The sequence below is a fragment of the Planococcus antarcticus DSM 14505 genome (assembly GCF_001687565.2).
Classification (GTDB): Bacteria; Bacillota; Bacilli; order Bacillales_A; family Planococcaceae; genus Planococcus; species Planococcus antarcticus.
This window is the reverse complement of sequence record NZ_CP016534.2, coordinates 1,312,229-1,427,571: the sequence shown is the minus strand read 5'-3', so window position 1 is coordinate 1,427,571 and position 115,343 is coordinate 1,312,229. Positions and strand designations below refer to the sequence as shown.

Sequence of the window (115,343 nt, the reverse complement as noted above, 5' to 3'; positions counted from 1 at the left end):
TTGGTGACTTCTGGATTAGCTTCGTATTCCACATACAACTTATCGAATAACGCGACGTCTCCTGTTGCTTGCTGGACTCGTGACACTTTCTGACCCTCTGCACGCGAATTGATCGCCGCTTTTTCTCCTAAAGCTTCGTTGCGCTTTTGGTTTTCGTATTTTTTGGCTTCATTGATTTTTGTGTTCATTGTTTCCCGGGCATCTGTTACATTCGTAAATGCCGCGCGCACTTCTTCGTTCGGCAGCTCCACATCCTGCAGCTTGACAGCTAGAACCGTGATGCCGATATCGTATTTTTCAATCAACGAGGCAAGCAAATCACGCGTCTCGGCTTCAATTTCCGCTTTCCCGGAAGTCAATGCATCGTCAATTAACGAGTTACCGATAATTGAGCGGATGGAAGCTGATGTTGCGTCGTGCAGAATGTCTTGAGGGGCTTCTGCATTGAATAAGTATTTTTTGGGGTCAGTGATTTTCCACTGGACCACCAGATCTGTCAAAACGATATTTTCATCTCCAGTAATCATCTTGGTTTCCTTATCAAATGCCACAATCTCGCCTTCTTCGTTCTGGTTATAGCCAAATTGCAGACTATAGGTTTCTTTCGACAGGATTTCTGCTTTTTGGATTGGCCAAGGCATCTTAAAGTGCAATCCGGCTTCGGTAATGGTTTCATTGGCTACACCAAATGTGATGATGACTGCTTGTTCAGATTCATCTACTGTATACCAAGAAGTAAAAACTGCGATGAGCAGAAAGATTCCAGCAATAGATAATCCAATCACCGCCAACATTTTTTTCGTTGTCATGGTACGTCCCCCTTTTCCTTGTTACCCAGTATACGGAATAATAGTGAAATAGTTTCATAAAAAAAGAAAAAGAGCCCGGGGAAGGGACTCTTTTTCAAATCATGCGGTTGAAGGGGGTTCTATTAAACCTTACCACCCAATTATGAAGCTGGTGTTGAGCTCCTGTAAATTTACCATTGATTTTTTTTATACTTCTTGTAATAATTCACTTGGCGCGCCAACAGATAAAACTTTCGTTTCAGGTGCTTATCTTGTTTGTAGAATAACGGGTTGCCGTATTGCCCCTTCTTAATCAAGCGCTTAATGTCTTTAAGCACAGCTTTATTAGCGACAAAGTTACGCAAGACAGCTTTTGGTACAACAGTGAACAGGAAATCTTCATTTAAATACGTAACAGGCTTATCAATCTGATAAATTAAATCATCGACAAAATACTCAGCCATATTATGACCAAGGGCAGTGACATAGTAGCTTGAGCGGCCTTGTCGAATATTCACTTCAAACACTTTGAACTTATTGTCGCGTGCATCGTATTTCAAATCAAAGTTTGCAAACCCATTGTAGCCAACTGCTTCTAGAAAGTTCTGTAGTTTGACCATCATATCTTTGTCAAAACGAGTGATCAGTGCCGTATAGTTTCCAATTGCCGTCACTGTGTGTTCTTGCAAGACAACCTGTGCAAACGTCACTAATTGTGTTTTTCCTTTTGAATTGGCATAGATGACCGAATCCCACATAAAGGTATCGTCTCCCGGAATATAATCCTGGATGATTAATTCGTCGCGGTAGCCGCCTGCCTTGATTTGCTGGATTACTTTGAACATCTCTTTCGGACTTTCGACCTTATAAACTTTCTGCTGTCCTTCAAACTTGTTTCTGCTGTATTCGATGCCGTTGCTTGGCTTGATGATGACCGGGAACATCATCTCTTCCTCGAATGGCGCTGCCGAATTGCAGTCATAGAAGAAAGTTGTCGGCGTTTCGATACCGTGTACTTTACAAAGCTGATAGAAATTCGCTTTAACCTGCAACTGGTTCATCAAATTTTCATTGATATAATTGAAGACGTAATGCTCACGAAGAATTTTAGCGTTTTCAATAATCAGGCGTACATAAAGATCGTTTGTACCAATCAGCAAAAGGGTCTTGCCTGGAGCCCTGTACTTGTGGGCGATATCGATCAGTATATCTGCAAATTGGGAATCGTCAGCCAGACCGGAGCGCAACTCAATAGTTTCAGTAATCGTGCTCAATGAAGTAAATGATAAATGTTCTTTACCGACTAAAATCGGTTTGATGCCATATGCTTCGTGAAAAGAAATGGCCATGTTGTAAGCGTTCATGTCTGTGCCGATTATAATTGGCAAAAATGGGTGTTTGGTTTCCATACTTTCCTCCTAAATTAACTAGCCAAAGGCAAATAGATGGTGAATGTGGTGCCGACACCAACTGCACTATCGACTTCCACTTTTCCATGATGCGCTTCGATTAAGTGTTTAACAATGGAAAGTCCAAGGCCGGTGCCGCCTGAATTCCGGCTTCGGGCCCGGTCGACACGGTAAAAACGTTCAAATAACCGGCCGATTTCCGAGCTTTCAATCCCGATTCCCTGGTCCTCCACTTGAACGATGGCTTGATCGTCTTTGACAGAGAGCCGGATCGTAATTTCTGTATGGTTCCCTGAATATGTAACAGCATTAATCAGGAGATTCATCATCACCTGGATTAGACGGTTGGAATCACCATAAACTGTCACGGGTTTAACTTCCAGCTTCAACCCAATGGATTTCTCATTGATCTTTGGTTGTATCATTTCTACTGCCCTTTTAATGACAGCTTTCATATCTGTTGGCTGCGCATTCACTTCAAAGCCACTTTGTTCCACATTTGATAAATCGAGAAGATCGTTTATGAGCATTTCCAACCGATTACTTTCCGCATGAACAATTTCCAAAAACGATAATAAGGTCTCAGTATCCTTGTATGCGCCATCAAGCAGGGTTTCCGAAAACCCTTTAATGGACGTTACCGGGGTCCGAAGCTCATGGGAAACATTGGCAACGAAATCTTTGCGGATCTGCTCCAGCCTTTTCAGTTCTGTAATGTCGTGAAACACAATGACAATTCCCAACCAGCGCTGATGTTCTCCAATAACAGGTGCACCGTAGACGTTAAGGTTCTTCAATTTCACTCCTGATATAAATTCAATCTGAGCCCTGGAATGCGTTTCCGTCATGAAGACATTTTCAATGAAATCCTCCAGTTCATAAGGAACTCGGATTTCTTTATAAAATTTCCCCAATGTATTTTCAGTGGATAATTCAAATTCATCTAAAAAGGGTTTATTGACAAGAGAAACGGCTCCTTGCCTGTCGATCATGATCAACGCACTGCCCATGTTCTCGATCAACGTCTTTAGCCGCTCTTGTTCCAGGACACGCACCGCTGTGATTTCCTGCAGATTCCGGGCCAGAACATTAATGGTCCGGCTCAATCCAACGCTACCAAGAGCATTGGATTCCGATGCACGCGCCCGGTAATTTCCTTTGACCAATTCCATAGCCGTTTCTGTGGCATTTTCAATCGGTTTGATGTTCACTTCAATAATTCGTCTGCCCACAATCGCTGAAAATAACATAGCAACTGCAAAGGCTAGAAATAAAATCAGCCAAATTCCTGGTTTATTTTCGGCATTCTCATAGATCGGCAAAAGCTGAAGCACAACGATGAACAACCCTGAAAGCATCATTCCGATCCACACCAGCAGGGTGACCAGCAGACGATGCCGAAAAGATTTCATGAGCTTTTTGGCTCTTCAAATTTATAGCCCAGTCCCCGAATTGTTTTAATGAAAGTCGGTTTTCGGCTATTTTCTTCGATCTTATCGCGCAAATGGCTAATGTGGACATCGACAATCCGCGTATCCCCTGCAAAATCATATTTCCAAACCGCGCTCAGCAGCTGATCTCGCGTTAATACCCGATTTTTATTTTCCATTAAATATACTAAAAGCTCAAATTCCTTCGGTGTAAACTCCAACTGCTCTTTATTGAGAAAAACTTCAAATCGATCGGGATAGACATCCAATTTACCGAGGGAAATTGGCGCCGAAGAATCCTGCTGCGCAGCCGGGACATTACTAGACCTTCTCAACACTGCTTTAATGCGCGCTACCACTTCTCTTGGGCTGAAGGGTTTGGTCATGTAATCGTCCGCTCCCAGTTCCAGCCCCAGCACCTTATCAAACTCATCGCCTTTGGCTGTCAACATGATTATGGGTGTATTAATTTTTTGCTGGCGCAGTGATTTACAGACTTCTACTCCGTCCATTGACGGCAGCATAAGATCCAGTACAATCAGCGATGGGTTTTCACTCAAAGCCAAATCATAACCAAGTTTGCCATCATTTGCAACAACGGTCTCAAAACCCGCCTGGACAAGATTATAGGACAATAAAGTCGCAATTGAGTGTTCATCTTCGATTATTAATATTTTTTTCAGCATTTTACATCCTCCATACTCAGTTTGAAACCCCCATCTCAAACCGCGTCAGAAATTATCTATTGCACGAATCGTTCATTATTCCACAATTCTCGGTGGATTAGCTGTGATTTGTCCTTGTACTGCGATTTCACCATTTTCATCGACTCCTTCAACTTGGACGATTACTTCATTATGATCGATATTCACTTCAACGACCTCCAATAAAAAGTCGATGGTTGCGTAATGGTGGATAGGCTTTAAGAACTTCAGCTGCTGGCCTGTAATATAAGAACCGGGACCCGGTACGTATTTGGACACCGCAGAAGTAAGAATGCCCGTCAACATGATATTCGGCACCACTGGTTTTCCAAAAGTAGTTTGCGCCGCAAAATCGTGTTGAATATACAGCGGATTGCTGTCATTGGTCAAACCCAGATAGAGAAGCAGATCTTTGTCTTCAATCTTTTCTGTCAGCTTTAGTTTCTCGCCGATTTTGATTTCTTCTACTTTCCGGCCTAATTCCCGCTTTTTCCCAAGCAACAAACAACATCCCTCCATTTTCTTGATACTCCTATAGTATCAATTTAGTCAATGAAAGTGCAAGCGCCTTAGGTAGCAGGAAAACAGATCTTACCCACGATACTAAAAAACGGACAGGGATAATCCCCTGTCCGTCGCCCCTATAGATTAAGCCAATACTTTCATAACAGCTTTCACCGAATCTGCTGATTGGTTCAATAACCCTTTTTCTTCTTCGTTCAAGTCAATTTCAATAATCTTTTCGATACCACCAGCACCCAATATGGTCGGTACACCCAGGTAGATGCCATCTAAACCATACTCGCCTTCTAAATAGGCGATCGACGGTAAAATACGGCGCTGATCTTTGATGATTGCTTCAGCCATTTCGACTATTGAAGCTGCTGGCGCGTAATAAGCCGAACCGTTCCCCAAAAGGTTGACGATTTCCGCTCCTCCTTTGCGCGTTCGTGCCACAATTTCAGCCAAACGCTCTTTGGAAATCAAAGTCTCTAACGGAATGCCGCCCGCATATGAATAGCGCACGAGCGGTACCATATCATCACCATGCCCCCCCAATACGAATCCGGTGACATCTTTGACCGAGACATCCAATTCTTCTGCTACAAATGTGCGGAAACGAGCAGAGTCCAATACACCGGATTGTCCGATCACGCGTTCTTTCGGGAACCCGGATGCCTGAAAGACGGTATAAGTCATCGCATCAACCGGATTGGTTAAAACGATGATTGTCGTTTCCGGAGAGTATTTCACAATATCAGCTGTAACAGCTTTCATGACCTTCTGATTGGTTTGAACCAAATCGTCACGGCTCATGCCCGGCTTTCGTGCAATTCCTGCAGTAATAATGACTAAATCTGAGTCTTTGGTGTCTTCGTAATTTGATGTTCCTAAAACACGAGCATCAAACCCGAGAACAGGCGCTGCTTCTGCCATATCCAAAGCTTTGCCTTTTGCCGGATTTTCCATCGGCGGAATATCCACTAATACGACATCTCCCAATTCTTTTTGAGCCAATAAGAAAGCCGTCGTAGCACCTGTAAACCCAGAACCGATTACTGAAATCTTTTTACGTTTGAATGTCATGAAATATCTCTCCTTTTAGTAGATGATTTTCATCAATTTAGTAGCATACTGATATTGCGCAAAACAACTCCGCTTTCCCGCGGGCGTGAACCGAACTAACTCGTCCTCAACGCCCGAGTGAATTTCGGCACTACGCTATCCCGCGGGAGTCTCCTTTGTTGTGCTCCATATCTGTTCAGTGACATTAATTAATAAACACTTTTATAGATACTTAAGACTTACCCAGAAACGAAATCTTCGTTTCTTAATTACCTCCACACATCTAAGAAGAAAGAACAGAAGGCGCCGACTCCCGCGGAATAGCGAGAGCCAAGACCCTGCAAGAGCGTAGCGACGAAGCGGCTTGGCGCTTGCCCGCAGGAAAGCGTCCTCCTGGCGCGATTTCTTCACCCTACTCTACTAAACAACATAAAAATCGGTATTCTACTAATAAATAATACAAAAAAGGAGGGAAAATCCCTCCCTCTTTTTTACGCTTATAGGTTTTTGATCAATTCATCAGCAAACTCAGAGCATTTCACTTCTGTCGCACCGTCCATTAGACGTGCAAAGTCGTAAGTTACAACTTTAGAAGCAATTGTTTTCTCCATAGAATTTATGATCATTGTAGCAGCTTCTCCCCACCCAAGGTGCTCAAGCATCAATACGCCTGAAAGGATGAGAGACGAAGGGTTTACTTTATCCAGGCCAGCATATTTAGGTGCTGTTCCGTGAGTTGCCTCGAAAATCGCATGTCCAGTATCGTAATTGATGTTCGCTCCGGGAGCGATACCAATTCCGCCTACTTGAGCAGCCAACGCATCAGAGATGTAATCTCCGTTTAAGTTCATTGTTGCAACAACATCGAACTCGCTTGGACGTGTAAGAATTTGTTGTAGAAAGATGTCAGCAATTGAGTCTTTAACAAGAATTTTGCCTGCAGCAAGTGCTTCTTCTTGTGCTTTGTTCGCAGCATCTGTCCCTTTTTCATCTTTAATTGCATCGTATTCGTTCCAGGTAAATACTTTCTCGCCGAATTCTTGCTCAGCCACTTCATAGCCCCAGTTTTTGAAAGCTCCTTCAGTGAATTTCATAATGTTTCCTTTATGAACAAGCGTTAATGATTCACGGCCTTCAGTGATTGCATAGTTGATTGCAGCGCGAACTAAACGTTTTGTTCCCTCTTCTGAAATCGGTTTGATGCCGATACCTGAAGACTCAGGGAAACGAATGTTTTTAACGCCCATTTCGTCTTGTAGGAATGAAATTAATTTTTTCACTTCATCTGAACCTTTAGCGTACTCGATACCTGCGTAGATATCTTCTGTGTTTTCACGGAAAATAACCATGTCTGTGTCTTCAGGACGTTTGACCGGTGAAGGTACGCCTTCAAAGTAGCGAACTGGACGTAAGCAAGTGTAAAGATCCAATTCTTGACGAAGTGCAACGTTCAATGAACGGATACCGCCGCCGATCGGTGTAGTCAAAGGACCTTTAATAGCGATCAAGTAGTCACGGATTACATCAAGAGTTTCTTCAGGAAGCCATTCGCCCGTTTGGTCAAATGCTTTTTGTCCTGCAAGAACTTCTTTCCAGACAATTGATTTTTCGCCGTTATAAGCTTTTGTTACGGCTTCTTCTAAAACGCGCGAAGCTGCATGCCAAATATCCGGTCCTGTTCCGTCACCGATAATGTAAGGAATTACTGCGTTGTTTGGTACGTTCAAGACACCGTTTTCTACTGAAATTTTTTCGCCGTTAGTCATGTATAATTTCCTCCTGTGGTCAAAGTCATAGGGCTGCACAGAGTGCAAGCCCTATGAGTTATATTTTTAATAGTAATAATTACGAAAGGCTATTTTATCTTTCTTCAACCGGTACATACGTTTGCATGCCAGGTCCGATGTATTCCGCGCGTGGGCGGATCAAGCGGTTGTCCGAGTACTGCTCCAAAATATGAGCCAGCCAGCCGGATGTGCGGGATACCGCAAAAATCGGCGTGAACAGATCATGTTCGATGTTCAGGCTATGGTAGACCGACGCCGAGTAAAAATCTACATTCGGCGGCAGGTTTTTCTGGCCGGAAACGATGTCATCGATTTTTACGGACATCTCGTACCATTTCTCTTCGCCGCGGATCTTCGTCAATTTCTGAGACATGTCACGCAAATGCTTCGCGCGTGGGTCGCCTTTACGATAGACACGGTGTCCGAAGCCCATGATTTTTTCTTTGTTTTCCAGTTTGTCATTGATGACTTTTTCGACGTTATCGACCGAGCCGATTTCTGTCAACATTTTCATCACTTGTTCGTTTGCGCCGCCGTGAAGTGGACCTTTTAAGGCGCCGATTGCAGCGGTTACACCTGAATAAACGTCAGACAGTGTCGCAACTGCCACACGTGCCGTGAACGTTGATGCGTTCAACTCGTGGTCGGCGTGAAGAACCAACGCTTTGTTAAACGCTTCTTCTTCAATGGCTTCTGGCAATTCACCAGACAACATGTACAGGAAGTTTGCGGCAAAGCTTAAGTCCATTTTGGGGGCAACGGGTTCTTGTCCGTTGCGGATGCGGCCGAAAGCGGTCACCAATGTCGAGATTTTCGCTTGGATTTTGATCGCTTTGCGGTAATTCGCTTCTGGTTCCATGACTTCGGCTTCTTCGTCAAACAAGCCGAGCATCGAAACTGCTGTACGAAGCGCGGCCATCGGGTGGACATGCTTGATGTCGTACGTTTTGAAATGGTCCAGCACGGCTTGAGGAACCGCCATGTTGTCTGCCAATTGCTGCTTGAGTTCCGCCAATTCGTCTGCCTTCGGCAAGCGCTGATGCCACAGCAGGTAAATCACTTCTTCAAAGCTGGCGTTGACAGCCAGGTCATCAATATCGTAGCCGACGTATGTAAGTGTGTCATCAATGATCGAGCTGATGGCGGATTGGGTTGCTACTACACCTTCTAAACCTTTTGACGATGTCATATAAATCGCTCCTTCTTTAGTCTAATTCATCATTCCAAAAAAAAATGCAGAATGATGTCTCATCTGCGTTTATGAACTTCTGTTTTTATTTCCTTACTTAGCCATTATAATCAACTTTGTAGAATTTGTGAATGGAAACGCTTATAGAAATTAAATTTCCTTGGAAAATCGATGGAAATACCCGGCATTATCCAACGATAACCCGGGTGTTTTTCATCTTTTTATGGATCATTCGATAAATGAATGGCTTATACATTTTCTGAGTCGGGCTGAAAAGCATAGTAAAACCGATTGCATCGGAGATAAATCCAGGTGTTAGCAGCAAAATGCCCCCTACCAGAATGAATGCCGCATTCAACAATTGATCTCCAGGAGCTTGAAAACTGTTCATTCCCGCTTGAATGTCTTTTAATGCTTTCATGCCTTGTTTTTTGGCGAGAAAAGCGCCTAGCAAGCCCGTCGCCACAATAATTGCCATCGTAGCGAAAAACCCAAGCTTGCCCCCTGCCCAAATTAGCAGAGCCAATTCAAGAGACGGTACAATAATTAAGGCCAAGAAAATCCATTTCATCATTTTGACCAGCCTCCTTGTTGAATTTTACAGAACACTTGCATGGCCGTGGTAAACGATGCCTGATTCTGCGTCCATTGTAATATCGTAATTTGTTTTAATAAGAGAGGTTGCTTCTTCGACACCAACGATAACCGGAATCCCAAGACTCAAACCGACCACTGCTGCATGACTCGTCAATCCGCCTTCTTCAGTGATGATTCCTGCGCATTTATTGATGGCTGGCATCATGTCACGATCTGTTCCAATCGTTACAATGATTTTGCCCTGAGTATCGATTGCTAATGCTTCTTCTGCATTTCTAACAACTACAGCTTCGGCAAAAGCAACTGTCTTGCCGATTCCTTGACCTTTTGCCAAAATATCGCCAATAACATGAACTTTCATTAAGTTAGTCGTACCCGCTTGTCCTACTGGAACACCTGCTGTTATGACGACAAGGTCGCCATGTTTAACATAGCCGTGCTTCAAGCTTTCATCAACTGCATTTTCTAACAATTCATCTGTCGAGTGGACTGAAGTACCAATAATTGGCTGAACTCCCCATACTAAAGATAATTTACGCGCTGGACGTTCCGAAGATGTCACAGCGATAATTGGTGCTCCCGGGCGATACTTAGAAATCATTTTAGCCGTTGTGCCACTTTCAGTTGGTGCGATAATGGCACGAACTTTTAAGTTCAAAGCTGTATAAGCCACTGCTTGGCCAATTGCCTCTGTCATATTCGATTCTTTTTCTTTTCTTCTATTTGAAACAATTTGCTTATAGTTTAACGCAGATTCCGTCGTTTCGGCGATGCGGTGCATCGTTTCGACTGATTCGACAGGATAAATGCCCGCAGCTGTTTCACCTGACAGCATAATAGCATCTGTGCCGTCAAAAATTGCGTTAGCGACGTCACTTGCTTCTGCGCGTGTCGGGCGCGGATTGCGTTGCATAGAATCTAGCATTTGTGTAGCTGTGATAACCGGTTTACCTGCACTATTACATTTCTCGATTAACGATTTTTGAACCAATGGGACTTCTTCAGCTGGAATTTCTACACCTAAATCTCCACGTGCCACCATCAAACCATCAGAAACCATAATGATTTCATCGATGTTGTCGACACCTTCTTGGTTTTCAATTTTCGGGATGATTTGAATATGCGAGCCGTTGTTTTTTTCAAGCAAGCCACGAATTTCCATTACATCTGAACTTCTTCTAACAAATGAAGCCGCAACAAAATCGACGTTTTGTTCGATGCCGAATAAAATATCTTGTGCATCTTTTTCCGTGATACCAGGCAATTGAACCGAAACGCCTGGAACGTTAACACCTTTTTTACTTTTTAATGTCCCAGCATTTTCAACCGAAGTACGAATAATGCCATTTTCCGTATCAAGACTTTCGACGCGTAATTCGATTAAACCATCATCCAAAAGAATGATTGATCCTACCTCAACATCTTCAATTAATTGTTCGTAAGTAATTGAAAATCGCTCAGCAGTACCCAATACTTCAATCATGGAAACCTCGATTTTCTGACCTGTTACTAATTCAATTGAATCGTTCTCCATTTGGTGGGTACGAATTTCAGGACCTTTTGTATCCAACAAAATACCAACAATTTTGCCAGCTTTATCAGCCGCTTCGCGGATCCGTTTAATGCGCAAAGCATGTTCTTCATGGTTTCCGTGTGAAAAATTCAAGCGGGCGACGTTCATTCCCGCTTTGATTAAGCGATCTAGCAGTTCAGGTGATTCACTTGCAGGTCCGATTGTGCAGACAATTTTCGTTTTTCTCAATAAACTCACTCCATTTACCGTTTTAAATTGCTAACTCTTTAGATAAGGTATACAAACTCATATCCGCATTGTGCGTAGCAGTGAATGCTTCTGTCATATCATAGTCTACCACCTGATGATTTTTCATGCCAATAGCTCGCCCTCCGCCACCATTCAGTAAAACTTCTACTGCGCGTGCGCCAAACAAACTGCCCAGGACGCGGTCACGTGCTGTTGGAGATCCGCCACGCTGAATATGGCCAAGTACAGAAACACGCGTTTCGATATCCGCTTTTTCTTTGATCAAGTCGGCCAATTCATTGCCGCCCATAACCCCTTCCGCTACGATAATGATGCTGTGGCGCTTGCCACGGTCGCGGCCTTTTTGCAGACGGACGATCATCTCATCAATATCATAAGTCTCTTCAGGGATCAGAATGGTTTCTGCTCCACCGGCAAGACCTGCCCATAGCGCTAAATCACCAGCATCGCGACCCATCACTTCCACGATGAAAGTCCGTTCATGACTTGTCGCCGTGTCGCGGATCTTATCAATCGCTTCAATGACCGTGTTCAGCGCCGTATCGAATCCGATGGTGTAATCAGTTCCTGGAATATCATTGTCAATGGTCCCTGGCACGCCAATACATGGAAAGCCTTTTTCAGTCAAAGCCATCGCTCCGCGGTATGAACCATCTCCACCGATAACGACTAGTCCTTCGAGACCTTGTTTTTTCATTTGTTCAATCGCTTTTAACTGTCCTTCGTTAGTGCGGAACTCTTCGCAACGCGCAGAATATAGCTTGGTGCCTCCACGCTGGATAATGTCGCCAACATCCCCTGCTTCTAGTGTTTTGATGGTTCCTTCGATCAGTCCTTGGTATCCGGAATAAACACCCGCCACTTCGATGCCATGAAAAATCCCTTTACGGACAACCGCTCGGATAGCGGCGTTCATGCCCGGCGAATCTCCTCCACTTGTCAATACTCCAATTTTCTTCATAATAACCCTCCTGCAGTCCATTTACTCTGTTCACCTTACCACGCCACGGCGCTACTGTCAGTCTTGAAAAGCCCCAAAGCATGTTAAGATTTCATTGATTTTTCTTGATTGTTACATTAGGAAAGCCCGGTTCTTTTTCTTTTATCGAAAATAAAAAACCGCTTAGGCGGTTTTTCTTCATTCACTGAATACACCGATTGATTTGAACTTCCGGTAACGCTGATCAACCAACTCTTCACCAGACATGTCATTCAATTCCTCCAACGAGCGTCGGATTGCTTCTGAAATGATTGAAGCCTGCTTCTGCGGATCGTGATGCGCACCACCGCGCACTTCTGGAATCATGTGTTCAATTATTTTCATTTCTAATAGATCCGGTGCAGTGATTTTCATCGCTTCGGCAGCTGTTTGTGCTAGAGCCGAGTCTTTCCATAGTATAGAAGCCGCTCCTTCGGGAGAGATAACCGAAAATGTCGAGTTCTCCAGCATCAAAATATGATTGCCGACACCCAGTGCAAGTGCTCCTCCGCTTCCACCTTCACCAATGACAATGGATAGTACCGGCACTTCAAGTCCAGCCATTTCTACTAGATTACGTGCGATCGCTTCGCTTTGTCCGCGTTCCTCCGCTGCTTTGCCTGGATAGGCGCCTTTCGTATCAATCAGGCAAATGATCGGACGTTTGAACTTTTCCGCCTGTTTCATCAATCGCAATGCTTTCCGGTAGCCTTCCGGATGTGGCATTCCAAAATTTCGTCTGACGTTTTCTTTCGTGTCCTTGCCGCGTTGATGCCCAATAATTGTAACCGGCTGGCCATGAAAAGACGCAATTCCACTGACGATTGCTGCATCGTCGCCGTACAATCGATCTCCGTGCAATTCAATAAAATCGTTGAAAATCAACGGGATATAGTCGAGAGTGGTCGGACGTTCAGGATGGCGTGCCACTTGGACGCGGTCCCAAGGCTTCATGTTTTCATATATTTCTTCTTCAAGTTTAGAGAACCGGTCTTCCAGAGATTTGATCTCTGAACTCAAATCGACTTCAGTGTTTGTAGTATAATCCTTCAGCTCGGAAATTTTTGTTCGCAGCTGGATAAGAGGCTCCTCAAAAGGCATTGATTTTTTTCCGTTTTTCTTAGCCATTTGCGACAACCCCTTTCGTATGGAGACGCACGATGGTCGCCAAAGTATTTTGCATTTTGGCACGGTGAACGACTGCATCCAATTGCCCATGGTCCAGCAAAAATTCAGCCGTCTGGAAATCTTCCGGCAGCTTTTCTCGAACTGTCTGTTCAATGACCCGCCGTCCCGCAAAACCGATTAAGGCTTTTGGCTCAGCGATATTGATGTCTCCTACTGAAGCGAAACTTGCCGATACCCCGCCCGTTGTTGGATGTGTCAGAACAGATACAAACAATAAACCTTCATTGCTGTGACGCTTTAACGCGACGCTGGTTTTAGCCATTTGCATCAAAGACAAAACCCCTTCTTGCATGCGCGCCCCGCCGCTTGCTGTAAAGATAATGAATGGCAATTTGCGGTCTGTAGCCGCTTCAATAGCTCGCGTAATCTTCTCGCCTACAACTGAACCCATCGAACCCATTCGGAAATGCGAATCCATCACGGCCAAAACGATGTTCTGACCCAATAATTTACCCGAACCTGTCAACACTGCTTCGTTCAAACCGGTTTTTTCGCTGTCCGCTTGAACTTTTTCTGAATAACCTGGGAAACCGAGTGGATTTTCTGATTTTAAATGATCATCCATCGACTCGAAGCTGCCTTCATCTAGTAAACCTTTTATGCGTTCATGAGCGGTCATTTTGAAGTGATGGTCACATTTCGGGCAAACTTTATTGTTTTTCTCCAAATCCTTCGTCAACGTGATTTCTTTACAGTTAGGACATTTGGTCATCAACCCCTCTGGTACATCTTTTGCAGATTTAGAAGGGATGGTTGCTTCTTTGCCGTCTTTGTTGCGCTTAAAAATATCACGAATAATTGCCATTGCGTATTCTCTCCTTTTGTAGCCACTCACTCCAAGCTTTGAACTCGCGAATGGCTGTATCTGCGTCTTGCCGCTCGATTGCGGTCAATATATCGTTCATGCGGTCTATTTCTTCTGAAGAGACGGTTCCATCGTATGGATTTCCGCTGTATTGTTTTAATAAAAACCAAATTTTCAATGACAGTCGGTTGCCCGACAACACCATCAGTTCACGCACAAAATCTTCTCGCTGAAAACTCTCACCTGTTAAGCGTAAACGGAAACTGTCCCAGATCTTCATTTGACTGGCTGCTTCATTTTGGCAAATCGCCTGAATCGCTGCCATTTCATGAAGCTGGCGCGTTTGCCAGACATCCTCATGCGATTGATTGTCTTGCAAGACAAAAGTTGACAGAACTTCAACTAATTTATGGTTTCTGTAATCAGACAAAAATGTACCTTCTCCTCTGCGTGTCTCGATCAATCCCAACAATTCCAAACTACGCAGCGCTTCCCGTAAAGTTGAGCGACCAACTTGCATAGTTTCGGCCAGTTCCCTTTCAGATGGAATGCGGTCGCCTGGCTTAATTTTTTCTTGGCGAATCATATCACGAATGTCCCGTACTATATCTAAATATCGTTTCGATTGATTCATGACGGTTCCTCAGTTCCCATTTTTTTGAAAGTGGTCTGGCCACTTATATCCTCTACCTTACAAAAAAAACAGTGCTACGTAAAGAAAAAACTGCTTTTCTTTGAGAAAAGCAGTCAAGTTTCTATAGTTTTACAGATAATAGCCGTTTTTTGATTACGATTTTCGACCAGACCCTGAATTTCGAGGATTGCCTGGGGTTCCAGAAGAAGGTTGTATTTGGCATACTCAACCGGAAATAACGTCACAGAAGTCGGACCCGTCTCATCCACCAAAGTCACAAATGCCATGGCATCTCCTTTTTTCGTTCGGATCCGTTTGACATCCTCCACCATTCCTAATACCTTCACCAATTCCCGGTCACGCTTCGTTTTTAATGATTTCAGTTCAGCGTAAGATTTCTGGCGGTCTTCTTTCTCACGTTCAATCGGATGCTTAGACAAATAAAACCCAAGAACTTCTTTTTCATAATCGAGTTTCAGGGTTTCGGGCATGTCCGTGGCCTTGGTGTATTTCGGCTTCATGAAACTTGATCCCATGTCATCAAACAATCCAGGGTCCTCAGTCGGCTTAACCAATTCCGCGTGCTTGATGGCACTCTCCAGTGAAGCCAATAAAACACCGCGATCATAGCCGAACTCATCAAGAGCACCCGCTTTGATCAGCGGCTCAAAAGATTTCCGGGTAAAATGCAAAGCCGAAATGCGTTCAGCGATATTGAATAAGCTGCTGAACGGTCCTTCTTCTCTGGCAGCAAGCATTGCCTTAATCGCTGTTCCTGGAATCCCTTTGACCACATTCAAACCGACCCGTATTTGGCCGCCTTCTACAGAAAACGAATGGCGGCTTTTTTGAACAGACGGCGGCAGCAACGGAATTTTCTTTTCTTTGATTTCCTGCATCAATTGTTTGGTCTTATCAGCATTGCCGGCACTATTGGTCAACAAGCCGGTATAGAAATAGACCGCATAATGTGTTTTCATATAGCTCAATTGGTAGGAAATCATACTGTAAGCAACAGCATGGCTTTTCGGAAAGCCATAATCGGCGAAACGGACGATCAAATCATAAACTTCCGACGCTTCCGCTTCGGTAAATCCTTTCACTTTTGCTCCTTGGGTAAAATGTGCGCGTTCTTCGTCCAGAATCTCACGCTTTTTCTTACTAACTGCACGACGCAACAAGTCGGCCTCACCAAGAGAAAAACCTGCCATTTTTGCTGCAATGTGCATAATCTGCTCTTGATAGACGATAACGCCATATGTTTCGCTCAAAATTGGTTCAAGGATCGGATGGACGTATTGTACAGCTTCCTGCCCATGCTTCCGTCTGGCATACAGCGGAATAAATTCCATCGGGCCTGGACGGAACAATGCATTAACAGCGACAATATCGCCAAAAGCTGTCGGTTTGATTTGCTGGAGCGCACGGCGCATGCCATCAGACTCTAACTGGAAGACACCGGTCGTGTCACCCAATGCCAATAATTTATAAGTTTCAGCATCTCCCAGCGGAATGCTCCGATAATCGATCCGTTTTTTAGTATCCCAATAAATCAGGCTGCGGATCTGTTCTAGAATTGTTAAATTGCGCAATCCGAGAAAATCCATTTTCAACAAGCCGATTGCTTCTAGTTCCTGCATGGGCCACTGCGTTAAATAAATTTCTTCATGGCCTTTTTCAATCGGCACATGGTCAACAAGTGGAGTCGGGCTTAAAATCACACCTGCCGCATGGGTAGAGGCATGACGCGGCAGTCCTTCCAATTTCAAAGCCGTCTTGAACCAAGATTTGCGTTCTTCACGTTCTACGATCCATTCATTCAATGCTGGCGACTCTTTCAGTGCTGACCGCAATGTTGTGCCTGGACGGTTCGGAATCATTTTCGAAATAGCTTCAAGTTCTTCCGCTTCAAAGCCGAATACACGGGCGGTATCGCGTGCGACAGCTTTGGCCGATAAAGTGCCGAACGTGATAATTTGCGCCGTGCGGACCGCACCGTATTTTTTCGCCACGTAGTCTACTACTTCATGACGTCTGTGGTCAGCAAAATCGATATCGATATCCGGCAGTGTGATCCGCTCCGGATTCAAAAAGCGCTCAAACAGCAAGCCGTGCTCAATAGGGTCCACGTCGGTGATCTTCAACGAGTAGGCCACGAGCGAACTGGCTGAAGAACCGCGGCCAGGACCTGTCATAATGCCTTGATCTCTAGCATATTTCATGAAATCCGCGACAATCAGGAAATAATCGATAAAGCCCATTGACCCGATAACGGACAGCTCATAATCCAGCCTTTCCTGGTAGTTTTCTGAAAAACCAGGTGCTCGCTCTGTCAACCCGGCTTTGCACAGCTCCGCAATAAAAGAAACTTTATCAGTTTCTTCAGCTAATGGAAACACTGGAAGCAGCTGTCGATTCATAGCAATTGTTACTTGGCAGCTTTCTAGCAGGTCGGCCGTGCGCTGGAGCCACTCAGGGTAATCGGCAAACCAGGACTCGAATTCTGTTCGGCTCGGAACGTAAGCAAAAAGATGCTCTGGCTTTTGTCTTTCCGGATCATTTATCTTCAGTCCTTGTCCGATAGCTGATGCCACTTCGTAGGCGAATGCATCTTGCTGGTGCAAATATCTACTTTCGTGTGATGCGATGATCGATAGCTTCATGTTTTCGCAGAGCTCGACAAATGATGGCTCTTTCTCGGATTTAATTCCGCCTGGTCGTTCAATACTACCGAATGCCGCAGTGCCAAAAAGTTCCTTTACGTATTGCAACACAGAACTTCGGTCTGTCAACATCCATTCAATTTTGTTCGGTATAACGCAGACCAAGCCTTCCCGGTATGCTTTCAGCCATTGCTCAGGTATGGATTTTTTATCTCTTGTCGACAAGGCGCTGGAAATCTTCAGGAGGTTGCTATAGCCTTTATTCGACTGTGCATATAAAACGACCGGATAATGCTGTTCTTCATGCTCGATAAATGCCGAAAGGCCGACCACCCCATGGATGCCGGCACGGCGGCACGCTTCCCAAAACGGAAGAATGCCATATAGTTTGGTGTTGACGATTGCAGCTGAAACGGCTCCTTGTTCCTTCAAATATGGGAAAAGTTGTTCAAGGCGCACCGTACTTTTCAGCAAATCAGCCGATGTGCTTATATGCGGATAAACCATTGACAACAGACTCCTCCCTAGTTTGCAGCAGCACAGATTTCAGCAAGGCGTTGGATCACCCGATCAGCTTCCTGCCATGAATAGGCTGTTGCACCAGAAGCCATCGGGTGGCCTCCACCTCCAAATTCTTTCGCTAACGTATTGATGACCGGTCCTTTAGAACGCAGGCGTACCCGAATTTCAGTATCTTCTTCAATTAGAATAACCCAGGCTTTCATGTCTTTAACATTGCCGAGCGAACCGACCAGCAAAGAAGTGTCTGTCGCCGTAACATCAAATTCCTTCAGAATAGCCTTGGTGATTTTGACATGGGCCGCACCATTTTCATCCATTTTAAAATTCTGGTACATATATCCTTGTAAATGCAGTAATTTGCGGTCCATTTCATACATACCATTATGCAAGGCATTGCGGTCAAAATCATATTTGATGAGTTCGCCTGCAATCGCGAAGGTCTTTTGAGTTGTACTTGGGAATAAGAAGCGTCCGGTATCTCCAATAATCCCCGCATACAGTAACCGGGCAGCTTTTGCGGACAAAGTCCAGCCTTCGTGCTGATGTCCATGTGTAAATAACTCGTAAACCAATTCCGAGGCCGAGCTTGCCGTCGTATCAACGGCTACAATATCACCATAGGCATCGTCATTCGGATGATGATCGATTTTGATAAGCTTTGCGCCCATTTTATAGCGCTGATCATCCACACGCTCCGTATTAGCGGTATCCGTCACGATTACCAATGCACCTTCAAAATCCTGGTCTTTTACAACATCGGGAAAATCCAAAAAATCCATCGTGTAATCATGTGTGCCTGTAGCCAAAATACGCTTGTCCGGATAATTTTGCTCCAACAAGTATTTCAAGCCGAGCTGAGAGCCGTATGCATCTGGATCCGGCCGTACATGCCGATGAATAATAATCGTGCTGTATTGCTTAATTGTGTCGATGATTTGACTGTTCATTTCTGAGTTCCTCCGTTTATAAGGAAATCCATTCGCAATTTTGCTCAGTTCTCAGTACAATGATAATGAGTTTTGGAATTCAGGAGGTCCCTATGTTAATATTCGTTATTTTAATCATTGTATCATTTGTTTTTTATTTTTATAATAAAACAAAGCAATTCCGTACACGCACAGTTCTGCCAATCAGAAAGAAATGGTATGCTGCACGTGCATCCGTAGCTTTGGGAAGTTTTGTTACGTTTTTTGGCATCAACCAGCTGTTCGTATTCCAGAGCACAATCACGTATATCGTTTCAGCCGTTTTCATCGTACTTGGACTAGCTCTTGTTTATTACAATTACAAAGCGTCCCGGCATTACCACGCATTCCTTGAGGAAGAAGCAGACTTAAACCCTTAAGTGAGGGCTTCATCCGATAGAATGTTCAGGCGACAGGCACACTCGATTAGGAGTGTGCCTGTCGCCTTTTTTCGGCCCGATATGAGGACGAATTTATCGATCCAATAATTGGAATGTCAACATCGCCTTTCCGACGATTTCCTGGTCGAGCGTTACTTCAACTTCCACTTTGGCGGATTTTCGGCTGATGTCCAGAATATTGGGTCTGACAAATACCAACGCGTCCAGCTGAACCGGCTTCAGAAAGTATATTGAAATATTTTCCAGCACACTGTCTTTCCGATTTCTCGTTTTAAGAGCCGCTCCCGCCGCTTCGGTGAGGATCATCGTATACGCACCATGGGAAATCGATCCATACGCATTGGTCATTTGCGGTGTAACACGAAATTCCAAAATCAATTTATCGTTCGACTGCTGATGAAGCTGATTTTTGATGATGTCATCTATTGTTTCCCCTTGTTGTGGCTGACGTTGGGCAGTTTGTATCGCTTTTAATACATCCTGCCTGCTGATAACGCCTTTCAGTTTGCCATGGTCATCAGCTACCGGCAATAGATCGATGCCTTCCCAGATCATGCGATGTCCTGCAGCCGCAACGCTTGTCTGCATGGAAACCGTAATTGGATCTTTGGTCATCACTTTCTCCACTAATTCTGTCGACGAATGACCGATGACATCCCGCGATGTGATAATGCCCACCAATTTATTGGAATAGTCAACCACCGGAAAGCCGCCATGTGTCGTTTCTTCATTTAGCTCATGATAGCGACTGATCGGCTCTTTAAGCGTTAAATATGCCGTCACTTCCAATGGAATCAAAATATCTTCTATCAATAGAATTTCTTTTTTAATCAATTGATCGTAAATCGCACGGTTGATCATCGTAGCTACCGTGAAGGTATCGTAGCTGGTCGATATGACCGGAAGCTCGAATTCATCGGCCAATTTCTTCACTTCTTCGGATGCTTCAAATCCACCCGTAACCAGCACCGCTGCTCCTGCAAGGAGAGCATATTCATGCGCTTTATAACGATTACCAACAATCAATAAATTACCCGCTTCGGTATAACGCATCATGTCTTCTAGCTGCATCGCCCCGATAACGAATTTGTTCAGAGATTTATGCAATCCAGCTCTGCCGCCCAGTACTTGTCCATCAACAATATTGACGATTTCAGCATAGGTCAACCGCTCGATATTTTCTTTCTTTTTGCGCTCAATGCGGATGGTTCCGACACGTTCAATTGTCGATACCAAGCGGTTCGTCTCCGCTTCTTTAATGGCCCGGTATGCGGTCCCTTCACTTACCTGCAAATCCTTTGCAATACGCCGCACTGAAATTTTTTCTCCCACGGCCAAGGTCTCAATATAATCTAATATCTGTTCATGTTTAGTCGCCATGATTTCACCCATTCTTTCTACATTCCTTTACCTCATAGTGTAGCATAAGTGCATGAAAAGTGGAGACGGGCGTTCTGGTCCGACAGGCATAAGACGCCCCGGCGAAGTGGCGCTTTTTGCCACACAGCTGGGGTGGCTTATGTCCCGAGGAGCAGCCCATCGGAACTAGACAAATGAAAAGTGGAGACGGGCGTTCTGGTCCGACAGGCATAAGACGCCCCGGCTAATGAACATACAAAAACCCCGAAGAGCCTCTACTCTCCGGGTTTTTATGTATTCTATAATTCGAGGCTTTCGCCTGGCTTCAAAATGTTCACTTCTGCGCCTTTTATTAGTGACTTGAAATACTCAGGATCTTGTTTAATTGGTGGGAACGTATTGTAATGGATGGGTACAACCACGCTCGGTTTCAATAACTCAACCGCGTAAGCTGCATCTTCAGGTCCCATTGTGAAAAAGTCGCCAATGGGTACAAATGCCACATCGATATCGTTGCGCTTACCTAGAATCTGCATGTCTCCAAAAACTTCTGTATCGCCGGCATGATAAATTGTTTTGCCTTCTGCTTTGAAAATAATTCCAGCTGGCATTCCACCGTATACTACTTCGCCTTCTTCTGTCGTAAAGGAAGAACTATGGAAAGCTTTTGTAAACTTCACCACGCCAAAATCGAACTCGTGTGTGCCGCCCAAACCCATGCCTACCGCATTCACACCTAGACTGTCTAAATAATTAGCTAGTTCAAATACTGCTATAACTTGTGCATTATTTTTTTTCGCCAGCTCAACAGTATCGCCAACATGATCGTTATGGGCATGCGTTAATAAAATCACAGTTGGTTTTTCATTTTCAACTATTAAATCCGTCAATTCATTTCCGTTAATAAATGGATCGATTAAAATAGTATGTTCACCCGTTTTGATTTTTACGATAGAATGGCCGTGATATGAGATGTGCATAAAATCCCTCCAATTGAGTTTTGAAAATAGTGAATTCAATTCATATAGCTGTTTTATACCCTGATTTTTGATATGCTACACATGTGAAGGAGGAATACATATGACAAAAATTAAGCAATTACAGAATTATCTTAAGGAACACTCAATCGACGCGGCGTTTATTACTGATCCCTATAACGTCTTTTACGTCAGCGGCTTCCAAAGCAATCCGCATGAGCGCTTATTAGGCGTTATGGTATTCGCTGAGGCTGAACCGTTTCTGATCTGTCCAAAAATGGAAATGCCGGATGCGAAAAATGCTGGGTGGACAGGTGAAGTTGTCGGCCACGAAGACACGCAAAATTCCATGGAGATCTTACACAATACAGCGCAGTCGCGTGGTATCAACTTGAAAACCGTAGCAATCGAAAAAGCGCATATGACCGTGGATCGCTATGACGCAATCCTCTCTTTGTTCAGCTCGCCTACAATTGTCCAATTGGACGACCAGCTGAATGCCATGCGTGTTATCAAAGACGCTGCGGAACTAGAGATTTTACGTGAAGCAGCGGCATTGGCTGATTACGCCATTGAAGTTGCGGCCAAGACCATCAAAGAAGGCATCACAGAAATTGAAGTAATGACAGAAATCGAATTAGCATTAAAAAAACGAGGCGTCACACATATGTCGTTCGACACTACTGTATTAGCAGGAGACAAAGCTGCTTCGCCTCACGGTAAAACCGGTGACCGGAAATTACAAAATGGCGATTTGGTGTTATTTGATCTTGGCGTTATTCATAAAGGTTATTGTTCGGACATCACCCGCACATTGGCGCTCGGTGAACCTAGCGATGAACAAAAAGCAGTATACGATATTGTCCTGCGCGCTGAAACGGCAGCGCTAGAAGCCGTCAAGCCTGGAGTCACGGCCGCTGAACTTGATCAGATTTCACGCAAAGTTATTGCAGATGCGGGATATGGTGAGTATTTCACACACCGACTCGGCCATGGACTCGGCATTGACGTCCATGAATTCCCCTCTATTCATGGAGAAAATCCGATGAAGATGGAAAAAGGAATGGTCTTTACACTGGAGCCTGGTATTTATGTTCCTGGCAAAGTCGGTGTTCGCATCGAGGATGATGTGGCGGTAACGGCAGACGGCTATGAAGTATTGACAAAGTACCCGAAAGAACTTCAAATCATTATTAATTAAGCGCAAAAACGGCATCGGAATTTCTCCGATGCCGTTTTTATATAAGTTGACCCAACATTCTACGAAGGAGGCCGTTCTGCAATGGTGATTCCGCAAATCAGCCTTACATCTCGATAATCAATAGCCGAAAGGTCTTTGAAGAAACAGTTTCCTGGCTCAATTCATCCGTTTTAAGATCTCATCAACTGATTTGTATTCCAGTCCCTGTTCCACAGCGACAGCTTGATAGGTGACATAACCATCCAGCGTATTGACACCTTTCTTCAACACTTCATTGTCACGAACTGCCTGGGCAAATCCTTTACTAGCAATTTGTACCGCATAAGGCACTGTAACGTTGGTCAATCCGATAGTCGATGTCCGCGGAACAGCACCGGGCATATTCGCTACTGCGTAATGGACAACACCATGCTTCACATATGTGGGCTCGTCGTGCGTTGTGATGCGATCGCTGGTCTCAAAAATCCCACCTTGATCGATAGCGATATCTACTACCACAGAGCCGGGTTTCATCGATTTGATCATGTCTTCTGTCACCAGTTTAGGTGCTTTAGCTCCAGGAATTAACACTGCCCCAATGACCAAATCTGCTTTTTTCACGCACTCGGCAATATTCAGTGGATTGGACATAAGCGTTTGGACATCCTGTCCGAACTGGTCATCTAATTGGCGTAGACGATCCGGATTCAAATCTAAAATTGTGACATTGGCTCCCATCCCGACCGCAACTTTTGCAGCATTAGTTCCCGCAACTCCTGCTCCGATAATGCAGACTTTTCCACGTTCGACCCCCGGAATACCGCCAAGCAGAACACCCGCGCCCCCGTGAATCTTTTCAAGAAACTGTGCCCCAATCTGCGTTGACATCCGGCCTGCCACTTCGCTCATGGGCGTCAGTAGCGGCAAAGAATTGTTTGGCAATTGCACCGTCTCGTAGGCAATACCCGTCACCTTCGCCCCTAACAGTGCCTGCGTCAATTCTTTTTCGGGAGCCAAATGTAAATAAGTAAACAAGATCAGTCCATCACGGAAATAATGATATTCCTCCTGCTCAGGTTCTTTGACCTTCATAACCATTTCCTGTGCCCATGCCTCTTCTGCAGCAGCAACGATTCCTGCTCCAGCAGCCCGGTAATCCTCGTCCGTAAATCCGGAACCAAGCCCAGCCCCCGATTGAATAACTACCTCATGACCATAAAGCGTTAAATTGACCACCCCCGCTGGAGTCATCGCTACCCGGTTTTCATTATTTTTTACTTCTGTCGGTACGCCAATTCGCATCTAGAAACCCTCCATTCCATATTGGTTAAAATCTCTAAAATAAAATGAATATTCTGTAATCAACTTAATTTTAACAGAACTTAGTTATATTCACTCTTATTGTATACTTTTCGTCTTTTTTTACTTGATTTAGCAGGACGATAGTCGTCATTAATTAGACAAGAAATTCTCGGAATTAACTGCAATTTTGCAGGAACTCCAGCACTTATAGCGAATAGTTACTTAGTGAGAGATAAAGGAGGAATGTAGGATGACATTAAAATACAGTCAAATTCTTGTAGCAGTAGACGGTTCCAAAGAAGCAGAGTGGGCATTTAAAAAGTCAGTTGGTATTGCCAAAAGAAACAACGCCACATTAAATTTGGTGAATGTGATCGATACCCGTTCATTCGCAGCAATTGAGGCTTACGACCGTTCGATTGCTGATCGTGCTCAAAAGTTCGCTGAGGACTTGCTGGATGAATACAAAAAAGAAGCCTTAGCTAGCGGTGTTGAAAAAGTCAATATTGTAGTCGATTATGGGTCTCCCAAAACAATGATTTCAAGGGATTTAGCTCAAAAAGTGGAAGCTGACCTAATCATCTGTGGAGCTACAGGATTAAATGCTGTTGAACGTTTCTTAATAGGTAGTGTTTCTGAACACATTGTCCGTTCTGCTAAATGCGATGTGTTGGTCGTACGTACAGAAGAATCTCAAGACGATGCGCCGACAGAATATTATTCAGAAGATAAATCAGGTAAGCCTGAAAACTTTTAAATCGAAATAAAAAAGCCTTTCACAATAGTGAAAGGTTTTTTTATGTTTTATTAAGATTTTATTTTGATGATGATTTTTCCACGGGCATGATGGGTTTCACTCAACTCATGTGCGTCCTTCAATCCCTGCTCGGTAAATTCAAAAACATGGCCGATTGTAGGTTTTACTTCCCCGGATACGAATAGATTGGCCAGCTTCTGCAATTGCTCGCCGTTCGGATCCAACCAAAAACTGCTAGCTTTCACTTCGTGCTTCTCGGCTTTCTCAGCAGAAGGCTCGCCGGCAATTGAAATCAGTTTCCCGCCTTTTTTCAGGACTTTGAAGCTCTTGTCCAAAATTTCTCCACCCATAGTGTCTAGTACGGCATCGAAATTCTCCAGCAATTCGCTGAAATCCTCTTCTTGGTAGTTTATCACCCGGTTCGCTCCCAAGGATTTAACCATTTCATCATTTTTATCACTAGCCGTCGTCGCTACATAGGCTCCGATACTGTTGGCGATTTGAATAGCCATGCTACCGACTCCCCCTGCTCCCGCGTGAATCAACACCTTATCCCCTTTTTTTACTTCCGCAAAGCCGACAAGGCATTGATAGGCAGTCAGTCCAGCCAACGGAATTGCCGCACCTTCTTCAAAAGTCATGCTTTCCGGCATATGGGCAAGCAGGTTCTCTTCCACTGGAACAAATTCCGCATATGTTCCCTGGCGTGTGGTAGCGGGTCTTGCGAATACCCGGTCTCCCACTTTGAAATGCTTGATGTTTGTGCCGACTTCAGCAATTACACCTGCTGCATCCCATCCTAAAATAATCGGAAATTCCCACGGCAGCATGTCCTTCAGATATCCTTCACGCAATTTCCAGTCAATTGGATTTATCGAAGTGGCATGGATTTCAACCAACACTTGGTTTTCACTAATCTCTGGTTTTTCCACTTGTCTTTCTTTTAATTGTTCTTTGCCGCCGTAGTTATCGATGACTATCGCTTTCATATTGCATCTCCCCTTTCGTTATTATCAATAATACCCTATTTCAGAAATAGTATACATTAATCAAGCCTATGCTCACGTCCTTCTTTTGCTCTGCAATATGTTATTATTAATCCTGTTCGCTTAAAGAGGTTCGCAAACTCCCTCTCTAAAAAACTAAGGAGTGTTTCAGATGAAGAATGAAAAAGCAGTCGTCGTTTTCAGTGGCGGACAGGACAGCACCACTTGCCTGTTTTGGGCAATCATGAACTTTAAGGAAGTTGCAACTGTGACTTTTGATTATGGTCAGCGCCATTCGGCTGAAATCGAATGTGCCCGAAAAATTGCCGAAGAACTTGGCGTTTCGTTCAAGGTATTGGATATGAGCTTAATCAACCAATTGTCTGCAAATGCCTTGACGCGGGATGACATTGCAATAACAGCAGAAGAAGACGGATTGCCTTCCACTTTCGTGCCGGGCAGAAACCACCTGTTTCTATCTTTTGCAGCTGTTTACGCAGATGCGATCGGTTCGCGGCATTTAATCACCGGCGTCAGCCAAACGGATTTTAGCGGCTATCCCGATTGTCGCGATACCTTTATCCGCTCATTGAATGTCACATTGAATTTGGCGATGGACAAACAGTTTATCATCCATACCCCATTGATGTGGCTCGATAAAGCCGATGTATGGGAGTTATCCGATACTCTGGGCGCACTTGATTTCGTCCAGGAAAAAACATTAACCTGCTATAACGGCATTCCGAGCACCGGCTGTGGTGAATGCCCTGCCTGCAAATTGCGCAATGAAGGACTTGCCCGCTACAAGTCGAAAAAAATGGCGGGTGCTGTTGAATGATGCAGCAATTTTATCCGACAGCCGCTCACGACTTTCAATTCGAGCTCAATAAAGACCTTCATTTTTCCGCAGCGCATTTTATTCCAAGCGAGGATGCAGGGAAATGCCAGGTCATGCACGGCCATACGTACCACCTCAACATCACCATCGGCGGCAATGAACTTGATGCGACCGGTTTTCTAATTGATTTTAAATTATTGAAAGAATTGATTCATAAAAAATATGACCACAGCGTCTTGAACGACCATCCTGAATTTAAAAATAAATTTCCGACTACTGAACTTCTTGCCCAGCAGGTTTGGCAGTCGATTCAGCAAGTCCTCGAAATGAGAAGCAACCGGCCGCATTGCCTACAGGTCATCGTCCGTGAAACGCCGACAAGCTATGTGGTATTCCGTCCGCGCAAGGGGGAGCTGTCATGAGAATTCCTGTAATGGAAATATTCGGTCCGACCATACAAGGTGAGGGCATGGTCATGGGACAAAAAACCATGTTCGTGCGCACAGCGGGATGCGATTATTCCTGTTCCTGGTGCGATTCAAAATTCACCTGGGACGGAACAGGTACCAGCATTTCCAGGCAGCCGAAAGAGATTGTTGAAGAGCTGATTCAAACTGGCGGTGCCGCGTTTTCACACGTTACCATATCAGGCGGCAATCCTGCTCTCCATAAAGGCATCGGCGAATTGGTCGAGCTATGTCATCAGCAAGGCTGGAAAGTTGCCGTTGAAACACAAGCCTCTATCTGGCAGGAATGGCTGACGGAAATCGATGATATTACCTTGTCACCCAAACCACCCAGTTCTGGAATGAAAACGGATTATATCAAACTGGATTTATTTATCGAGAAACTGCAAAGCGCTAACGTTAGTTTAAAGGTTGTAGTTTTTGATCAGGATGACTTTACTTATGCAGAAAGGCTTCACTTGCGCTACCCAACTGTTCCGTTCTTCCTCCAGACGGGAAATGAGGACACAGCAACAACAGACGACACGCAACTGGTTGCTGATTTGTTGCAACGCTATGAACAATTAATCGATTACCATGTACAATCCCCGATCATGAACGACGCCAAGGTATTGCCGCAATTGCATACCTTGGTATGGGGCAATAAACGCGGCGTTTAAACTTGAATAAACTCACATTTCTCACCGCTTCGGCCGCTTTCGGCATAGCTCCCGCAAGAAGCTAGGCGAAGAATACCTCACTTTTTGCTCAGCTTAGTCCTTAGACGTGCCGGTGCAAAGCTAACAGTACATTGCAAGCGATTTAAATAGTTGGTCCTATGCTCAAATTTTCCAGTTAACAAACCTCAAAGACCCCACTCAAACTTTTCACTAAGTTTGAGTGGGGTCTTTTCTCATCAGGCTTTTTTAACAAATTCCGATTTCAGTTTCATTGCGCCAAAGCCATCGATTTTGCAGTCGATGTCATGGTCCCCTTCGACCAACCGGATGCTTTTCACTTTTGTTCCGATTTTCAAATTCGATGAACTGCCTTTAACTTTCAAGTCTTTGATGACAGTGACTGCGTCTCCGTCTTGAAGAGCTGTGCCATTTGCATCCTTGACGACTTTTTCCGTCTCGACATTTTCTATTTCTGCGATCAGGCTCCATTCATGCGCACATTCGGGACATACTAGCAGGTTGCCGTCTTCATATGTATATTCAGAATTGCACTCGGGACAATTCGGTAATTTATTCATTTTCTCCTCCAGCAGGTCTTCCGATAATCAAACAGCAATAAGACCAATCTTTTTATTCAGTATACCAGAACCGCATGCAGACAAGTCAGCTTTATTTCACGACCAGTACAGGACAATCCGCATGATTGACTACTTTATGGCTGACGCTGCCAAGTACCATTTCAGATATCGGATTTAATCCTCTGTTACCAATAACTACTAGATCAAATTTTCCATCATTGGCCATTTCAATAATTACCGGCGCTGGACGACCGTGCATGATTTCAACTTTATAAAAGACCTCTCCAAGTTCCAAGGCTTCCCTGATAGGTTGAATTTTTTTCTTTCGTGCCAGTTCAAACTCAATCGGACCTCCGTCATGTACTTCTTCCCCACTGTCTTCATCGAAATCGGAAACATAAACCACTGTCACTTGTGCACCTTTGATCAATGCTGCCAATTGTGCCGCTTGTCTCCCGGCCCGTTTGGAATTTTCGGAACCGTCTACCGCTAATAAAATGGAACGATACATTTTTTTACACTCCTTCGACTGTTTTTTTGAGGCTTGATGGCAGAGCTGCTCTTATCTAACAATGTTGCTCTTCTTTGTACTATTCGACTCCCAAGTAAAATTCCCTTTATAAAAAAAACAGGCGACTATTGCATCACCTGTTTCACCTTTACACGTCTTTGTTATTACTACTTGTAAGTTAAGGTTTTACCTGTAAATCCGAATAGGACTGTCAGTACTGGAGACAACAAACAAAAGAATGCAAAAGGCAAGTAGTCGAGCGTTGGCACACCTATGACACTTGTGATGAAAATTCCACAAACACTCCAAGGTACGAGCGGATTGACCACTGTCCCGGCGTCTTCCATCACACGGCTGAGGTTTTTACCCGCGAGTCCGACCTTATCGTAAGGTTCTTTAAATGCCTGTCCTGTCAGCAGGATGGACAAGTACTGTTCACCGATTAGAACGTTAATACCAATCGCTGTCAATGCAGAAGCAGCAATGACTGAAGAAACTTTATTCAATAAACTTTCCACTTTAGCTAATAAGCATTGAACAATTCCTAAAGTAAAGAGCAGTCCGCCCATGCTGAGCGCCAGCAACACCAGTGCAATGGTGAACATCATGCTTTCCATTCCTCCGCGGGACAACAGACTGTCGATTTCTTCAATGCCTGTTGAGGATACATAACCACTGAACAACACCTTAAAAATCTCTGGAACTGTAGAGATTTGATGAACAAAAGAAATGGCAATGGCTGACATCGAACTCAGCGCCAATGTCAGCAAAGCTGGCATTTTCATAAAGGTCAGGATAATGAGAACTGCAAGTGGAATGAATGTATACCAATGGATCATGCCAGTAGCTAATAGCCCTTCCTTAAAAGCTGTAATATCTTCTACACTTGCACCTGCCGCTTCTGGAGAAAGCAATGCGAGCAACATTAAGGTGATCACAAAGGCAGGAATAGTTGTCCATCCCATATTACGGATGTGTTCGAACAAATCCACACCGACAATGGTGGAAGATAAGTTCGTCGTGTCCGACAGCGGTGACATTTTATCGCCAAAAAACGCACCCGAAACAATGGCGCCCGCTGTTACTGCCAACGACAGATCCATCGCAGTCGCCATGCCAATAAAAGCAACGCCGATTGTTGCAACGGTCGTCAGCGAACTGCCGATTGATAAACCAATCAATGATGTCACAGTGAAGACGATGGCGTAGAAAAACGTCATGGAAATGAGCGTAAATCCTGTATAGATTAATGTTGGAATGGTGCCGCTGATCATCCAGCTGCTGATGAGCATACCGATGAAGAAAAATAAGAAGACAGCACTCATCCCCGCACCTGCTCCTTCAACGAGCCCTTTTTCCAGCTCCTGGTAAGATACTTTCTTAAGGAATCCATAACCGAACAGCAAAAGAACCGAAAACAGGATTGGAATATGTGGAACCGAGTCGAACTTGATGATGCTGACACTGATCACTAGAAAAATAGTGGAAGTTACAATAAAGGCCTCTAAAAACCTTGGGGTGATGACTGACTTAATGTTGTGCATAGCAAATCCTCCTTTTCTGTAAAAAAAGAGAAAACCTTCCGCCCCAATAAAGGGACGAAGGTTTTCTCCGCGTTACCACCCAATTTAATGCTTTGCCTTAGCAAAACATCCACTTCTTTACGAAACGATCGAAACTGATGACGTATTTCATCCAATTTGCTGCCTGAATTCACACCTGCCATCCAGTCTCTTGCTGCTGCACACAAATTACCTACTAAATCATCGATCGAATTATTATAAAATACATTGATAAACCATATAGGTTGAACTACTGATTTCAACTTATCGATATTCCGCAAACCAGCTGCATGACCCACATCCTGTGTGCCCAAACTGTCTATCTGGAAAGATTTTTTCGTTCGTTCATTCTCATCCAATTGAAAAATCTATTTCTATAGTTCAACTTATAGAGCTTTTATTAAAAGTATATTGAGATAGATTCTACCAGTTCTCCCTTGCAAGTCAATAGTTTTCAGGAAAAATTGATTTCACGACACAGGTTTTCGTTAAACGGTTATAAAATGACTGCTTGTTCTTTGTGAAGATGGTGATAAGAACATACAGCAAGATCAATGCGTATACCAATCCGCCAATTAAATAGTCCAAGGGCAGCCTCTCTCCGTCTTCTAAATAAATCATTCGGTAGGCCATGAAATGGGATAGTTCCCACGGCAAAAATTTCAATGCTATCCGAAAGGTTGATCGGTAAAAAGAAACTGGCCGATTGTTTTCATCCGCTACACGAATGCGCGTTTTTCGTTTACCTACGTAGATATCGCAGTGAAAATCTGCTTTTAGATTTCTACAGGAAATACTGCTTGCCTTGTCAACAGGAAAATCTTCAGAAGCTGTATAACCCAGCGCCACACGGTAAAGTCCAAAAAAATTCTCGCAATCTGCTTGAAAGGTGGTGGATCTTTAAGCATGCTTTTGATTTGTCTGCATATCGTTCATTTCCCTTCCCAATTAATCGAATATTCTAATAAAAAAACAAATTATGTTGGAGAAATTCACTCTTTTTTGCACAAAGAAAAAAGGCAAGGGATAAGTTCCCCTGCCTTTTCATCAACTACCTGAATACGAGCAATTACTCGTTACGTACCCATTTTGCGGCGGTTGTTGCTAACTTTCTTCGTTTGCTGGCTCTTCATCTTTTTAGTCGATAGTGAACCGTTGCCGCCAGATTGTTTGTCTGAAGCTTGGTTTTTCTTAGCTTCTAATTGACGTTTTACAGCTTCTTGAAGACTGACCTTTTTCGGCGCTTCATTTGACTCAGTCATTGCGCATCCCTCTTTTCATCAAAAAATAGTGCACATGGATGTTTTTATAACTTTAGTATAGCATAAATAAGCTGATTTATTGCTTGTTTTCTTTAAACCATCCTGTAACCTGTGAAAAGAATTGAGACATCGATTCCGGCTTCGACATATTCGGAACCCGCGCCAGCAAGACTTCTTTTGGTGCTTTGACGCCTTGCTGTTTTTTTTGTAGCACTAGAATTCCTTTGGCGTGAGCCGCGTTCTTGAATAGGCTTTCTGGCAATTCCATGACAGATTGAATATGAGCATATTTTTTCAGAAAGCTGTGCAATTGACTGGCTTGTGCTGATTCGAATAGGGCTTTTGGAACGATGAAAAACAAATAACCGCCTTCAGCCGTGTGCTTTAATGATTGCTCGATAAACAAATGGTGCGCATAGGACATGCCTTCATCCGCTTTCAATTCGTAGGTTGCGGCTGTTTCTTCGTCGGGGTAATAGCCCACTGGCAAATCCGAAACGACGACATCCACGGGATCGATCAATAAAGGCTGCAGGGCATCTTGCAAATAGAAGGTGATGGGCTGTTCTACCAAATTGCCAGCGTTTGAAGCCAGACGGATCAACAAGTCGTCCAGTTCTACGCCCGCTCCTGTCAAACGCCCATCCAAGTAATTCATAACCGTCAGCAGCAAGTTGCCGGTTCCGACAGCCGGATCCAAAATGACAGCCTGTTCTTTTTTCACAAACAATTCCACCAAATAGCCGACCAATAGGCCAAGCGCGTCAGGGGTCATTTGATGATGCGGCTGAATATGTTCTTTCATTCCTTTTAGAACAGCTAGTTGGAGCGCTTTTCGAATATCTTCTTTACTGGCTCCTGCTTCTGGCTTAATCAAACCATCCAGCCAATTTTCAGTAGTTGTCAGCAAGCTCTCCAAATATGCATTTTCCTGCTCTTTTTGAATTTTTGTAGTGTGGTTGTCAATAAAATAAAAAGTCTTTTCCATCGTTGAATTCATGCTTTCGCCGTCCTCAATAAGGAAACCCACTCAAAAGAGTGGGTTTCTAGTATTATTTTGTTAATTCTTTTACTGCATCCAATGCCTTTTCGTAATCAGGATGGTCAGTTCCTTCAGGAACATATTCCACGTATGCGATTTTGTCATTTTCATCTATGACGAAGATTGAACGGGCCAGAAGCCGAAGTTCCTGCATCGTCACACCATAGGCTTCTCCGAATGATAAGTCCCGATGATCCGACAAAGTAGTAAGTGCATCAACTTTGTTGATCTCTGTCCAGCGTTTTTGTGCAAATGGCAAATCGGCTGAAATGGTCAATACTGCTACGTTATCGCCTAAAGAAGCAGCTTCATCGCTAAAGCGTCTCGTCTGGTCCGAGCAAACGCCAGTATCCAGCGATGGGACCACGCTGATCAATCGAATCTTTCCAGCAGTATCTTGCAATGTTACTGGTTTTAAGTCAGTCCATAAGACCGAAAATTCCGGAGCCTGATCTCCAACTTTTACTTCTTTATTTGGTAAGGTAACAGGGTTTTTCTTGAATGTGATTTGTACCAATCAAAACGCCTCCCTTTCATCGTACCTTCATCATACTAAAAGGCTCGGGTTTCATGCAACCCAGACCTATCTGGGCGTTTCTTCTGTACCAGCTTGTTTTTTCTGAAAGATTCTTCGTGTACTACTGTCGTATCTGCAATATAATCGTGGATTCCCTGTTTTAACGGTGTAAAGCCGACAATCCAGTAGAGCGGCAAAATGGTCACTGAAATGAAGCGGCCGATCCATTCACGGAACAGCAGCGTCATCCATGACATATTATCTGACTTCAAGGACACTACTCGGATGCCCATAATCATCTTCCCAACAGTTTGAGTGAAAAATTTTGTCATTAAGATAAAATAACCATAGAAGACGACGGCTGACAAAATGGCATATGGCGCATACCAAGGCATGTCGCTCGTTTCTAGTCCGATCAGTGCAAATACCGGCTTGATCAAAATTGATATAAGCCCCGCAATAACCAGAAGATCAATTAAATAAGCCCAGAACCGCACCCAAAATCCAGCCGGTTTCCGTTCGTAAAAAAGAACTTCCTCGTAGCTCGGTGTGTCGGGACGATGTGGTGCGACTTGCACTTCTTCTGCTGTTTCATTCGTTTTGTGGTCTGTCATCATGGTCCCTCCTTATTTATCACCGTATAAATACATCATACGCGGAGAACTGTATTCAGTAAGTAATTTTGAAATCATTTGTGTTTCAATGTCATTTCCGAAGAACGAATTCACTTTCATCGATAAAAGTGAGCCCCATCCTTCTGAAGCCCCATATTGGAATACTTCTGCATTGCCTAGATCAAAATCGGTTTTTACCTGCTCAATAACATCTTCTTCAAACCCAAAATCATCCGCTAAATTCACTTCTACTGCTTGACGGCCATTCATAACACGCCCATCTGCAACAGCTTTGACTTCTGCTTCTGTCATGTCACGGCCTTCTTCAATAACATCAACAAATGACTCATATGAATCATCCAGCATCTCTTGAAGAAGTGCGCGTTCATCCTCTGTCATATCACGCGTCGGACTCATGATGTCTTTGTAAGGGCCAGACTTGATAGTGACAAAATCTACACCCAGATTTTCTGCCAGTTCGCCATAATTGACGCTCTGCATGATCACTCCGATCGAGCCGGTCAAAGTTTCTTCATTCACAAAAATCTTATCGGCTGGTGCGGCAATATAATAGCCGCCCGATGCAGCTGTCGCTCCCATCGAAACGTAAAAAGGTTTATCGGTTTCTTCCTGGATTTCAGTGATCTTGTCGTAAATTTCTGCTGACTCTACAACTCCGCCACCCGGTGAGTTCACCGTAAGTACAACGGCTTTTACGCTAGGGTCTTCTTTAACGTTTTCCAATTGTTCCATAAAGAAAGAATGGTTATAGCCCGCTGTTCCAAAAAGCGATGATGCCTCTCCAGTGTCCTGGATGACGCCGTCTACATTCAAAACTGCCACACGGTTATCAAAATCCCCATCTTCTATAACAACTTCCGAGATACTTGACTCAGTAGTTGCCATCAACTCATCAACACTTTCACCAAATCCACTTTGAAGAAAAGCGAAGGCTGAGTTGATAACCAACGAAATTCCTAATACGGCTGCAGCTACTACTAAAGCGATCCATCGTTTTGTATTCATCTGTGCAATTCCCTCCTTGGTTTCTACTCTTTACTATACGGGAAACACCGTCAAATGTTTCGTTGGAAAAGAAAATCTAAACAGAAACTTTCCGGTTAGCCTTTCGAATTCCTCGAGCCTCTATGAATTTCGAGGAAGTGAAAAGGATTAAAGCACTCCAAATCAATGAGAAAGAAATGATATCTACAGCATCAAAAGCTTCCCCATAAATGAAGACGCCAATTAACAACATCAGTGAAGGAGCGATGTATTGCAGGAATCCAATCATATACATCGGAATCAACGGTGCTCCAATGGCAAACAGCAATAACGGCAAAGCGGTAACCAATCCACTGGCAATCAACAGACCATCTGTCGTCAACCCGATATGTAAAAATGCCACTCGATCAATCGACATCAAATAGACATAATAAGCGATGGCAATCGGGAAAACGAACAAGGTTTCAATCGCTAGTCCGCGCAGAGCATCCAATCGAATGGTTTTCTTGATTAGTCCATAAAAAGCAAAACTGAAGGCCATTCCCAGTGCGAGCCACGGCAAAGAGCCAAAAGAGAAAGTTAAAATCAAAACGCCGGTTGCCGCTAAAAGAAAAGCGATTTTAATCGCAGGCGATAATTTTTCCTTCAGAAAGATCGCACCCAACAACATGGAAATTAGCGGATTGATGTAATAGCCCAGACTCGTTTCGACAATTCGGTCATGAGAAACCGCATAGACATAAAAAAACCAGTTTGCAGAAATCAGGAACGATGCCAACATCAATAAAAAGAACTTCTTCTTGGAAGACCATAGCATTTTCAAATCAAGCCATAGCTGGCGGCCTCCATTTATCAAAAGAATAAAACCGAGGGTAAACAAGAAAGACCAGATAATTCTCCCCGCCAGAATCTCATCTGCTGGAACATGATCGAGCTGCTTCCAGAAAATCGGCATGAATCCCCATAATGTATACGTTAAAATAATGACTAAAACACCTTTTTTAGACTCTGTCATCCTGCATCTCGCACCAATCTTTATTATATTTTGTATTTCGAAATAACAGTCTCATTATAGGCTGAAATTACATGTAAAGTAAATAAAGAGAAACTCCAATGAATGACGGGACAGCGCTAAAAGAAAACACAAAATAGGGCAAAAGAAAAAACAGCCGGTCATGGTTGCATCAGAGCTGTTAAATACAGCTCATAATTCCGATTCAAGCCATTTTCCGACTGTGGTCATTTCTTTAGATTTTCCTGTTGACGCAGCTCTACACGCCTGATTTTTAAAGATGCCGTTTTTGGCAATTCCGTCCGGAAATCGATGGCATGTGAATATTTATATGGAGCAGTCAAGCTCTTAACGTGACTCTGCAGTTCTTTCATCCATTCATTTGAAGTGGTATGGCCTTCTACCATAACCACAAAAGCTTTGACAATTGTGCCGCGTATTTCATCAGGCGCACCGATGAGTGCACATTCTTGGACAGCCGGATGCTTAATTGGTGCGACTTACACTTCGAACGGGCAAATCGTGTAGCGGGAAGAAATGATGATATCGTCTCCACGATCTTCAAACCAGAAATAGACAGCATCACCTTTCGAACCTTTATCACCGGTTACATAATAGTCACAGCAGAATTACATCTTAGTACGTTCTGGATCTTTAAAGTATTCCGTGAATAAAGCCGGTGTGTCTATATGGACTTCGATATCTCCTACTTCGCCAACACACACAACTCGCTAAAGTCGTTAATGATCTCCTCACGGTTGCCGGGTGTCGGTTTGCCATAGAACCGATGCGGGCTTCCATGCCTTTCATAACACCCACCAGCAAGTTGTTTTCCATCTGGCCATAGCCGTCCCGAACCTCCAGACCGTAATTATTCTGGAAGACATTGATTACTTCCACGTTTAGGGGTTCCCCGGCAGATACTGCGCTGTGCAATGCGGACAAATCATAGTTCGCTAAATCTTTTTGTTTCGCCATTTTCATATTATTCCTCACAGGTGGACTTCGATCTGTGTCAGCGAATAAATGCATCAATCTGTTTAGTTTTTTATGTGAGTCGAACTGGAAAAATCGCTTCTAAGCAGACTTTTCGCTCTTTCTTCTAGTTTTCTCCCCAGAATGGGAGTTGAGGGCGCAGTTTTTGTGCTTGGGATTTCCATAGCAATATTTATGTCGATTTGAATCTTCAGATAGAAACGTATACTCTTCAGGTGAAAACGTTAAACCTGTATTTTCAAATCTTATACGAAGCATGGGCGCATACTCAATCGCTGACGAGCATTTCCTGTACCGCTTACCTACTTCTCATCATACGCACCGTAATTGCGTTACTTTGATCCAGCACCGGAGCGTCTATGGAGGAGTGGTGAATCAGGTGGACTTCCCCAGTTCATCGCGTGAGCCATGCCCAAAGCAACCGGGTCGACGTGCAACAGCGTCGCTCTTCTCAACAATAAAAAAACTGCCTTTAAAAGGCAGCTCAGCATTTTATAGAAGATCTTCAAATTGATTTACTTTGACGCGCGGGAACTTAATAATTTCTCGTTCTGCTACCGCTTCCTCGATTAACTCATCGAATGACACAAATTTTTCGTAGTACTCCACTTTCTCAAGCTTCGGTTTGGTTTTCGGATTTGCCGGCGTAAAAATCGTACAGCAATCCTCAAACGGTCGAATGGAAATATCATAGGTCCCAATCTGCTGTGCCGTATCGATGATTGCCAGTTTGTCCGTCGCGATCAATGGGCGCAGAATTGGCGTATTTGTCACAGCATTGATGGCGTGCAGACTTTCCAAAGTTTGGCTGGCAACCTGGCCAAGGCTTTCTCCGGTAATGATGGCTCGGCAATTGGTCTCAGCCATCAGCAGATCAGCAACGCGCATCATCATTCGGCGAGTTGAAGTCATGGTGATATTGTCCGGCACCTGTTTATGCACTTCCTGTTGCAGCTTGGTGAACGGGATAATGTGCAGATTGACGGATGAACCGAACTGTGACAACTTGTCAGCCAAGTCAAACACTTTTTCCTTGGCCCGGTCGTTGGTGAACGGTGGACTGAAGAAATGGATCATTTCTAGCCGGACGCCGCGTTTCAGCATATGATAGCCCGCAACTGGACTGTCCAGACCGCCAGACAGCATCAATAAGGCTTTGCCTCCAGCTCCCACAGGCAAACCTCCAGCCCCTTGAATGACTTCTGCCATCATATAGACTGCTTCTTCGCGCACTTCTACTTTCAAGTCAATTTCAGGGTCCTTCATCTGAACCTTCAAACCCGGAAAAATTCTCAGCACATGAGAGCTGAGCTCTTTCATGATTTCGGGTTTTTCATGCGGAAATTTTTTGAATGGCCGCTTGACAGATATTTTGAAACTTTTATCAGTATCTTGGATTTTCGCGATTACCGCTTCCGCTGTTTTTTTCATCGCTTCGAGATCTAGCTCACAAGCAGTCACCGGGCTGAATGATTGGATACCAAAGACCTGCGGCAGGCGCTCAATTACTTGTGCCAAATCCTGTTCACTATCTGACGTGATAAACATCCGGTCGCGTTCCGCTTTGATCTGGATGTGTTGTAAATCGGAAAAAGTTTGCCTAACATTGTCGCGCAGCCGCCCGATGAACGAACTACGATTTTTGCCTTTTGTTGATAACTCGCCATAACGAACGAGGATTTGATTGGTTTTCATAAATGGTTAGCTCCTTTAATCATGCGGTAAACCCGCTGAAATGCGCTTTGTAGCGCGATAATGTCCCGTTCTTCGGTAAAATTCCCAAAACTGATTCGCATAACGCCGTCCTTGAATTCGCGAGGCAAGCCAATTGCCTGGACAACATGGCTTGTATTAGCGCCCTTTGATGAACAGGCGCTGGAAGTAGAGACAATGATTGACTCTTTTTGTAGACCTGATACCAGGATTTCGCCTTTTACCCCTTTTACCGCTACCGCCAGAATATGAGCAGCGGCTTGTTTGGGGCTAACAATTTTTACCCCGTTAAATTCCGAAAAAAATTGGCGCAGGTCTTGATTCCATTTTCTGTACAGCGGATTTGGCTCTGCTAATCTTAATGCTTTTGCTAAGGCCACCGCATTTGGGACAGAAACGGTACCGCTGCGTATTCCCGATTCTTGACCGCCACCATACTGGATAGTTTCCAATTCAACTCCGGAATACGCTAATAGTCCACTACCTTTCAATCCATGAATTTTATGTGCTGATATCGTTATTAAATCAGGCAATGCGGTTGGATCAAATTCCAATTTACCCATACTTTGTGCAGCATCCACATGAAAAAAGATACGCTTTTTTTTAAGTAGACGTGCAATATCTGCAACTGGATGGATAGTTCCAATTTCATTATTGACGTGCATTAAGGAGACCAGGATCGTATCACTTTGCAACGAATTTTCCAACTCATCGACATTGATTTCACCCGAATGATTGACTGATAGACGTGTTATTTTAAAGCCCTCCCGCTCCAATGCAGCGAGGCTATTTGAGACGGAAGAATGTTCCGTCTGAGCTGTTACGATATGCTTGCCGCGGTGTTGGTAGCTTCGTGCTGTGCCGAACAAAGCCAGGTTATTTGCTTCCGTTCCGCCGGAAGTAAAGACGACACTCTCCATTTGCAGCTGCTCTTTCAGTTGGTTGCGCGCAGTTTCCAGCAGATCCTCTGCTTGGTTGCCGAGCATGTGGAGCGACGCTGGGTTAGCATAAAACTGCTCATTCACTTTCACAAAAGCATCGAGCACTTCTTTTCTCGGCTGCGTTGTCGCACTATTGTCCAGATAAATCATTTTACCACCTCCGAAAAGAAAACCACCAGCTCTTTCGCTGGTGGTTTTCTTTTTGTTTTTTTAAATGCGCCAAGCGTCTTCTTTGACCAGCACTTCGATACGCTTCATCGAACCAGGTTCAAATTTTTCAACTGCAGTTGCCGCTTCTTCTAATGCTTTTGTATACCGAAGCTGACGGAAAGATTCTTCTGCTTCTTCTAGCTTGGCATCCAATTGCAGATCGGATTTGCGGTAGCGGTTGCCGTATTGAATGATGCGTTCAATCAATAGCACGTTTTCAACCATTTCAACCGCTTTTGTATGGACATCATCAATGCTTTTCTCAGCTTGCTCTAAGTAATTATGCACCAGTTTGATATTCAATGGCACTTCACGCAAAGTCTGCATGGTAACAAAAAGATGTTCTTCCGCTTCTTCAAGCCGCACATCCATATCTTCCGGAATTCCTGGAATATTGGCTTTATGCAAAACACGATCGGTTTCCTGCAATTTACGTTTCAATTGTTCGACTTTGGCACGCGCATTGTTTTCTTCAATGCGCAGGCTCTTCAATGCAGTCATGAAATCAATTTGTGTCGAATCAACAATCGATAAATCTTCACGAATGTGAAGCAACTCTTCTTGAAGGCCTGAATACGCTGATTGATCTTCTTCCAAGCGCGAGCGCAACAAGTCGTAGCGTTTCGCTAATTGCTCCATTTTTTCCATACAAGACTTTGGAATGGCCGCTTCGCTTTCGCTGATTTTGTAGCTGTGCTGGACATATCTGCACTCTTCTTCCATTTCTGTCGTGTCGCGTGCCACGACTTCCAAATGGCGTTCTGTATCCACACTAAATTCATCCACATAATGCTTGGCTTCTACTTCTTTTTCCAGAAGCTCATAAAGTGAATCAATCTGGTCTTTCATGCTTTCCACTGCAATTTTCGTTTGCTCAACAACGAGTTGTGCGATGTTCATCTTGAGCACTTTCAGCTCTTCTTCCATCTCATCCAGTTGAAGTGTCAATTCCAAATGCCCCAGATAATAAGACTGCTCTTCCATTTCGTTCTTGCCTTGGCGCAGTTCAGCGATGTATGAAGGAATTTTTGTCTGGACATCAGCTAATAATGGCGGAATGTCATCGACTAACAGAAAAGCAGCTTCGCCTTCAGTTGATAAACTAATAACAATTTCTCGAGCTTTTAAATAATTGCCTTCATTGGTCAATTTCTCGTATTCATCAAACATTGGAATAAAGGATTCAAGTTTTTTCTCGAGTGGTCCAGCGGCAGCTCCATAAGAATGCTGATGCGCCAGCAGGTTTTTCCGTGCACGACGGTATTTTTCCTGAATAAGATCAATTTCGCTGCGGTTTTTTTCTTCGCTGCCAATCAATTCTTCCAATTCAACCAAGATGCTATTCATCTGTTGATCAACGGTATCGATTTTCACTTCAGTTTCCTGTTCAATCTTTGTCGCTTTGCCGAATCTAAAGCGGTTGATCGCTTCTTCAGCGTCATATAGGGAAGCATCAATTTTTGGAATATGCACATCCATGATTTCAGTCCACACATTGCGCCAGCGTTCAAACATCTCTTCCGTTTGGCCATTCATGTTTAATTGTTTCACTTTTGTTAGTTCTTCAAGTATCGGTTTATTTTGTATTTGCAGTTTTAACTGTTCCAAGCGCTCAATTTCAGCTAAATGTTTTTTGCGAAACATAAAGCCGATGATCGTTATCGCTAATAGAATGATGACCGCAATGATGATATACTCCATCATAAGTCACATAGCCCCCTGTTCCAAAATCACATTACCAGTTATACGTAAATGTATTCATGATTCTTCTATTTTAACATGTATTCTACTCTTTTGTTTGCCAAATTAGAAGAAAAGCGATTATATTTTTAATATAGACAGAAAAGAGGTTGCCTTTATGAAACGAGATGGTCACATTCACACACCATTTTGTCCACACGGGACAAAAGACTCAACCGAATTGTATATTGAAAAAGCAATAAAGTCCGGGTTCACAGATATTTCTTTTACTGAGCACGCTCCACTTCCAGTCAATTTTTCAGATCCTACACCGAATAAAGATAGCGGCATGAACATGTCCCAACTCTCACTTTATATAGAGGAAATTTCTCATTTAAAAAACGTTTACCAAAAAGATATCCACATCCGCTTAGGCTTAGAAGTCGATTTTATCGCAGGATTTGAAAAGGAAACACGTTCCTTTTTAGATGAGTTCGGTCCTGATCTCGACGACGCTATTTTATCGGTTCATTTCCTTCAAGTAAACAATCGTTATTTTTGCTGTGATTTCAGTCAGGATGTATTTGCAGTACTGTCAGCTGCAAGCGGCTCTATAGAAGCAACTTACGAGCTTTATTACAACACTGTAGACGCGTCTATCCAGTCAGATCTCGGACAATTCAAACCAAAACGAATTGGTCATCCGACGCTGATTCACAAATTCCAATTGGCGCATAATGAAACAATCAATGATGACTCACAAATCCGACACATCCTGCAGCTAATGAAGAAAACCGGGTGTGAACTTGATGTTAACGGTGCCGGGTTCTCAAAAACGGATTGTCAGGAATCCTATCCACCGCTCAATTATATTGAATACGCCAAATCACTCGGCATTCCCTTAGTCTTCGGCTCTGACGCTCATAATGTCAATGGCTTGCATAAGCATTACGAGAAATTTTATACTTATCTAAGTTAATACGTTCCGTTCTGTTTCTGCTCTTCCCAAAACCCGTTTCAAAAATTCTATATAGAGTATAGCGAAACAAAATACGAGTTCTGAAATCTCTAATTAAACCAAAAACAAAACGAAATGAGGAAAATATTGATGTTTACACAAACCGATTACAGTGGCAGTAACTTAGAACAATACACTATGCTTTCGAAACAATTAGATGCTTTACTAGAAGGGGAAAATAACAGCATCGCTAATTTAAGTAATGCCTCAGCTTTGCTTAACCAATTTCTTGAACGCACCAATTGGGTTGGATTTTACTTGATGGAGGAAGGAGAACTTGTACTTGGTCCTTTCCAAGGTCTTCCTGCCTGCGTCCGGATTCCATTAGGCAAAGGCGTGTGCGGCACAGCCGTTTCTGAAAAAAAAACAATGTTGGTTAAAGACGTTCAAGCGTTCCCTGGTCACATCGCTTGCGATGCAGCATCTCGTTCTGAAATCGTCATTCCGTTGATGAAAGAAGATCAGGTAATCGGTGTACTTGATATCGACAGCCCAGAGCTGAGTCGTTTTACAGAAGAAGATCAGCAAGGCCTGGAGCTTTTTGCAACGGTTTTAATGAAGCATCTGTAATAGAGAAAGACCCGGAACTTAACAGCTGAGTTCCGGGTCTTTCTTAGGGAATAAAGGTTCGCTTTTTCATTTACGTTTTGCTTATATTTCCTGAAGCTTTGGTTTCACTTGTTCAAATGCTTTACTTAAATCATTGATTACGTCGTCCATATGTTCTAATCCAACCGACAGCCGGAGTAAAGAATCACTGATACCCATTGCCTGCCTGCTTTCTGCTGGCACGACTGCATGAGTCATTGTTGCTGGATGCTGGATTAACGTTTCTGCATCACCAAGGCTGACAGCAATCTTAATAAGCGATAAAGCGTTTAAGAAAGCTTGAGCTTCTTTTTTACCGCCTCTGATTTCAAAGGAAATCAACCCGCCGCCTTGGCGCATTTGCCGCTTGGCGATTTCAACTTGTGGATGCTGTTCGTCAAATGGATAGTAGATGTCCTTCACTAATTCCTGTTGCTTTAGAAAATTCAGCACTGTTTGAGCATTGGCAACATGCCGATCCATCCGTACATGAAGAGTTTTCATTCCTCTTAGCAATAACCACGCATCAAAAGGTGACATAATGCCGCCCACATCTTTTTGCACAGTCATTCGGATATGCTGCATTTCGTCCGCATCGCGCCCAACCAAAATTCCGCCGACCACATCCCCGTGGCCGTTCAGGTATTTTGTAGCGCTATGCAAGACAAAATCCGCTCCCATACGTAACGGGTTCTGCAAATAAGGAGAACAGAACGTGTTATCTACAATGACGCGGAGATTATGCTTTTTCGCAACGGCCATAACTGCCTCTAAATTAACAAGCTCCATCGTCGGATTGATCGGTGTCTCCACGTAAATGCAGACTGTTTCCGGTTGGATCGCTCGCTCGACTTCTTCTTCGTTGGTCATAGAAACCAAGTCATGCGTAATGCCGTATTTTTCTTCCATGATCTCAAGCAAACCGAAAGTGCAGCCATAAATTCCTCTCGAGCAAAGTACATGATCACCCGCTTTGGTCAAGTAAATTAAAATCGCACTGACAGAGGCCATCCCTGATCCAAAAGCCAATGCGCCTTGACCTCCTTCGATTTCCGTCATCCGGTTCTCTAGTACACGAACAGTCGGATTGCCGAGCCGTGAATAAATATTGCCTTCGCAATTTCCCGCAAAACGATCTTCTCCCTGCTCTGCATTTGCAAAAGAATAAGTCGAAGTCTGATAAAGCGGTGTCACGAGACTGTCATGATGTTTGGAACTGTCGTAGCCTTTATGGATAACCGCCGTTTCAATATTCATTTCTTTTTCTCTCATTAATATTCACCCCTTAGCTAATATAGAAAGCGCTTACATACATACTCACATTCATTCTACCTTGTACAATAAGAAAAAGGAAGGCAGTACTCCAAACTAATCTGAGACTCGCTGTTGACTTTAGCTTCTAAAATCAGTTATACTATGCTTTGTGTAAAATAATCGCAGCAGTTGTATGTGCGTGTTCGTTCATTTTATTCCTCATAGCAGGTGTATCGTGTAACTCTTTGGCTGCTGAGCGAAGGTACAAGAATATAAAATGGCTTGCAGCATGAATGCATCTGGTTTTTATTTTACTCTAAAAACCAAAAACAGAGGAGGAGACTTATATGTCTCGTTATACAGGCCCATCATGGAAACTGTCACGCCGCTTAGGAATTTCCCTTACAGGCACAGGTAAAGAATTAGAAAAACGCCCTTACGCACCAGGTCAACACGGTGCTAACCAACGCAGAAAAGTTTCTGAATATGGTTTGCAACTTCAAGAAAAGCAAAAGTTGCGCTTTATGTACGGAGTAACTGAGCGTCAGTTCAAAACTTTGTTCAACAAAGCCGGCAAAATGGACGGCAAACACGGTGAAAACTTCATGATTCTTCTTGAAGCTCGCCTTGATAACGTTGTTTATCGTTTAGGTCTTGCGCGCACTCGTCGCCAAGCTCGCCAAATCGTAAACCACGGTCACATCCTTGTTGATGGCAAACGCGTCGACATTCCGTCATTCAGCGTGAAACCAGGACAAACAATTGCTTTCCGTGAAAAATCAAACAACCTTGATGTAGTAAACGAAGCAATCGAAGTAAGCAACTTCGTTCCTGAATATGTAACTATCGATACTGATAGCAAAACAGGAACATTCGTCCGCCTTCCAGAGCGTAGCGAATTGTCTGCTGAAATCAACGAACAATTGATCGTTGAGTACTACTCACGTTAATTGAAAAATTACGTAAACGGTAGTATCGAACCCCCCCTAAACCTTGTTAATTCAATGGTATTGGGGGGTTTTTTTGACTTACTTTTCTTCTAGGGCTGCTTACTGAATGAACGGTTGCGTGCGGAGTTTTTTTATTCTGCAAATAAACTATAGTTTTCCGCAAACAAGCCGTCCTATTCTGCAAATAAAATCCATATTCCATAAACAAACATTATAATATTGCTTGGTCTTTGCGAAATCTTTGCGTTTATAGCTTTAGGATGGCTATCATTCAACAATAATAGTTGAGTATATTAAAAAGATCTCCAGAACCATCGTTGGTCCCGGAGATCTTTTTGATGTATTCTTTTGTTTAAACCAAGTGAATTCTATTTTGTTTTAACGCTTGAGCAATTGTGTTATAGACTTCAATGTCGATAAACTTAATGCCTAATTGTACTGCAGTTTGGGCAATAACAGGACTGATGCCGGATAGAGCTACTCGAACTCCAATAATCTCCAACCCCTTTATCAGCTGAAAGACCTGCTGGGCAACCATTGTATCTATCAGCGGAACGCCGGACAGATCGATGAACAGTTTCTCCAGATTGTTTTTGGAGCTCTGTGCTAACGCTTTTTCGAACATGATTTCTGCGCGATACGGTGTAATTTCACCAATCAATGGCAGCATGCCCATTTTTTCAGCCAGTAAAATAATCGGTGCACTCATTTCCACAATCATCTGCTGCTGGGAATTCATCCGTTTTTCCGCGGCTTTCGAATTTTTATCCGTGAATTCAACGATGACTTTGCTGAATGTCAGAACCACCACTTTTGTCCATTCCATTAGTTTTTCATGACTAATCTGCTCTTTATTGCTCAAGACATAAGCTCCGATTTCATCTAAATATTGCTGTTGCGCTCGAAAAAACTCATCGATGACTTCGACTATTGGTGTATCGAGGTGAGCTTCATCCTTTGCAATTGTCTCTATCCAATCCTGAAAGCCATCTACAAATTCATTGTTATCCTTTTGGAACATTACACAAAACCGAAGATGGAATTCATGGGTCTGTTTTTTTAACAAAGCCACTTTATCTGGATCGGTTGAACCGTAGACACCAGCTTTACTTTTATCCAATGAACGATACCAATCTTCGGTCATTTTCCAGGTCTGTGCGCTTAAGTGCTCAAACAAGTCTTGATCTTTCAACATTTCATAGCCATTGCATCAAATCGGCGAAGAGTCCTTGCATGAGTTGAATTCTGCAAGTTCTTACAGCCTATTCGGCAACAGCCTCACCCCGCTCTCGCTTATAATTTCATATTAATCGCTGTTTAAATTGAAGTAACTTCCATTTCCTCTTCTCAATATGCTTACCCAAATATATGTACATTAAACTCTTATTGATTTCCGCCGTCTCTATTTTTAGAGATTTTACAGAACATAAACTTTACTCATGCAAATTTTCACTGCCTCTATCATACTTTGTTTGCACTATTTCATCAATCGACAAAAAAGTTTTTCTTCGAACATGTTAAACTGAAGAAAATGGAGGTGGAGTCGCATGCGAATAATTTCAATTTGCCCAAGCAACACTGAATTGCTAGCATTTTTAGATGCAGAACACTTACTGGTTGGCATTGATGATTATTCTGATTGGCCTAAAGAAATTACTACATTGCCACAACTGGGTCCTGACTTGTCGATCCGAATGGATGAACTGGAAGCGTTAAAACCCGATTTGGTTCTTGCGTCATTGAGTGTACCGGGAATGGAAAAAAACGTGGACGAACTGGTACGAAGAAAAATCCCTCATCTTGTGCTAAATCCTCAAACTTTGGAGGAAATCGGAGAGGACTTGTTGAAAGTGGCTGACGCTTGTGGAATAGATGCCAATGTTGTTCATATGGACTACCTAAATGTTATCGAGGACATCAAAAAACGCGGACAACAAGCGGAGACCCGACCGTCCCTTTACTGGGAATGGTGGCCAAAACCGGTCTTCACTCCTGGAAAAATCAACTGGCTAACTGAAATTAGCACTATGACTGGGGCTCGCAACGTATTCGACGATACCGATTCTGCTAATATCCAAACAGATTGGGCCGATGTGCTGGAACGGCAGCCTGACTATATCCTCCTCGCATGGGTCGGCATTTTAACTGCTAAAGTCAAACCCGAACTTGTTAAAAAGCGCCCTGGTTGGAACGATATGAAAGCCATCAAACACATCCATGTCATGGAGGAAGAACTTTATTGCCGCCCTTCTCCCCGTTTGATTGAAGGCGCCATCCGATTAGGGAAATTAATTCATCCAAAGGAGTTTGCAGACATGGAACTTCCGCAATTTATTAGAGAAAAGCAAATTTGAGAGATTACATGGCGTGATAAAGCTAGTGATATTACGCTTCTCTAAACTCCAAGCAAAAAAGCCATCCAATCGAGGATGGCTTTTTGTTTTCGTCTTTATTTACAGTCCTGCTTGTCCTCGCCGGCTTCCGTTTAAAGGATCTTTACCACTATGGCTTTGATCACCTCTTATTGTTGTATCTCTTTCATTGCCAATGAGAGGATCTCGTTCTGTTGTGAATGTATCCTGATCGCTGCGGTCTGGTATGGTATTTTTGTCTTCTTCAACCAATACCAATATTTTCCCTTCATTATGTGTTTCGTACATTTCTGCCTCATCGTCCGGTACTCCGAGACCAATGAGTCCGCCTACACCTGCACCCGTAGCTGCTCCTTCTCCTGCATGCGTTTCTGTCTCCTCTGTAATCGTTTCGGTTTCCTGCTTATCTTTGCTCAAGACTGAGATGTCTTTATTGTTATGTCCTTGCTGCTGCAAATCTTCAATTGCCCGAATGGCTTCATTTTCTGTTTCATACGATCCAACTACTTTTGACATTTCTAACGCCTCCTTGAAGTTTTAGTAAAGTCAATCGCCGTTCATCTTTGTTGCTACCCGCTGCATGTCCGTTTAAACGTGTATTTCTTTCCAGTGCATAAAAAAAGACAACTGAAGAAAATCCAGCTGTCTTTTGAAGGTATTTTATTGAAACTGTACCATATGATATTTCTTTTTGCCGCGGCGGATGATGGCAAAGGCATCTTCCAACCGATCTTTTTCATCAACGATATATGTCAAATCCGTCACTTTTTCACCATTGACAGAAATCGCGCCATTCGTAACATCTTCTCGCGCTTGTCTTTTCGATGAAGAAATTCCTGCTTCCACAATCAAATCAACAATGGCTTTGTTTTCTTTTGCCATTTCCACTGATGGTACATCCTTGAAGGCTGCCTTCATCTCTCCAGAAGATAAAGCTTTCAAGTCTCCGCTGAATAAAGCTGTTGTAATGCGCTGTGCATCTGAAAGTGCCTCTTCCCCGTGAATCAATTTGGTCATTTCTTCTGCCAAGGTTTTTTGAGCTTTCCGTAAATGAGCTTCTGTTTCTACTACCGCTTTTAACGCTTCAATTTCTGGGCGGCTAATAAATGTGAAAATTTTCAAGTATTTGATAACATCGGCATCTGCTGCGTTGATCCAGAATTGATAAAATTCATAAGGTGTCGTCTTTTTTGGATCTAACCAGACAGCGCCTCCAGTTGATTTGCCAAATTTTGTACCATCTGCTTTTGTTACAAGTGGAATCGTGATACCAAATGCTTTTGACTCTTCATCATGCGTTTTACGAATCATTTCAAGGCCTGAAGTAATATTACCCCATTGATCAGAACCGCCGATCTGGATACGGCAATTATACTTGTTGTACAAATGATTAAAATCAATTGCTTGAATAAGCGTGTAAGAAAACTCCGTAAACGAAATGCCCGTCTCCAACCTCGTCGCAACTGAATCTTTCGCGAGCATATAGTTGACCGAGATCAATTTGCCGTAATCGCGCAAAAATTCGATAACGCTCATCGCACCGATCCAATCACGATTATTGACCATTTTCGCTCCATTTTCGGATTTGAAATCAAAAATTTGCTCCATCTGTACTTTGATTGCTTCGACATTGCGATCGATTTGTTCAGTCGTCTGCAATTGACGTTCTTCGTTCCGTCCAGAAGGATCGCCAATCATGCCAGTAGCACCGCCGACCAATAAAATTGGTTGGTGTCCATAAATTTGGAAACGACGCAGTGTGAGTAATGGAACAATATGCCCGATATGCATACTGTCTGCAGTAGGATCCACTCCGCAATATAAAGAGATTTTCTGTTCATCCAGTAATTTCTCCATACCTTCTTCATCTGTCTGTTGGTATAACAGCCCACGCCATTGTAGATCTTGAAGTAATTCGTTAGTCATTCTAATTCCTCCTTAAAATTTTGAAACGATGAGAGTCATAAAAAAACACATAAAAAGTCCCTGCATGAAAAATTCATGCAGGGACGCAATTGCGCGGTACCACCCAGCTTGGAGAAATAGATCTCCCTCTCATCATGTGCCGAACGGGGCACTTCCGTAAACTCCAGACCTGTAATTCGATCTATGCATTTTGACCGGTTTTCACCACCCACCAGCTCTCTAAACAAAATTGCACGCTCTACTTCGGGACCTTCACAGTTTCCAATATGAAATATACTAGTAGTTTACTTTATTATTCGATATTGTCAATATGCTTAGATGCAATTATAAGAATATGGTATACTATAAAAGATTTTAGGAGGTCGATAACGTGCGCAATAAATTTAAAAATTGGATAAGCAAAACTGAAGAAACAACCCATAAATGGACCTCAACAAAATGGTTTAAACGATTGAGTATTACCTCAGGCGTCATTTGGAATCTGGCATTGATCCTGGCTATTTTTTTGGTTACAGGGGGCGTCTTTGCTGCATCTGTTGGTGCTGGCTATTTTGCTTCGCTGGTGGATGAGGAAAAACTCCGCCCCGAAGATGAAATGCTTCGTGAAATCTACAGCTTTGAAGAAACATCTGAACTGTATTTTGACAACGAAGTCTATCTTGGAAAGCTGCAAACAGATTTAGAACGTGAAGTCACGACATTGGATAAGGTAGCAAGCTATGCAACAGATGCTGTTCTTGCCACTGAAGATGAATATTTCCTTGAACACGAAGGAATTGTACCAAAAGCAATACTGCGTGGCCTTTTCCAAGACGTTTCGAATTCGGACAACCAAACAGGCGGTTCGACGTTGACACAGCAATTGGTTAAGAATCAGATTTTAACAAACGAAGTGTCTTACGAGCGAAAAGCGAAAGAAATTCTTCTTGCTATGCGCTTGGAAAAATTCATGACGAAAGATGAAATTATACAAGCTTACTTGAATATTGTACCCTATGGCAGAATTTCTTCCGGAGCCCACATAGCCGGTATTGAAACGGCATCAAAAGGGATATTCAATGTATCAGCTAGCGACTTAAACTTGGCACAATCGGCATTTTTAGCAGGTATTCCTAAAGCTCCATATAGTTACACACCCTATGCAGAAGGTGGAAAACTAAAAGACGAAGCTGGATTGAAGCCAGGTCTCGACCGGATGAAAACCGTTCTTTTCCGAATGAAAGAAACAGAATATATTACACAGCAGGAATACGATGAAGCCATTGCTTACGATCTTGTGGCTACTTTCCGCCAAAACGAATCGCGTTCCTATTCTGAATTCCCATTTGTCACAGTAGAAATAGAAAAGCGGGCATCTCGGATTATTATGGATATTTTAGCTGAAAAGGATGGCATCGATCCCGCTACATTGGATGAAAACGATAAACTTTACGAAGAATACGCAATTCTTGCTGACCGGGCAGTGCGCTCAAACGGCTATCGCATCCATTCGACAATTGACAAGGACGTTTACTTGGCACAGGAAGCTGCTCAAAAATCCTATGAATCTTACGGCACCACTGTAGGCGGAAAAGGATTGAATGATGCTGGTGAAGTTGTCGATAAGCAATATCCCGTTCAAGTCGGCAGCATTATGATTGAAAATTCCACTGGTCGAATTATCAGTTTCGTGGGTGGACGCGATCATGAAGTCGAGAAGTTGAACCATGCCACTTCCGCCTATCGGTCCATGGGCTCTACCGTAAAACCTTTATTGGTTTATGGTCCTGCAATCGAATTTGGACAAATTGGTGCAGGATCTCCGCTGGTCGATGTGAAATTTGAACATATGGATGGTACTACAATGTGGAGGCCGGCAAACTTTACTGCATCGAGCGAACAAGGCATCATGCCTGCTCGTGATGCTTTGGCACAGTCTCAAAACTTGCCTGCTCTTCGCCTGTTTGCTCAAATCCAGCAACAATTGCCAATCCAGTTTATGATGAACGCTGGGTTTACACGCGTCGTAGAAGCAGAGAACAACAACTATGCTTCTGCGCTTGGTGGAGGAATTGAAGCTTCCGTAGAGGAGATTACCAATGGCTATGCAATGGTCGGAAACAACGGTCAACACATTGAAACTACAATGATTGATAAAATTGAAGATGCAGACGGTAATGTCATTTACGAACATAAAGCAGAGGCTAAGGAAATATTTTCTCCACCTACTGCGTATGTGCTGACAGACATGCTGCGTGATGTCTTTAAAACCGACCGCGGAACAGCGAGTCGCGCAAATGGATTATTAAAGTTCAACTCTGATTTTGCTGGAAAAACGGGTACGACGCAAAGTACAAAAGATGTCTGGTTGGTCGGCTACAATCCAAATATAACAATGGGTGTATGGCTTGGCTATGATGCCGAGAAGTTTACGCTGTCACGATTTGAGAATCGCGATTTGCCGGCTTCACTGCGTGTCAATCAATTATGGGCTCGTTTAATGAATGCCAGTTACGATGCCAGCCCCGATTTAGTTGGAACTTCAGAGAAATTTAAACAGCCAGAAGGCGTCGTTACAAAATCATTTTGTGGGATCTCTGGCTTAGCGCCAGGCGGTGCTTGCAAAAGCGCTGGACTTGTCCGCTCAGATCTGTTTAATGCTGAAGCAATGCTTCCAACAGAAACTGATGATAGCTTAACAAGCGGTTCATTTACAACAATTAATGGAAAACGTTACGCCGCTTTATCCAACACACCAAGTGAATTCGTTTCAGGTGGAGGCATCGGTGTTTCACAAAAATACATCGATCGCATGATGGCTCCATTTGGTGGAGACGCTGGCAAGCTGTTCCCTGGCAATTCAAGATTCTCTTCTGTAGTAGCAGGAGCAACGTTCAATGCCGATGGTGCTGCTCCTGGAGGTGTTCAGACTGCCATTAGCAGCAATACAATCAGTTGGACCAACTCTGGTTCGAATGATGTAGTTGGATACCGGGTTTATAAAGATGGTTCACGTGTTACTTCCATTTCTGAAGCAAGAAGCAATTCGTATTCCGCTTCTGGTGCTGGAAGTTATACGGTAGTGGCTGTGGACATCACTGGTAAACAATCAGCGGCTTCAAATAGTGTCAGCATCGCTGCACCGAAGCCAAAACCTGAACCAAAGCCAGAGCCAAAACCTGAACCAAAACCAACTGCGCCGCCGGTAGAAAAAGAACCGGAAGAGGAAGAAGCTCCACAGGCTGAAGAGGAAGCCGAAACTCCTCCTGCAACAGAAGAAGAAGCTCCACCTGAAGAAGAACCAGAACCGGAAGCTGAAGAGCCGGTTGAAGAAGAACCAGCTCCAGAAGAACCGGAAGAGCCTGCTGAAGAAGATGCGGCTTAATACAGGAAAAGCCCGATCCCCCAGTTAGGCGGATCGGGCTTTTTCTATTGAAAAAAAGACAACAAGCGAAATTCGCCTGTTGTCTTTCAGTATTAATCTTCCATTGTAGATAAATCGCCTGTTGGTAAATCCAGCTCCCATGCTTTCAGCACTCGGCGCATAATCTTACCGCTGCGCGTTTTCGGAAGTTTGTCTTTAAACTCGATTTCCCGTGGAGCTGCGTGGGCAGCCAAGCCTTTTTTGACGAATTGCTGGATATCTTGAACCAATTCTTCTGAAGGCTCATATCCATCATTCAACGCCACAAATGCTTTTATGATTTCACCACGGACCGGATCTGGCTTACCGATAACTCCCGCTTCAGCAACCGCTGGATGTTCCAGCAACTTACTTTCCACTTCGAAAGGTCCAACACGCTCACCAGAAGTCATGATAACATCATCTACACGACCCTGGAACCAGAAATAACCTTCTTCATCCATATAAGCTGAATCTCCTGAAACATACCATTTATCCTTCAGGAAGTAAGAATCGTATTTCGCTGGATTGTTCCAAATCTGACGCATCATCGCCGGCCATCCTTTTTCAATTGCCAGGTTGCCCATTTGATTAGGTGGCAGTTCATTTCCCTGATCATCGACAATTGCGACTTTGATGCCTGGCACCGGTTTGCCCATCGATCCAGGCTTAATATCCATGGCTGGATAGTTGCAGATGGTCTGTGCACCCGTTTCTGTCATCCACCACGTATCATGAATGCGTTTATCGAAGACTTGTGCTCCCCATCTCACCACTTCAGGGTTTAACGGCTCTCCTACCGATAATACGTGACGGAGAGTTGATAGATCGTATTCTTTTACTAGGGCATCACCCGCTCCCATCAGCATCCGGAATGCAGTTGGTGCACTGTACCAGACAGTTACGCCAAAATCTTCGATGGCCTTGTACCAGCCATCCGGAGAGAATCTCCCCCCCAGAATAACTGTTGTGACACCATTTAGCCAAGGTGAGAATACGCCATATGCAGTTCCTGTTACCCATCCCGGATCTGCTGTGCACCAATAGATATCGGTTTCATTGAAGTCTAAGACCCATTTTCCAGTCTGGTATTGCTGTACCATTGCATACTGAGCATGCAGGACGCCTTTCGGTTTGCCTGTAGAACCCGATGTATAATGCAGCACCAATCCATCTTCTTTATCCAGCCATTCAAGCTCGAAGTTGTCCGAACTGTCTGGTAAATGTTTTAGTACATCGATATGCCCGTCCTGCTCCTTGACTTCGTCTCCCACAAGATAAATCGTTTCCAAATTTGGCAACCGGTCATAAGGGATACGCTCCAACAGTTCTGGCGTTGTAATAATAGATTTAGCCTCACTGTCATCGAGCCGGTCATAAATGGCACCTTCCATAAATGCTTCAAACAAAGGTCCAACAATCAGCCCCATTTTTAACGCCCCGAACATCATAAAATAAAGTTCTGGAGAACGCGGCATGAAAATAAAGATTCGATCCCCTTTTTCCAAATTCGAAGTTGATTGAAGCAAGTTGGCAGCACGGTTCGTCATCCGCTTCATCTCATAAAACGTATATGCCTCATGTCTGTTCTGGTCTTTGTAGTACAGAGCCACTTTATTTTTTCGATAGGAATCTGCGTGGCGGTCAATCGCTTCGTGAGCCATATTCACTTTTCCGCTCTCATACCAGCTAAATTCCTTCTCAACTTCTGTCCAGTCGAAGTTAGCAGCTATCTCTTCATAATTATGTAATTGATGAGTTCCTTGTCGTGCTGGTAAAGCTTCCACATTCATCCTGATCACCCTTTCGCATTGATTAACTTATATTCTACAACATTGTCACAATTGAATGCGAATTATTTTAACTTTTTAGAAAATATAGCTTATTTCACCATCTTTTTTCCAAATCCACTTTTAGTTCATGTATAATGTAGCTAATTGCATCCTACAGGTGGTGAAATGATGGAACACAAAAAAACGTACAACTCCGTAGAATTGGAAACCCAACATGGCACTTTGATCATTGAAGGCCCTCTTCCCGGAAAAGAAATAAGTGAGCTCGAATTTCATGAAGATTTGGTCGCTTTTAGACCTCCTTCACAGCAGCATAAAGCCATTGTAGAAATTGCTGACTTGCCGGAAGGGCGAATTCTTGTTGCCCGAGAAGAAAACATGATTGTCGGCTATGTCACATTTCTCTATCCTGATCCTCTAGAGCGCTGGTCAGAAGGAAAGATGGATAACCTGATTGAGCTCGGAGCCATTGAAGTCATCCCAAAATACAGAGGTAGTGGTGTTGGAAAATCTTTATTAAAGATTTCGATGATGGATGACGCTTTCGAAGATTTCATTGTCATCACGACTGAGTATTATTGGCATTGGGATTTAAAAGGAACAGGATTGAATGTCTGGGAATACCGTAAAATCATGGAGAAAATGATGCAAGCCGGCGGACTTGAATATTACGCCACTGACGATCCTGAAATCAGCTCGCATCCGGCAAACTGCCTGATGGCCAAAATTGGCAGTCGTGTAGATAATGAATCGATTCAAAAATTCGATCAGCTGCGGTTCATGAATCGCTATATGTATTGATTTGACACAAAAGGGGTGCTCATATGTTGGTGGAAGAAATTATGAAAACTGATGTCTACACGCTTAGTTCCGACCAAACTGTTCAGGATGTTATGGACTTGTTTAAAGACAAGCGGATTCGCCATGCACCTATTGTTGATGATGAAAAAGTCGTCGGCATTGTGACCGATCGCGACTTGAAAGATGCTGTGCCTTCTAGATTCACTGTCTCACCAAAAGGTGAACCTTATAAAAAGAAAGTCACAGAAATCATGACGCCAAATCCGATTACGGCCCATCCTCTAGACTTTGTGGAGGAAGTGGCAATGATTTTCTATGAACAGAAAATTGGCTGTATTCCGGTTGTCAGCAACCAAAAACTCGTCGGTTTCTTGACCGAGACAGATCTTTTGTATACATTTATCGAACTGACCGGTGCACACCAGCCAGGCTCGCAAATCGAAGTTCGAGTTAAGAACCGTTCAGGTATCCTGTACGAAGTCTCGAAAGTATTTCATCAGCAGAACGTCAATGTGCTAAGTGTCCTCGTTTACCCCGACAGAGAAAACAGCAATAACAAGATTCTTGTTTTCCGTGTTCAGACGATGAATCCACTCGCCATTATTAACGAAATGCGTAAAGAAGGATTCGATGTCCTATGGCCAAACATGCCACAAGTGAACGAATGAAACATGCCGTATTCATCTTTTCAGAAGATCAATTGGGGTATAAATTTTCTGAAACACATCCGTTTAACCAGAAAAGACTCGTTTTAACGATTGATTTATTAAAAAAAATGAATGCGCTTCCAAGCGACTTGGTTGTGCCTGCCCGAATTGCGACTGATGAGGAATTGTTATTAGCCCACGATGAACGCTATATCGATATCGTCAAAAAAGCAAGCCGCGGCGAAGTGACGCCAGAAGCCGGTGAAAGCTACGGAATCGGCACAGAAGATACACCCATTTTCGAGAACATGCACGAAGCCAGTGCCAAGCTGGTCGGTGGAACATTGACGGCTGTAGATTATGTCATGGAAGGAAAAGCACAGCATGCGTTAAACTTAGGTGGCGGTCTACATCATGGTTTCCGCGGCAAAGCATCCGGATTTTGTATCTACAACGACAGCTCGGTTGCCATCAATTACCTGAAAAGCAAATATAACGCACGGGTGCTGTAAATTGATACCGACGCCCACCATGGCGACGGTGTACAATGGAGTTTTTACGATGATCCTGATGTCTGCACGGTTTCTATCCATGAAACGGGACGCTATCTCTTTCCCGGAACCGGCAATATCAATGAACGAGGCAGCGGCCAAGGGTATGGTACCTCCTTCAACTTTCCGATTGATGCGTTTACCGAAGATGAGTCTTTTCTAGAAATTTATCGGACGTCCATGAAAGAAATCATTGAATTTTTTAAACCGGATGTCATTTTAACGCAGAATGGAGCAGATGCCCATTATTTGGACCCTCTCACTCACTTATACGGGACTATGAATATTTACAAGGAAATACCAAGGATCGCGCACGAACTCGCTCATGAGCATTGTGAGGGCCGCTGGATAGCAGTTGGTGGCGGCGGGTACGATATTTGGCGCGTAGTCCCGCGTGCCTGGTCGTTAATCTGGATGGAAATGAATAATTTCCCTATACCTTCCGGCAAGTTACCGGAGTCATGGATGGAAAAATGGCAGCCAGAATCACCGGTCAAATTGATCGAGACATGGGAAGACCCGCCAAATATGTATCAAGCTATTCCGCGGAAAGCAGAAATTACCGATAAAAATCTTCAGATGCTGAACAAGGCGTTGTACATGATCCGCAATAAGTAGTGAGATAGAAACTGCTGTTCACTAACTATATATGTTGAACTAAATATTTTTAACACGAGTGGATTTTGTTCCATATCGCTGCGCTGATCTCTTGTGAGTGTCCGCTGATTTGCTGCATATCCCGATAATCCATTATTCAAAAACGATTAGAAGAAAAAGCGGAAGACCGACGAAGTGCAATGGCTTTGCATCGCTTCGCTAGCTTCGTCGCAAAGCCATTGCCCAAACTCTCTTCGTTCCATGTCTTTCCTGCGAAAAACGGAGTGATGAGACCTCGCAGGAGCTTGCGACGAGGAGGCTCAAGTGACGCTCTTGGCAACTGACATCTGTCACGCCAGTTGTATGACCCACAGTTCTGTAGACCTAAAGCGTCCGTCTGGAGCGATTTTTTAGTTTACTTATCCTCATTGAGTTAAAAAAGTTATTTTAGTTCAACTTATATTAATCTCAACTATGTGAATTTATCACTGAAAACATAAGAAACCCTGCCTAGATGAATTTATCCAGGCAGGGTTTCTTATGTTTTATAATTTTGAGCACGACCGTTACTAAATGTTTTTAGTTGATTGCCTTTCTTCGATTCGATAGGGAAGAATGACTTGCTTTTCTTCGATTTCTTCATTGTTCATGTACTTTGTCAACAAGCGCATAGAAACAGCACCGATATCGTAAAGCGGGAAAGCGACAGACGTCAGCATCGGACGGGCCATCCGCGCCAATTTGGAATTTTCGTAGCTGATGACTTCTGCATCCGACGGTATTTTTTTTCCTAGTTCTTCCAATCCATGAATAACACCGATCGACATTTCATCATTACTGACAAAATAAGCAGTCGGCTCAAATGGTGCCAATGTTTGAACAGACTCCATTCCTTCATCGTAGGAATTATTGCATTCCACAATCAAGTTTTCATCGTAGTCAATACCCGCATCAGCCAAAGCATCTTTGTAGGCTTTCAGCTTATACTCTTTGTTAATCATCGAAGTTAACGGACCTGAAACAAAAGCGATTTTCTTGTGACCGTTATCAATAAATTTCTTTACGGCTTCGTAGGCTGCCCCATAATAATCGATATTGACCGAAGCAATCGCCGCTGATTCATCAATTGAACCGGCTAAAACAATTGGTGTCGGAGAACGTTCCATTTCATAAAGAAGTTCAGTTGAAATCACATCACTCATAAAAACAATTCCATCTACTTGTTTTCCGAGCATTGTCTCCAATAACTGAAGTTCTTTATTTTCATTCTGATCCGAGTTGGATAGAATAATATTGTAACGATACATTGTAGCGATATCTTCAATTCCACGGGCCAGTTCAGCGTACATGCTATTGGAAATATCGGGTATGATGACGCCGACCGTCGTTGTCTTCTTGCTTGCAAGCCCACGAGCAACAGCATTTGGACGATAGCCCAATTCTTCTATCACTTTTAGTACTTTCTTTCTTGTGGCAGGTTTTACGTTTTGATTGGCATTTACTACCCGTGACACAGTAGCCATGGAAACGTTCGCCTCTCTTGCCACATCGTATATCGTAACGGTCATTGTGCGCCCTCCTTTTCCAGTCTTTCTCTAATCATACGACAAAATCTTCAATAATATCAACTAAAAAAAGAAAAGCCGGAGTTAATCCGGCTTTTCAGGCTCACACTTTCAATTCATACTGTTTCATAAATTTCATTAATGCATCGTAGTACTCATCGAATTGGCCCAAATCCATCTGCTGTTGAGCATCAGATAATGCTACTGCAGGATCCGGATGAACCTCAGCCATTACGCCATCTGCTCCGATTGCAATGGCAGCTTTAGCCGCTGGCAACAATAGATCACGACGACCTGTTGAGTGAGTTACGTCCACAAATACTGGAAGATGCGTTTCTTGTTTTAAGATTGGTACTGCCGAGATATCCAATGTGTTACGTGTTGCTTTTTCGTAAGTACGGATTCCACGCTCACATAAAATGATGTTTTCGTTTCCTGAAGCGATAATGTATTCAGCTGCATGGATGAATTCATCCACAGTTGCTGACATGCCACGTTTCAAAAGAACGGGTTTATTGATCTGTCCCACTGCTTTTAGCAATTCGAAGTTCTGCATGTTGCGTGCTCCGACTTGTACAACATCTACGTAATCAAGAGCCGCTTCAAGATGTCCAGGTGTAACGATTTCTGAAACAACAGCCAGATCATACTGGTCAGCCGCTTTTTTCAGCATCTTCAATCCGTCTAAACCAAGGCCTTGGAAATCATAAGGCGATGTACGTGGCTTGTAAGCTCCGCCGCGGATCATTTTCAAGCCTTTCGCTCCAATTGCTTCAGCAACTTTCATTACCTGTTCCTGGGATTCTACTGCACATGGACCGAAAATAAAGGAAGGGTCTCCAGAGCCGACTTGTTCACCATTAATAGTAATCACTGTGTCTTCAGCTTTCTTTTTACGTGAAACAAGCAACGCTTTACGGATATCCTCTTCTTGCATATCCAGTGCTGACTTGAAGATCTCTTTAAAAATATGATCAACGGTCTTCTGATCCAATGGACCATCATTATTATCCTTCAATAGGTTTAGCATATGGCGTTCCCGCAACGGATCGTAGCGGTTAACTCCTTGCTTTTCTTTCAACTTACCGATGTCCTGAATTACGGAAGCTCTCTCGTTGATCAGAGACAGAATCTGCAGGTTGACTGCGTCCACTTTTTCTCTTAGCTGTTCTAACTCTAAATTACTCATTCTATAACTTCCCCTTTCGCTAATTACCTTTATCAGATGACTCATATTATCACGATAGGACTATTATAAGCAAACTATTCGGGAAAGTCACGAAATTTATTTTAGTGATTCAACGCGCTAAAGTGTTTTTTGCACGAAAAAGCCGAAGCACAAAGGCTTCGGCTTTTCTTAAGCAATAAATTCCTGCATAGATTCTCGCTTAATTTTATGATGAGAAGCATGCCAATCCACTTTTTGACTCGTGAAATGGAACAATTGGGGCGATTCATGTTTCATGCCCGTAATCTCTTCAATTGCTTGGGAGAATTCCCGATCTTCTTGTACTACTAGATACAAAAAGATTTGGTTTGAATGTAATGAGCAATATTCGTTGTACTCATTCCACGCTTCAGCGGATACCGGACACGTACTGCTATGTTTGAAAAGCCAGTAATGCTGATTGTGCCCCACTGCCTGTTTTAAACTGTCCAGACTATTCACTTGCACTAAATTTTTCATCTAACCCGCTCCCAGATTAATTCTTTTTATTGTGGTTGTCGCTTGAAGAATTATTGTTTGATGAAATTGTTGACGATTTATTGCTGTTGTTGTTGCTGCTGGTCGTATTTGGACCTTTGCTTGAATTTGCTGTGTTGCTGTTCGTGCTGCTGCCGGTGTTGCCGACTGTTGACGAACTTGAATCCGATTTTTTTTCTTCTTTCACTTCTTCGACCGCTTCTTTTAATGCGTTGGCAGTAGAAGTGAATGCATCAGAACCTTTGTTGTCTGATTTGTTTGGAGTATTTTGAACAGTTGAGTGGATATCAATCGACTCTTCTCCTTCTGAAGAAGCTGTGCCATCATCCATAGGCGAGTTTCCAGCTTTCATATGTTTCACTTTGTCCACTACTTTAGTCGATTGTTCTTTCAACTGCTGAGCAAAGCCTGCTGAATCATCACTAGTTGAATCTGACTGCTGCGCTGCCTTTTCTTTCAAAGTTGTCGCCTGCGTTTTCAAGTCAGCCTGAAATTCTTTGCCAGATTTAGGAGCTAAGAATAATGCAGCCGCAGCTCCGATAATCCCGCCGACCAAAATACCAACTAGGAAGCTTGATCCTCCGCCAGATTCTTCATAATTATAAAGATCGTCGTAACGGTTAGAGGCGCCGTATGACTGGGGCACATAGTCGCTTTGCTGATAGTTTTGGCCGCTGTTCTGGTTATGCTGTCCACCTTGTGTGTAGTAATCCTTGCTGTACTGAGAATCGTTAAAATTAGACTGACTGTAATTGTCTTTGTTTTTACTCATTAATATTCCCTCCAATTAAATTAATTATTAAAGCCATTTTAGTACTGTTCGTTATGTGGCAATTTCTTTTGTTTTGGTTCAGGTGCATAAGCTGCATTTGCACGAGCTTCATAAATTTTGCGCTCATTCCATTTATCACGGATACCCATCGCTACATTGCCCCATTGGACAACTTGCGCAATTTTATCTTCGTTTTGTTCTACATGCACGCCAACTTTTGAAGTGATGTTACGAACAGTAGAGTTTAAATCAGCTACAGAGTTACCGACGCCTTTCACTGCATCTACGACACCATTCAACTTTTCTGACTTCACTTGAATATCTTCAGCAAGTTCATTTGTTTTATGCAGTAAATTTGTCGTTTCTAACGTTACCCCCTGCAATTGATTTTCAAGACCAGAAACGGTTCCTGAAACTTCTTTTAACGTGTTTTTTAATGAATTTAATGTCATTGCCAACGCTACGCATAGAATTAAGAATCCAATAGCTGCTACGATCGCTGCAATGTAAAGCAAGATTTGCCAATCCATCCTGTTTCCTCCTTTTAACGAATTATGTTATATCCTTTTCTACCCTCGATGAGTTTGGATTAAACACTTTCTCTTTTATTATTCAACAAAAACAACTAGAATCCTGCAAAAAAAAACAGGTTAACTCGAAAGTTAAACTGTTTCTCCTGTATTTAGTCCATTTGCGAAGGCTTCTTGGAATTTGGTAACATCGCCTGCTCCCATAAACAGATAAACGGCATTGCCATGCTTTTTCAAAGAGTCTACTTCGTTCAACTGCAGTAAACGGCTACCATCGATTTTCTCTGCCAGGTCCTGTATTTTCAAAGTTCCGGCTTTTTCGCGTGCAGAACCGAAAATATCACAAAGATAAACGTGGTCCGATTCAGTCAGACAGTCCGCGAATTCTTGCAAAAAAGTCTGTGTCCGTGTAAATGTATGTGGCTGGAAAATCGCAATGAGTTCTCGTTCTGGATATTTTTGACGAGCAGATTGCAAAGTCGCTCGGATTTCTGTCGGATGGTGCGCATAGTCATCAATTAAAATACGGTCACCGATCGATGTTTGCGTAAAGCGGCGCTTAACGCCTTCAAAATCCTCGAATTGCTGCTGAATGATGTCAGCAGGAATACTTTCGTAATGGCACAAAGAAATAACAGCCAGAGCATTCAGAATGGCGTGGTCGCCAAACATCGGAATCGTGAACGTATGGAAAAATTCATTGCGGATGACCACATCGAAAGTTGTTCCTGTTGTAGTCTTCACTACATTTCTAGCCTGAAAATCGTTTTCTTCTCCAAATCCGTAGTAGACAACTGGAACTGGCGCGTGGATCTGCTGAAGGTATTCGTCATCCCCGCAGGCAATAATGCATTTTTTCACTTGTTTGGCCATTTCTTCGAATGCCTTGAAAACATCGTCGATTCCCGTGAAATAATCCGGATGATCAAAATCGATATTCGTCATAATCGCGTAATCCGGATGATAGGCAAGAAAATGGCGGCGATACTCACAAGCTTCTGCCACAAAGAAATGGGAATCTGCTTGTCCTACGCCAGTTCCGTCACCGATCAAATACGACACGGGTTTGAATCCGGCCAGTACGTGCGCCATCAAGCCTGTTGTCGAGGTTTTACCGTGCGCTCCAGTGATGGCAACAGAAACATATTGCTTCATTAAGTCGCCTAAAAACTGATGATAGCGAATAATGGTCGCACCTAATTCACGCGCTTTGGCCAATTCGGGATGATCATCGCCAAAGGCATTACCAGCAACGATGGTCATATCTTTTTCTATATTGTTTGCGTCGAACGGCAAGATAGTTATGCCTCTATCACGAAGTCGGTCTTCGGTGAAAAAATGCTGTTCAATATCAGAACCTTGAACTTGTTCGCCCATATCATGCATGATTTGTGCAAGCGGACTCATACCAGAACCTTTGATCCCGGTAAAATGTAAAACTGTCATAAATGAACCTCCTGTGGGAGCTGAAAATTAGTCTACATAAATCGCAGAGCGAGTTCTATAGCTGATGAAGATAAAGAGAGACTTCAATCAGTAAGGTTTCTTCATCCCCCCACTGACTGCTAGTCGATCCACTGATCATTAAATCAGGGTAAATACAATGTATCAGTATATCATATATTTAACATTTGCAGAAATAAACCAATTTTCATGGTTCAAACACCTTTTAAAGATCAATGAAATACTTCTTCGATGTCGGTTTCCGTAATCAAAACTGACCGGGCTTTGCTGCCATTCTGCTCAGAAATAAAGCCATGCTGTTCGATCAGATCCATTAATCTGGCTGCACGGTTATAGCCGATATGGAACTTCCGCTGCAAAAGCGATGTCGACGCGCTACCTTGTACCATGATAAAACGGCAAGCCTCTTCAAATAGATCATCCTGTTCTGTCGGAGACTCACTTCGCTTGATTAATTCTTCTTCTTTAAAGAAGTATTCGGGTTTTCCTTGCTTCCTGACATGTTCAATAACTTTTTCAATTTCATCATCGGTCACGAATGTTCCTTGCAGACGGCTTGGTGCCGACATTCCATTTCCAAGGTACAGCATGTCCCCTCTTCCGAGAAGGCGCTCTGCTCCTTGAGAATCGAGGATGGTTCGACTATCCACCTGTGATGACACAGAAAACGCAATGCGCGTCGGGATATTGGATTTGATCAATCCCGTGATGACATCGACAGACGGACGTTGGGTCGCAATTACTAAATGGATCCCACAAGCGCGGGCTTTCTGTGCAATGCGGCATATTGAATCCTCAACATCAGAAGGAGACATCATCATTAAGTCCGCCAATTCGTCGATGACGATTAGGATATACGGAAGATGCTGTGCATAATCTCCTTTTTCTTTCACCAGCTTATTGTAGCGGCTGATGTCACGCACACCACTATGAGCGAATAACTGATAACGGCGTTCCATTTCTTCAACTGCCCATTTCAGCGATGCAGTTGCCGCTTTGACATCCGTGATGACTGGACTAACTAGATGCGGTATATGATTATACGGTGCTAGTTCGACCATTTTCGGATCGATCAACAACAATTTCAGATCTCTCGGCGATGATTTGTAAAGTAAGCTGACCAATAATGAATTTATGCAGACTGATTTCCCAGAGCCTGTAGCTCCAGCTATCAATCCATGAGGCATTTTGCGTAGATCCAATGTAACCGGCTTGCCTGTTAAGTCAAGTCCAAGAGCAGCTTCGAGTGGAGAATCTGACTCTTCGAACACAGCACTGCCGATAATTTCAGAAATGCGCACTGCACGACTCGTTCGATTTGGAATTTCGATGCCGATAGAACTCTTACCAGGAATCGGAGCTTGAATCCGGATATCTCTGGCAGCTAGCGCCAACTTCAAATCATCTGCCAAATTGCGAATCTTGCTGACTTTTATTCCCTGAGCAACTTTCAACTCAAACTGTGTGACAGCAGGTCCCTGAACAATACTTAAAATTTCTGCCCTGATCTGGAAATGAGACAGCGCTTCAATCAGACGCACGCCTTGCTCATCCATCCACTCCTCGTCTTTCCGGTCATTTTCAGGAGCCATCAAATATTCTAGTAGAGGCAGCTGGTAAGCGTGTGACTCAGCTTCCGTTACTGCATTCAGTGCATGTGCCGGTTGCTCAGCTGAATTTGCCGTTTTTTTTTCCGCTTGTGCAACTGGTGCCTCCACTGATTCACGAATCGATGGAGCAGCAGGCTGCAATTTAACTTTGTTCTTCAGTAGTTCCTTGTCAGACTTGAGCATTAGAACATTGAACGGCACAGTTTTCTCTCGCTTTGGTGCAGGCGTTGGCGACGCATCAATTTCCGATACCGATTTTTGTTCTGGTACTAGATCTGGTTCTACTACTGATTCTGCTTGCATCTCTATTTCTGCTTGCATCTCTGCTTTAATATTCTGCTCTGTTTCTTGCAGTAAATTGATTTCAGGTTGTGATTCGGGTTCTGCCGCATCTATCGGCTCCGATTCGCTACCGACTTGTGTTTCGTTTGTTGGTGGCATTGTATGTACTGGAGAAAAAGCAATTTTTTCCGTTTCAGCTTCCTTCTCTTGTGTCGCTGGAATATCGATTGCCTTTTCTTCAGAAATATCATTCACCAATGGTTCGACAGCTCTTTCTGTATTATTTTCAACTTTCGGTGCGTCCGTTGTCGATTCGTCTTCTTTTTTGAAAATCGGCTGGATTTCATGTTCTGTTGGCACTTTTGGTTTATGCCAGCCACTTCTCGCCTTTTCTTCTATGGCTTCATCATATAACTGGCGGTTAAGTTTCTCTTCCCTGTCCGCTAACCGTTTTTGAGTAGGTGCAGGACGAGCTGTATTAAAGCCGTGGATTGGCGATGCGATCCGGGTTGGCTCAAAACGGTGTGTCTTATTGACAGGCGGTTCTACAGCTTTTCGTTTTACGGTTGCTGAAGGGCGGACTGGTGCCTCTTTTGGCCCCATTATTTTCTTCTCTGCCGGAAGCACAGGCTCTTTTCGGAGAACTTCCCTTTCGCGTTCGTCGAAAATCGGCATTTTCGGCCGGGTTTCTGCCTGTTTCACATCATGGATAAACTCGTCTTTTTCTTCATCCGGAATTAACGGAAATCGAAAAGGCGCTTTTTCTTTTTTTACAGCCGGGGGTGGCGTTTTATGGGTAACTTCTTCATCGATTTCATCGGAGTCATCTGTGAACATGCGGTTCCATACATTTTTAATCCAGCTCATAACGCGTCACGCCTTTACTTGGAAAGCTGAACCGATTTCTGCATCTTCAGGCAGCACAAAAATGCCTTTTTCCTGAGGAGCATCCGGCAAAGCCAATTCTTTTGCTGAACAAATCATTCCGGATGATGCCACTCCCCGAAGTTCCGCATCACGAATGACCATTCCTGAAGGCATGACAGCCCCAACTTTAGCCACTACTACTCTTTGGCCCTGTTCGACATTCGGAGCGCCGCAGACGATTTGCAATTTTTCGCCGCCAACAGCTACCCGACAGACGTTTAATTTATCCGCATTTGGATGTTTTTCTTTTGCTTCTACAAACCCCACGATAAATTTCGGTGAAAAATCTACTTCTAGTATCAAATCGATATCATTTTTCACTAAGGCATTCTGCAAAGAAGTGACAAGTCCTTCTGACAGTTCCACTTGCTCGCTTTCTGGTAGTTCCGCATAGCTTGTAGCATTGAACAAATTAAATCCCACAATTTTTCCGGTCTCATCTTTGATCAATGTGACATCTCCTGACTGTTCAGGATAAATTTTTTCTGGGGTTTCTGTTTGCAGTTGAACTAGCAACACATCGCCAATTCCCTGTTTATTGTAAAATACATTCATTTTTTATCGTTCTCCTCATTAGGTCTATTTTTCGCCATGATGAAAATTGGCTCAAGTTCATCATTTTCATAAATGAACGATAAAGAAGTAATCGGCACTTTGCCATTTGTAAAGAAATGCATGGCCATTTGCGCGAGCACATCGTATCCCGTTTCATTTCGGATATCACCAATAATCAATACATCCTGATGGGGCACCGACACAGTCATATCCCCCGTAATTTTTGTTTTCATTTCTTTTAAGAACGATTCATTTAAGATGCGTGAAGCGTCATAGCCATCATTTTCATTTAGAAAATAAAAGATATTGCCGGCTACGTGGTCTTCTTTCAGCGAAGTTTTCAATTTTTTCACTTGAAACTTCGCAATTTCTTTAATCTGCTCTTCTGTCAGACTTAATGAATTTAACACATTTTCGTCAATTAAGCGATAGGTAGTGCCAGCATCCAGGGCAAAATAAATCCGTGTTTCCGCTGTATGGTCAGCCGTAACGAACTTATGTCCTTCAGTAGATTCAGTTGGAAAAGAAGTCGAACGGATGACCGGGAAAATATGATTGGTCGATTTCATTTCACCATTCGCTTCCCGCTCCATAGCGTCAAACGTTTCTGTAATGGTATAGACGATTTCCTGGATTGCTGCATCGCCTTTTGCTTCAAATCGGTTGATTACTTGCGGCAAGGAAATACTCATGCCTTTACCCAATTCTTTATGTTGGATATTTACAACATCTTTCTCGCGGTCAAAGCGCCATTCTAGTTGACGGCTTGGCATATGCTCTCTTAGTACATTAAAAAGTTCTGTAGATTTCATCGTTGTTTGGCCTCACTTTCATAAATAAACGGTTCAGCCCAGTCAGGCGAACCGTTTTTATTGTTATTTTGGAAGATTTGAAATAAATTCCTCAATTTCTGTTTGCGTTTTACGGTCCTTGCTGACGAAACGTCCAGTTTCCTGGCCATTCGCATAAGCAAGAAAACTCGGAATGCCATAAACGTCCTGCTCAATGCACAAATCAATAAACTGATCACGATCCACCGATACAAAGGCAAGGTCCGGAAATATTTTTTCAATTTCAGGCATGATAGGATCAATAACGCGACAATCTGGACACCATGCTGCTGTAAACATAAAAATAGCTAAAGGTTCTTTGACCAATTCTTGAAATTCTTCAGTCGACCGTAAATTTTTCATTTGGGTAATCTCCTATTCATCACTATCGATTGAACGGACCGTTTTCATCATCCAGTCCATATTTCTTGGAAGCTCACTTTCTTCTGTAACGGTCGTCAATTTAACTCCGCCAGTCCCGACTACCAGTTCCAGTCGGTCTTCTGCAATCTCTTTTACCATGGTAAATCCGAAACGGCCATTTTGTTGAAACGTTTCGTCCACCACCCATTGCTGTTCGGCATCCGCTTTTTGCAGATTATAGAAAAAAGTGCTCGTGGCTTTTTCATTCGGATTGACGAGTAAAACAAAAGAATCGCTACCTCTTGTGATTAAACTGCTTAAGCCGTCCGACGCTTCTTCAAAATCGTAACCAGCTGGCACATACAACTCTTTTTGTCCCGCCGTTTTATTGGCTCTTTGTGGCTCTGATTCAAACGCAGCATGCGCGTTCGATACTCCCTGTACAACCTGTTCTTCTGGTGTTGCCATACAGCCAGACAATATACCGATCAGCAAAAGCAGCAAAACAATCAAGCCATATCGAGGCACGCTTTTTCCCCCTATCATTACTGCTCCTTATTTTAAAGGTGTTTACATGGACATGCAACTTAATCGCTGTCCCGCTGGTATTGGCCAATTAACAATTTGACGATTTGGCTGAACATTTCCCCTCGGTTGACGAGACCATCTGTTAAGATTCCAATGGCGCCTTTATGGTGACGTATTCCGCTTTCGTTGGCATAATCGTCCATGACAGGTCCGAGTTCTTTACCATCATAAAGGCTTTTTGCAATCTCAGTCGGTAATGGTATCTGAGCACCGGCAGCTGTAAACAATCGTCCACCCTGCGTAGCCAAAGCACCCCAGTTGCATAAATATAGCGTCTTATCCATTTCATAGACTCCGCCCTCTAACCCAATGGCAAAATCTAATTCTCCTAATGCGTTGTTCGCCCTGTTTACCGCACCTCGCCGTGTTTCCTGCTGTGAGAAAGGCTGTGCTGAAACTTCTGATTCGGCATCTACGGCGGATAAATCGATTGTCCACTCCAGGTTTTTAAGAACGCTTGATACTGCGTTAATTTTCGCAGGATTTTTTGATGCTATTGCTGCACGAATTTTTTTCATTTCCATTATTCCTTTCAAAAAAAAGAGCCCGCAGGCACTTTTTTTAGACATTTTGTTTGATGGTTTCAAGCGTTGTTCGGTCGGTCGCTTTCACGAGTTTCGTCAAAAGCTCTTTAGCTGCTGCATAATCGTCTGTGTGAATAATCGATGACGACGTATGGATATAGCGGGAACAGATCCCGATTACTGAACTCGGAACTCCTTCGTTTGCTGTGTGAACTCGCCCTGCATCTGTACCACCTTGTGAAACAAAATACTGATACGGGATGTGGTGTGTCTCAGCAGTATCTAAGATAAATTCACGCATCCCGCGATGGGTTACCATACTTTTATCCAAAATGCGCAATAAAGTTCCTTGGCCAAGCTGGCCGAATTCATTTTTATCACCTGTCGCATCATTGGCCGGACTGGCATCAAGTGCAAAGAACAAGTCGGGTTTAATCATCGTTGCCGCCGTTTGGGCTCCACGCAAGCCGACTTCTTCCATGACAGTCGCGCCGGAAAATAATTGGTTCGGTAACTTTTCATTTTTCAGTTCTTTCAGGAGTTCGATCGCCAGTCCGCAGCCATAGCGGTTATCCCAGGCCTTTGCCATAATTTTCTTGTCATTGGCCATGGGCGTAAATGGGCTGAAAGGCACGATTTGTTGGCCCGGACGAATACCCATAGCCAGCGCGTCCTGTTTGTCGTCTGCTCCAATATCGATGAGCATGTTCTTTATCTCCATCGGTTTACTGCGAAGTTCCTCGCTCAATAGATGTGGAGGAATCGAACCTATGACACCTGGAATTACACTTTTTCCTGCTACGATGTCTACACGTGTCGCCAGCATCACCTGGTTCCACCAACCGCCCAAAGTTTGGAATCGAATCATGCCGTTATCGGTAATTTGCGTTACCATGAATCCTACTTCATCCATATGGCCAGCGACCATGATGCGTGGTCCGTCCTGCTGTCCATCTTTTACGCCGAAGATGCTGCCAAGATTATCCTGTATGAGCCGATCGGATACTTTCCCTAACTCTTGCCCCATAAATTTTCGGACTGCATGTTCACTACCTGGGGCTCCTGGTAATTCAGTTAAGGTTTTAAACATTTCACGAGTTTCAGCATTCATATCAAAATTCCTCCTATGTAAGTTAAACTGATTATTTGTACTAGCTTAAGTTGATCTTATGATTTCGGCCTGTCCATATTCCACAAACCAACTTCACTTTCAGGCCTGCATCCTTTGTTCTAAAGCGTTCGATTAAAGTAATTTCTTCTGACTAGATCCTTCTAGTTGTACGATTTCAAAAAAATTACTCTTTAATTTACTTGTATAACAACTTACCCCCATTAAGTTTAGAGCTTTTTTCAGATAATTTCCAGTTTTATATTTCGTTTTTCGAAAGAATTAGTACTTTGATGCTTTTATTTCGTCCTTTAAAATATTTATGGTACAATTTATCCAGTATAGCAGAGGAGGGATTTTAGTGAATAATCGTGATTTACTTATTGGATTTGCTACAGGTGTAGCAGCGACCTACTTGGTGAAAGAAGTGTATGATCGCAAGGAAAAACTATACCCGGCAGATGACGTTTTAAAAGAAGTCAAATCTGCTTTTAAAGAAGAAGGTCCAATCGACGGCTCATGGATTTTTATGAAAACCGAGCCTTATAAGCAACATGCTTTAACAACTGAGGTCTATAAAGGCGGCATCACTCGCCATAAAGAAGACCAACTGCAGCAATTCGAATTTTTAGCTGACGCCTATACCGGTGCAGTGATTGAAGTTAAACAGGTATAAAAAAAGGAGCCAATTGGCTCCTTTTTTTTATACTTTTTTTTCCTTGCGCACAAGTGATTCAACAATTTCTTTGCCGTCCGTGCTCCACTTGAGGATGCGGTAATACGCATCATGGTAAAAACTGAAATAATAGCCGTTTTCTAGCGCTTCTTTCATCAGCTTTTCTTTTGCGTAAATTGAGTCCATCGGATAATCGTCAAATGCCAAAACCCATAATGGATTTTGGTGCGCATGAGTTGGCATGATGTCGGCCATGTGCAAAATAGTTTCATTGCCGCTCGTCATTTTAATGACACTATGACCATCTGAATGGCCTCCGGTATGAATGAGCGTGATGGCATCAAACAAGGTTTTCTCATCTTCAAAGGTTTCCACCTGACCAACGATTGGCTCCCAATTTTCTTTCCAGTACGTATTACGTGAGCGGATATTCGGATGCTGCATTTCATTCCATTCTACTGCTGAGACGTGGATCTTGGCATTCGGGAAAGTTGAAACCAGCTCTTCACCTTGCCATTTGGTTAAACCGGCTGCATGGTCTCCGTGAAGGTGGGTCATCAAGATCGTATCGATATCTTCGGCAACCAAACCAAGCTCCTCCAAATCCGCTTCTACTCTTGACTGCTCAGAAACCCCTAAATTGCGCAGTTGACGCTCTGTCAATTTGCCATCGCCAAGACCGCTATCGATTAAGATATTATGCCCGTCAAATTGGACCAGAATCGGATGTGTTGGCAACTCGATTTGATTGTTTTCATTGGCTGGATAACGTTTTGACCAGATGAATTTTGGCACTACTCCAAACATCGTGCCACCATCCAAAAAAGTCGTTCCGCCCTCAAGCCAGGTTAAAACCATGTCGTGAAATTGAAATTTCTGCATTCCCTTTTCCCCCTTATCATGAGTAGCTAACTGAAAACTGTGCTTCCATCCGATAAATCGGCTGGCCTTTTTTTGAAAATTTCTCTTCATATTCTGTCATGATGTTCCATTTGGGTTCATTGTCATGGAGATCTAAAGAGACATCTTTTAATAACATACCATACTCAGAAATACTGGTAAGTGAATATTCAAAAAGTCTACGGTTATCCGTCTTGAAATGGATTTCTCCATTTTTAGGCAATACCGCTTCATAAAGCTTCAAGAAAGATTCATGCGTTAACCGACGCTTAGCGTGTCGTGTTTTTGGCCACGGATCCGAGAAGTTCAAATACAGCCTGTCTACTTCCCCTTTTTCGAAATAATCAGCGATTTTTCTCGCATTAACCTTTAAAAGCCGCAAGTTTGGAATACCATTTTTTTCGTCTAGAATGCTCTCAAGAGCCGTGACGATGACGCTGTCGAACAGTTCAATCCCAATATAGTTGATATCGGGATTGGCTTTTGCCATACCACTAATAAAACGGCCTTTTCCTGTTCCTGCTTCAATATGAAGGGGGTGGTTATTGCCGAAGACTTCGTGCCAATTTCCTTTTTGTTGTTCTGGGTTCGGAATAACAATCTCCGGATGAGTATCGAGTAAATCTGCTGCCCATGGTTTAAAACGTGATCTCATGTTTCATCCTCTTCCTATTATATAAGTTGAACTGATGATTTCAGCCTGTCGCTATTTCGCAAACCAGCTACGCTTTCCTGCGAGCTTGCGCCGAATTAACTCGGGCTAGACGCCCGAGTGGATTTCTTGCTATGTCGCATATGCTGCTCTCATAAGAGTCTCCGCTAATTTGCTCCATATCCTGATGATGTACTTAAAGTCGCTGGGAACAAAGAACAGAAGATGGCTAAGGGCAAAGATGTGCTCCTGCGGCGTCCTTGACAATTGGCACCGTGCCGTCCTGTCGCGCCAGTTGCATGACCCACATCCCGTGTGCCCAAAGCGTCTGTCTAGAGCGACTTCTTCGTTTATCAACTATATATTGAGTTAAAAAAACCACTTCTTTAATTCAACTTATATACTCTAAATGAGCATTTTTGCAGTTAAAAATTCCCAACGAATGTGAACAGACGGGTGCCTACGCTGGCTGTAGCTCATTTTTGATGTGGTCAAGCGCCACTCCGTTCTGGCATTCCTCATAGACAAACTCGATGAGACTGCCCATCTTTTGGCGCCGTAGTTGCCGGATGGCAATCTGGAAAACCTCGTCCCGCAAATACATCGCGAAGACGTAGGTGAACTGGACGATTGTCCAGTAGCGGCGGATCGCCCGTTCGTTTCGGATTTGATAGCCCGCGAACCCAAGCTGTTTTTTGACGGTCTGAAAGTAGGTCTCGATGCTCCACCGTTCGCCATAATAACGGAGAATCTGTTCGCTGGTTAATGTTGCATCCGTGCTGAAAAAACAGCGCATCAGCTTGGGATCCATCGGCTGATCCGGGGTCCAGGACAAGAGGACAGTGCCTGTCGTCCCATCGCTCAGCGGGCCTACGTAGCGGTACACCCGGTAGGTGGCTTTTCCGACTGTCACCAAGTCGGTGTCCACCTCCTGAATGGAAGCGGCGAATTCCTTCACCTGGATACGGATCCCATTGGGATAGATGATCCGATTGCTTTTTAGTGCGCTGATGACATGGAGATTTTTTGACCGGGCAGCTTTGATGAGGGAACTGGCCGTATACCAAGTATCAAACAGCACATAGGCAGTCTGCTTCAAAGTGGGAAGCTGACGGATCATGTCATCTGCCAATTGAATTTTGCTTTCCCCTGTCTCTTTGGTATACAGCCGGAAGTCAAACGGAAACGCCCGGCCAGCCGACTTCACCATCATCTCCACCCCCTGGTGGCCCCAAACACTTTTTCCGTCTGCATGCGAATAATGAAACCCGCAGGCATCTATTGGAGACTTGGCCCGTGACGAAGGCTTTGTCTTTTTACAGATGGTGTCGTCTATCAGGACGAAAAGGGGTTCGTCTTTCGCTACCTTTCGCAAAATGTGCTGCTGGGTCTGTCCGAGGAGGAATTGTTCATTCCAAACGCCCTGTTTCAAGAAATGCCCCAAAAGGGTCCGGTGATTCTCATTTCGGCTAGCGGTGTGGATTTCCGTCAACTTGCCGGTGAATCCAATACTTAAGATGCCATCGGTAAAATGGGCCAGGTGCTTCAGAACCGGTTTCGAGAAGTAAAAACCAAGGTTCCAGTCGGCGAATCCATTGTCGATCTCCTGTTGATATGATAATCTGTTCATGGGCAAACGACGCTCCTTTGGATAGATATTGGTTTAGGCACCTTGATTCTATCCCAAATTAGCGCGTTTGTCTTTTTTCGTTGTTTTAACTGGTAAAAAATGGTTCTAAATTTGCTCATTTAGAGTTATATACTAATTTAACTTTATTGATTGCCAACCATTTTGACTTATCGTGTAGGCAATCATTTCATTTGCCGGGCTCGTGCCAGCATCGTCACCATCGACGTGTCGGCATACTGGCTTTTCGGTCGAGAGCCAAAATTTCGTATTGCTCATTTGGCTGACCTCTTTAAAGCGTGTATGTGCTCCGCTGAATACCGTACCAAAAACCAGCAATAGTTTCAAACGAGAAATTTGATGAACGACCGTCAATTCAAGCAAGCCATCATTTGTTTTTGAAGACGGTGAAATTTTCATGCCGCCACCAAAATAAGGTTGGTTGCTAACCGTAGCCAGCCATACATCTTCGTAAATCACTAGATTGTCGTCATATTTTACGGACAAAGTGAACTTTTCGAATTTCAGTAAAGTCCGAATAACATAAACAAGGTAGACTAATTTCCCAATACCCAGCTGATTTAGCTTTTTCTTAAGCGGTGATCGGTTAACCGCAATGGAAATCTCCGCATCAAACCCAATGCCCGAACTGCTAACAAACTGAAAGACTTTGCCATTTGCGAATTCGCCAAGGTCTTGCCTTGTCGAAAGCGGCTTTTCACGGAATTGTTCAATTGCCTGTGCGTCGTTGAAAGTGCCGTAAGCTCTCGCAAAGTCATTGCCAGAGCCTGCTGCCACAGAACCAACTAGCAGTGTTTTTGCACCCGCTGCACCTGCAATGATTTCACGCAGTGTGCCATCTCCACCAAAGCCAATTAACAGAATGTCTCGCTGACTGTTTCGGTAATCTGTAGCAATGGCCAATGCATGCCCAGGATGTGTAGTTACGACTTGTTCAAACGGAAACTGGATTGTTTTTTCAAAGCGATGCCATTTTTTCAGGGCTCTGCCGTTACCAGCTGCAGGATTAATTATAAATACTGTTTTCATAAACACTCGCCTTTGGATGAGTTAACTGTATTTTCACAGCGGATAATTAGCGATCTTCTGATAACGAGACATTTCTTTTGGTACAATCCGAAACAACGAAAAATCCGTCACCTCGAATTGTATTTCACTAATTGAAAATTGCGGTGCTGCGGGCTTCCCACCGGCCCATTTACTAGCCAATGTGATATGCGGCACAAATTCCTTTAGATCGGGTCGGATTTTTAACGATTCCAGAGCTTTGTTGACTTGTTGTTGCAGTTCAATCAACTCTCCACTGTTTTCAAGAGAGGCATAAATTATACGGGGGGTCGCGGAATTTCCGAAAGTCTTAATGCCATCAATATTCAACATAAAAGGCTGTTGTTTGATTTGAGCTAACAATTGTTCGACTTGCCCTATTTCATCGTGTACATCCTCTCCGATAAACAGCAAGGTAATATGCATATCCTGCGCAGGTGTTTGCCTTTTATGACTTTGCAAATTCCAAGCGTCCCGCTCTGCAGTTAAGTGTTCTGCAATATTCTGAGGTATTTTTATCCCAATGAAATAATGTGGTTTCATTTAGCATCACCTGATTTCAGTTTACCACGCAAACGGATGCAAAAAAATAGTGATCGGCTAGAGCCAATCACTTTCTTTCTTCTAAAATCCCTGGATTTATGATTTCACGCCCACTCCAATGCGTGATTCAAAAGCTGTCTGCAGTTTTCGGGTCAATTCCCCTGGAACGCCTTGAGCGATTTTATGATCACCAATCTTAACAATTGGCATTACTTCAGTGGTTACCGAAGACATAAAGAATTCATCCATTTCGAGCGCTTGAGTTTTTGTAAAAGCTGTCTCTTCCACTGGAATTTCCAACTCTTTACACAGCTCAAGAATAACTCTTCTTGTAATGCCATTCAAGATCAGATTGTTAGCAGGATGAGTATAAAGAATGCCATTTTTTATGCCATACATATTCGATGAACATCCTTCTGTCACGGTTTCACCACGGTGCAGAATTGCTTCAAAAAATCCTTCTTCATAAGCTTCCTGCTTTGCCAAGACATTGCCAAGTAAATTCAAGCTCTTGATGTCACAGCGCAACCAGCGGATATCTTCGATAAATTTAGCAGTAACTCCCGAGTTCAAATTTGCAACGGGGCGCTCTACTGATTTGGTATTACCAGTAATGACAGGGTTTGCTTGAGCCGGAAACTGGTGCTGGCGCTCTGCAGCCCCCCGCGTAATCTGAACATATACCTGGCCGTTGTTAATATTGTTAGTTTCAACAAAATCATACATCATCTTATGGAACACATCTTTTGTATGAGGAATGACAATTTTGATCTTATCGGCACTTTCGTAGAAACGATCGATATGTTCTTTTGCTGTAAATAAATTGCCATCATAAACACGAATCACTTCATAAATCCCGTCCCCGAACTGATAGCCGCGATCTTCTTTCGAAATTACCAGATCCTCTTCACGAATAAACTCTCCATTATGCAATATCAAATCCATATCCATTCCCTCTTTCCTCATTTTTTACAAGCTACTTGGTAAATTGCTTCTGCGTAGATTGCAGTTGCTTTAACTAAATTGTCGATGTCGACAAATTCATCTGCTTGATGGGCAACATCCGGTTCGCCCGGAAACAGCATCCCGAACGCTACACCTTTATCTAATACGCGCGCATAAGTGCCGCCCCCGATGGCAATAAGATCTGCTTTGTTGCCAGTCTGTTTTTCATATGCGCTTTGTAGTGTCTTGATAAACGGATCGTTTCCGTCCACGTAATGAGGAGGAGAATTAGACGCAATGTCCAACATAAAATTCTCCAACTCGTAAGCAGTCATCTTCTCTTCGAATGGGTAGCTGACGGAATACCGCATGCTGACATGAATCGTTGCTGTTTTCTTTTTTTCAAAACGGATGATTCCAGCATTAAATGTCGTATCTCCCGATTGCTCATCTGTAAAATCAAGTCCGAGTTTACGTCCACGTGAATCTTGATAAAACGTATCTGCGATAAATGCTACAAACTTTTGACCATCACCTTCTAAGCGATCTTTTAAAAACAGAGCCAAAAGAATTCCGGCGTTAATGCCGTTTTCCGGTTCCATCGCATGCGCTGATTTGCCGTTTAGCGTCAATTCAGTTGAACTGTTATGCTGCTCTGCTCTTCCTGTCAGTTGATGCTTTACACAAAATTCCTTAAAGTCTTGCTGCCATTCCACCAATTGGCCATTTAAAATCGCAGTCGCTGTATCTGGCACCATATTGGTTCGATGGCCCGCAATGAACGATTCCAAGATTTCATCGTCATGCAATGAAAAAGTCGAAAAAACCAACCCGGCGATGCCTTTTTCCGCGTTGATAATTGGGAAATCTGCGTCTGGAGTAAAAGCTGCAGCCGGCATTTCTTCTGTCTGAAAATAGCGGTCCATACAGCGGAAATCGCTTTCTTCATCGGTGCCGATGATCAACCTCACGCGCTTTGTAAATTCTACGTCCGCGTCTTTCAACATGTTCAAGGCTGTCCATGCAGCAATTGTTGGTCCTTTGTCATCAATGGCACCGCGACCATACAGACGACCATCTTGAATTTCTCCGCCGAACGGTTCTTTCGTCCAACCTTGACCCACAGGAACAACATCGACATGCCCTAAAATCCCGAGCAGTTCATCACCTTCTCCAATTTCAAGATGTCCTGCAACGTCTCCAACATTTTTTACTGAATATCCTTGTGCTCTTCCTTTGTGCAAAAACCAATCCAATGCCTGTTTAACTTCTTTTCCAAAAGGAGCTGTTGGCGTTGTTTCGTCACTTAACACGCTAGGAATCGCAATTAACTCCTGTAATTCACTCAGCATGGTTTCTTTACGCTTGTTAGCTTCTAGCAGCCAATCCATGTCTCACACTCCTTTTTGTTATGGCTATTGTACACCTTTTTCCATCAAATTAAAGATTTTGTGTCAAATTGCATGAAAAATTCTGGCTTTCTATTGTTATATTTACGTAAATATAAAGGGAAATCCTAGAATTCGAGACGTTTTTCCGCTATAATCAAATTGTCAGATTAGTTAAATTGACATACTACTTTAGGAAAAGGGGCTGTCTTTGGCATCTATCATAAACTTGCTGTATGAACATCAGCATATCGTCCGCTAGTCTTTGCCAATGGGAAAAAAGATGAAGGAGTGGTTCTATTATTATGAAACCCACAACCGATCGCATGCTCATTCGAATTAAAGATATGTATAAGTACATTCTCGACAACGGGACTGTAACGACACAAGATCTTGTCGACGAATTCGGCATCACTCCTCGCACCATTCAAAGAGATTTGAATGTGTTAGCCTTTAACGACTTGGTAACCAGCCCAACTCGAGGCCAATGGACAACGACGCAACGGAAAGTGAAAATGACGTCCTAAAAAGATTTCCTAAACAAAGAAAATGACCGCAACTACGCGGTCATTTTCTTTGTTTTAAACTAATTACTTCCTCTTCCGTTAAATGACGGTATTCTCCGAGACCGAGCTCCGGATCAAGACTCAATGGCCCCATCGACAAACGTTTCAAGTAAACTACCCGTTTGCCGACACTTTCGAACATCCGCTTAACTTGATGGAATTTGCCTTCAGTAATTGTTAATTCAATTTTAGAAACAGTGGCACTCTCAATTATGTTCAAGCTAGCCGGCTTGGTCACGTAACCATCGTCAAGCGCTACACCTTTTTTAAATGCTTCTGCATCCTCTTCTGTAACCACACCTTCAACTAATGCGTAATACGTCTTGTCCACATGTTTTTTAGGCGACAATAATTCATGTGCCAATTTACCGTCATTCGTTAGCAAAAGGAACCCTTCGGTATCTTTATCGAGGCGCCCTACTGGGAACGGGTCGAAATGTTGCTCTTGTTGTGCCAGTAAATCAATGACTGTCTGATCGTATTTGTCTTCTGTCGCCGAGATGACGTCCTGCGGTTTGTTCATCAGCAGATAAATAAACTCGATATAGACAACAGCCTCTCCACCCACCAACACCTGATCAACATGTTCATCGACATGCACTTTCGGATCACGGACAATTTCACCGTTCACTTCCACGGCTTTTTTTTTCAACAGGATCTTGACTTCTTTTCTGGAGCCAAAACCCATATTCGAAAGAAATTTATCTAAGCGCATTGTGTCACTCCTAAAAGCCGAATTTCCGGGAAATTCTCGTTATTTTCGAGCCCAGCAATTTTTGTGCCAAACCCGTCTTCAAGCCGAGGTATCCATAAACGATTGCCCCGACGCCACCGATCAGAATAATGCGCAGCATTGACTGCAATTTATTGTCCATGCCCATAAATAGGTCTAATCCTGACATTGCTAGAAAAACCGCACCCGCCATAATCAAGTTCAAAATGACAATTAAGATAACACGTCTCCCGACCATTTGAGAATGATAGTTCATCGTTTTAACGATGACCAACATGTTCATACCAATTGCCGCCACATAACCAATAATGGTCGCTGCAATCGCGCCATCTGTTTCGAAACGTTCGATTAATGGTGTATTCAAAAGTGCTTTTAGCAAAAGCCCCGTAGACAAGTTAATAATAATCCATTTCTGTTTGTTGATACCTTGCAAGATTGAAGCCGTTACAGGGAATGCCGCAAATAGAATCGCAACCGGCAAATAATGCGCCAAGATTTCAGATCCGATGTCACTCACTTCATAGAACACATGGTACAGCTCGTCCGACAACATCGTCATGCCGATAACAGCAGGCAATGTCAAGAACAACAGCAACTGGATCGATTGATCGAGTGTTCGTGATACTTGAAGAAATTCATTGCGCGTAAAATGCTTGGTGATCAGCGGAATCAATGCCATTGAAAACCCAGTAGCAAGCATAACCGGAATCATTACTAGCTTATGAGCGGTTAAGTTCAGAATTCCAAGCAAGTCGATTTCAGAGAAATTGCCACCAGAGCTCATCGCCCGGTTAAACGTCATCAAATCCACAAATTGGAATAACGGGTTGGCAATCCCTAGAAAAATGACCGGAACCGCATAAATCAAAATCTCTTTGTACATATCACGTAACTTTACATCGTAAGATTCAACCGAATTAGCTAGCAAACGATTGTATTCCGGCTTTTTCTTTTTCCAGAAATAGCCCAATGTCACAATACCGCCAAGCGCTCCGATAGCCGCTGATAATACCGCAAATTGAATCGCTGTTTTCGGAGTGCCATCAAAAATATAAATAACGGCAAAAGCACCACCCAATAGGAAAATAATGCGAACAATTTGCTCAACAAGCTGTGAAACTGCGGTGGGCATCATGTAGTTATAGCCTTGAAAAAACCCTCTCCAAAGACTCATAAACGGTACCACAATCAGTGCAAAGCTGACCCAGCGGATTGCTTCGGTAATATCTCCAACTGAATAAATTTGTTCATCTTCAGAAATGGTGATGCGAGCAAGTGGCTCTGCAAAGAGGTAAAGCAAGGTGAAAGAAACAAAGCCGGTGATCATCATCGTCAAGAGGCCTGATTTCAATAATCTCCTGCCTGTTTCATAATCACCGAGGGAATTGTATTTGGCGGTAAATTTCGAGAAAGCAATCGGAGCTCCTGAAATGGCCAGTGCCAGCATCAGGTTATACGGTATGTAGGCGTACTGATAAAGACCGATATTGTCTTTTCCCACCATGCTGTAAAACGGGATGATATAAATAACGCCAAGGATTTTTGATAAAAATAAACCCAAGGTTAAGATGGCTGTACCTTTGATTAATGACGACATTTTGCACTTCCTGACTTATTCATGATAAAAGCAATCTACACGATAGTTTACACCTATAGAAGAAATTACTCAACGTGTTTCGTTGCATCGTGTATACTGAAAGAAAAACGAAAGCGAGTTCTTATTATATGTATGACGTGATAATCATAGGCGGGGGTTCCTCCGGCTTAATGGCATCAATTGCCGCAGCTTCTAACAACCAAAAAGTTTTATTGATCGAAAAAGGAAAGAAATTAGGGAAAAAATTAATTATTTCTGGTGGTGGCCGCTGCAACGTAACCAATCGATTGCCACTTGACGAAATCGTAAAACATATTCCAGGGAATGGTCGTTTTCTCCATAGCCCGTTTTCCGTATTTAATAACGAAGACATTATTTCCTTTTTTGAAGGTCTCGGCGTCGCTTTAAAAGAAGAAGATCATGGCCGAATGTTCCCAGTATCTAACCGCGCACAAGATGTAGCGGATGCCATGTTCAAAGAAATGGAACGACTGAATGTCACGGTATTGCTTGATTCTCCCGTTAAAAAATTATTGATGACCGACGAAAAAGTAACCGGCGTTCGTCTTCATACTGGCGAAGAATACACTGCTAAAGCAGTGGTTGTAGCCGTTGGAGGTAAAGCCGTGCCACAAACAGGCTCTACTGGAGACGGTTACCCGTGGGCGGAAAAAGCAGGACACTTGGTCACTGAACTCTACCCGACTGAAGTGCCTTTGCTGTCAAAAGAGTCGTTTATTGTCAGCCGAGAACTTCAAGGTTTGGCACTTCGTGACGCAGCCGTAACCGTATTGAACAAAAAAGGCAAAGTACTAGTGACGCACCAAATGGATATGCTGTTTACTCACTTCGGATTGAGCGGTCCAGCTGTATTGCGTTGCAGTCAGTATGTCGTCAAAGAAATGAAAAAAAATGGTGGCCTGCCCGTTGAAATGCGCATTAACACCTTGCCGAATGAAAACGCAGAATCCGCTTTTCAACTGCTCCTTAAAATGATGAAAGAAGAACCGAAAAAATCGCTAAAAAACGTTTGGAAAAGCTTTGCTCAGGAGCGGTGGTTGCTATTCCTACTTGGACGTGCCGACATTGATCCCCAATTGACTGGAGCGGAACTGGCAAGCGATAAAGTCCGGGCGTTTGCACAACAGCTGACAGTCTTCACGATGTTCGTAAACGGCACGCAATCAATCGAGAAGGCGTTCGTCACAGGAGGCGGCGTGTCCATCAAGGAAATCGAACCAAAGACGATGGCTTCTAAAAAGAAGCCGGGCTTGTACTTCTGCGGTGAAATCCTGGATATCCATGGATATACCGGCGGCTATAACATCACTTCTGCACTAGTGACCGGCAATGTAGCAGGACAAAGTGCAGCACGATTTGCCAAAGAAAGCCAAGTAGAAAGCTGGGCTTAAAAGCTATGGACGATGTAACTGAGTATGTTCTGTTGCTAGTCTATTCCCTTCCACTACTCATCATTTTCGTAGCCTTATTAATTGGCCGCGCGTTTGGTAAAAAGAAATAGTTTTTGAATTGATTAAGGAGTATCGGAACTGAAGAAATCGCTCCAGGTGGTCGCTTTCCGCAGGCTAATGCCGAACTAAATCGGCCTTATTGCCCGAGTGGATTTCACCATTCCCGCAGGAAAGTCATTAAACGAATGAAATTCGGGTAATGGCTTTGCGACAAAGCTAGCGAAGCGATGCAGGAGCATATCTTAGCTCTTCGCCACCTTCCGCTCTTTCTTCTAAAGGTCATCATTCAATTTTTTGCATCACTAAGTCAACCTGAGTGAAAAGGTTATGTCCAAACTCACTTCTCATTTGGTTTCATGAGAAACCCAGAAACTTAAAAGCTCGCATTTATTTAACCAAATTTCTCAGCGATGGCGCGTCCACGGGCTAGACGAAGCAAGAATACGGGTGGTTTTTCTGGTTTCTTGCGGGGGCCATGCCCAAAGCGGCTAGCGCGATTTACAAGAAATAACAATTTACTTATAACAATCCAAAAGAGGCAGCCCAGAGAAAATCCGGTCTGCCTCTTTTGTTATTTAATTTTTAAAATGCTCCTGGAAGGTTTTGCATTTTTTTATGTCTAGACTCCGCTTTTCTTTGTCCAGACTCCGTCTTCCAGCTCCTCGGGCCTTAAATCAGCCCGGCTGTGTGGCAAACAACGCCACTTCGCCGGTCCTCCTTAAACCTGTCGGAACTCCCGGAAGACTCCGCTTTTCTTTAACCTACAACAATATTGACCAATTTCCCTGGAATGACGATGACTTTGCGTACTTGTTTGCCGTCAGCCGCTTTTTGGACGTGCTCGTCTGCAAGTGCAGCTGTTTCTAGCTGTTCTTTTGAGCTGTCTTTAGCGATGATTAGCTTAGTTTTCACTTTGCCGTTTACTTGAACTACAACTTCGACTTCATCGTCGACCATTTTTGACTCATCAAATTGCGGCCAGTTTTCATATGATACTGATCCTTCGTGACCCAATTTCTCCCATAGCTCTTCTGCTACATGAGGTGCGATTGGCGATAGCAATTTTACAAAGCCTTCTACATATTCTGTCGGAATCGAATCGACTTTATAGCCTTCATTGATGAACATCATCATTTGTGAAATAGCTGTGTTGAAACGCAGCCCTTCGAAATCGTCCGTTACTTTTTTGACTGTTTGATGATAGACTTTTTCCAGCTTGCCGTCGTTAGCATCGGTTACTTTCGCGCTCAATTGCTCTTCGTCCATCAACAAGCGCCAAACGCGGTCTAGGAATCGGCGGGAGCCGTCTAGTCCGTTTGTCGACCATGCAATCGATGCTTCTAGTGGACCCATGAACATTTCGTACATACGCAATGTATCTGCTCCGTGGCTTTCGATGATTTGGTCTGGGTTCACGACATTGCCTTTGGATTTCGACATTTTTTCGTTGCCTTCGCCCAAAATCATGCCTTGGTTAAACAATTTCTGGAAAGGCTCTTTTGTCGATACTACTCCGATATCGTAAAGCACTTTATGCCAGAAACGTGCATACAGCAAATGAAGTACAGCATGCTCTGCGCCGCCGATATAAACATCTACCGGCAACCAGCGTTTCAATAGTTCTGGATCTGCCAACATTTCGTCATTCGTTGGATCGATAAAGCGCAAGTAATACCAGCAGCTTCCTGCCCATTGCGGCATCGTGTTGGTTTCGCGGCGCCCTTTCATGCCCGTTTCTGGGTGAACAATATTGACCCAGTCGGTAATATTGGCAAGTGGCGACTCCCCTGTTCCGCTCGGCTTAATATCCTTTGTTACCGGCAGCATCAATGGCAAATCTTTTTCTTCAACGGGTGTCATTGTGCCATCTTCCCAGTGGATGATTGGAATCGGCTCGCCCCAGTAACGCTGACGGCTAAACAACCAGTCACGCAAGCGGTAAGTGATTTTCTTTTCGCCGACTTTTTTGTCAATTAGCCAAGCAATCGCGTTTTCAATCGCTTCTTTTTTATTCAAACCGTTTAGGAAGTCGGAATTGATCAATTCACCGTCACCAGCATATGCTTCTTCTTCGATATTGCCGCCTGACACAACTTCCACAATCGGCAAATCGAATTGCTTGGCAAACTCGTAATCGCGCTCGTCGTGAGCAGGAACTGCCATAATTGCGCCCGTTCCATAAGTTGCCAAGACATAATCGGCAATCCAAATCGGCATTTTTTCACCGCTCGCTGGATTGGTTGCATACGCGCCTGTGAAGACACCTGATTTGTCTTTCGCCAAATCAGTACGTTCCAAGTCACTTTTTGTTTTAACGTCATCGACGTATTTGTCGACAGCTTGTTTTTGATCCGCTGTTGTAATCGCAGCTACCCATTTATGTTCTGGCGCTAGTACCGCGTAAGTTGCGCCAAAAATCGTATCTGGGCGTGTCGTGAATGCACGGAAAGAATGTTCTGTGTCCGCTACTTGGAACTCCAGTTCTGCTCCTTCTGATTTACCAATCCAGTTGCGTTGCATGTCTTTCAGACTTTCCGGCCAATCCAAGTCATCCAAATCTTCAAGCAAACGGTCCGCATATTCCGTAATACGCAATACCCATTGGCGCATCGGACGACGTTCAACTGGATGACCTCCACGTTCTGACTTGCCATCGATTACTTCTTCATTTGCAAGAACAGTTCCAAGTGCCGGGCACCAGTTAACCGCTACTTCGTCTACATAAGCCAGTCCTTTATTATACAATTGAATGAAAATCCATTGTGTCCATTTATAATAAGACGGATCCGTTGTGTTGATTTCGCGGTCCCAGTCATATGAAAATCCAAGTTCTTGAATTTGACGCTTGAACGTTGCGATGTTTTTAGCCGTAAATTCAGCTGGGTCGTTTCCGGTATCGAGCGCATATTGTTCTGCTGGCAGTCCAAATGCATCCCAGCCCATCGGATGCAACACGTTATAACCTTGCATGCGTTTGACACGGCTTAAAATGTCCGTCGCCGTATAGCCTTCTGGATGTCCTACGTGAAGTCCGGCGCCTGATGGATACGGGAACATATCTAGTGCATAGAATTTCGGTTTTAATGGGTCGTCCACCATTTTAAACGTCTTATTGTCTTGCCAATATTTTTGCCATTTTTTCTCAACTAGCTTGTGATTGAATGTCATTTCCGATTCCTCCTCAAAATAAAAAAATCCCGTCCCTTAAAAATAAGGGACGGGATTTTCCCGCGGTACCACCCAAATTAGCGATTGCTCGCTCAACTTGACTCCTTAACGCGGAAAACGGTGTATCTTACTTAGTTTCACATACACGGACTCCAAGGTGAGTTCACTTGCGCATTTTACCAGCTTGCACCACGCACCGGCTCTCTGTCAAAAATACACAAACTACTAGTCCTCTTCACTGTCATTGGCTATTGTCTCTATTTTAGACGACCCGCCGTTTTTTGGCAATAGCCTAAGAAACTTCGACGTTTTCTGTATTCAACGGCGCGTCCGTAGAATCGATGATATCTTGAACGGTAAAGCCTTCGAATACCTCAGACAACACTAGGCCATCTTCTGTTACTTCGATTACTGCACGTTCTGTAATGATTTTATTGACTACGCCTTTGCCAGTTAACGGCAAGTCACATTGCTTTTTGATTTTAGCAGAACCGTCTTTAGACACATGATCCATAATGACGATGACTTTTTTCGCGCCGTGGACTAAATCCATCGCGCCGCCCATGCCTTTGATCATTTTACCGGGAATCATCCAGTTGGCTAAGTCGCCGTTTTCAGCTACTTCCATCCCGCCAAGAATCGCGACATCAATATGACCGCCGCGAATCATCGCAAAAGATTCCGCACTGGTAAAGAAAGCCGAGCCCGGGATTGTCGTTACGGTTTCTTTTCCAGCATTGATTAAATCCGGATCTACATTTTCTTCAGTCGGATAAGGGCCGATTCCTAAAAGTCCATTTTCTGATTGAAGCACGACACTTTTGTTATCGGAAATAAAATTAGCAACCAAAGTTGGCATGCCAATTCCTAGGTTAACGTAATCGCCATCGTTAATCTCTTTTTCAGCGCGTTTTGCAATTCGTTCTCTGACTAGTTGTTTATCCAAGCGTTTCTCCACCCTTCCTTAAACAGTACGCGTTGTAAGACGTTCGATGCGTTTTTCCTGATCTGCTTGAAGCAAACCTTGTACATAAATGCTTGGTGTTTGAACATGGTTCGGGTTAATCTCACCGATTTCCACAATTTCTTCTACTTCCGCAATGGTAATTTTCCCAGCTGCTGCAGCGAGCGGGTTGAAGTTTTGTGCTGTTTTATTATAAACAAGATTGCCCATTTTATCGGCTTTATGTGCTCTCACTAAAGCAAAGTCAGCTCGTAATGCGTGTTCAAGTACATGTTCTTTCCCGTCAAACTCGCGGATTTCTTTGCCATCTGCAACCGTTGTGCCAACGCCAGCTGGTGTAAAGAATGCTGGAATTCCAGCTCCACCTGCACGCATTTTTTCAGCAAGTGTTCCTTGCGGCGTCAATTCCACTTCGATTTCACCCGACAGTACTTGGCGTTCGAATTCTTTGTTTTCGCCCACATAAGAACCGATCATTTTTTTTATTTGTTTGTTTTTAAGTAGCAGTCCTAGGCCCCATTCGTCTACGCCGCAGTTATTAGAAATGACGGTTAGATCGGTAACCCCTTTATCGACAAGTGCTAAAATTAACTGTTCAGGTATGCCTACTAATCCAAAACCGCCCACCATAATCGTGGCACCATCTGGAATTTGTTCAACTGCTTCTTTTGCAGAATTGTAAATCGGTTTCATTTCATTTCGCCTCCTCTGACTCATCAACTAAAAAGTAATTATTAAAACGCTTCCATTTCAATTTAAACAAACAATTGCGCTAAACGCAATATTCATAAAAATTAACACCACTATCCACAAGCATTGTTGACCGTTTCCGTGACATGCTACAATGTTGTTTGAGGAGTTGTTAAGCGTGAATATAGAATTTCCTTTTTCATCTGATGGAAAACGTTACTATACATGGAATCGTCATTTGCGCGATCATTTCGGATTTAAAGTGATGAAGATTGCGTTAGATGCAGGGTTTGACTGCCCGAATCGGGACGGCACCGTCGCACACGGCGGCTGCACATTTTGCAGCGTTGCAGGTTCTGGTGATTTTGCCGGTGACCGCGTAGATTCGATACCGGAGCAGTTCGATAAAACAAAAGAAAAAATGCACCGGAAATGGAAAGATGCCAAATACATGGCTTATTTTCAGGCCTATACGAATACCCATGCACCCTTACCTGTTATCAAGGAAAAATTCGAAGCGGCTCTAGAACAGAACAATGTCATCGGATTGAGCATCGCGACGCGTCCCGACTGTTTGCCTGACGACGTTGTTGATTATTTAGCTGAATTAAACGAACGAACGTATCTATGGGTCGAACTTGGACTTCAAACGGTTCACGAGCGCACTGCCCTTTTGGTTAACCGCGCCCATGATTTCGAGGCCTACGTCGAAGGTGTCACGAAATTACGTAAGCGCGGCATTCGTGTTTGTACTCATATCATTAACGGTTTGCCACTTGAAGACCGTGACATGATGATGGAAACGGCAAGTGAAGTCGCTAAGCTCGACGTGCAAGGCATTAAAATTCATCTTTTGCACTTATTAAAAGGCACGCCGATGGTCAAACAATATGAAAAAGGCATGGTCGAATTTCTAGAAAAGCAAGAGTATATTAATTTAGTAGCTGATCAACTTGAAGTGTTGCCACCGGAAATGGTCGTACAGCGCATTACTGGTGATGGTCCGATTGATCTAATGATTGGTCCGATGTGGAGTGCTAACAAATGGGAAGTCTTAAACGGCATTGATGCTGAACTCGAACGCCGTGAAAGTTGGCAAGGAAAACTAGTGGCTAGGAGTGTAACGTTATGACCTTGCAACGCGTTTTGCCTTATACAAAATTCCTGCTTGAACAAGCTGTTTCTCCAGGAGACTCGGTAATCGACGGCACTGCCGGCAACGGTCACGATACGCATTTCCTCGCGGGATTAACTGGAGCTTCCGGCAAAGTTTTTGCTTTTGACATCCAAGCAGAAGCAATAGAGGCAACTGGTGAACGAGTCAAAGACTTTCAACAAGTAACTCTTGTCTACGACAGCCATGCCAAAATAAAAGATTATGTTACGGAGCTTATTTCAGCAGCTGTTTTCAATCTTGGCTACTTGCCAAAAGGCGACCACAACATAATCACGAAAGCGCAAAGTACGTTAGCCGCTCTCGAACAATGCTTAGATCTTTTAAAGATTCAAGGTGTTTTATTAGTTGTGGTATACAGCGGACATGAAGGCGGCAGTGAAGAACGGGACGCCGTCACGGAATTCGTTTCAACTTTGCCGCAAAAATCATTTGACGTTCTTAAATACGAATTCATTAATCAACAACATTCTCCGCCTTTTCTATTGGCAATTGAGAAAAAACAGGCTAATAGCTAAAAAAGGCGGAAAGGGTCTTATCCCTTTCTGCCTTTTTTAATTTGCTGCTCCAAATCTAGTTTTCAACTTTCTTCAATAAGCTCTTTTTCCGGCGAATTTGCCAGTAAAGCTGCAATGATTCCAAGAAGTGGGAAAATCATAATTCCCCATAATACTTCTTCGTAGCCACCAAAGAAATCGTAAAACAAACCGAATGGCAACGGACCGAGAGCAGATCCCACGACCATAAAGGCCATCGAAATTCCTGTAATGCTGCCAAGATATTGGAGACCAAAATAATTGGGCCAGACAACGCTGAGTGTCACTCGTTCGATGCCCAGCATGAATCCCCAAACGACCGCAAACAAAATCGCGCCGGAAAACGCATCGGCTTGTTTCAGCAGGAAAATCGATACAATTTCGCCTGCAAAAACAATCGCCAGCATCCATTGCACACTGATTTTATCCAGCAAGTAGCCTGCCAGGAAAGTTACCGGGAAACCAATGACTGCCATTAAGCTCAAGACAGTCGCTGCCGTTTCTGGAGCCAGTGATTCGATAGAAAAGATAGAAACCAAATGGAAAGTCATACCGGTATTAACTAACGCAGGAACAACCACACAAAATAGCAGCAACCAGAAAGAACGGGTCTTTTTGGCTTCTTTTACCGTCCAACTGATGTCTGAAGATAAAGGCTTATGCTGTTCTGACTCGCTCGAAAGTGGCCCATTGTCTGGTCTCAAGCCAATATCTTCTGGACGATTCCGGATAAAGAAAAATGCCAAAGGCGTAAAAATAATGACAATGGATGCACCAAGAATTTGCCAAGCTGTTCTCCATCCATACGCTTCGATCAGCCACACATTGAGCAGCGGAAAAGCCGCCGAACCAATCATGCCACCAAGAGCTGCCAACCCAAGTGCACGGCCACGCTTTTGAATAAACCACTGAGGTACAAGCGAGTTTGGAACAAGCGACATCGATCCTTGGCCGAACAGCCGAACGGCGAAAAAGCCAAAAAATAGCATGACCGAGTTGACTACCATGCTATTGAATATGCTCGCAGCAGCTAGGAGTAGTGACACAATGATGGCCATTTTGCGGGCACCAATTTTATCAATCATCCTGCCGATAATAAACAATAAAAAACCGGCAAGTAATGTCGCTGAAGAATAGATACCAGAAACCATCGAGCGACTCCACCCAAATTCCTCTATATAGTAATCAATAAATATGGCATTTGAATACGTCTGTCCTGGTCCTGAGAAAAAGTGAGACAACCCTGCAAGAATGACAATGATCCAGCCATAATAAAAGGGCGTATGGATCACTCCGTTTTTACTGATCATGTTCTGTTTTTTCGATGTGCTATTCATAACTATCCTCCTCAAAAGAAAAAAAAGCCCACTTAGAGCTCTTTTTTATACTGTTATTATTTCACAATTAAAACCGGACAATTTGCACGTTTTACCACTTTGTGACTGACGCTGCCTAGAACCATTTCTTGCAACGAGTTTAAGCCGCGACTGCCAATGATTAGTACATCGAAATTTTTCTGATTGGCGTATTCGACAATGGAAGGTCCCGGTGTGCCGTGAAGAATTTCTACTTTGTAATTGACTGCTCTGGTAGTCAGCAACTCTTCAATCGGTCGTAGTTTCTTTCTACGCTTAAGATCTAGTTCCGCAGAACTGCCGCTATGTAGCACTTCTTTTTTTGAATCATCATAGTCCGCTACAAATACGATGGTCACTTGAGATTCCAATGACCCTGCTGCTAATTTGACTGCCTCTTTTGCAGCACGCTCTGAATGGTCTGAGCCATCCACCGCTAGTAATATTCGAGTATACATGTTCGAGCACTCCTTTTCTCTTTTTAATGGGTTGGTAATTTGACATGGTCGTTATTGAAAATCGCTAGCTGATCGATCAGTTTTTGACTACCTGTGTCCAAGCCGGTAATTTTCACATCATTGCAGTTTTCCCTGAATTTCAAGACAACTCGGTCAACGGCACCTACGCCGGAATCATCCCAGATATGCGATTCGGTAAAATCGATGACTACTGTTTGCCCTTCTATTCCATAATCAAACTTTTCAAGAAAATCTTCCACGGAAGCGAAGAATAATTGACCAACTACTTGGTAATGCAGATCTTCAAGTAACTTCTTCTTAACGTTAATTTTCGAGATTTTTGCGACAAAGAATATAGCACTTAGAAGTACACCCGCCAACACGCCAATAGAAAGGTCATGTGTATAAACGACAATCGCTACCGTTGCGAGCATCACAATCGAGTCGGCTTTTGGTGCTTTTTTCAAATAGGTAAAGGAGGACCAGTCAAAGGTACCAATGGAAACCATAATCATAATTCCGACCAAGACCGGCATCGGAATCTGAATCACCACATTGCCCAAGACAATGATAAGGAACATTAGAAAAGTTCCAGCTACTAAGGCTGACAATCTTCCACGTCCACCTGACTTCACATTGATGATGGATTGACCAATCATGGCACAACCTGCCATTCCTCCAAAAAAACCGGTAACGAAGTTAGCAATTCCCTGCCCTCTAGATTCTTTATTTTTATCACTTGCCGTACCTGTCATATCATCCACAATATTGGCTGTTAGTAACGATTCCAATAAGCCAACCACTGCTAGCGCCAGAGAATATGGCAAGATAATCATCAATGTTTCCAAGTTTGCTGGTACATCTGGCAACAAGAACGTCGGTAAAGTTTGACTGATTGTACCTAAATCCCCTACAGTCCGCAAATCGAATCCTCCATAAATCGCAGCCGCAGTCAGTACTACTAAGGCGATCAGCGGTGCTGGAACAGCTTTGAAAAACCGGGGAACGATATAGACAATTGCCAGTGTAACGGCAACAAAGACGTAAGTCAGCGTATTGATGCCAATAAAATGCGGCACCTGCGCCATGAAAATTAGAATGGCCAACGCATTGACGAAACCAATCATGACAGCACGCGGGATGAATTTCATCACCTTCGCCACTTTAAAGACACCAAACACAATTTGAATTACGCCTGTCAGAATGGTGGCAGCTAATAAATATTCCAGGCCGTGATCCTGCACGAGCGGGACCATTAATAGCGCCATAGCTCCAGTGGCAGCAGAAATCATCCCTGGGCGTCCACCCACGAATGCGATGATTACTGCGATGCTGAACGATGCATACAATCCAACCATCGGGTCAACGCCTGCGATGATAGAAAATGCGATGGCTTCGGGAATCAATGCTAGCGCTACGACAATCCCTGCAAGGACGTCTCCACGAACATTTCCGAACCACTGAGTTTTAATTTTTTTCCACACAATATCGTTCCTCTCTTGCTTTTTATTTGATGGCTTTTCACTCTCAGAAAAGCCCTGTGTTTTTAAACAGTGGCATCAGTGTATCACTTAACTCCCCAAAATAGAACCTTTTTGGAACTTTTTTCATTCTATGTTATGATGAATAGAATCAATTACGTAAGGAGATTTTAATATGTTGATAGGATACACAAGACCCAGCGACGAAGATCCAGAATGCAAAAACCAGCTAGTACTCCTTAAAAATTCAGAGTGCATGGAAATTTATTCGGAAGAGCATGCCTCTCCTAAAAATCGCCAACAACTTCATAATCTAATGGATAAGGCGTCATCTGGCGATTTAATCGTCGTTTCCAAACTCTATACCTTTGCGGATTCCACACGTCATTTAGTAGAACTTTTGGACAAGCTTGAAACAAAAGGAGTCGCCTTTCTTTCCATTCATGAAAACATTGAAACCAACCGGGACAAAGAATATCCATTTTCCAGAATTCTTCGCTGTCTTGCCGATTTTCAACGTGATGCTATTAGCGAAAAGACCAAAGCCGGTTTGTCTGTTGCCAAAGAAAAAGGTGCCATCTCTGGTCGGCCTCGGAAACCAGATGAAAACGTAAAAAAAGCAATTGAAATGTACGATAGCAAACAATTTAGTTTAGCTGAAATTAAGGAAAAGACCGGCATCAGCAAATCCACTTTATACCGCTACCTGGAAAATTAATGCTCGGTGTTCCTCCAAAAGGAGATTTTACATAGTGAATAAAAAATGGCCCAAACACACAATACTGGCAATCGCCATCATCACCACTTGGCTAAAAACTTATATTGTCTACCAAATAGGATTCTCAATTACGATCGATAATGTTAGGCAGGAAGCGATCCTATTTCTCAGTCCGCTGAGCCTGCTTCTCTTTTTATATGGATTGTCATTGTTCTTCCAGAAGCAAAAGAATAAAAATCAATATTTACTGGTGATGGCACTGGTTACTTCCATTATCTTGTATGGCAATGTCGCTTTTTACCGATTTTTCAGCGACTTTATCACATTACCGGTTCTGTTTCAGACCGACAATTTCGGAGATCTCGGTTCAAGCGCTGCCGCGAGCGTCTACACGACGGATATCCTTTATTTCAGTGATTTCATTCTGTTATTAACTGCAGTCAAATTGCTGCAGATCAAGGAAGAAAACAAGGAATCCCGGAAGCGTCACCGGAAAGCCTACTTTGTGCTTTCCGGCGCTATCTTATTCCTGAATCTTGGATTAGCTGAAGCGGAACGCCCTCAATTGCTGACCCGCAGTTTCGACCGGGAAATGCTGGTGAAGAACCTTGGCATGTACAACTACCATTTGTATGATATTTACGTTCAGTCCAAATCCCAGGCACAGAGGGCATTTGCGGATGGATCGGAGCTAACCGATGTCCACAGCTACGTTCGCGCTAACCAGGTCGAACCATCGGAAGAAATGCTTGGAATTGCTGAAGGCAAAAACTTGATTGTCGTAACGCTGGAATCGATGCAGACTTTCACCTTAAATCAGGAAATGAATGGACAGACCATCACCCCGTTCCTCAATAGCCTGACAGAAGATGAGGATACGGTTTATTTTCCGAACTTCTATCATCAGACAGGTCTCGGCAAAACTTCCGATTCTGAATTTCTGCTTGAGAACTCCCTTTATCCGTTAAGCGGTGGAGCTGTGTTCTTTACGCACGGTGGAAACACCTACAATTCAATGGCAGAAAAACTGGGCAATCAAGGATATGCAACCAATGTCCAGCATGCCAATAACAAGAGTTTTTGGAATCGCGACATGATGTATGAGTCATTGGGAATTGATGAATTTCTCGATATCCAAAGCTATAACGTTGAAGAAGGCCAGGCAGTCAACTGGGGGATGAAAGACATTCCATTTTTCGAACAGTCTGTTGCCCATATGGCAGAGATGCCGCAGCCATTTTACAGCCGGTTGATCACGCTGACCAACCATCATCCTTTTACTTTGGATGAAGAAGACCAGCTGATTAATGAGTTCGACTCCAATTCAGGTACGCTCAACCGCTTTTTCCAGACAACCCGTTATCTGGACGAAGCTGTAAAGGAATTGTTTGATGACCTAAAAGAACAAGGTCTTTATGAAAATTCGATTATCGTTATGTATGGCGATCATTACGGCATTTCAGAAAATCATAATGACGCAATGGCCCAATACCTTGGAAAAGAAATCACGCCTTATGAATCTGCACAGCTTCAGCGGGTCCCCTTCTTCGTTCATATTCCGGGTTCCGGGCAAGGGCATGTAAACGACAAGATCAGCGGCCAAGTCGATCTGCGTCCGACCATCCTCAATTTAATGGGTGTGGAATCAGACACAGATATGCAGTTCGGCAGTGATTTGTTTTCTGAAGAGCATGAAGAATTCACTATTTTCCGTGACGGTCGCTATGTCACAGACGATTATGTCTTCGCTGGAAATACCTGTTATGAAAACGGCACAGGCGCAGAAATCAGCCAGGAATACTGTGCTCCGTTCTCCGAGCGTGCATTAGCTGAACTCAATTATTCAGAGAGAGTCATTAATGGCGATCTGCTACGGTTTTACGATGAAGAAACTGGCCATTTGCTTGATACAGAACAATAAAAAAAGGAAGATTAAATGCCCGGAGGCATTTAATCTTCCTTTTTTGTGCAGCTTATCAACTTCCAAAATTTTGCTTGCAAACGAGCCCTTATGCTTCAAGTTCCCTCTTCTTCTTTATGCTGACCAATGCGCCTACCAACACAATTCCTAACAACACTGCCCAGAAAGTCAGTTTCCATTCTGTTGAATGGGCAAAATCGTATGGCAGGAATCCAAGTCTTTCGTGTGATAAAGTGAGTACTGGCAATTTGACGCCCACCCACCCGACGATCACAAAAGCGGTCGCTTCCAATTGCGGATAGTCTGCTGAAAGCTTGACAAATTTATGCGCCGCAAATCGCATGATGATAATACCGACCAATCCACCAGCAAGCATAACAGCAAATTGCCCCCCATTGATTCCACCGATTTCCATATTGCCGAGGTGTGGCAATGTCATCGCTAGAGCAACTGCAGCCAGCATTGAATCAACCGCAAAAGCGATATCAGCCAGCTCGACTTTCAAAACCGTCATCCAGAATCCAGCGCCTTTTGTTTCTTCTGGTTCGATTGAATGTTCTCTTCCTTTTCGCTGATCGTAAATGTGCTTAAAGGCAATAAACAATAAATAAGCGGCTCCTAAAGCCTGGATTTGCCATACATTAACTAGCAAAGTGATCATGAACAATGCGGCAAAACGGAACACGAACGCCCCGACCAACCCATAAAATAATGCTTTTTTCTGTTGCTCTTCCGGCAAGTGCTTGACCATAACCGCCATCACCACTGCATTATCTGCAGCAAGCAAGCCTTCCAATGCCACTAGCACCAACAACACCCATAAATACTCCAATAAAATTGCTTCCATCATCTATCATCCCCCTAATTTTCACCAACAAAAAAGACCCTTGCCTAATTAAAGGCAAAGGTCTCGCTAAGCAAATTTCTGCTATCACAACCGATGGCTATAAACCATATAATGACAATTGTGAAATAGGTTTCCCTAAAGCTACTCCCCTTTGACGTAAAGTCAAAAGTGTATTGAATTGTTTAAATAGAATAGCATGTCGGCGGCTTTTTTGAAACAGTATTTTTGTCCGAATTGTGAATTATTTTATTTTCTCCTCAATTCCCTCTATATGATTCCTTTGTATTCAACTAACGACGACTGTATTTCTAAAAAATTCATTGCTTCAAATTTCCCTTAATGTATTGAACGACTTTCCGAAGCTCTTTAGCGCTTGGCCGTCCGTAAGGGCTCGTCTGCTGTTGCTGATAAAGAATATGGCCTTTTTCATCAAGCAGGTAATGTGCAGCTTCCCCGTGGAATCCATGATCTTCATACGGCGCATCTTCTCCATGATAATAGGCACCATACTTTTTCAAGATTTCTTTTGTAAGGTCGGATACGATTGGATAGCTCAAGCTATGCTCTTTTTTCATCGACAATGAATTATCCTGTGTATCTGTTGAAAGCGCCGTGAAATAAACTCCTTTCCCTTCAAAATAAGAAATACTTTCTTCAATCTCCTTTAAATCTTGATTGCAGACAGGACACCAAGACCCTCTGAAAAACACAAGAAACCGCCATCCTGGACGATCGGTCAAATCCTGTTCAAGAGAATAAGTCTTCCCTTCAGCTAAAGGCAGTTCAAATAAGGGTGCTTTATCTCCGAGTAGCAATGTTGTCATTTGTTTTCCTCCTCATTTTCGAAACACCTTCTATCTAAATTCATTTCCACTTTAACAAGCCATTCAAATCATCGAATATATAATCCGGATCCAAATCAAGCTCTTCTACCGGCAAGTTTTTACGGTTGATCCAAGCCGTTTGAAATCCGAAACTTTTAGCTCCCGAAACATCCCAACCATTTGATGACATGAATAGGACTTCATGGCTTTCTAATTCCAGCTTTTCCAATGCATACTGATAAGATTCAGGTGTCGGCTTAAACTGTTTGATTTCATCAATGCTGAGGACCTGGTTAAATAACTCTTCTAATTCGGCATTTTTAACTAAAGGATCTAGCATATCGTGAGAGCCGTTTGAGAATACTACTAGATTGTTGTCTTTCAATTCCGTAAGAACTTTTTCTACTTCCGAATAAAGCGGCAGATGCAGATAAGCTTCCAACAATTGTTGCTCATTTTGTTCACTTGCCTGCAAGTCATTTTCGTTAAGTGCATATTTTAGAGCATCATGTGTAATCGAATAAAGCGTGGCATAACTCCCCATAAGCTGACGGAGCATAAAATATTCAACTTGCTTTGATCTCCACGTCCGACTTATTTTTTCGCCATATCCAGGATACAACTCCTCACATTCTTTGTTAATCGCCGCTACATCAAACAAGGTTCCATAAACATCGAAAACAAAAGCTTTAATAGCTCCGTCCATTTTAAATCCTCCTTCGAATGTCTGGTACTTATGCTCACTTCAAGTCCAGGCTCGATTCATTAAAAATTTTTTTGCATCCTTTTACATCCTATACCCCAAATCAGATAGACTAGTCGGATCTGTAAAAATCGGCTTGATAGACAGAACATTGCACGCAAATAGGAAACCCCTGTCCAATGCAAATTACCTGATCACAGTCAAAACAAAAAGAGCCTATGATTGAGCTCTTCTTGTCTACCTATCAATTCCTCTTGCTCGTTGTTCTATCTATCAGTCTTGATAAAAAATACGTTCGAGTGATTCTTTTAATTGTGGCTTGACCATGATCTGCGGGCGTACGGCAGTCGCTTGGGCTTCGGCTTCTTCAATAGTATCCGCTTTGCCAAGTGCCAGAAGCGTACCAATCGCTACAGTGCCTGCCCGGTTGCTTCCCCCTGCACAGTGGAAATAGATTTTCTTGCCTTCGGTATAGGCATCTACTACCTGATCGATTGCTTTCTTAATCGATTCATCCTGCTGTACATCAGAATCATCCACAATCGGGCTATGGACTCGGACATAGTCATAATCACCTTCTGCTGCTTCTGCACGCAGATCAATCACCACATCAATTTTTTCAGCTGTTGCTGCATGTTTCGCATCAGCTGCACCGCCAATGAAAATACGGTCTTTCACCAATTCCTGATAGTTTTTGGTCATTTCATTTCCTCCTATCGTGTCAAAGTCTGTTTCTAATCATGGCATTCCAGGGAATCGCGTTCTTGAGTTAACTGCTACGTATAGTTTATTCACTTTTCTTATTTGCCTGTTTCGGCGAATTGGCGAATCCGTTCTCCGATTTCGTCACGGACTTGTTGAAAGACCGTCCATTTTTCTTTTTCCATTCCCTCCGCTTTCGCCGGATCTGTAATTCCCCAATGATTTCGCTTTAAATGCGGCGGCGTCATTGGGCATTTGTTCGCTGCATCGCCGCACAGTGTAACGACAAAGTCTGCATTGTTCAAAATGCCCAAGTCGATGATATCCGATGTTTGGTTGGAAATATCGATGTCCACTTCGTTCATTGCTTTTACCACATTCGGGTTCAGTCCGTGAGCTTCGATGCCAGCACCCAGTACTTGCCATTCATCTCCAAGAATTTTTTCCCCAAGCCTTCTGCCATCTGGCTGCGACATGAATTGCCCGTGCAAAGGAAGTGCAATGTCTTTCGTGTCATAAAGTAAAACTCCTTTACCAATCTGATTGATGGATTATATGATTAATAGCCATAAATACAGTCCGATGAGTGTCGCAATCAGCGTTGGAATCGTTAAAATAATCCCAACCTTGAAGTACGTTCCCCACGAGATTTTTACCCCTTTTACCGACAAGACGTGAAGCCATAATAAGGTCGCGAGTGAGCCGATTGGCGTTATTTTCGGGCCCAAATCCGAGCCGATGATGTTCGCATAAATCAATGCTTCGCGAATGGTCCCGGTTGTTTGGGTCTCGGAAATGGCCAGGGCATTGATCATCACGGTCGGCATATTGTTCATAATTGAAGACAAGATGGCTGCGATAAAGCCCATGGACATCGTCGCAACAAACAAGCCTTGGTCGGCAGCAGACTGAATAACATCTGCTAAAATACTGGTCAACCCGACATTCCTAAGTCCGTAGACCACGACATACATGCCGAGTGAGAAGAAGACGATCGCCCAAGGTGCTCCGCGCAAAATGATGCGCGTGCGGACAGCCGGACTCTTTTGTGCCATCAGCAAAAAGAAGATGGCGATGATGCCGGCTACGATAGAAACCGGGAGACCGATGAACTCGCTTGAGAAATAGCCGATGAGCAATACGGCCAGAACCACCCAGGAGAGGCGGAACATTTTGTGATCCTTGATAGCCTCAACCGGCTTTTTCAAATTCGTTACATCATAGTTTTTCGGGATATCTTTGCGAAAAAACAAGTACAGCACCAAAATACTGGATACTAAAGCAAAAAGATTCGGAACAACCATTCTGGATGCATATTCCACGAACCCGATGCCGAAAAAGTCAGCCGAAACGATGTTTACTAAGTTACTGACGACCAACGGCAACGACGTCGTGTCCGCAATAAATCCGCTGGCGATGATAAACGGAAATATCATCTTTTCCGAGAAGTTCAAGTTCCGGACCATTGCCAGAACAATCGGGGTTAAAATCAACGCTGCTCCATCATTCGCAAACAAGGCAGCTACAAAAGCACCCAGAATGCTGACGAAGATAAACATGCGCAGCCCATTTCCTTTGGCGATCCGTGCCATATGTAATGCCGCCCACTCAAAAAATCCAATTTCATCCAAAATTAACGAGATAATGATGATGGCGATAAATGCCAGTGTTGCGTTCCATACAATGCCTACTACATCTGATACATCTTGAAAATCGACTACCCCTACCAATAAGGCAAGAATTGCACCGCCGATAGCTGACCACCCAATCGAAAGATTGCGTGGCTGCCAAATCACCAGTACAAGTGTGAGGAGGAAAATCAACGATGCTAAAACTACTTGTAACATTCCATTCCCTCCATTATTTGCAACTAATTCGCAATCCTTGTTTCTCTAATTCCTTGATTCGCTCATCTTGGCTTGGAATGAATTCCAGAATGTGCAGGACCATTTGGTACATGGCACTGTCTCCATTCAGCGAATAGAAGATCCACTGCCCTTTTCGGTTTTCTTTTACCAATCCGACATCACGCAGTTTCCGCAGATGCTGGCTGATGGCTGGCTGTGTGATGTTGAAGATTTCAACAAACTCACAGACGCAGCATTCGTTCTTTTCCAAAAGCTTCATCATCGATAGTCTGGTTTTGTCTCCCAGGAGCTTTAGTACAACACTAGCTTGTTCAATTTCAATTTCTTTCGCTTTCACTTCCATCTTTTCTTTCACCTCATTTGCTGGACTTTTTTTAATTATTGCTTTCGAGACTCGTAATATCATATCAGCATATACTTATATATTCAAACGGATTTTAGTAGTTTTAAAAAGTCTTTACGAATATAGCAACTGTAGATTGGAAAGGATCATGTTCCAATATGAAATTATCGGACTGCCCCACCATACGACACAGACCATATCTTAACCGAGGAAGAATTAAAATAGAACCTAACAAGCTTAAAGCAAAATACGAGAGCTATCGCGAAAATCCTGTTCTGTGAGACGAGCAGTCCCTTCACTGACGTAAAAAGAATTCAAGGACATTGTTGGATTTGAGATTCAGGTGAGTGAAGTTCAAGCTGCCGATAAACGGAGATAGAACCGATATGAAACAGATCTTCAAAACATCATCGACTGCCTACATCAAGAAGAACTTCAGGGTTCATAATAAGTAGCCCACGTGATGCGTACGAAATCGAAAATTATCCTATGAATCTCTCCCTGTATTTTGGGATAGGAGGTAGAACGAGGGAGTTGAAGTCTTCCTGAAAAGGACGTAAGTATACGAATAAATTGGATAGTTGAAACTTTTTTTAGAGTTCCGCAGCAATTACGCTGATTTAGTTTGAGACAGAGACAACATTCAGATTGCCCTCCAATACGCTGTGCTGATGTATATAAATAGGATTTCATTCAGGTGAAACGCTCTTGTTCGATTGAGATAAGTTTAGTGTACCAAGGATTGAAAACTGAAAAAACCCCAAATAGGCTCACTTTTTTAAGTGTTCCCATTTGGGGTTCAGTTCTTTTTTCACGTGCATGCTATTCTTTAATCTATATCAGAAGTAATTCATCGGGTCCACTGCGTTTGAGCGAGACCCATTCCATGGACCAATATGCACTTCGAAGTGTAGATGAGGTCCAGTAGAACGCCCTGTGCTGCCGACTGATCCAACATTTTGCCCTTGTGTGACCGCCTGGCCAACCGAAGCGTTAATAGCACTCATATGGGCATAAACAGTCGCATAGGTTTGACCGTTGATTGAATGAGTCAGGATCACAACGTTCCCGTAACCACCCATTCTACCGGCAAAAGAAACATAGCCAGACGCCGCAGCTGAAATTGGAGTGCCCGTCACATTGGCAATATCTTGACCAAGATGCGATTCGGCACCGTCACCGATATCCCGTCCACCAAATCCTGACGAATACCGACCAGAGGTGGGTTTAATAAACATCGAGTTGGATGAAGGTGCAGCTTCTACTTTTCTAGGAGAGCTCACAGCAGGAGCTGCTGCTTTCGGCTGGATGGCTGGTTTAGCCTTGGCAGACTCAGCTTTCGCGCTACTAGCAGCTTCCGCTTCGCGGGCTGCTTGTGCACGGGCTTCTTCTATTGCAATAGCCTTCTCACTAGCTTGTTCTTTTGCTGCTTCTCGTGCACGAGCTTCTGCTGCTTCAGCTAGTACGCGAGCTTCTTCTTCTGCTGCAGCTAGTGCAAGAGCTTCTGCTGCAGCCTTCTCAGCTGCTATTTTTCGTTGACGTTCTTCTTCTGCTTTCCTAGCAATTTCAGCTAAGCGTGCTTGTTCGTTAATGATTTGTTCTTCCAAATCTGAACTGATTTCAATAACTTCGGTGCGTTCATTTTCTAAACCACCTTTTTCTGCTGCCAATCGATTCTGTTCAGTTTCCAAATTTTGAACAAAACCTGCTTGTTCCGTCTTCTTACTGTCTAAAGATGCTTTTAACCCAACTAATTCCGAACGGCGTGATTCCTGCTCAGCCAGTTTGGATTCTACTTGTTTTTTTTGTTTGGCTAGCAATTCTTTGTCTGCCGCTTGTTCACGCATGATTTCCCGGTCAGCTTCGATCAACGTGTTAACAGCAGAGAACCGATCGATGAAGTCGACAAAACTGTTTGCGCCTAGAAGAACATCAATATAATCTACAGAGCCTCCACTCAATTGGATGGCACGAGCTCGTTCTTTCAACAGTCCCTCGCGTTCGGCAATCTTTTGTTTGAGTTCTTCAATAGATTTTTTTAAGTCATCGATTTCTATTTTTGTTTGATCAATTTCCGTTTGAACATTGTTGATTTTTGCTTCTGCATCATTGATTTGTGTGTTCAAATCTGCAATTGTAGCTGCCAACTGTTCTAGCTTTGATACGTTTTGATTGATTTGCCCTGATTTTTCACCGATGCTTGAATTTAGTTCGCTTTGCTGTTGTTGCATTTCTTGCTGTCTCTGCTCCAATTCACTTAATGTATCTGCGTTAGCTGTTGGTATCAAAATTGATAAGGCTAATACAGAGGATAAACTTGTTACCATCCATTTCGAAATCAACTACTTGTTCCCCTTTCAAGATCTATCTAATGCTTTAATCTATATGTATTATATGTATGTAAATTTAAAAAAATAGGTTTCTTCGAAAATTGCGACCCGGTCAGTATAACAGCTAAAACCTTATAAAGTGTTACATCAGCATTTCTTTTCCTTCCAAAACTGAAATATTTTTGTAATATATTACAAATTCTAAAAATTTAAATAACATTATTCCTTTTTTAGACTCTCTTCTCTTCTTTTGGATTCAACAATTCTAGAAAAAGAACTTTCAGCGGTTGGCTTGATATAGATTACATATGGGTTTTATAATCAATATATGAACATATGCTCATATATTGATTATAAAATTCACATTTTTCTTTGGAGGTGTACGACTAATGAATCAACACATGAACAAAAATGAAGATTCTTTTATAAACAAACATCCTTTAGATCAAGAAACCCTTTTCTTGGTCTCCCAAACGTTTAAAGCATTGAGCGACCCGACAAGGATCCGCATTTTGAATCTGCTTTGTTCTGCCGAACATTCCGTCAATGAATTAGCCGAAAGATTAAATCTAGGACAGTCCACTGTATCTCATCAATTACGCTTTTTAAAGCAACTGCGCTTAGTGAAATTCAGAAGAGCTGGAACGACTTTGTATTATTCAAAAGATGACGACCACATTATGAATCTGTTAAATCAGGCCATTGAGCATGCGACTCATAACTAAACATGGCGTGGTCTTAGAAATTCCCAAAAAATTAAAGTAGACTTTTTCAATTCTAAAATTGGAAGGAGGAATTGAGATGGCGCATGATCATAATCACGACCATACACATGGAGCAAACAAAAAAATACTGATGATTTCGTTTCTTATCATTACCAGTTACATGATTATTGAAGCCATCGGAGGTTTTTTGACAAATAGCTTGGCTCTTTTATCGGATGCCGGACATATGCTAAGTGATTCCATTTCATTGGCGATTGCTCTTATCGCCTTCAAACTAGCCGAAAAAGCAGCAAATCATAGTAAAACCTATGGCTACAAACGCTTTGAAATCCTCGCGTCCGTAATAAATGGTGTGACATTAATAGCGATTGCTCTCTATATTTTTTATGAAGCCATTGGACGCTTCGCAAATCCGCCAGAAGTAGCCACCACGGGAATGCTGATTATCAGCGTCATTGGGTTGGTTGTAAACATTCTCGTCGCTTGGATTATGATGCGCGGCGAAGATACTCATGAGAACTTGAATATGCGTGGCGCTTATTTACATGTCTTGAGTGATATGCTGGGCTCAGTGGGCGCCATTGTAGCTGCTTTACTTATCATTTTCTTTGGTTGGGGATGGGCCGATCCAGCAGCAAGCGTGATTGTCGCGATTCTCGTTCTAAGAAGCGGTTACTTTGTTACAAAAGCTGCAGTTCATGTTTTGATGGAAGGAACCCCACAAAACATGAATGTAAATGACGTCCTGAAAACTATCAGCGAGACAACAGGAATCCGAGATATTCATGATCTTCATATCTGGACTATTACAAGCGGATATGATGCCCTGTCTTGTCATGCGGTGGTCGATACCCACCTGACCATTGCAGAAAGTGAAAACATCTTGCACAAAATTGAACAAAGCTTAGAGCATAAAGGAATTACACATGTGACAATTCAAATGGAAACAGGAACACACAAACATAGCAACTCCATTCTTTGCACGGCAAAAAATGAACCGACGCACGAACATCAACAGTAAGTATAAGAAACTTAAAAAAGCACGAGTTAACTCTTAAATTTCAATTGGCCAATGCATCAATCTTTAAACAAGAAACAGAGGTGCTGCCTAAGTTCTTGACTTAGGCAGCACCTCTGTTTTTATACTTTTTTCAAATTTCTTTTCAAACGTCTCAAGATACAATGTCTTTCTCTTTTGTCTTATGGCATAAATTCCCATCCACTTTGTTGATCATGTATAAATAGTAGATAATCGGGTGCTAACTTAACAGGAACAAATTTATTGAGGAGGATTCCAATGAAAATACACGCAGCTGTTACACACGGCTTAGGAGAAGACTTTAAATTTGAAGAAGTGGAACTAGACGAACCAAAAGCTAATGAGGTGTTAGTGAAAGTTTTGGCTGCCGGTGTTTGCCATACAGATGCTGTTGCAAGAGATTTGGGCTTGTCGCCGTTTCCTGCAGTACTTGGACATGAAGGATCTGGAGTCATTGAAAAAGTAGGATCCGGCGTTACGACAATCCAAGCCGGCGACCATGTGGTGCTATCATTTGCTTATTGTGGCCATTGTGAAAATTGCCTAACGGGGCATCCGACAGTTTGCTTAAGTTTCAATTAGTTGAACTTTGGAGGCAAGATGCAGGACGGGACAAACCGGATCCATCATCATGACCATGCCGTGTCAACGTTTTTTGGCCAATCGTCTTTCGGGACTTTCGCGGTTGCCAACGAACGGAATGTCGTCAAAGTTGACTCAGAAGTGGATTTGGCTCTGCTCGGCCCACTAGGCTTCGGCATCCAGACTGGAGCGGGCACAGTATTGAACCGATTCAAGCCTGAGTTTGGTTCTTCCATCGCCATATACGGCAGCGGAGCAGTTGGATTGAGCGCTGTAATGGCCGCAAAAATCGCAGGTTGCTTTAATATCATTGCTGTTGATATCCACGATGAACGTCTGGAGCTCGCGAAGGAATTAGGTGCGACGCATATACTGAACGGCAAAAATGTCGACGTCGTAGAAGAAATCAAAAAGATTAGCAAAGGCGGGACACATTACGCGGTTGAGACAACAGGAGTACCCCCTGTCGTTAAACAAGCCATCCACGCCCTGCGCCCGCTCGGTTCATGCGCCATTGTTGGTGTGACATCTGAAATCACTTTCGATGTCCATAACGACATCATGGCAGAAGGCAAAACAGTCATGGGGGTAATTGAAGGCGACTCGATTCCGCAAGTGTTCATCCCACAACTGGTGGATTACTACAAGCGCGGCATGTTCCCTTTCGATAAACTTATTAAAATATATGATTTTGATCAGATTAACGAAGCATTTGAAGACTCTAAAAAAGGAATCACCATCAAACCAATTGTAAAAATCACTTAATAGTGCGACCACACCGACCATAGACACACTCATTTCAATTGAGTTTGTCTATGGTCTTTTTTATTTTGGATGGCACTTTCCTGGCTCAGTTTTTTTAACTCGCCAACATGCCAGTATTAGCTTAACTCATGCGTTCTTGTAGAGCATTCTGTTTGGAAATATTTTATAAACTTATTCGTTACAGACTTTCGCAACCTTACACTTTCAAGTAAGAAAAGCATAAAACATTTGCTTCGATTAGCAGCTTCTGTCCGTTTGTCTTCGAGTAACTTCCGATAATGGGTCATATATAAACTAATCTATATACGTATACAAGTATTTTATAATTTTACACATAACTGATAAATCCCCTCTGATCTTCGTTATTTGATGTCTTGAAGAAACGCACGAACGAAGAGAATAATTATTTGAAAATGTTTTTCGGTCTCTCTAGTAGCTTGTATTATTAATAAAAGTAGATTTCTGTTGCTTACTATTGTTATTCTTGCTGGTGGTATTCAGTTGAAGAACAAATCATCCAACCTGTAATACAATAAATTTCTAAATCAATATAGATTTTTTAAATGGGAAATTTTATAATTAATGTAATTTAGTTTAGCGAGCGCGAGTATATGTTATGATGATTCCAAATCTTTATTCTAAGGAGATATATAAAATGGATTTGATTATTATTACGCTTATCACTAGTATTATATTGATTTATATTTCTTGGATGTTTTATAAGAAAAACTCTTCATTTCAATATGTAGTGCCCTTAATCGTGGCTATTTTAAGTATTATAACCATCGGCCTAAGCTTTATAGTCGGGAGATGGTCTGGAATGGGAATGGGTATTATTGGCCTTTCCTTCCTTATTGCTTCGATTATCGCTTTAGTAGTTACTTCTCTTTTAAGCTTCAGAAAAATTAAATAATATTTTTAAACAGAGAAAGGTCTAGCATATTCATAATAGCCAGACCTTTTTCTTAATCCTCAAAACTTTTTACGCTTTTAGTGTAAAGTGTTAACACCGTTTTGTTTTTCTCTTCACATTTAGTTATGTCTCTCTCTTGCCTTCAAAAATAAAACCGTTCTTAAAAGTACACTTTTGCGAACAGAAAACAACGAAAGTATTAAAAAAGACCAATCCTTGTGATTGATCCCTTCATGCTTCATCCTATATAAGTTATGGCGTCAATAATCGCCTTGCAATCTTCAACGAGATCCTGATGGGCCTCATCCGTTAATCTTGCTGCTCTGGCTGAGGGGTCAATTGCCTTTATCTTTTCACACAAAACAAAGCCAGAAGTCTGATTGGATTTACCACTTATCTGGTTATTTTTGGTTCTTCCATTTACCGGCACATGGGTTGGGTAACCTTTATCCGTATTGGTAATGGGTAAGACCCAAATTAAATCGGTCTCTTTATGTACATTTTCTTCTGAAACCACGATTGCTGGGCGATAACCTTGCTGTTCGTGCCCTTTTGCCGGGGACATATCGACCTTTATAATATCACCAACTTTAAAAAATCTTGTCATCACTATTCCTCCATTTAAATAGTGCCTGTACTTTTCCATTGAGGATTAAGTACAGGCACATGATCTTAAAGCCTATTAACTGCTTACCAGTCTTCTTTTCCGACTGGTTCTACTTCATCCCAGAGTACTTCAGGCTCAGGTTTTCCACCATTATATCCAACAAATAACTTTTGAAACGGAGTTAACTTGCTTTTTCGAACTAAAGAAATTCGATTTGGTTCAATCTCTACATCAAGTACAGTGTCATCCATTGCATTGAATCCGGCTTCCTCGAGGATATCTCTTGTAAGACGAACTGCTTTACTGTTACCCCAGTTCTGAAGTTTAGCCTCTCGATGACTAACTTTTTGCTTGATTTGCGGCATACGATTCAACTCCTCAGAGTGTTATTTGCACTCTTAGTATATACGATGTATCTACATTAAGCAAGTGAAGTAATCTTTAACACTCATGACGTAACTATTTCAGTTAAAAGGAAGAAAAATTACAGTTTATAACAGCCTATTTGTTTATGAAAAATATAGTTTTTAGTTTAATATCACTTCCGATAATTGGTCATATGTAAACTTTTGTGTAAAGTAAGCTTGACGTAAAGCGAACTTTACATATATACTGAACTTATTAAATGAGGAAGTGATTAAGTGAATAATAAATTGAAGGAATTTCGGGAGAAACACGATTATTCACAAGACAAGCTGGCAAAGGAATTGGGCGTCTCCAGGCAAACGATTATTTCGATTGAGAAAGGGAGATATAATCCTTCCCTTCCTCTCGCCTTACAGATAGGCAAAATTTTTAATACTTATATTGAAGATGTTTTCTTTCTGGACGAAACTGATGAATGAACAAACTACTTAAACATATGGAGGAGATATTATCGGAAATCGCGCAGTATTTATAATCTTCGGTTCCTTTTTTTCATTGATCAGTGGCTTTTTAATACTTGCAGCCATTATGGTGAAAAGCGCTCCAAATTCTGAAACTTATGCTCTGCTTTCTTTGGCTGTAATGTCTTTTTCTTTAAGCTACTTGTATCCGCAATTTATCCAAAAAGATGAACGAACAAGGATGATCCGAGAAAAAGCCATGTTTTTTTCAAGTTTTTCTTTCTTATTTTATGCGTTTGTCGTTACGTCAGCTCTTCGTTTTAATCTTATCCATTTGTCTGCAATCGAAGCCATCAATATTTTAATTTCCCTCATGATCAGCACTATCTTTATCTCTATGGTCGTTCTCGCCAGGAAATATTAACAAGGAAGAAAAGTTGGCTTGCGACCCATCTTTTCTTCCTTTATTTCATTTTCAAAGGTAACTTCCGATAAATTGATGATATGTAAACCTAGTATGTATGGACGTATACAACCCCGTCCAGTGAACAGATCAGAGGTTTGAAGATTAATCAGTTACATAATTTACTATTTTATATATTTAGTTGGAATTCCAGGGAAATTGAAGGTATACTTTATGTATCTAAAAAAAGGGAGATTAGCCTATGTTATCGAGCATTGCAGTAGAAGTTTTAAAAGTATTTAACAAACAAAATAACTTCGCAAGGGCACAGTAAAACAACTGAACCCCTTACTGCTGACCCCTGCAATTTAATTGGGGGACATTAAATTGATTAAGCAATATAGTGAAAATTTTTTATTAGGAAATGAAGTTGCTTTACGGAAAATTACAAAAGAGGATTATGAAAAGTTCTTTGCAATTGAAAATGTAATGGAAAGTCGTTTACTAATGAATGATGGCATACCATTTCCTCCTACTGATGCAGATCATGAGAAGTTTCTTAATGAAATTAGTTCGGAGAAAGATGACTATGCGTTTGCAATCGAACTTAAAGACGAAAAGCTATTCATTGGAACCATCGCTGTTTACTTAGTAAATTGGAAAAGTGGTACTTGCTACGTTGGTATTTCAATAGGCCCTGACCACCAAGGAAAAGGCTATGGAACTGATTCAATGAACGTATTGGTAGACTTTATTTTTAATTACATGAATTTAAATAAAGTGAAACTTCAAGTGTTTGGCTATAACAAAAGAGCGATTAGCTCTTATGAAAAATGTGGTTTCCTCTTGGAAGGTACGCTAAAAGAAGAAATTTTTAGATTTGGAAAATATCATGATGTTTATATTATGGGTCTACTTAGAAAAGACTGGGAAATGCAAAGTCATAAATAACCCTTGAAAAGACAGGCCAGTTAACTGGCCTGTTTTTTTATCTCTTATTCAACTAACAAAATTTTTAAGGAAAGATCAAGCTGCCTTTTATGGCAGCTTTTTTTTGAATAAGACAAACTCCAAGAAACAGCAAAAACCGTTCGTAAAAGTACACTTTTACGAACAAATAAGAACGTTGGTTTACTGAATAATTATTGCTTTTCTTTCCGAATCGATATCTTCCTTACGAAGGTAAATTATCGGTAGAAACTTGATTTTTTACTTTCTCCCTTCTCTCCATTATATTTTTAGCGTTCAAAATGCACATTCTCCATTGTATGGTTCTAAACACATTATCGAAAGTTATCACTTGAATACTACGATATAATCGTATAAAATAAAGATATAAAAGTCATGTAACTGGAGCGAGCCGAGTGGAAAACAAAAGTATAATGAAAATGTCGAATTAGTGTTTGTTTATACGTAAGTCTTCAATAAAATCTGGGAACACTATGGTTTATTAGAAAAAGATAAAAAGAGATTTGAAAAACAAGTCCGAGAATATGAAGAAAACAACACGGATCCAAGTAATCTACTAGGAGATATTATCGCAGATACCGGAGGCGCTATAAAACTTCGATTTGATAGCTCGAGTGACAATGTTGGGAAAAGTGGTGGGTATCGCATTATTTACTCCAAGTATGGTCGGTGTGTCTATGCTATGCTGCTAATTTATAAGAAATCAGATAAAGAAACGCTTACTAATAAAGAAAAAAGCATCATTAAGAATAGAGTAAAAGAATTGAAGAAAAATAAGTAAGAAGGTGGTGGGTCGGATGAAATCAAACAAATTGGATTTTGAAAACTTACTTGAAGAGAGTGTCAATCAGTTAAATCAGTTTGCCAAGGGTAATTCAGAACATGTCGAGGTTATTACTTATAAATTACGTGATTTACCCGAAATCGATCTCACTTCAGTAAAAGAATTAAGAAAAGCTCTAGGCGCTACGCAAAAAAACTTTGGCGATGTGCTCGGTGTATCTACACGTACAGTGGAGGCATGGGAGATTGGACGTTCTTCCCCTAATGGCTCTGCAGCTAGATTAATGCAACTCATGTTGGATAACCCTTCTATTAAGCAATCCTTTAAACAGGCGATTAAAAATGAAAAACTAGTGAAAAGAGAAAAATCATTCAGCTGAAAAAAGTTAGCTGTCTTCCTAACAAATTAGGTATGATTGCAGATTTCGGTACACATAATGAATTGAACCCCAGTGACGGATGAGTTTAACTATCCTTCACTGGGGTTTTTCTCTTTTTAATAGCAAATGAATCTAGATGAAGAGGATTTCCTTCTGAATTTAGTTTTTTCTCTCTTATACTTCTGATAATCTGTCATATGTAAACCTAATTATCATGATAGATTGCCGTTTTTTAAAATAATACCTTGCATTATTAGGTATAGTTATTTATATTAAATGAAAGAGGTGAATCTTGTGGAAATCAACAAAGAAGTGCTGAAGGGACATATCGATACCATCATTCTCTCTCTTCTCTTTACAAAAGACAGATACGGCTATGAGATTGCCAAGGTGGTTCGGGAAAAGAGTGAGAATCAGTTTGAGATGAAAGAAGGCACCCTCTATCTTTCTTTGAAACGGATGGAGAAAAATAACTGGATCTCGTCTTACTGGGGAGATGAACAAGGCGCTGGTGGGAGACGCAAGTATTACAAGTTGACTCCTTTAGGTCAAGAAGGCTATCGCCAAAAACAGGTAGAGTGGGAATTTGTAAAAGGGTTAATCGATGGATTTATCGGAGGTGGAAATGATGACTCGGAAGATTGATGAATATGTGGATCAGGTTTATCGCCACGCAAAAGGGAACGATCAAGAAATTCAGGAACTGAAACTGGAAATGAAAAATCATTTGCTGGAAACGGTTCAAGAGCTGCAAGTCGAAGGCAAGACAGAGGAGCAAGCGGTTCAAATTGCCAAAGAACGTTTTGGTGAAGTCACCGAGCTGCGCAACTTAGTCAATCAGTTGTTTGAACGTCAGAAGAATTTTGGTAAAAGGATTCTTTCCATCGGAATCGGACTGCTGCTGGTAACAGTTATTGCAGCTGTTTTCATTATCATAAACGGCAATAACCAGACATCGGAACAAGCCGACATCGCTTACAGCATCAGTGCGATCGCTGGAGATTCTGCAACACTGGCAGAAGTGGATGAACAGGAAATTAAAACGCTTCTCGACCAAGCCAACTATATCAAGAAGGCAAGGATTTACCCTGAAACATCATCTGCTGAACCATTTTACACATCAACCCGTGAAACCAGTTTCCCCACCAGTCTGTTTTCAACAGAATACAGCTACGGGACGGATGAAAATTTTGTAGTATTGGAAATCACAGATACAAGAATTATCGGTTTGTTGTTATTGGCAATTGGCCTGACTGGATTTATCATCTTATTTTCTATTTGGTTTACGATCAATCGTTACCATGCAAAAAGAAAAGTGGAGCGATAAATTAGCAGGGGCTTAAAGAAAGGAGAAAATCATGAAGCATCTAATCAAAACGGAATGGCAAAAAGCCATGACACTGCAGCGATTGCTTATCTGCCTAGCCGTTATCTTCATTTTACCGACCATTCAATTTTTTGCGGTGCGTACCGGTTATGAATTTTACCGACCCGTCGATGTGCACACGGAAGCCATTGGAAGCGTCATTGCGTTACTATTTCCTTTGTTTTTTATCATTCTTTATGCCAACAGTTACGCCATTGAACAAAAAGAGAACTTTATTACCTATACGAAGACACGCGTTCGTCTTTCTCAGTATGTAACTGCAAAAGGTATTGTGAATGCCGTTGTCGTTTTTGGTACTGCTTTTCTGATGATTTTTCTACCTTTTGTTTTTATCGTCTATATTGAACCAGCTATCGGACTCGTCAGCTATTTCACACGGAGACAAGGAGTCGTTTCGGTTGGCACGTTTGAGCCTTTTCTTCAATATGGCACCTTGGTATACGCTATCATCTATTCCTTGTGGGTAGCTGTAAATGCGGTCCTTTATGCAACGGCTGCCTATGTCTTGACGCTACTAATTAAAAACAGTTTCCTGGCGCTCTCGTTGCCTTTCCTTTGGTATTTTGTCATTGATTTTGCCATCGCAGTTTTGGGATATCCGCAGTTCTCAATGACCAGCACGGTCTTCCCTTTTAATATCATTCAGCAGCCGCTTTGGACAGTGTTTGTGCCATTCACGGTGAATGTTGTGTTGTTATCCGGATTAGTCTTCTATACAAAAATGAGATTCGAAAAAGCTGTTTATGATTATGCGGAATAAGTTGCAGACTCTGAGTTGGTTATGGATTGTACCGGTAATTTGCCTGTATGCCTGGAGCATTCGCCAGTCCCTGATCTCCGTCTCGGAAACGGAACAGCTTTCCATGAATTTTTGGGATCTTTTGATTCAAGGAAGCAATGATGTTTACTTAATCAATTACTTGATGTTTCCATTGTTCCTGTTCAGAATTGGTTATCAACTGACACAAACATTTGAATACACAAGGTTGATCCGTTTCGGCTCGTATTCCAAATGGATTGTTCGCCAAACACTGCATTTTTCAATATTCACTCTTTCCTTGTTATTGCTTTGGAATGCTGCGATTTTGGGATTGGCACTCGGTCTTCCCTTTTCTACGGAATGGAGTGAGTTTTCTCGCCTTGACCGAAACGGCAATGGAATTCTTTCTATCCTGAGTAGTTTCTTTTCATCTCCCTTATTGGCTTGGGCTGGTCAGTTCCTGTTATTTTTCTTGACCTTAAGCATTATCCATTTGCTTGCTGCTATTTTATACGCGACTTCCAACAGCAAATGGCTACTCAATTCATTTCTGACTTCCTTATTTATCTTGGCAATTTTATCATTCAAAGTGTTTCCGCCATCATTCAAATGGATTTCCTTGCCGAACTATTTAAGTCTTTTCCACGGCATTGGCAGTTTCGGTCATTTCGCTATTCCTGTAGCTGTTCTGAGTGCGATACTGGTGATATGCATATGCAGTTTAAAGCTCATTGGAAGGGATTATCCCTTTTTAAAAACACACCTCAAAGAAAAATGGCCGATTCTCGTATTCAGCGGTTTCATCTTATTCGCACTTATAATGAAAGCTGTTCAATTCCACGGAGAGCAATTGACGGCCAGTGATTATTGGATTGTCTCATTTTTCGGTACGACCCAGGAAGGTTTCGATATTCTATCCTTCAGTTTTTACCTGATTGTCTTTTTAGGTTTCATATATTTCGTCCAACTTTTTCTACATACACAGCTAAAGGAATTGAATTACACATCGATCATCCGGCATCGTTCAATGGTTAAATGGCTGGCAGGATGGCTGGCTAAGCTATTCGGATTTGCCTTGCTTTTTTTAGCGATATTGATGATTGGCGCATTGGTAATTGGACTTTCTTTTGATTATCCGTTAATGGAGATTTCGCAGTTGTTTCCGCATACTTCTTTCTTGCTGATTCTCTATCACTTTTGGGTGAACGGTTTTTTGCAGCTTGCATTCTACATCTTGCTGGTAGTTTTTGTATCGTTGCTGACAAAAGATGTAATGAAAAGTTTTACGGTTCTGCTTGGCATGAGCATTTTCATGTTTCCAGGTGCGAATTTCAATTACTTCTTCCCTTTCGGATTAAACAGCATGGGCTTATTGCAAGCTTCCACACCCCTCTTACAGCATTCAGCTGTTTTGCTGATTTATAACTTGCTACTGTGGGTTGCACTTGTTTATTTGCTCCGAAAAAAAGATTTCAATTTCTGAAAAGGATGTGGCAAAATGACCTTGATTGAAATGAAAGATGTAAGCAAGTCCTATAAAGGGCTAGTACTTTTTGAGAACACGGATCTTTCCATTGAAAAGGGAAAGATTTACGGATTAGTCGGCCCAAATGGATCTGGCAAGTCCGTTTTGTTCAAAATGATGTGTGGGTTTGTCTTCCCGGATCAAGGAACTGTTACAGTAAGAGGTGAAAAATTGGGAAAACAGAACAGATTTCCTGAGAACTTTGGCGTCATAATCGATCGCCCAGGTTATTTGGGCAATAAAACCGGTTTTGAGAACCTCAACTATTTGGCGATGATTCAAAATCGAATCACTGACAAACAAATCAAAGAAGCGATGATTGCTGTCGGCTTGCAGCCTGCAGCTCGGCAAAAGGTGAAGAATTACTCACTTGGCATGAAGCAGAAACTGGCGTTGGCCCAAGCCATTATGGAAGATCAGGAAGTTCTTCTTCTGGATGAGCCTTTCAACGCCTTGGATATCGATAGTGTAGAAAAAATACGCGACTTACTATTCTTGCTTAAAGAGCAAGGCAAAACAATCGTGTTGACGAGCCACAATCAGGAAGACATCGATATTTTATGCGACCATGTTTTTCGTGTCCGGAATTATGGGCTTGAACAATTGAAGTGAACAATAAAAAAAGACGGAACGAATGCTATTCTTCGTTTCGTCCTTTTTTGTATTCTATTCTTTCTCGTTTCACTTCCGATAACTCATGATATGTAAACCTATTTCGTTTCGAAACTCTTACTTTTAACTTGAAATTTATTTAAATAAATCTTTCTAAATACTCATCAAATATTTTGTTCATAACTTTGGCCTGAATTATTCACCGATTTATTGATAAAGGCCCCAAAACCCGAGTTCATCGGCTTTTGGGGCCTTTGCTTATGCATGAAAAAAATGAAAAAAGAATCCGTTTCTGCTAAGGTTAAATCACCACAAAATAACCAACAGAAAGGATTCTTCTTATGGCTACATTACCGCAAATATCCCTTGATTTCAATCGTCAGATCAAATTATCAAATGATGGAGGTTCACTTTCCTCAGATACCGGCGCGTTCCTGTTCAAGGAATTCGACGTAAAGCTTGGCTTTTCGCAAACCGTGGCGAAGCATCTTCATTTGAAAGATACTCGTTCTCATTGGATCCATTCGAACGAAAAAT

At 42.8% G+C, this 115,343-nt stretch carries 108 protein-coding genes, 4 pseudogenes, 1 riboswitch and 1 other annotated feature (2 of these 114 running past the window's edge); of the genes and pseudogenes, 34 read left to right on the top strand and 78 right to left on the bottom strand.

Going from position 1 to position 115,343, the window contains the following annotated elements:
• From hflK to BBH88_RS07080, 16 genes are all read right to left on the bottom strand, one after another.
• Nucleotides 1-809: the 5' portion of an FtsH protease activity modulator HflK gene (gene hflK / locus BBH88_RS07155; protein WP_006831143.1), read on the bottom strand. 172 nt of this gene lie to the left of the window's left edge; the window shows 809 of its 981 coding nt (coding positions 1-809); the start codon lies at nucleotides 807-809; its stop codon lies off the left edge, out of view.
• A 170-nt stretch (nucleotides 810-979) separates the two neighbouring features.
• Nucleotides 980-2,197 (bottom strand): carboxylate--amine ligase, encoded by a 1,218-nt coding sequence (locus BBH88_RS07150; RefSeq protein WP_006831144.1) that lies wholly within the window; start codon nucleotides 2,195-2,197, stop codon nucleotides 980-982.
• Between the two features lie 14 nt (nucleotides 2,198-2,211).
• Nucleotides 2,212-3,609 (bottom strand): two-component system histidine kinase PnpS, encoded by a 1,398-nt coding sequence (gene pnpS, locus BBH88_RS07145; protein ID WP_006831145.1) that lies wholly within the window; start codon nucleotides 3,607-3,609, stop codon nucleotides 2,212-2,214.
• Nucleotides 3,606-4,313: a response regulator transcription factor gene (locus BBH88_RS07140; protein WP_006831146.1), complete on the bottom strand. Its 708-nt coding sequence runs from the start codon at nucleotides 4,311-4,313 to the stop codon at nucleotides 3,606-3,608. The genes pnpS and BBH88_RS07140 overlap by 4 nt, the downstream gene beginning before the upstream one ends.
• A 75-nt stretch (nucleotides 4,314-4,388) precedes the next feature.
• Nucleotides 4,389-4,835: a MaoC family dehydratase gene (locus tag BBH88_RS07135; RefSeq protein WP_006831147.1), complete on the bottom strand. Its 447-nt coding sequence runs from the start codon at nucleotides 4,833-4,835 to the stop codon at nucleotides 4,389-4,391.
• A gap of 144 nt (nucleotides 4,836-4,979) precedes the next feature.
• Nucleotides 4,980-5,918, bottom strand: coding sequence for a malate dehydrogenase (gene mdh / locus BBH88_RS07130; protein WP_006831148.1), 939 nt, complete (start codon nucleotides 5,916-5,918; stop codon nucleotides 4,980-4,982).
• A gap of 476 nt (nucleotides 5,919-6,394) precedes the next feature.
• On the bottom strand, nucleotides 6,395-7,663 hold the full coding sequence (icd, locus tag BBH88_RS07125; RefSeq protein WP_065537055.1) for an NADP-dependent isocitrate dehydrogenase: 1,269 nt from the start codon (nucleotides 7,661-7,663) through the stop codon (nucleotides 6,395-6,397).
• 94 nt (nucleotides 7,664-7,757) lie between these two features.
• Complete coding sequence (gene citZ / locus BBH88_RS07120; protein ID WP_065537056.1) at nucleotides 7,758-8,873, bottom strand: citrate synthase; 1,116 nt, start codon at nucleotides 8,871-8,873, stop codon at nucleotides 7,758-7,760.
• A gap of 187 nt (nucleotides 8,874-9,060) precedes the next feature.
• A complete protein-coding gene (locus tag BBH88_RS07115; protein ID WP_006830031.1) occupies nucleotides 9,061-9,447 on the bottom strand; it encodes an FxsA family protein in 387 nt (128 codons plus the stop codon).
• Nucleotides 9,448-9,471: 24 nt separating this feature from the next.
• On the bottom strand, nucleotides 9,472-11,232 hold the full coding sequence (pyk, locus tag BBH88_RS07110; protein ID WP_006830030.1) for a pyruvate kinase: 1,761 nt from the start codon (nucleotides 11,230-11,232) through the stop codon (nucleotides 9,472-9,474).
• 22 nt (nucleotides 11,233-11,254) lie between these two features.
• A complete protein-coding gene (gene pfkA, locus BBH88_RS07105) occupies nucleotides 11,255-12,214 on the bottom strand; it encodes a 6-phosphofructokinase (RefSeq protein WP_006830029.1) in 960 nt (319 codons plus the stop codon).
• 177 nt (nucleotides 12,215-12,391) lie between these two features.
• Nucleotides 12,392-13,360 carry an acetyl-CoA carboxylase carboxyl transferase subunit alpha gene (accA, locus tag BBH88_RS07100; RefSeq protein ID WP_006830028.1) on the bottom strand — a complete coding sequence of 323 codons (969 nt, stop codon included), beginning with the start codon at nucleotides 13,358-13,360 and terminating at the stop codon, nucleotides 12,392-12,394.
• Nucleotides 13,353-14,225, bottom strand: coding sequence for an acetyl-CoA carboxylase, carboxyltransferase subunit beta (gene accD, locus BBH88_RS07095; RefSeq protein ID WP_006830027.1), 873 nt, complete (start codon nucleotides 14,223-14,225; stop codon nucleotides 13,353-13,355). Before accD ends, accA begins: the two co-directional genes overlap by 8 nt.
• The gene (locus BBH88_RS07090; protein WP_040852379.1) at nucleotides 14,209-14,859 is read right to left on the bottom strand and encodes a FadR/GntR family transcriptional regulator; all 651 of its coding nucleotides are present in this window, start codon (nucleotides 14,857-14,859) and stop codon (nucleotides 14,209-14,211) included. Before BBH88_RS07090 ends, accD begins: the two co-directional genes overlap by 17 nt.
• 113 nt (nucleotides 14,860-14,972) lie before the next feature.
• Entirely contained in the window at nucleotides 14,973-18,029 is a 3,057-nt protein-coding gene (gene dnaE / locus BBH88_RS07085; protein WP_006830025.1) for a DNA polymerase III subunit alpha, read from the bottom strand.
• A 17-nt stretch (nucleotides 18,030-18,046) separates the two neighbouring features.
• Complete coding sequence (locus BBH88_RS07080; RefSeq protein WP_006830024.1) at nucleotides 18,047-18,991, bottom strand: DHH family phosphoesterase; 945 nt, start codon at nucleotides 18,989-18,991, stop codon at nucleotides 18,047-18,049.
• A 92-nt stretch (nucleotides 18,992-19,083) separates the two neighbouring features.
• Here BBH88_RS07080 and BBH88_RS07075 point away from each other — a divergent pair, with 92 nt between their 5' ends.
• A complete protein-coding gene (locus tag BBH88_RS07075; protein ID WP_006830023.1) occupies nucleotides 19,084-19,389 on the top strand; it encodes a YtpI family protein in 306 nt (101 codons plus the stop codon).
• A 93-nt stretch (nucleotides 19,390-19,482) separates the two neighbouring features.
• On the opposite strand, the gene BBH88_RS07070 is transcribed toward BBH88_RS07075, so the two are convergent.
• Together BBH88_RS07070 and BBH88_RS07065 are read right to left on the bottom strand one after the other, a co-directional pair.
• Entirely contained in the window at nucleotides 19,483-20,790 is a 1,308-nt protein-coding gene (locus BBH88_RS07070) for a DRTGG domain-containing protein (RefSeq protein ID WP_006830022.1), read from the bottom strand.
• A gap of 278 nt (nucleotides 20,791-21,068) precedes the next feature.
• Complete coding sequence (locus BBH88_RS07065) at nucleotides 21,069-21,749, bottom strand: metal-dependent hydrolase (protein ID WP_006830021.1); 681 nt, start codon at nucleotides 21,747-21,749, stop codon at nucleotides 21,069-21,071.
• A 100-nt stretch (nucleotides 21,750-21,849) separates the two neighbouring features.
• Between BBH88_RS07065 and BBH88_RS07060 the strand changes: the two genes are divergently transcribed.
• Nucleotides 21,850-22,947, top strand: coding sequence for a M24 family metallopeptidase (locus BBH88_RS07060; RefSeq protein ID WP_006830020.1), 1,098 nt, complete (start codon nucleotides 21,850-21,852; stop codon nucleotides 22,945-22,947).
• A gap of 156 nt (nucleotides 22,948-23,103) precedes the next feature.
• Here the strand turns inward: BBH88_RS07060 and ald are convergent, their stop codons facing one another.
• A complete protein-coding gene (ald, locus tag BBH88_RS07055) occupies nucleotides 23,104-24,228 on the bottom strand; it encodes an alanine dehydrogenase (protein WP_006830019.1) in 1,125 nt (374 codons plus the stop codon).
• Between the two features lie 250 nt (nucleotides 24,229-24,478).
• Between ald and BBH88_RS07050 the strand changes: the two genes are divergently transcribed.
• Nucleotides 24,479-24,985: a universal stress protein gene (locus BBH88_RS07050; protein WP_006830018.1), complete on the top strand. Its 507-nt coding sequence runs from the start codon at nucleotides 24,479-24,481 to the stop codon at nucleotides 24,983-24,985.
• A gap of 50 nt (nucleotides 24,986-25,035) precedes the next feature.
• Here BBH88_RS07050 and BBH88_RS07045 read toward each other — a convergent pair whose 3' ends face one another.
• Nucleotides 25,036-25,974, bottom strand: a complete 939-nt coding sequence (locus BBH88_RS07045) for an NADP-dependent oxidoreductase (protein ID WP_006830017.1) — start codon at nucleotides 25,972-25,974, stop codon at nucleotides 25,036-25,038.
• A 119-nt stretch (nucleotides 25,975-26,093) separates the two neighbouring features.
• Nucleotides 26,094-26,137: riboswitch (PreQ1 riboswitch) on the top strand.
• 6 nt (nucleotides 26,138-26,143) lie between these two features.
• On the opposite strand from BBH88_RS07045, the gene queC reads away from it, so the two are divergent.
• The 3 genes from queC to queE are packed head-to-tail and all read left to right on the top strand — an operon-like array spanning nucleotide 26,144 to nucleotide 27,935.
• Nucleotides 26,144-26,809, top strand: a complete 666-nt coding sequence (queC, locus tag BBH88_RS07040; protein WP_006830016.1) for a 7-cyano-7-deazaguanine synthase QueC — start codon at nucleotides 26,144-26,146, stop codon at nucleotides 26,807-26,809.
• A complete protein-coding gene (queD, locus tag BBH88_RS07035) occupies nucleotides 26,806-27,231 on the top strand; it encodes a 6-carboxytetrahydropterin synthase QueD (RefSeq protein ID WP_006830015.1) in 426 nt (141 codons plus the stop codon). The genes queC and queD overlap by 4 nt, the downstream gene beginning before the upstream one ends.
• Nucleotides 27,228-27,935 (top strand): 7-carboxy-7-deazaguanine synthase QueE, encoded by a 708-nt coding sequence (queE, locus tag BBH88_RS07030; protein ID WP_006830014.1) that lies wholly within the window; start codon nucleotides 27,228-27,230, stop codon nucleotides 27,933-27,935. The genes queD and queE overlap by 4 nt, the downstream gene beginning before the upstream one ends.
• Nucleotides 27,936-28,171: 236 nt before the next feature.
• Here the strand turns inward: queE and BBH88_RS07025 are convergent, their stop codons facing one another.
• The 15 genes and pseudogenes from BBH88_RS07025 to ezrA form a co-directional block, all read right to left on the bottom strand.
• Entirely contained in the window at nucleotides 28,172-28,513 is a 342-nt protein-coding gene (locus tag BBH88_RS07025) for a zinc ribbon domain-containing protein YjdM (RefSeq protein WP_006830013.1), read from the bottom strand.
• Nucleotides 28,514-28,604: 91 nt separating this feature from the next.
• Nucleotides 28,605-29,024, bottom strand: coding sequence for a universal stress protein (locus BBH88_RS07020; RefSeq protein ID WP_065537057.1), 420 nt, complete (start codon nucleotides 29,022-29,024; stop codon nucleotides 28,605-28,607).
• A gap of 167 nt (nucleotides 29,025-29,191) precedes the next feature.
• The gene (gene nhaC, locus BBH88_RS07015; protein WP_006830011.1) at nucleotides 29,192-30,568 is read right to left on the bottom strand and encodes a Na+/H+ antiporter NhaC; all 1,377 of its coding nucleotides are present in this window, start codon (nucleotides 30,566-30,568) and stop codon (nucleotides 29,192-29,194) included.
• Nucleotides 30,529-30,945 carry a hypothetical protein gene (locus BBH88_RS19165; RefSeq protein WP_065537058.1) on the bottom strand — a complete coding sequence of 139 codons (417 nt, stop codon included), beginning with the start codon at nucleotides 30,943-30,945 and terminating at the stop codon, nucleotides 30,529-30,531. The genes nhaC and BBH88_RS19165 overlap by 40 nt, the downstream gene beginning before the upstream one ends.
• 85 nt (nucleotides 30,946-31,030) lie before the next feature.
• Nucleotides 31,031-31,435: an RDD family protein gene (locus BBH88_RS07010; RefSeq protein WP_006830009.1), complete on the bottom strand. Its 405-nt coding sequence runs from the start codon at nucleotides 31,433-31,435 to the stop codon at nucleotides 31,031-31,033.
• A gap of 227 nt (nucleotides 31,436-31,662) precedes the next feature.
• Nucleotides 31,663-31,848: a hypothetical protein gene (locus tag BBH88_RS07005; RefSeq protein ID WP_006830008.1), complete on the bottom strand. Its 186-nt coding sequence runs from the start codon at nucleotides 31,846-31,848 to the stop codon at nucleotides 31,663-31,665.
• A 76-nt stretch (nucleotides 31,849-31,924) separates the two neighbouring features.
• Nucleotides 31,925-32,848 (bottom strand): class I SAM-dependent methyltransferase, encoded by a 924-nt coding sequence (locus BBH88_RS07000; RefSeq protein ID WP_006830007.1) that lies wholly within the window; start codon nucleotides 32,846-32,848, stop codon nucleotides 31,925-31,927.
• A gap of 52 nt (nucleotides 32,849-32,900) precedes the next feature.
• A complete protein-coding gene (gene tpx, locus BBH88_RS06995) occupies nucleotides 32,901-33,407 on the bottom strand; it encodes a thiol peroxidase (RefSeq protein WP_006830006.1) in 507 nt (168 codons plus the stop codon).
• Between the two features lie 35 nt (nucleotides 33,408-33,442).
• On the bottom strand, nucleotides 33,443-34,021 hold the full coding sequence (locus tag BBH88_RS06990; RefSeq protein ID WP_065537059.1) for an RDD family protein: 579 nt from the start codon (nucleotides 34,019-34,021) through the stop codon (nucleotides 33,443-33,445).
• Between the two features lie 12 nt (nucleotides 34,022-34,033).
• Entirely contained in the window at nucleotides 34,034-35,047 is a 1,014-nt protein-coding gene (gene sppA / locus BBH88_RS06985) for a signal peptide peptidase SppA (protein WP_006830004.1), read from the bottom strand.
• Between the two features lie 76 nt (nucleotides 35,048-35,123).
• Nucleotides 35,124-36,041 (bottom strand): EamA family transporter RarD, encoded by a 918-nt coding sequence (gene rarD / locus BBH88_RS06980; protein ID WP_006830003.1) that lies wholly within the window; start codon nucleotides 36,039-36,041, stop codon nucleotides 35,124-35,126.
• Between the two features lie 224 nt (nucleotides 36,042-36,265).
• Nucleotides 36,266-37,016: pseudogene (locus BBH88_RS06975) on the bottom strand (AMP-binding enzyme); the annotation flags it as partial.
• Between the two features lie 510 nt (nucleotides 37,017-37,526).
• A complete protein-coding gene (gene thiI / locus BBH88_RS06970; RefSeq protein WP_006830000.1) occupies nucleotides 37,527-38,729 on the bottom strand; it encodes a tRNA uracil 4-sulfurtransferase ThiI in 1,203 nt (400 codons plus the stop codon).
• A complete protein-coding gene (locus BBH88_RS06965) occupies nucleotides 38,726-39,838 on the bottom strand; it encodes a cysteine desulfurase family protein (protein WP_006829999.1) in 1,113 nt (370 codons plus the stop codon). Before BBH88_RS06965 ends, thiI begins: the two co-directional genes overlap by 4 nt.
• A 60-nt stretch (nucleotides 39,839-39,898) precedes the next feature.
• Nucleotides 39,899-41,602: a septation ring formation regulator EzrA gene (ezrA, locus tag BBH88_RS06960; RefSeq protein WP_006829998.1), complete on the bottom strand. Its 1,704-nt coding sequence runs from the start codon at nucleotides 41,600-41,602 to the stop codon at nucleotides 39,899-39,901.
• A gap of 154 nt (nucleotides 41,603-41,756) precedes the next feature.
• Between ezrA and hisJ the strand changes: the two genes are divergently transcribed.
• Nucleotides 41,757-42,557, top strand: coding sequence for a histidinol-phosphatase HisJ (gene hisJ, locus BBH88_RS06955; RefSeq protein WP_065537060.1), 801 nt, complete (start codon nucleotides 41,757-41,759; stop codon nucleotides 42,555-42,557).
• A gap of 129 nt (nucleotides 42,558-42,686) precedes the next feature.
• Complete coding sequence (locus tag BBH88_RS06950) at nucleotides 42,687-43,166, top strand: GAF domain-containing protein (protein WP_065537061.1); 480 nt, start codon at nucleotides 42,687-42,689, stop codon at nucleotides 43,164-43,166.
• Nucleotides 43,167-43,247: 81 nt separating this feature from the next.
• Here the strand turns inward: BBH88_RS06950 and megL are convergent, their stop codons facing one another.
• On the bottom strand, nucleotides 43,248-44,456 hold the full coding sequence (megL, locus tag BBH88_RS06945) for a methionine gamma-lyase (RefSeq protein WP_065537062.1): 1,209 nt from the start codon (nucleotides 44,454-44,456) through the stop codon (nucleotides 43,248-43,250).
• Between the two features lie 329 nt (nucleotides 44,457-44,785).
• Here megL and rpsD point away from each other — a divergent pair, with 329 nt between their 5' ends.
• Complete coding sequence (rpsD, locus tag BBH88_RS06940) at nucleotides 44,786-45,388, top strand: 30S ribosomal protein S4 (protein ID WP_006829994.1); 603 nt, start codon at nucleotides 44,786-44,788, stop codon at nucleotides 45,386-45,388.
• Between the two features lie 352 nt (nucleotides 45,389-45,740).
• Here rpsD and BBH88_RS06935 read toward each other — a convergent pair whose 3' ends face one another.
• Nucleotides 45,741-46,583, bottom strand: a complete 843-nt coding sequence (locus BBH88_RS06935; protein WP_006829993.1) for an STAS domain-containing protein — start codon at nucleotides 46,581-46,583, stop codon at nucleotides 45,741-45,743.
• Between the two features lie 352 nt (nucleotides 46,584-46,935).
• On the opposite strand from BBH88_RS06935, the gene BBH88_RS06930 reads away from it, so the two are divergent.
• Nucleotides 46,936-47,742, top strand: coding sequence for a cobalamin-binding protein (locus tag BBH88_RS06930; protein WP_006829992.1), 807 nt, complete (start codon nucleotides 46,936-46,938; stop codon nucleotides 47,740-47,742).
• 99 nt (nucleotides 47,743-47,841) lie between these two features.
• Here the strand turns inward: BBH88_RS06930 and BBH88_RS06925 are convergent, their stop codons facing one another.
• Both BBH88_RS06925 and tyrS read right to left on the bottom strand, forming a co-directional pair.
• Nucleotides 47,842-48,276: a general stress protein gene (locus BBH88_RS06925; protein ID WP_065537063.1), complete on the bottom strand. Its 435-nt coding sequence runs from the start codon at nucleotides 48,274-48,276 to the stop codon at nucleotides 47,842-47,844.
• A 144-nt stretch (nucleotides 48,277-48,420) separates the two neighbouring features.
• On the bottom strand, nucleotides 48,421-49,686 hold the full coding sequence (gene tyrS / locus BBH88_RS06920) for a tyrosine--tRNA ligase (RefSeq protein ID WP_006829990.1): 1,266 nt from the start codon (nucleotides 49,684-49,686) through the stop codon (nucleotides 48,421-48,423).
• A 370-nt stretch (nucleotides 49,687-50,056) separates the two neighbouring features.
• Between tyrS and BBH88_RS06915 the strand changes: the two genes are divergently transcribed.
• The gene (locus tag BBH88_RS06915) at nucleotides 50,057-53,050 is read left to right on the top strand and encodes a transglycosylase domain-containing protein (RefSeq protein ID WP_065537064.1); all 2,994 of its coding nucleotides are present in this window, start codon (nucleotides 50,057-50,059) and stop codon (nucleotides 53,048-53,050) included.
• Nucleotides 53,051-53,142: 92 nt separating this feature from the next.
• On the opposite strand, the gene acsA is transcribed toward BBH88_RS06915, so the two are convergent.
• Nucleotides 53,143-54,861 (bottom strand): acetate--CoA ligase, encoded by a 1,719-nt coding sequence (gene acsA / locus BBH88_RS06910; protein ID WP_065537065.1) that lies wholly within the window; start codon nucleotides 54,859-54,861, stop codon nucleotides 53,143-53,145.
• Nucleotides 54,862-55,029: 168 nt separating this feature from the next.
• Here acsA and BBH88_RS06905 point away from each other — a divergent pair, with 168 nt between their 5' ends.
• The 3 genes and pseudogenes from BBH88_RS06905 (at nucleotide 55,030) to BBH88_RS06895 (ending at nucleotide 57,478) form a co-directional block, all read left to right on the top strand.
• The gene (locus BBH88_RS06905; protein ID WP_006829987.1) at nucleotides 55,030-55,662 is read left to right on the top strand and encodes a GNAT family N-acetyltransferase; all 633 of its coding nucleotides are present in this window, start codon (nucleotides 55,030-55,032) and stop codon (nucleotides 55,660-55,662) included.
• Between the two features lie 23 nt (nucleotides 55,663-55,685).
• The gene (locus BBH88_RS06900) at nucleotides 55,686-56,330 is read left to right on the top strand and encodes an acetoin utilization AcuB family protein (RefSeq protein ID WP_006829986.1); all 645 of its coding nucleotides are present in this window, start codon (nucleotides 55,686-55,688) and stop codon (nucleotides 56,328-56,330) included.
• Nucleotides 56,327-57,478: pseudogene (locus BBH88_RS06895) on the top strand (acetoin utilization protein AcuC). Before BBH88_RS06900 ends, BBH88_RS06895 begins: the two are co-directional and overlap by 4 nt.
• 548 nt (nucleotides 57,479-58,026) lie before the next feature.
• On the opposite strand, the gene ccpA reads toward BBH88_RS06895, so the two are convergent.
• The 13 genes from ccpA to BBH88_RS06830 all read right to left on the bottom strand — a co-directional run bounded on the left by ccpA (nucleotide 58,027) and on the right by BBH88_RS06830 (nucleotide 70,283).
• Nucleotides 58,027-59,025: a catabolite control protein A gene (ccpA, locus tag BBH88_RS06890; protein ID WP_006829984.1), complete on the bottom strand. Its 999-nt coding sequence runs from the start codon at nucleotides 59,023-59,025 to the stop codon at nucleotides 58,027-58,029.
• Nucleotides 59,026-59,125: 100 nt separating this feature from the next.
• Nucleotides 59,126-60,211 (bottom strand): bifunctional 3-deoxy-7-phosphoheptulonate synthase/chorismate mutase, encoded by a 1,086-nt coding sequence (locus BBH88_RS06885; protein WP_006829983.1) that lies wholly within the window; start codon nucleotides 60,209-60,211, stop codon nucleotides 59,126-59,128.
• A 168-nt stretch (nucleotides 60,212-60,379) separates the two neighbouring features.
• Complete coding sequence (ytxJ, locus tag BBH88_RS06880) at nucleotides 60,380-60,709, bottom strand: bacillithiol system redox-active protein YtxJ (RefSeq protein ID WP_006829982.1); 330 nt, start codon at nucleotides 60,707-60,709, stop codon at nucleotides 60,380-60,382.
• Between the two features lie 16 nt (nucleotides 60,710-60,725).
• Nucleotides 60,726-61,499, bottom strand: coding sequence for a YtxH domain-containing protein (locus tag BBH88_RS06875; protein WP_006829981.1), 774 nt, complete (start codon nucleotides 61,497-61,499; stop codon nucleotides 60,726-60,728).
• Between the two features lie 38 nt (nucleotides 61,500-61,537).
• Entirely contained in the window at nucleotides 61,538-62,029 is a 492-nt protein-coding gene (locus tag BBH88_RS06870) for a DUF948 domain-containing protein (protein ID WP_065537066.1), read from the bottom strand.
• A gap of 132 nt (nucleotides 62,030-62,161) precedes the next feature.
• A complete protein-coding gene (gene murC, locus BBH88_RS06865) occupies nucleotides 62,162-63,475 on the bottom strand; it encodes a UDP-N-acetylmuramate--L-alanine ligase (protein WP_006829979.1) in 1,314 nt (437 codons plus the stop codon).
• Nucleotides 63,476-63,705: 230 nt separating this feature from the next.
• On the bottom strand, nucleotides 63,706-66,252 hold the full coding sequence (locus BBH88_RS06860; protein ID WP_006829978.1) for a DNA translocase FtsK: 2,547 nt from the start codon (nucleotides 66,250-66,252) through the stop codon (nucleotides 63,706-63,708).
• Between the two features lie 6 nt (nucleotides 66,253-66,258).
• Nucleotides 66,259-66,867 carry a YtpR family tRNA-binding protein gene (gene ytpR / locus BBH88_RS06855; protein WP_006829977.1) on the bottom strand — a complete coding sequence of 203 codons (609 nt, stop codon included), beginning with the start codon at nucleotides 66,865-66,867 and terminating at the stop codon, nucleotides 66,259-66,261.
• Nucleotides 66,864-67,679 carry a DUF1444 family protein gene (locus BBH88_RS06850; RefSeq protein ID WP_006829976.1) on the bottom strand — a complete coding sequence of 272 codons (816 nt, stop codon included), beginning with the start codon at nucleotides 67,677-67,679 and terminating at the stop codon, nucleotides 66,864-66,866. The genes ytpR and BBH88_RS06850 overlap by 4 nt, the downstream gene beginning before the upstream one ends.
• 63 nt (nucleotides 67,680-67,742) lie before the next feature.
• Nucleotides 67,743-68,060 (bottom strand): thioredoxin family protein, encoded by a 318-nt coding sequence (locus BBH88_RS06845; protein ID WP_065537067.1) that lies wholly within the window; start codon nucleotides 68,058-68,060, stop codon nucleotides 67,743-67,745.
• A 12-nt stretch (nucleotides 68,061-68,072) separates the two neighbouring features.
• The gene (locus BBH88_RS06840) at nucleotides 68,073-68,588 is read right to left on the bottom strand and encodes a hypothetical protein (protein ID WP_006829974.1); all 516 of its coding nucleotides are present in this window, start codon (nucleotides 68,586-68,588) and stop codon (nucleotides 68,073-68,075) included.
• A gap of 59 nt (nucleotides 68,589-68,647) precedes the next feature.
• Nucleotides 68,648-69,166 carry a DUF84 family protein gene (locus tag BBH88_RS06835; protein ID WP_006829973.1) on the bottom strand — a complete coding sequence of 173 codons (519 nt, stop codon included), beginning with the start codon at nucleotides 69,164-69,166 and terminating at the stop codon, nucleotides 68,648-68,650.
• Between the two features lie 43 nt (nucleotides 69,167-69,209).
• Nucleotides 69,210-70,283, bottom strand: a complete 1,074-nt coding sequence (locus BBH88_RS06830) for a M42 family metallopeptidase (protein WP_006829972.1) — start codon at nucleotides 70,281-70,283, stop codon at nucleotides 69,210-69,212.
• A 358-nt stretch (nucleotides 70,284-70,641) separates the two neighbouring features.
• Here BBH88_RS06830 and BBH88_RS06825 point away from each other — a divergent pair, with 358 nt between their 5' ends.
• Nucleotides 70,642-70,956, top strand: a complete 315-nt coding sequence (locus tag BBH88_RS06825; RefSeq protein ID WP_006829971.1) for a PepSY domain-containing protein — start codon at nucleotides 70,642-70,644, stop codon at nucleotides 70,954-70,956.
• Nucleotides 70,957-70,983: 27 nt separating this feature from the next.
• Here BBH88_RS06825 and BBH88_RS06820 read toward each other — a convergent pair whose 3' ends face one another.
• The 7 genes from BBH88_RS06820 to pepV form a co-directional block, all read right to left on the bottom strand.
• Entirely contained in the window at nucleotides 70,984-71,838 is an 855-nt protein-coding gene (locus BBH88_RS06820) for a YtnP family quorum-quenching lactonase (protein WP_006829970.1), read from the bottom strand.
• A gap of 16 nt (nucleotides 71,839-71,854) precedes the next feature.
• Nucleotides 71,855-72,511 carry a tRNA (guanosine(46)-N7)-methyltransferase TrmB gene (gene trmB, locus BBH88_RS06815; RefSeq protein WP_006829969.1) on the bottom strand — a complete coding sequence of 219 codons (657 nt, stop codon included), beginning with the start codon at nucleotides 72,509-72,511 and terminating at the stop codon, nucleotides 71,855-71,857.
• Nucleotides 72,512-72,968: 457 nt separating this feature from the next.
• Complete coding sequence (locus BBH88_RS06810) at nucleotides 72,969-74,138, bottom strand: IS701-like element ISPlan1 family transposase (protein WP_065536401.1); 1,170 nt, start codon at nucleotides 74,136-74,138, stop codon at nucleotides 72,969-72,971.
• Between the two features lie 132 nt (nucleotides 74,139-74,270).
• Nucleotides 74,271-75,185, bottom strand: a complete 915-nt coding sequence (locus tag BBH88_RS06805) for a diacylglycerol/lipid kinase family protein (protein WP_006829968.1) — start codon at nucleotides 75,183-75,185, stop codon at nucleotides 74,271-74,273.
• Between the two features lie 33 nt (nucleotides 75,186-75,218).
• Nucleotides 75,219-75,746, bottom strand: coding sequence for an RNA 2',3'-cyclic phosphodiesterase (gene thpR, locus BBH88_RS06800; protein ID WP_006829967.1), 528 nt, complete (start codon nucleotides 75,744-75,746; stop codon nucleotides 75,219-75,221).
• Nucleotides 75,747-75,842: 96 nt separating this feature from the next.
• The gene (dat, locus tag BBH88_RS06795; protein ID WP_006829966.1) at nucleotides 75,843-76,691 is read right to left on the bottom strand and encodes a D-amino-acid transaminase; all 849 of its coding nucleotides are present in this window, start codon (nucleotides 76,689-76,691) and stop codon (nucleotides 75,843-75,845) included.
• Nucleotides 76,692-76,708: 17 nt separating this feature from the next.
• Nucleotides 76,709-78,082: a dipeptidase PepV gene (gene pepV, locus BBH88_RS06790; protein WP_065537068.1), complete on the bottom strand. Its 1,374-nt coding sequence runs from the start codon at nucleotides 78,080-78,082 to the stop codon at nucleotides 76,709-76,711.
• Between the two features lie 302 nt (nucleotides 78,083-78,384).
• On the opposite strand from pepV, the gene BBH88_RS06785 reads away from it, so the two are divergent.
• The gene (locus BBH88_RS06785; RefSeq protein WP_006830850.1) at nucleotides 78,385-78,606 is read left to right on the top strand and encodes a DeoR family transcriptional regulator; all 222 of its coding nucleotides are present in this window, start codon (nucleotides 78,385-78,387) and stop codon (nucleotides 78,604-78,606) included.
• A 40-nt stretch (nucleotides 78,607-78,646) separates the two neighbouring features.
• Here the strand turns inward: BBH88_RS06785 and BBH88_RS06780 are convergent, their stop codons facing one another.
• On the bottom strand, nucleotides 78,647-79,360 hold the full coding sequence (locus BBH88_RS06780) for a pseudouridine synthase (RefSeq protein WP_006830849.1): 714 nt from the start codon (nucleotides 79,358-79,360) through the stop codon (nucleotides 78,647-78,649).
• A 10-nt stretch (nucleotides 79,361-79,370) separates the two neighbouring features.
• A complete protein-coding gene (locus BBH88_RS06775; protein WP_065537069.1) occupies nucleotides 79,371-80,975 on the bottom strand; it encodes a putative polysaccharide biosynthesis protein in 1,605 nt (534 codons plus the stop codon).
• A 128-nt stretch (nucleotides 80,976-81,103) separates the two neighbouring features.
• Between BBH88_RS06775 and BBH88_RS06770 the strand changes: the two genes are divergently transcribed.
• Nucleotides 81,104-82,387, top strand: coding sequence for a BaiN/RdsA family NAD(P)/FAD-dependent oxidoreductase (locus BBH88_RS06770; RefSeq protein ID WP_040852722.1), 1,284 nt, complete (start codon nucleotides 81,104-81,106; stop codon nucleotides 82,385-82,387).
• Between the two features lie 816 nt (nucleotides 82,388-83,203).
• Here the strand turns inward: BBH88_RS06770 and leuS are convergent.
• The 3 genes from leuS to BBH88_RS06755 all read right to left on the bottom strand — a co-directional run bounded on the left by leuS (nucleotide 83,204) and on the right by BBH88_RS06755 (nucleotide 87,272).
• Nucleotides 83,204-85,615 carry a leucine--tRNA ligase gene (gene leuS, locus BBH88_RS06765; protein WP_006830846.1) on the bottom strand — a complete coding sequence of 804 codons (2,412 nt, stop codon included), beginning with the start codon at nucleotides 85,613-85,615 and terminating at the stop codon, nucleotides 83,204-83,206.
• A 42-nt stretch (nucleotides 85,616-85,657) separates the two neighbouring features.
• Nucleotides 85,658-85,863, bottom strand: a binding site (T-box leader).
• A gap of 44 nt (nucleotides 85,864-85,907) precedes the next feature.
• Nucleotides 85,908-86,561, bottom strand: coding sequence for a 3-oxoacid CoA-transferase subunit B (locus tag BBH88_RS06760; RefSeq protein ID WP_006830845.1), 654 nt, complete (start codon nucleotides 86,559-86,561; stop codon nucleotides 85,908-85,910).
• Nucleotides 86,562-86,579: 18 nt separating this feature from the next.
• Complete coding sequence (locus BBH88_RS06755) at nucleotides 86,580-87,272, bottom strand: CoA transferase subunit A (protein WP_006830844.1); 693 nt, start codon at nucleotides 87,270-87,272, stop codon at nucleotides 86,580-86,582.
• A gap of 175 nt (nucleotides 87,273-87,447) precedes the next feature.
• On the opposite strand from BBH88_RS06755, the gene BBH88_RS06750 reads away from it, so the two are divergent.
• A complete protein-coding gene (locus BBH88_RS06750; RefSeq protein ID WP_083387755.1) occupies nucleotides 87,448-88,401 on the top strand; it encodes a tRNA modification radical SAM protein MnmL/YtqA in 954 nt (317 codons plus the stop codon).
• Nucleotides 88,398-88,961, top strand: a complete 564-nt coding sequence (locus tag BBH88_RS06745; RefSeq protein WP_006830842.1) for a tRNA 5-(aminomethyl)-2-thiouridylate-methyltransferase MnmM — start codon at nucleotides 88,398-88,400, stop codon at nucleotides 88,959-88,961. The genes BBH88_RS06750 and BBH88_RS06745 overlap by 4 nt, the downstream gene beginning before the upstream one ends.
• A 62-nt stretch (nucleotides 88,962-89,023) precedes the next feature.
• On the opposite strand, the gene BBH88_RS06740 is transcribed toward BBH88_RS06745, so the two are convergent.
• From BBH88_RS06740 to BBH88_RS06730, 3 genes are read right to left on the bottom strand one after another with little or no spacing between them, the layout of a single operon-like run.
• A complete protein-coding gene (locus tag BBH88_RS06740) occupies nucleotides 89,024-90,316 on the bottom strand; it encodes an MFS transporter (RefSeq protein ID WP_065537071.1) in 1,293 nt (430 codons plus the stop codon).
• A 56-nt stretch (nucleotides 90,317-90,372) separates the two neighbouring features.
• Nucleotides 90,373-90,792 (bottom strand): universal stress protein, encoded by a 420-nt coding sequence (locus tag BBH88_RS06735; protein WP_065537072.1) that lies wholly within the window; start codon nucleotides 90,790-90,792, stop codon nucleotides 90,373-90,375.
• Between the two features lie 23 nt (nucleotides 90,793-90,815).
• Nucleotides 90,816-92,276: a SulP family inorganic anion transporter gene (locus BBH88_RS06730; protein ID WP_065537073.1), complete on the bottom strand. Its 1,461-nt coding sequence runs from the start codon at nucleotides 92,274-92,276 to the stop codon at nucleotides 90,816-90,818.
• A gap of 172 nt (nucleotides 92,277-92,448) precedes the next feature.
• On the opposite strand from BBH88_RS06730, the gene BBH88_RS06725 reads away from it, so the two are divergent.
• Nucleotides 92,449-92,991 carry a recombinase family protein gene (locus BBH88_RS06725; protein ID WP_065537074.1) on the top strand — a complete coding sequence of 181 codons (543 nt, stop codon included), beginning with the start codon at nucleotides 92,449-92,451 and terminating at the stop codon, nucleotides 92,989-92,991.
• A 31-nt stretch (nucleotides 92,992-93,022) separates the two neighbouring features.
• Nucleotides 93,023-94,912: an LTA synthase family protein gene (locus BBH88_RS06720; RefSeq protein WP_065537075.1), complete on the top strand. Its 1,890-nt coding sequence runs from the start codon at nucleotides 93,023-93,025 to the stop codon at nucleotides 94,910-94,912.
• A gap of 88 nt (nucleotides 94,913-95,000) precedes the next feature.
• On the opposite strand, the gene BBH88_RS06715 is transcribed toward BBH88_RS06720, so the two are convergent.
• The 8 genes and pseudogenes from BBH88_RS06715 to BBH88_RS06680 form a co-directional block, all read right to left on the bottom strand.
• Nucleotides 95,001-95,759 (bottom strand): TerC family protein, encoded by a 759-nt coding sequence (locus tag BBH88_RS06715; protein ID WP_065537396.1) that lies wholly within the window; start codon nucleotides 95,757-95,759, stop codon nucleotides 95,001-95,003.
• Between the two features lie 317 nt (nucleotides 95,760-96,076).
• Nucleotides 96,077-96,583, bottom strand: a complete 507-nt coding sequence (locus BBH88_RS06710; protein WP_065537076.1) for a peroxiredoxin family protein — start codon at nucleotides 96,581-96,583, stop codon at nucleotides 96,077-96,079.
• A 40-nt stretch (nucleotides 96,584-96,623) separates the two neighbouring features.
• A complete protein-coding gene (locus BBH88_RS06705; protein WP_065537077.1) occupies nucleotides 96,624-97,289 on the bottom strand; it encodes a haloacid dehalogenase type II in 666 nt (221 codons plus the stop codon).
• Nucleotides 97,290-97,559: 270 nt separating this feature from the next.
• A complete protein-coding gene (locus tag BBH88_RS06700) occupies nucleotides 97,560-97,988 on the bottom strand; it encodes a protein-tyrosine phosphatase family protein (RefSeq protein WP_065537078.1) in 429 nt (142 codons plus the stop codon).
• A gap of 98 nt (nucleotides 97,989-98,086) precedes the next feature.
• Nucleotides 98,087-98,505 (bottom strand): annotated as a pseudogene (gene arsC / locus BBH88_RS06695) (arsenate reductase (thioredoxin)).
• Nucleotides 98,506-98,539: 34 nt separating this feature from the next.
• Nucleotides 98,540-99,835, bottom strand: a complete 1,296-nt coding sequence (locus tag BBH88_RS06690) for an arsenic transporter (RefSeq protein WP_065537079.1) — start codon at nucleotides 99,833-99,835, stop codon at nucleotides 98,540-98,542.
• Between the two features lie 13 nt (nucleotides 99,836-99,848).
• Complete coding sequence (locus BBH88_RS06685; protein WP_006830830.1) at nucleotides 99,849-100,199, bottom strand: ArsR/SmtB family transcription factor; 351 nt, start codon at nucleotides 100,197-100,199, stop codon at nucleotides 99,849-99,851.
• Between the two features lie 839 nt (nucleotides 100,200-101,038).
• Nucleotides 101,039-102,541: a murein hydrolase activator EnvC family protein gene (locus tag BBH88_RS06680; RefSeq protein WP_083387754.1), complete on the bottom strand. Its 1,503-nt coding sequence runs from the start codon at nucleotides 102,539-102,541 to the stop codon at nucleotides 101,039-101,041.
• 377 nt (nucleotides 102,542-102,918) lie between these two features.
• On the opposite strand from BBH88_RS06680, the gene BBH88_RS06675 reads away from it, so the two are divergent.
• From BBH88_RS06675 to BBH88_RS06660, 4 genes and pseudogenes are all read left to right on the top strand, one after another.
• The gene (locus tag BBH88_RS06675) at nucleotides 102,919-103,254 is read left to right on the top strand and encodes an ArsR/SmtB family transcription factor (RefSeq protein WP_065537080.1); all 336 of its coding nucleotides are present in this window, start codon (nucleotides 102,919-102,921) and stop codon (nucleotides 103,252-103,254) included.
• Nucleotides 103,255-103,330: 76 nt separating this feature from the next.
• Nucleotides 103,331-104,275: a cation diffusion facilitator family transporter gene (locus tag BBH88_RS06670; RefSeq protein WP_065537081.1), complete on the top strand. Its 945-nt coding sequence runs from the start codon at nucleotides 103,331-103,333 to the stop codon at nucleotides 104,273-104,275.
• A 276-nt stretch (nucleotides 104,276-104,551) separates the two neighbouring features.
• Nucleotides 104,552-105,640, top strand: a pseudogene (locus BBH88_RS06665) (NAD(P)-dependent alcohol dehydrogenase).
• A gap of 655 nt (nucleotides 105,641-106,295) precedes the next feature.
• Entirely contained in the window at nucleotides 106,296-106,553 is a 258-nt protein-coding gene (locus BBH88_RS06660) for a YesK family protein (RefSeq protein WP_065537082.1), read from the top strand.
• A gap of 238 nt (nucleotides 106,554-106,791) precedes the next feature.
• Here BBH88_RS06660 and BBH88_RS06655 read toward each other — a convergent pair whose 3' ends face one another.
• Complete coding sequence (locus BBH88_RS06655; protein WP_065537083.1) at nucleotides 106,792-107,160, bottom strand: type II toxin-antitoxin system PemK/MazF family toxin; 369 nt, start codon at nucleotides 107,158-107,160, stop codon at nucleotides 106,792-106,794.
• A gap of 83 nt (nucleotides 107,161-107,243) precedes the next feature.
• On the bottom strand, nucleotides 107,244-107,525 hold the full coding sequence (locus tag BBH88_RS06650; protein WP_065537084.1) for an AbrB/MazE/SpoVT family DNA-binding domain-containing protein: 282 nt from the start codon (nucleotides 107,523-107,525) through the stop codon (nucleotides 107,244-107,246).
• Between the two features lie 276 nt (nucleotides 107,526-107,801).
• Here BBH88_RS06650 and BBH88_RS06645 point away from each other — a divergent pair, with 276 nt between their 5' ends.
• From BBH88_RS06645 to BBH88_RS06600, 9 genes are all read left to right on the top strand, one after another.
• Nucleotides 107,802-108,005 (top strand): helix-turn-helix transcriptional regulator, encoded by a 204-nt coding sequence (locus BBH88_RS06645; RefSeq protein ID WP_065537085.1) that lies wholly within the window; start codon nucleotides 107,802-107,804, stop codon nucleotides 108,003-108,005.
• A 772-nt stretch (nucleotides 108,006-108,777) separates the two neighbouring features.
• Nucleotides 108,778-109,341, top strand: coding sequence for a GNAT family N-acetyltransferase (locus BBH88_RS06635; RefSeq protein ID WP_083387750.1), 564 nt, complete (start codon nucleotides 108,778-108,780; stop codon nucleotides 109,339-109,341).
• An 815-nt stretch (nucleotides 109,342-110,156) separates the two neighbouring features.
• Nucleotides 110,157-110,522, top strand: a complete 366-nt coding sequence (locus tag BBH88_RS06630) for a helix-turn-helix domain-containing protein (protein ID WP_006830827.1) — start codon at nucleotides 110,157-110,159, stop codon at nucleotides 110,520-110,522.
• 294 nt (nucleotides 110,523-110,816) lie between these two features.
• The gene (locus tag BBH88_RS06625) at nucleotides 110,817-111,167 is read left to right on the top strand and encodes a PadR family transcriptional regulator (protein WP_006830826.1); all 351 of its coding nucleotides are present in this window, start codon (nucleotides 110,817-110,819) and stop codon (nucleotides 111,165-111,167) included.
• Nucleotides 111,127-111,849, top strand: coding sequence for a permease prefix domain 1-containing protein (locus tag BBH88_RS06620; RefSeq protein WP_169823199.1), 723 nt, complete (start codon nucleotides 111,127-111,129; stop codon nucleotides 111,847-111,849). The genes BBH88_RS06625 and BBH88_RS06620 overlap by 41 nt, the downstream gene beginning before the upstream one ends.
• Nucleotides 111,850-111,880: 31 nt before the next feature.
• The gene (locus tag BBH88_RS06615; RefSeq protein WP_006830824.1) at nucleotides 111,881-112,669 is read left to right on the top strand and encodes a hypothetical protein; all 789 of its coding nucleotides are present in this window, start codon (nucleotides 111,881-111,883) and stop codon (nucleotides 112,667-112,669) included.
• Nucleotides 112,670-112,772: 103 nt separating this feature from the next.
• The gene (locus BBH88_RS06610) at nucleotides 112,773-114,152 is read left to right on the top strand and encodes a permease (RefSeq protein ID WP_238323423.1); all 1,380 of its coding nucleotides are present in this window, start codon (nucleotides 112,773-112,775) and stop codon (nucleotides 114,150-114,152) included.
• Between the two features lie 15 nt (nucleotides 114,153-114,167).
• Nucleotides 114,168-114,806, top strand: a complete 639-nt coding sequence (locus tag BBH88_RS06605) for an ABC transporter ATP-binding protein (protein WP_065537087.1) — start codon at nucleotides 114,168-114,170, stop codon at nucleotides 114,804-114,806.
• 341 nt (nucleotides 114,807-115,147) lie between these two features.
• Nucleotides 115,148-115,343: the beginning of an IS1380 family transposase gene (locus BBH88_RS06600; RefSeq protein WP_065536202.1), read on the top strand. 1,121 nt of this gene lie beyond the right edge of the window; only the first 196 of its 1,317 coding nucleotides appear in the window; its start codon is at nucleotides 115,148-115,150; its stop codon lies beyond the right edge, outside the window.

Coding starts and splice junctions, on each gene's coding strand:
- pfkA (WP_006830029.1), bottom strand. CDS start 12,214: ATGAAGAAAATTGGAGTATTGACAAGTGGAGGAGATTCGCCGGGCATG.
- BBH88_RS06875 (WP_006829981.1), bottom strand. CDS start 61,499: ATGAGTAAAAACAAAGACAATTACAGTCAGTCTAATTTTAACGATTCT.
- BBH88_RS07050 (WP_006830018.1), top strand. CDS start 24,479: ATGACATTAAAATACAGTCAAATTCTTGTAGCAGTAGACGGTTCCAAA.
- BBH88_RS07115 (WP_006830031.1), bottom strand. CDS start 9,447: ATGATGAAATGGATTTTCTTGGCCTTAATTATTGTACCGTCTCTTGAA.
- BBH88_RS07065 (WP_006830021.1), bottom strand. CDS start 21,749: ATGCACATCTCATATCACGGCCATTCTATCGTAAAAATCAAAACGGGT.
- BBH88_RS06605 (WP_065537087.1), top strand. CDS start 114,168: ATGACCTTGATTGAAATGAAAGATGTAAGCAAGTCCTATAAAGGGCTA.
- BBH88_RS07075 (WP_006830023.1), top strand. CDS start 19,084: ATGTTAATATTCGTTATTTTAATCATTGTATCATTTGTTTTTTATTTT.
- BBH88_RS06610 (WP_238323423.1), top strand. CDS start 112,773: ATGAATTTTTGGGATCTTTTGATTCAAGGAAGCAATGATGTTTACTTA.
- BBH88_RS07140 (WP_006831146.1), bottom strand. CDS start 4,313: ATGCTGAAAAAAATATTAATAATCGAAGATGAACACTCAATTGCGACT.
- BBH88_RS06725 (WP_065537074.1), top strand. CDS start 92,449: ATGTTGATAGGATACACAAGACCCAGCGACGAAGATCCAGAATGCAAA.
- BBH88_RS06690 (WP_065537079.1), bottom strand. CDS start 99,835: ATGTTACAAGTAGTTTTAGCATCGTTGATTTTCCTCCTCACACTTGTA.
- BBH88_RS06935 (WP_006829993.1), bottom strand. CDS start 46,583: ATGTTGAAAGATCAAGACTTGTTTGAGCACTTAAGCGCACAGACCTGG.
- BBH88_RS06685 (WP_006830830.1), bottom strand. CDS start 100,199: ATGGAAGTGAAAGCGAAAGAAATTGAAATTGAACAAGCTAGTGTTGTA.
- ccpA (WP_006829984.1), bottom strand. CDS start 59,025: ATGACCGTTACGATATACGATGTGGCAAGAGAGGCGAACGTTTCCATG.
- BBH88_RS06835 (WP_006829973.1), bottom strand. CDS start 69,166: ATGAAAAAAATTCGTGCAGCAATAGCATCAAAAAATCCTGCGAAAATT.
- BBH88_RS06740 (WP_065537071.1), bottom strand. CDS start 90,316: ATGAATAGCACATCGAAAAAACAGAACATGATCAGTAAAAACGGAGTG.
- BBH88_RS06925 (WP_065537063.1), bottom strand. CDS start 48,276: ATGTCAAAAGTAGTTGGATCGTATGAAACAGAAAATGAAGCCATTCGG.
- BBH88_RS06630 (WP_006830827.1), top strand. CDS start 110,157: ATGAAATCAAACAAATTGGATTTTGAAAACTTACTTGAAGAGAGTGTC.
- BBH88_RS06715 (WP_065537396.1), bottom strand. CDS start 95,759: ATGGAAGCAATTTTATTGGAGTATTTATGGGTGTTGTTGGTGCTAGTG.
- BBH88_RS06930 (WP_006829992.1), top strand. CDS start 46,936: ATGCGAATAATTTCAATTTGCCCAAGCAACACTGAATTGCTAGCATTT.
- icd (WP_065537055.1), bottom strand. CDS start 7,663: ATGACTAACGGCGAAAAAATTTCAGTAGAAAACGGTGTCTTGAACGTA.
- BBH88_RS06755 (WP_006830844.1), bottom strand. CDS start 87,272: ATGAAACCGATTTACAATTCTGCAAAAGAAGCAGTTGAACAAATTCCA.
- BBH88_RS07000 (WP_006830007.1), bottom strand. CDS start 32,848: ATGAATTCAACGATGGAAAAGACTTTTTATTTTATTGACAACCACACT.
- BBH88_RS07045 (WP_006830017.1), bottom strand. CDS start 25,974: ATGAAAGCGATAGTCATCGATAACTACGGCGGCAAAGAACAATTAAAA.
- BBH88_RS06805 (WP_006829968.1), bottom strand. CDS start 75,185: ATGAAAACAGTATTTATAATTAATCCTGCAGCTGGTAACGGCAGAGCC.
- BBH88_RS07090 (WP_040852379.1), bottom strand. CDS start 14,859: ATGAATCAATCGAAACGATATTTAGATATAGTACGGGACATTCGTGAT.
- BBH88_RS07080 (WP_006830024.1), bottom strand. CDS start 18,991: ATGAACAGTCAAATCATCGACACAATTAAGCAATACAGCACGATTATT.
- BBH88_RS06770 (WP_040852722.1), top strand. CDS start 81,104: ATGTATGACGTGATAATCATAGGCGGGGGTTCCTCCGGCTTAATGGCA.
- megL (WP_065537062.1), bottom strand. CDS start 44,456: ATGAGAGAAAAAGAAATGAATATTGAAACGGCGGTTATCCATAAAGGC.
- hisJ (WP_065537060.1), top strand. CDS start 41,757: ATGAAACGAGATGGTCACATTCACACACCATTTTGTCCACACGGGACA.
- BBH88_RS06905 (WP_006829987.1), top strand. CDS start 55,030: ATGGAACACAAAAAAACGTACAACTCCGTAGAATTGGAAACCCAACAT.
- BBH88_RS06780 (WP_006830849.1), bottom strand. CDS start 79,360: ATGCGCTTAGATAAATTTCTTTCGAATATGGGTTTTGGCTCCAGAAAA.
- BBH88_RS06830 (WP_006829972.1), bottom strand. CDS start 70,283: ATGAATGCTGAAACTCGTGAAATGTTTAAAACCTTAACTGAATTACCA.
- mdh (WP_006831148.1), bottom strand. CDS start 5,918: ATGACATTCAAACGTAAAAAGATTTCAGTAATCGGTTCTGGGTTTACA.
- BBH88_RS06850 (WP_006829976.1), bottom strand. CDS start 67,679: ATGAAATCTACAGAACTTTTTAATGTACTAAGAGAGCATATGCCAAGC.
- BBH88_RS06620 (WP_169823199.1), top strand. CDS start 111,127: ATGGATTTATCGGAGGTGGAAATGATGACTCGGAAGATTGATGAATAT.
- rarD (WP_006830003.1), bottom strand. CDS start 36,041: ATGACAGAGTCTAAAAAAGGTGTTTTAGTCATTATTTTAACGTATACA.
- murC (WP_006829979.1), bottom strand. CDS start 63,475: ATGACAGTTTTACATTTTACCGGGATCAAAGGTTCTGGTATGAGTCCG.
- BBH88_RS06870 (WP_065537066.1), bottom strand. CDS start 62,029: ATGGATTGGCAAATCTTGCTTTACATTGCAGCGATCGTAGCAGCTATT.
- BBH88_RS07060 (WP_006830020.1), top strand. CDS start 21,850: ATGACAAAAATTAAGCAATTACAGAATTATCTTAAGGAACACTCAATC.
- thiI (WP_006830000.1), bottom strand. CDS start 38,729: ATGAAAACCAATCAAATCCTCGTTCGTTATGGCGAGTTATCAACAAAA.
- queD (WP_006830015.1), top strand. CDS start 26,806: ATGATGCAGCAATTTTATCCGACAGCCGCTCACGACTTTCAATTCGAG.
- nhaC (WP_006830011.1), bottom strand. CDS start 30,568: ATGCACAACATTAAGTCAGTCATCACCCCAAGGTTTTTAGAGGCCTTT.
- accA (WP_006830028.1), bottom strand. CDS start 13,360: ATGGCTAAGAAAAACGGAAAAAAATCAATGCCTTTTGAGGAGCCTCTT.
- BBH88_RS06810 (WP_065536401.1), bottom strand. CDS start 74,138: ATGAACAGATTATCATATCAACAGGAGATCGACAATGGATTCGCCGAC.
- BBH88_RS06700 (WP_065537078.1), bottom strand. CDS start 97,988: ATGACCAAAAACTATCAGGAATTGGTGAAAGACCGTATTTTCATTGGC.
- BBH88_RS06820 (WP_006829970.1), bottom strand. CDS start 71,838: ATGCAGAAATTTCAATTTCACGACATGGTTTTAACCTGGCTTGAGGGC.
- BBH88_RS07025 (WP_006830013.1), bottom strand. CDS start 28,513: ATGAATAAATTACCGAATTGTCCCGAGTGCAATTCTGAATATACATAT.
- BBH88_RS06990 (WP_065537059.1), bottom strand. CDS start 34,021: ATGACAGACCACAAAACGAATGAAACAGCAGAAGAAGTGCAAGTCGCA.
- sppA (WP_006830004.1), bottom strand. CDS start 35,047: ATGAATACAAAACGATGGATCGCTTTAGTAGTAGCTGCAGCCGTATTA.
- trmB (WP_006829969.1), bottom strand. CDS start 72,511: ATGAGATCACGTTTTAAACCATGGGCAGCAGATTTACTCGATACTCAT.
- BBH88_RS07020 (WP_065537057.1), bottom strand. CDS start 29,024: ATGTATCGTTCCATTTTATTAGCGGTAGACGGTTCCGAAAATTCCAAA.
- dat (WP_006829966.1), bottom strand. CDS start 76,691: ATGGATTTGATATTGCATAATGGAGAGTTTATTCGTGAAGAGGATCTG.
- BBH88_RS07070 (WP_006830022.1), bottom strand. CDS start 20,790: ATGGCGACTAAACATGAACAGATATTAGATTATATTGAGACCTTGGCC.
- BBH88_RS06615 (WP_006830824.1), top strand. CDS start 111,881: ATGAAGCATCTAATCAAAACGGAATGGCAAAAAGCCATGACACTGCAG.
- BBH88_RS06670 (WP_065537081.1), top strand. CDS start 103,331: ATGGCGCATGATCATAATCACGACCATACACATGGAGCAAACAAAAAA.
- BBH88_RS06675 (WP_065537080.1), top strand. CDS start 102,919: ATGAATCAACACATGAACAAAAATGAAGATTCTTTTATAAACAAACAT.
- BBH88_RS06885 (WP_006829983.1), bottom strand. CDS start 60,211: ATGAGTAATTTAGAGTTAGAACAGCTAAGAGAAAAAGTGGACGCAGTC.
- BBH88_RS06950 (WP_065537061.1), top strand. CDS start 42,687: ATGTTTACACAAACCGATTACAGTGGCAGTAACTTAGAACAATACACT.
- BBH88_RS06900 (WP_006829986.1), top strand. CDS start 55,686: ATGTTGGTGGAAGAAATTATGAAAACTGATGTCTACACGCTTAGTTCC.
- ytpR (WP_006829977.1), bottom strand. CDS start 66,867: ATGAATGTATTTTACAATAAACAGGGAATTGGCGATGTGTTGCTAGTT.
- pnpS (WP_006831145.1), bottom strand. CDS start 3,609: ATGAAATCTTTTCGGCATCGTCTGCTGGTCACCCTGCTGGTGTGGATC.
- BBH88_RS06845 (WP_065537067.1), bottom strand. CDS start 68,060: ATGAAAAATTTACGGTCGACTGAAGAATTTCAAGAATTGGTCAAAGAA.
- BBH88_RS07005 (WP_006830008.1), bottom strand. CDS start 31,848: ATGACTGAGTCAAATGAAGCGCCGAAAAAGGTCAGTCTTCAAGAAGCT.
- BBH88_RS07150 (WP_006831144.1), bottom strand. CDS start 2,197: ATGGAAACCAAACACCCATTTTTGCCAATTATAATCGGCACAGACATG.
- BBH88_RS06655 (WP_065537083.1), bottom strand. CDS start 107,160: ATGACAAGATTTTTTAAAGTTGGTGATATTATAAAGGTCGATATGTCC.
- accD (WP_006830027.1), bottom strand. CDS start 14,225: ATGGCAATTATTCGTGATATTTTTAAGCGCAACAAAGACGGCAAAGAA.
- acsA (WP_065537065.1), bottom strand. CDS start 54,861: ATGAATGTGGAAGCTTTACCAGCACGACAAGGAACTCATCAATTACAT.
- BBH88_RS06775 (WP_065537069.1), bottom strand. CDS start 80,975: ATGTCGTCATTAATCAAAGGTACAGCCATCTTAACCTTGGGTTTATTT.
- citZ (WP_065537056.1), bottom strand. CDS start 8,873: ATGACATCGTCAAAAGGTTTAGAAGGTGTAGTAGCAACCCAATCCGCC.
- ald (WP_006830019.1), bottom strand. CDS start 24,228: ATGCGAATTGGCGTACCGACAGAAGTAAAAAATAATGAAAACCGGGTA.
- BBH88_RS06965 (WP_006829999.1), bottom strand. CDS start 39,838: ATGATTTATCTGGACAATAGTGCGACAACGCAGCCGAGAAAAGAAGTG.
- BBH88_RS06860 (WP_006829978.1), bottom strand. CDS start 66,252: ATGAGCTGGATTAAAAATGTATGGAACCGCATGTTCACAGATGACTCC.
- BBH88_RS06660 (WP_065537082.1), top strand. CDS start 106,296: ATGGATTTGATTATTATTACGCTTATCACTAGTATTATATTGATTTAT.
- ezrA (WP_006829998.1), bottom strand. CDS start 41,602: ATGATGGAGTATATCATCATTGCGGTCATCATTCTATTAGCGATAACG.
- pepV (WP_065537068.1), bottom strand. CDS start 78,082: ATGGATTGGCTGCTAGAAGCTAACAAGCGTAAAGAAACCATGCTGAGT.
- BBH88_RS06745 (WP_006830842.1), top strand. CDS start 88,398: ATGACCTTGCAACGCGTTTTGCCTTATACAAAATTCCTGCTTGAACAA.
- queE (WP_006830014.1), top strand. CDS start 27,228: ATGAGAATTCCTGTAATGGAAATATTCGGTCCGACCATACAAGGTGAG.
- thpR (WP_006829967.1), bottom strand. CDS start 75,746: ATGAAACCACATTATTTCATTGGGATAAAAATACCTCAGAATATTGCA.
- BBH88_RS06735 (WP_065537072.1), bottom strand. CDS start 90,792: ATGTATACTCGAATATTACTAGCGGTGGATGGCTCAGACCATTCAGAG.
- BBH88_RS06710 (WP_065537076.1), bottom strand. CDS start 96,583: ATGACAACATTGCTACTCGGAGATAAAGCACCCTTATTTGAACTGCCT.
- BBH88_RS06785 (WP_006830850.1), top strand. CDS start 78,385: ATGAAACCCACAACCGATCGCATGCTCATTCGAATTAAAGATATGTAT.
- BBH88_RS06705 (WP_065537077.1), bottom strand. CDS start 97,289: ATGGACGGAGCTATTAAAGCTTTTGTTTTCGATGTTTATGGAACCTTG.
- queC (WP_006830016.1), top strand. CDS start 26,144: ATGAAGAATGAAAAAGCAGTCGTCGTTTTCAGTGGCGGACAGGACAGC.
- tyrS (WP_006829990.1), bottom strand. CDS start 49,686: ATGACTAACGAATTACTTCAAGATCTACAATGGCGTGGGCTGTTATAC.
- ytxJ (WP_006829982.1), bottom strand. CDS start 60,709: ATGAAAAATTTAGTGCAAGTGAATAGTCTGGACAGTTTAAAACAGGCA.
- dnaE (WP_006830025.1), bottom strand. CDS start 18,029: ATGGTTTATCCGCATATAAGCACATCGGCTGATTTGCTGAAAAGTACG.
- BBH88_RS06650 (WP_065537084.1), bottom strand. CDS start 107,525: ATGCCGCAAATCAAGCAAAAAGTTAGTCATCGAGAGGCTAAACTTCAG.
- leuS (WP_006830846.1), bottom strand. CDS start 85,615: ATGACATTCAATCACAAGCTAGTTGAGAAAAAATGGCAAAAATATTGG.
- rpsD (WP_006829994.1), top strand. CDS start 44,786: ATGTCTCGTTATACAGGCCCATCATGGAAACTGTCACGCCGCTTAGGA.